Origin of the sequence: Lysinibacillus sp. KU-BSD001 (assembly GCF_042920265.1) — a bacterium.
Taxonomy (GTDB): Bacteria; Bacillota; Bacilli; order Bacillales_A; family Planococcaceae; genus Lysinibacillus_B.
Map to the genome: position 1 here is coordinate 1 of NZ_JBDQZI010000005.1, position 115,343 is coordinate 115,343.

Genomic DNA, 115,343 nt, shown 5'->3' on the forward strand with positions numbered 1-115,343 from the left:
AATTAGAATACTCGAAGAGTACTTTTACTTAAAATAAGACTATAAAATACCCCTAAAAATATTAAAAATACAAAAGGCCTTCAGAATGAGACCATTCTGAAGGCCTTTTGTCGACAATCTGAACTTCCCTGACACTAGCTGTCAGGGAAGTTTTATTATAATAGGCAATATTAATAGTGATGGGAGATTGATTAGATGAAGACAAAAAAAGCGTATCTTTATGTATTTGATACAATGTCAGACTGGGAATATGGATATTTAATTGCTGAGTTAAATTCAGGGAGATACTTCAAAGAAGGTATAGCTCCTTTAAAAGTCGTTACAGTAGGTGCTACGAAAGAAATGATTACCACAATGGGCGGGCTAAATATAAAACCCGATATTTCCCTTGATGAATGTACCCTTGAGCATAAAGATCTTATTATTTTACCTGGGGGAGATACTTGGAGAGAAGATATTCATCAGCCTATCTTGAAAAAAATTGTAGAAGCTTTAAAGCTTGGCACTATAGTTGCTGCCATTTGTGGGGCAACCGAAGGACTAGCGAATATAGGATGCTTGGATTCTAGAAAGCATACAAGCAATGATTTAGGGTATATGAAAATGGTTTGTCCTAATTATAAAGGAGAAAAATTTTATGATACGACACCTGCAGTATCTGATGGGAATTTAGTGACAGCATCAGGAATAGCTCCTCTAGAATTTACGAAAGAAGTGCTGAAAATCTTAGATGTATTTGCACCAGATACATTGTATTCATGGTACAAACTATATAAGACGCATAAAACTGAATACTTCTTCCAGTTAATGAATTCAATGAATAGATAGGTTTAAATCATTAGTGATAATAAGAGGGGGGGAAGGGGTATTAGAGATGGTGCATTTTATTATGGTTGAGAATGGATTTCTCTAATTTTTCATTTATCTAAGGGGTTCCTTTTTGCAAAATCAATACGAGTTATAGTGTTAAATAAAATAAAACGGAATTTATTTCTAGTGTTAATTTAGAATTGTTAAAAAACAGTAAATATAATATTTATTTGATATGTTTGTATCGTAATATCCGTTGTACAAATGATAGTTTTAGGACAACTGAAGTGTAAATAAGTTATTATTTTATTGGGACAACAATTACGATAATAGATCTTTCTATACTACAATGTAATGTGGCTTTACGATAAAGTAGGATTAAAAATGTGCTTTAATCCTGATTTAAAAGTAAATATAAAAACTCCATTTGAAAAAAGGTTGATAAAAATGGAGTTTTTTTTTAAAACTACTTATTAAATTTTTACAGGTGTGTTGACGCCCAAAATATCTCCTGTATATACACGTATTTTTTAGGCAAAACGTTATCAAAAAATGACTTGCCAGTGGATTAAGGCGGAATCGGTGAGTATAGGTGTTGATATTCACCTTTCGCTACAGGGTAAAGCTTCCTATGGGAATAGGGATAAAGGAACTAAGGCTAACACTGTTATGTCCCTGTGACCTAGCACCCCATTAGTTCTATAAAAATTAAAAAACTTTATTATTTTTTAGGGACTTTAAAGTTACTAAATACTTAAGAAATCAATAATCATTTTCTTTTCATGCTCTGGCATCATATGCATGTGCCCGCAGCCTTTTAACATATGCACCGTGTTATTTGGTATGATTTTTTTTGCTCTTGGTAATACTTTTTTCGCTGGAAATAAACAATCTTTTTCTCCTGCCATAATAAGTGTCGGTGCTTTACACTGTTGCATTAATTGTTCACTCACATTGGATGGCATCCCTATCTTTGTTTTTACATGATCAAAACTATCTTTCACCATATCCAAAGTATCTCTATCCAGAATGTCTTCTTTAATAGCCATAAATAAAGCTGTTTCTTTTATATATTTTTCTTTCTTTGTTAGTTTATATTTGAGTAGTGGTATCATCATTTTTACAGTAATAATTGGAAAGGCATTGTTAATACCTGATGGTACAATTAATACGGATTTTTTTACTTTTTCCGGTGCGGTACACATCAGTTTTGCTAGGACTCCGCCTCCAAATGAAGCCCCAAAACAAGCTATTTTATCGAATCCCAATGCTGTTATAACGTCACTTGCCCACTTTCCATAATCATAATTGCGAGGAGAGAGATTAACCTCATCACTTTTTCCAGGGTGACCAATAAGATCAACTGCATAGATATGAAAATCCTTAAGTAGGAATCTGTACATTAATAAATTGTAGGCAGTCGTACTATTCCCACCATGAAATACTAACAATGGTTCACCTAATAGATTGCCAGTTTCAATGATATGTGTTCTTCCAAAACGAGTATGAACGTAAACATCCTTACATGAATAATCCAATTTCTTTAATTGAGCATCATAAAGCTTTAGTGATATTTCTCTTCCAGATTGTGTTTTGTATATACTCATATAGCCCTCACTTATAAGTTATCTCATTTATTAATTTAATCAGGATATTATAAAAGCAAATAATACTATTTTACGAAAAATAAAAACGATGTCTCCTTCACTAAAAAATGGTGTTTTTCAAATAGTGGATTGGTTAAAATATACGATTTTACATTATCGATTCTATTATGACTATTTCTGTTTTATAGTCTTTTTTAGATACCTCATAAAATATCAAAACTTATTTCCCTTTTTAACTTGTTATTCGCTAATATATTAAAAAATCCTTCTTCCACTAACTTTCTTCGTTAGTGGAAGAAGAAAACTCAAACAATAACATTTTCGCTCAACTTTCTTCAAAACAGTAAGACTTTCTTTCAAACCAAAATAACATTGTAGCTTTGGAATAAAGTTTGATGATTTTCTACCTGTGCTGCTATGTAATTGCGTCCGTTTGCGGAATAGGAGTTTTCACCAATAGCTGTAATTTTCACTTTTCATAGAATTTGTTTGTAACCTTTACTATTTTAATACTTGATTTTATAATTTGATATAATGACCAGATACTAAAATAGATGTAAAAGTATAAAGGAGAAGAAATTATGTTCAATACTCAACAAATTAAAGAAATTATTCCACATCGGTATCCGTTTTTATTAGTTGATCGTATTTTTGAAGTAGAGGAAGGGAAACGCGCAGTCGGAATTAAAAATGTTACTGCTAATGAAGAGTTCTTTATTGGTCACTTTCCAGATTATCCAGTAATGCCAGGTGTTCTTATTGTAGAAGCGTTGGCACAAGTAAGTGCAGTTATTATGTTAATGAAAGATGAAAATCGAGGAAAGCTAGGATTGTTTGCTGGTATTGACCGTTGTCGGTTCAAGAAACAAGTTCACCCTGGTGATCAATTACGTTTAGAAGTAGAAATAACCAGAGTTCGTGGATCAATCGCAAAAGCAAAAGCTATTGCTACAGTAGAAGGAGAAGTCGCTTGTGAAGCAGAAGTTACATTTGCTCTTTACAACGATAAAAAAGCCTAAAAATTTATTATCTTCGTGATCCTCTTTTCTATAGAATTTACTCTTAGACAAAAAATCACCTCTTAGAAGAAGATATCTCACGAGGTGATTTTTATCAAACTTTTTTGAACTCTTTATACGGGCAATCTACAGTTACAGTATTCGACCAATTTCTAACCACTGAATAAGGAAATGGAGTTGACATATAAATCAACGTAGCTAGTCTGTCAATACCTTTTCACATGGCGTTTTTTCAATTTATCGATGACCCAACTCCTTCTTCAATGATCTGCTACTCGACACCATAAAAGAAGGGGGAAACGATCGTAATAACTGTTTACCAAGCTAGCGAAATATACTATACAAGTTCAAAGCATAAACACTGCCAAGAAATATATAGATGACTTAATTAGAACTTCTAATTCTATAGGTTTGTTGGATGTTGATAATGGTTATTTTCATACAGATTGGATAGGAGAAGCTGTTGTATGAAAATACTTTACATCATTTTCTTCAATGATATTTTTATCGCTAATAAGCTATTAACAGCCAAGAAGGTACTTGCTATAACTGTCAGTATTGCTAAATCAGGTGAAAACATTTGGATTGTATGCCATGGTGCCTGAACAAAATATATAAATAGTGGGGTAAGAAATATTGATAAAATTAAACCCAAAATTCCTATAAAAGTCCATAATTCTCTTTTGTATATTTTTTTAGACTTCAATCGTAATAATAAATAAATGAATAGCCCAAAGAGTAAACAAATAAATCCAAAAACAATGAATTGAATGCTAGGTGTATTTTCAGGGAGGTCAACAGGTTCGTCACCATTTAAAATATTGATAATACCCATTTTCAGGTAGTATAATCCTTCTTCCTCTAAGTGATTATTTTTATTTGTAAGAATTACTCCACCCCAGTCCGTTTTTGGCATATAAAACATCTCTGCGTGAGAATCTGGTGTTGAACCTGAGTGCCAAAACATTGTATTCGAAGAGTTTGGATGTGAAATTCGTATTCCTAAGCCGTAATATCGGTTTTCTCCTGTTTGAATATGTGGAGTTAAATAATGGTTGAAACTATCTTCACTTAAAAAGTTTTCGAAATCTTTCCTACTTAGAAGTTTAATGAATTGGACTATATCTTCTACGCTTGCGGTTATATACCCATAAGGGGCTCCTCCATTATCGTAAGTAACAGCGCTTTTCCGAGGTATACTAAACCATGACTGATAACCACTTAAATATCCTTTTTCATAAGCTGATTCATAATCTGCTGCTGCATTTTGCATTCTTAATGGAATAAATATATTTTGTTCCATATATTCTGCATATGTCTGATTCGTAACTTCTTCAATAAGTGCGCCAAGGATTAAAAAATTGGCATTACTATATTGATGTTTTTCTCCTGGTAGCGCGGTAAGGTTAACGTTTGATAAGCTTGTTACATTATTCTTTATTGCTTCAATATCTGTAGATTCTTTGTCTGAGATTGATAATCCTGTATATGTACTAAATCCACTCGATTGGGTAAGTAAATGTTTAATCGTTATTTGAGCTGCTTCTTCTGTATCTTTAATTGTAAACCAAGGCATGTGCTTTTGTACTGGATCGCCTAGTTTGATGATACCTTCATCCACTAATCGCATAATAGCTAAACCTGTGAATGATTTACTAATGGAGCCTATTGTAAAAGGCGTTTTTGTTGTTACTTGCTTCTCTAATTCACCCGTTACTCCCCATGATTTTGAATAAAAAACTTTATTATTTTGAATAATAGCAATTGATGCACCTGGAACTTGATATTCTTCTAAATACGATTCAATATAGGTGTCTAGTTCATTTTTAATGTCTTGATTTGCTGAGACTAATATAGTAGGAAGAAATATAGTGCAGCACAAAAGGGTTAAACTCATTTTTATTACTACTGTAGGGATTCTCATATGGCTCTAGCTCCTTAAATAATTATAGTTATTCGGAAAGCTTAACAATATCAAAAGACTACTGATTGTAATGCCAAAAGTATGTACTCTTACAATATACCTCTTTTAAAAAAGAAGAACAGGTACCTTAGCATGAACCACAGTCAGTCTAGAGACGTAGAATGCTAATACTAGAAAATGAATCCACTGCTCTCATTTTTATTGAATAGAATGGCGTGTGGGGATTTTTTTTATTAATAAAAAATTTAAGAAAAAAGCTATATGGCAAAGATAAATATATTGGCTATCAATGTTGTATTAATAGCTTTGTGGCGAAAAATAGTGGAGGTTCGTAAGTAATGTTCTTTTATATAAATGGAAAAAGGGTAAGGTGAAAAAATATTGATGCAGTGTTGGCACTTTTTATTAGGGTTAATCAAATATTAATAGATGATAATCGGGGCAATTGGCAAGTAAAGTTTACACTATATTCGATGCAAGGATGTAAGTAGATTTATAGTGAAAAAAAGAAAAATAAATTAGGTTATTATAGCTTTAGGAAATGGTCTCATTAAAAGCCCTGTATTTCACAAACTAAAAAGAATCCATTTTCAAATAGATTTGATCAAAATGGATTCTTAACTTATATACTATCTAATATCTTTAAAATAAGGTGGGACAATTTTAATTTTTTTATTCGCTTATCCATTTTTTTTAAAATGCCCTAGGAGTTCATTATTTAACTCCACCAAATACAGCTAACTCCAGCCACTTGAAATAACAGTCGGCATGATTAAATCCAATTTCTTTTAACCAATGGACTTGAATATCTACACGTTCTAGAATATTGTCTGCTTTATCTGGTCGGCTATAATATTCAGTAGCAATTTCTGCTCGTTGCCCGTTATTATATGCTGTTAGATGGTCAATAAATAGCTCATCATATAGTTTTTCCATCTCCTCTGTTACAGAAGCAGTATGCTCAATATTAATAAAAATGCCACCTGGCTTTAATAGATTATAAATATCAGTATATAATGCTTTCTTTTTTTCGTGTGGTAAATGATGAATTGCATAACCCGATACAATGCAATCAACACTGTTAGGTTCTACGAAATTTTGAATTGAGTTACTAAAATCTCCTACATAAAGTTCGCAACGATCAGTATATGCCTCCAGATGAATTTTTGCTTGCTCAATCATTGGCTGCGAATGGTCAATACAGATGGCTTTTGCGGTTGGATATGTACGAAGTAATATTTCTGCTAAAAAACCGTTGCCACAACCTAAATCCATAATAATGGCTGGTTTTTCTATAAAATGATTCACTACTTGGAGCATAATTTGTGCTTGCTCTGCCCCAAAAGGAATGCCTCCCCTTACTTGTTGTAAATAGTGTGTTGTTACGTCTTCTCTTTGCCATGTTGTTTTCATCATAATTCTCCCTCTCTAAATGTGGATATCAGTGGTTTTTCAAAATAAAAAACTCCGTCTCAAAAAGAGACGAAGTTTGATTCGCGGTACCACTCTAATTAGCTTTAAAAGCTCACTTAATAGGATTTAAATCCAAACTGTTAACGGATAGCTACCGTTTGTGTTTACTACCATTTCAACACAAATGCTCATGGACGAGTTGAGGATTATATTGACTGTTTTGCACCAACCAACAGCTCTCTATTCAATAAGGAATCCTTAATACTTCCAATCAACGCATCGACTATTGAATTTTGTTAGTAATTTTACATTAAAGGTTAATTATTGTAAATGATATTTTTTGCCTCTTATGTTAATAACAATTTGGCATTATACTATCGTCTTTTTAGGGGAGAAATTTCAATCTAAAGCAACTACCTAATATTGATGGGGAATCTTATAAGATAGAATTTTCTGACTCTATTTATTGACATGAGGTAGTGCCCTAATTATAGTAGTTATATATATGACTACTAATAGGAGGGTATTATGGAACATTTAATTGAGCAATTTGAAGAGATTGGCTATTCCAAAAATGAAGCTAAGGTTTATATAGCACTACTGAAAGAGCCTGCAATAAATGGTTATGAAATTAGTAAAAAAAGTGGTGTACCACGCTCAATGGTTTATGCAGTCATTGCAAAATTAGTAGCAAAAGAAGCCATTATAGAGCTTCGAACTGAACCACCTACATATACGCCAGTTCCAGTAAAAGAACTAGTTATGAATCGTAGAAGACAAACAGAGGACACACTTACTTCTTTAGAAAAAGAGTTGCAAGTGATTGAAAAGCCTGTAGAAGTGAATGTGATTAAGCATATTGAAGGGAGAAAAAAGATCATTAATGCTATGCAAAAATTAATGCTAGCAGCGAAGGAGGAAATATGGCTTTCTGCATGGGAAGAGGAACTAGATGAATTAAGGAATCCTGCCTTAGAACAAGGCGAAAAAGGAATTAAGTTATATTCAATGCTTTTTACTAATCAGGAGACTGACTCATTTGGCGAAACGTTTTACCATCGTCGAGATACTGCTGTCATTGAAGAAAGTAGAATGAGTAAAAGATTAACGATTGTTATACAGGATAATCAAGAAGTCCTGATTGCTGGCTTTGTTAAGGGACAAATTCCTCAAGCAATTCAAACAGCTGAACCAATGTTAATTCTATTGGCAAAAGAATATATTCGACACGATATGATGATGAAGGTTGTAAGTGACAAAGTAGGTGGCGACATGCTTAGCTCATTATGGCAAGGCGATGATTTATTAACTTATATTGTACGTAATGTGAAGAAATAAGGGGCTGTTTTTGTGTATATAGAAGTTTTTTTGGTAGGTATTTTAGCAGCTCTATCACCTGGGCCTGATTTTATAGTTGTCATGAAAAATAGTTTAGGAGCAGGAAGAAAATATGGTATAGCTACGGCTTTAGGTATTGCAAGTGCATTAATTGTTCATATAACTTATACCCTTTTAGGTTTTACCATTATATTGGAAAAAATACCGGTTGTTTTTAATGTTATTAAACTTACTGGTGCTACTTATTTACTTTGGTTAGGCTGGCAAGGAATCCGATCACAAGCTCGCTTAGAGAATTCAAATGGTAAGAGCATAGACCGTTTATTGAAACAATCTGTTATACGATGCTTTCGTGAAGGTTTTTTATGTAATGTATTGAATCCTAAATCAGCACTATTCTTCCTAAGTATTTTTTCACAATTTATTGGACCAAACACTTCAAAGTGGATGGGGTGGATATATGGTGGAGAAATCATTGTGGCAGTGGGGCTTTGGTTTATTTTATTAGCTATACTTATTTCAAATAGTTTTTTTAGAAAAGTCTATCAACAGTACATGCATTGGTTTGACCGTGTTCTAGGTATCATTTTAATTATTTTTGCGGTTACTATTTGGATAACGGTGTTTTAAAGTTCAAAGTGGATGTAAGAATTGACGATGAGATTATCTACGGAGAAATAGGTCCCTTGAAAAGAAGGATAAAAATTCAGCTTAATTAACTAAACATGTTTCAGAATTTAAGTTTGTGAATGTATACAATTTAAAGTAACCGAGTGTATTAATTGAATAAGCTAAAGAAAAAAGCCGCTTCCTTACCTTATAGGAATTATAACACCGTCCTAAAATAGAACGGTGTTATCTAACCTGGCTATATTTTTGCTTAACACTCACATTGTTCAGTAGGTAGATTTGGAGACGTTAAAAGTGTAGTCGGGAAATTCATAGTCTTCCATGCAGCTATACCACCACTCAACTCTTTCACTTTATATCCATTTTCTAAAAGAATAAGGGCAGCTTTTGCAGCTGTATTGCACCATACATCCCAGCAATATAAAACGATAATTTTTTCTTTTGGAATTTCTGAAAGGTGATTCTCTAACTCAACTTGGGGTATTTCTACAGCCCCGTTGATTTTTTCTTTTTTTAGATGAGGCGGACCATTCCGAACATCTAGCAATACATACTCATCTGGATTTTGTTTACTCGCTTGCATATAATCCATTGGGCTAAAAGTAGACTCGATACGATTTTTAAAAAATTCAATTTGATTCATTTATGATTCCTCCTGATTTTTAAAAATTTTTATTAAAAGATCTTTTAATAAACGGGCTTCTTGGTCACTTAAAGGGGAGAGTATTTTCTTTTCAGATTGCTCTAACGTACTCCAACAGTCTTCTAAAATCTGTTTTCCTTTATCTGTAATGGTTAAGCAATAGGATCTTCTATCTTGCGGGTTTTTAGTTCTCGTTAAATATTTCAGTGCTTCCAAATGGTCAATAAAACTAACCATTGTTGTTCGATCAATTTTTAGTTCGTCTGCGATTTCCTTCTGGGAGGAATTTGGTTTTTCATCGATTTTAATAAGAACACCATATTGTTTCACGTTAATATCATAAGGTGTTAACTTTTGAGAAAACTCCATTTCAAACAGTTGCTCCACTTTTCCCGTAATAAATCCATAAGATTTAAAAATTCTACTCAATTATAGTCACCTCTTCATTTAATCATTATTTATGATAATCAGTATAACTGATTAATTTTCGAAAGGCAAATCGAAGGTAGCTTCAATTCTATTAAGCTAGAATTACAACTAATATTCATATAAATGAAGAAAAGAATGACATTTTTAATATTGAAGAATAAGTTTAGCTAAAATTGAGTGTGCTTCAGCAGAAGGGCTTTAAGTAGAACTGAAGTATTGTATAACGATTTTAGTTGTGGACATTTATGTAAAAATTCACTTGCTTTATCTGGTGGTTATTTAAGATAAAAAAATACTATTTATATACACGTAATATTCAGAATTTATTAAAACTATTGTGAATTATGATAGATTCTGTTACTGTAAGAATTACAAAAAAATATCATATTATTGGTGCAAATACTATTTTGTTATTTGCTTAAAAGGGAAGTCGGTGCAAATCCGACGCTGTCCCGCAACTGTAAATCGGAGTAACTCACAAATGCCACTGGGAAACTGGGAAGGCTGTGAGGCGCGTTGATGATGAGCCAGGAGACCTGCCAATAAATAGTAGAGCATTTACATAGAACCACGAGGATGGTTGTAGTGAGTAGGGCAAATATACCCTTTATTTCGCTATGACAATCTCCTTGGATTCAAGGAGATTTTTTTATTTGTCTTTATAAGCTGCGGGAACAAAGAGAGAAATAAAACCTTTGAAAGGAGCTTAGTGTGCAGAAAAAAGGAAAGATTCATTTTGGTTTTCTTGTGGCAATTTTGCTCATTGTTTTGATGATTTCCACAACAATAGCCGTTATCATTGGTTCTGTTTCTATTACACCTGGGACCGTTTGGCGGGTTATTTTATCGCATGTGCCGTGGAATGTATTGGGGATTGAAGCGGACTGGAGCCGATCACAAGAAATTATTATTTGGCAAATTCGGACACCCCGCGTGCTATTAGCGATGGTCGTCGGGGCAGGACTTGCGATTTCAGGTGCAGCGATTCAAGCACTTGTGCGGAACTCGATAGCGGATCCGTATATTTTAGGGATTTCATCTGGTGCTTCTGTTGGTGCTACAGCGGTAATTTTACTTGGGGCCTTTTCCTTTTTAGGGATGTATGCGCTATCATTTGCGGCCTTTATCGGGGCAACGGTTGCGGTTGTCATTGTCTTTTTATTATCAAGAGTCGGGGGACGGGTGTCTGTCATTCGTTTGTTATTAGCCGGGATTGCCGTGTCACTTGTGCTATCTGCCATGACCAACTTTATGCTCCTCATGTCTAAGGAAGAGGGCGGGATCAAAGCGGTAATGCACTGGATGATGGGCAGTTTAGCAGGTGCGAAGTGGAGTAACTTAATGCTGCCGATTATTGTATTTGTCGTTGTGTATGTAGTATTACGCATTCATGCGCGTCATTTGAACTTACTATTACTTGGAGAAGAATCGGCACTCACGTTAGGTGTGAACCTAGAGAAGTTTCGTTTATTACTCATTTTATTGGTCTCACTTTTAACAGGGGTGCTTGTTGCTGTCAGTGGTGCCATCGGATTTATTGGCTTAATTATCCCGCATGTTGTCCGCATGCTCGTTGGTTCCAATTATAAATTTGTTTTACCCATTAGCGCTTTACTCGGCGCCATTTTCCTCGTTTGGGCAGATGCATTAGCACGGATTATTATTGCGCCTGAGGAAATGCCGATTGGGATTATTACGGCATTATGCGGTTGTCCATTTTTCATTTGGATGCTGCGCAAACAAACCTACTCATTTGGGGAGGGTGAATAAATGGTATATGTGGCACAAAATCTTTCTTATGCCATCGGACAAGCAACAATTCTCCAGAATGTGTCTGTCCATGTGAAAGAGCGTGAATTGGTAGGGTTGATCGGCCCTAATGGTAGTGGCAAATCGACATTATTAAAAAATATGTATCGGATGCTACAGCCAAATGAAGGGCAAGTTTTTCTTTTTGGCGAGGACATGCTAACGAAACCAGCAAAAGCTGTCGCGAAACAGTTAGCGGTCGTCGGACAAGAAACACCTGTATTGTTTGAATTTACGGTGAGAGATTTAGTCGCGATGGGGCGTACACCGCATAAACGATTGATTGAACGAGATACCGTAGAGGACCGACAAATTGTAGAGCAATCGATGGAGCAAACAGGGATCGCCCATCTGAGTGAGCGCCATTTCAGCTCATTGTCAGGTGGGGAAAAGAAGCGCGTCATTGTGGCAAGAGCATTGGCACAGCAAGCGCAAGTGATGGTGCTAGATGAGCCAACGAATCATTTAGATATTCAGCATCAGCTGCAATTAATGGATTTAATTCGGAGTTTACCTATTACGATTATGGTGGCACTCCATGATTTAAATATTGCCGCTACGTATTGCGACAAAATTTATGTGATGAAAAAAGGGGAAGTTGTTGCTTATGGTACGCCGTTAGAGGTGCTGACACCAGCGCTTTTACGCGATGTTTTTGGCGTACATGCGGAAATCGGTATTCACCCGATTACGAAGAAGCCGCAATTATTTTATATACCTGAATCCATGTTATAGATCGTGAGGAAGCATACACTTCTTTCTATATAAATTAAAAATAAAGGGAGATTGACATGAAAAAATTGAAGAACATGTGGCTTGTGTTTATCACGGTTATGGCACTGAGCGTTTTAGGTGCTTGTAGCAATGAAGAAGGCAAGCAAGAAAAAGTAGAACCTGCACAAGCGGAAGAAACTGCCGTAACAATTGAAAATAATGACACAACACAAGTGTATGAGGAAGCACCGACAAAAGCGATTTCCTTAAACCAACACGTGACAGAAATTATGCTAGCGTTAGGCTTAGAGGATTCGATGGTTGGTACGGCTTATTTAGATGATGAAATTTACGAACCACTGCAAGAGGCGTATGCGAAAGTGCCTGTATTAGCAGAGCAATATCCAACGAAAGAGCAAGTGATTGATGCAGAGGCAGATTTTTTATATGCAGGCTGGAAAAGTGGCTTTAGTGAAAAAGGCATTGGAACAGTAGAGGAACTAAAGGCGTTAGGCATTCACACGTATTTACATACATCTTCAAGTATAAATAATCCAACATTAGAGGACATTTTCACCGATATTCGTAATATCGCAAAAATCTTCCGTGTAGAAGATCGCGGGGAAGCATTAATTGAACAAATGGCAAGTGATGTAGAGGCAGTTCGTGCAAAATTGCCTGAGCAAGCGGAGCCATTACGTGTACTTGTGTATGATAGTGGAGAGCAAGACGTGTTTACAGCAGCTCAAAACTTTATGAATGAGCTAGTGACAATTGCAGGAGGACAAAATGTTTTTGGTGATGTCGAGTCTGGTTGGACAACGGTATCAAAGGAAGATGCTGTTGAACGTGACCCACAAGTAATTGTCGTCATTGATTATGGTTCTACAACAGCGGAAGAAAAAATAGCGTTTTTAAAAAATGACCCAGCATTAAAAGAAATGGATGCGGTGTTAAATGAACGCTTTGTCATTTTACCATTATCAGCTGCATCAGAAGGTGTACGTGCAGCCGAAGCGATTAAAATTTTAGCAGAAGGCTTCTACCCAGAAAGCTTTTAATAAGTAGAGATAAGCTAGCGTTTTGCTAGCTTATTTTCATCTAGAGGGGGACGTACTATGGGGCGCAATGCATTTACTAAAAATGTGCCAGAGCATACATTTGCGACATTAAATAAGGAAAGTTCATATACACGCTTAGCGATTAGTCCAGGGGTGATTAATAAACATTACACACCTGCACAATTGCAAAAAATAGCGGAAATCGTAGGAGAAGATGGAGCGATTAAATATTCTGCTTCGTATTATTTACTTATATCTGTCCCTACAGAAAAACGATTAGAAATCTGTCAGCAGCTAGAGGATGTAGGGTTATATATTGCGCAACAAGGCGCGGTTGTAGACATGAAGGCATGTGACTTTTGTGATGGTGAAAAAATGGAAGCCGCAGCGATAACAGAAGCCCTGTATAAAACATTCGTTGGGCAAGCTGTACGGAATCGACTTCGACTGAATGTAAATGGCTGCGCCTCTGCATGCTATAACGCAATGTACGATGATATTGGACTTGTGTACCAGCAGGATAGCTTTGACGTGTATGTTGGAGCGATTCCCATGGGCAGGCATGCACAAGCTGGGAAATTATTTGCGAAAAATGTATCGGTAGAAAATATTGAAGCCTTCCTACAAGAAATGCTTCACATATATAATGAATTTGCTCGGGAGAATGAGCCATTTCATCGTTTTTTTAAGCGTACAAAAGCAGAAGCTTTTTGGGCAAATCTACGTGTAAGCCACATGGATTAATTATGCGATCGTTTTCGCTATTGAAACTTTTAGTGATCTCATCCGTATAGGTAAATATTGCTTTTTGTATAATGGGCATGGAAAAAGAGAAGGGGAGAGCGAGCGTGGTTACCTGGATTATTCTTGCTGAAATTGCATTTTGGATTGCCATTATAGCAGGGCTTATAGCGCGGTACATACTAAAGAAAGAACGATTAAGTATTATCTTCTTTTTACTAACGCCTATCATTGATTTCGCTTTATTCATGTTAACAGCAATCGATTTAAAAAACGGGCAAGCTGCTACCGCTGTGCATGGCATTGCGGCCATTTATATCGGTGTTTCCGTTGCATATGGGAAAACATTCATTGATTGGGCAGATGAAAAGTTCCGCATTTGGATAGTAAAGCAGCCGAATACGAAAGAACGGCTCGTTGGTAGAGCAAAAGGCGTTCATGAGGTAAAGCTATGGATGCGGCACATTGTGGCATATGCCGTCGGAGGCGTGTTGTTATGGGCGATGATTCAGTATATCGGGCAAGCAGGCGATACGACAACATTACAGCAAATGCTGAAGGTTTGGGGACTCGTTGTGCTAATTGATGGCGCGATTAGTATTTCTTATGTTGTATTGCCGGAGAGGAAATAATAGTTTAGGTGGAAACCGTAAAAGCGCGTAAAACTATTGGAAACCCGCGTAAAATACATCGGAAACCACGTAAATATGATGTCAATTCCGCTATATCAATATAATGACGGAAGCAAAAAAAGGGTGCGACAAAAGTCAACACCCTTACACGTATTTATTCTTTTATACTTGCCCGGCTTCTTCTTCAACCGCAGCTTCTGCTACTGTTGGAGCCATCACTGTAGCGAGTGTATAACCATCTTCTGTCACAATATCAAAGCCAACCTGCTCTCGAATATCGACAACTGCTATGGAACTACCAATAGCTAGGTGAGAGATATCGATTTCAATCGATTCAGGAATTTCCGCAGGCTTTACCTTCACTCTGATGTTTAAGTTTGGTTGCATTAAAATGCCACCTTCTTTAACCCCAATGGATTCGCCTGTTAATACAATTGGTACGTCTACTTCCAATTCCTCTGACATATTAATCGCTTGGAAATCAACGTGGGTAATAGTATTCTTTAATGCGCAACGCTGTACTTCACTAATAACAGCATTAACACTTTGCTCATCTACTGCTAGCTTAAAAATATTATTTAAGCCATTTGCTACAATCATTTTCGAAACCTTCTTTGCATCGACAAAGATCGGTGTCGTATCTGTTTGGTAGCCGTAGACAACTGCGGGTACACCGCCATTTTCTCGAATCTCGCGTAAAATTGAACGAGATCCTGCCTCACGCTTTGTCGCTTGTAAAACAATACTCATACTTCCTCAATTCCTTCCAATGTTATTTTTCGGCTGATTGTGTTAGAACAATCAATCGATTCAAGAATGCAACTCATCGTTTACACACTAAACCCGTACCTCAAATAAAAAGAAAACAACGCCAGTGAAATCTTACTGGAAAAAGAAGTGATAGTTTTTATTTTCTGCAAGCATTAAAGACACTACATCTACCATTATAGTTAATTTTTAGTATAAAGCAAATTTAATGTAAACTTTCTGTAAATGGGGATATCCACGAGCGATGTTTTTTAAGCGTCTTTGTTTTGTTATGGAGGGGAATTTATAAGCTAACGGTATTATGTCTAGATCGCGGTGTAAGTTACCACATAGCGGGCTAAGATGCATTTTTTAGAAAAATTTGTATGCTATAATTTTTAGTATAAGGGGGGAACGGTGAATGCGGGTGGAGTTGAAAATTGATGCGAAGTGTGAAGAACCGTATGTAGAAATTCATACTGCCAAGTTAACACCGAATATTCAAGCAGCCATTTCGCTGTTGCAAAGTGAAAATGACACGTATATATTGACGGCCCAGCATGACAATAAAACGTATATGATGGACCCTGAAACGATTGTTGTTATTTGTACGGAAGGTAGGGAACTGGTGCTGTATGATGTAGCTAAAACACGGTACATCGTCAATAAACCTTTATATGAACTGGAAGCGCAATTAGGGAAAGATTTTATTCGCATTTCAAAATCAGCCATTATTAATATCCGAAAAATTAAACATATTGAAGCAGCGTTTAACGGCACAATGGAAGTGGAGCTGGTGATGGGGATAAAAGAAGTCATTACAAGAAATTACCGGAAGAAATTTAAAGAGCGATTGGGGGTTTAACGTCCATGCATATGATGAAATATTTATTGTTTGGTATTAGTTGGGGTTGTACAGCTTTCGTGTGTATGAATGTTATTGGCTATGTAATCGGAGGCGAGACCTTTTTACAAGTATTAGCTGAAAACTTTCTGGGCCATGTATTTGGTTCTATTCTGGTAGGTATTAGTTGTGCGACAACATCGATTGTTTACAGTATCGAACGTTTAACATTTTTACAACAAACTTTCATCCATTTTAGTGTAGGATTAAGTACGTTTTTTATCGTTGCCTTTTCTTTGAAGTGGATTCCAGTATCATCGATCCCTTCTCTAATAGGCATCATCATCGGTAATATTTTGATATTCACATTCTTTTGGTTTTTATTCTATTTATACAACCGACATGAAGTGCGAAAAATGAATAAAAAAATCAGTGCATTTTCAAGCAGTGAGGAATAGATTGAGTGAAATAAGCAGGGTGGGATTTGATGAAGTATACAATACATGTATTTATTTTGTGTTTACTGTTCTTTGTTATTCAATACTACGTCCTTGACCAACATATTGAGAATGCGGCGATGGGTAGTGGTGCATTTTTAATTATATTGATTATAACGAAGAAAATTAACGAAATCAGTGAGTCAAAAAATGATTGTAACGATTAATATTCAAAAAGCAATTTCACCATAAAGTATTTTGAAATGGGGGAGTACATTGAAAAAGAGATGGCTTGTTTTCATAGCACTAGTAGTGATTGTTTTATGTTTGTTTACGTCACCTACAATTGCATTACGAACGCATTTATTTTTACTTGGGCATCCGATTATAGCGTTTGAAACAGAGTTTAAAAAAATTGATAGCTGGAATGATATTGGTGATAATGCACAACTGTATGAGCTAACGATACCACCATTTGAAACAGGTACTCAATCACACTTAGAAACCTTTTTAGTTAAGCAGTATGGGATTTTTTACATCCCTAAATTTTATGTGGATGTTTAAGGATAAAATTAGAACCGTTTTTATTTATGTTGATTACACACGAAAGTTATGTATAATTATTTCAAACGGAGAATTAATATACAAATAGTGTTTGAAAGAAGTTATGACTTTTGGATGTGTATTTGAAGTTTGTTTTAGTTGGTTTATCGATTGCTTTACCCGTTGGAGCAATCACGGTTGAAATGACGAAACAAGGTTTAAAAAACGGATTTTTTCACGGCTGGGCTGTAGGTTTGGGCGGTATGACGATTGATGTGTTACTCATATTGGCGCTCTATTTTGGACTAGCAAAAATTTTATCCTTGCCTTATGTTCAGCTCCCATTGTGGATTATTGGAGCCGGTTTTTTATTTATGTTAGCCTATGACTCTATTAAAAATGCCGATCAAGATATTACATTAGCGGGTGAAAAGGTGAATAAATCACTTTCGAAAACGTATCGAAATGGTTTATTTGTAGCCGTATCGCCAGGGAATTTAGTGTTTTGGATATCCGTATTTGGTGCGGTGTTAGCAGATTCCTATGTGACGAATGAATCGGTCGGTTTTATCATTGCAGCGATAGGGATTTTAACGGGCATTTTGTTACATGATGTAGGGTTATTAATGATTGTTTCGATTACGAGGAAAGTCATGAATCGTCAAATGATTAAATGGACCTCAATTATAGGAGGAATGTTATTATTCGGATTTGGCTGCTACTTCCTGTATGAATTTTACTTAGCTATTCAAGCGTATATTTGATTTTGAAGCTAGAGGATTTTTTGTAATCCTTTAGCTTTTTTATTTTTGAAACATTTGGGTAATTTTTCCGTATAGTATAGAGAGTCTATGAATGATGCAGGAGGTAATCATGAGAAATACATATCATCAACCGATTGATCCGGAACAATTTGGTACACATTTCTATCAAGGTGATTATGAAATGATTTATGACCAAGCGATTACGCCGTTTCGAGAATTAGTATCACTTGAACAATTTGTAGAGCTGGCGGCTTCATTTAATCAAGGGGTAGCTAGTTATCAGTTAGCTTATCGTATATCTATAGAAAGCTTGATACATTACGTTTGGTTAGATGATCAAAAAGTAAAGGCAATAGATGTCTTCTTTGATGAACAGTGGATTATTCATAGTCTTTCTGTGAAGCCTTATGTCACGTATCCAAGCAGTGATAAGCTATACACGCAAAATAGCTATTGTATGCCAGTAAAAGGGGAGTGGTTTGTTGTTTGGGGTGGAACAAACGAATTTATCAACTATCACTATGCTTATGAGAACCAACGCTATGCGTATGATTTAGTCCAAGTTCAAAATGGTGTCTCTTATAAAGATACACCGTTGCGAAATGAAAATTTCTATGCTTTTAATCAGCCAATATTTGCTCCAGCAGATGGAAAAGTCGTGAAAGTTTTGGACGGCCTAAAAGACAATGTGCCAGGTGAAATGGATTCTAGTAATCCTGCGGGGAATTATGTCATCATTGAACATAAGCATCAAGAATATAGTTTGCTTGCCCATTTGAAACAATCCTCTATTGTAGTGAACGAGGGAGACATGGTGAAGGAAGGGCAATGTATAGGGAGATGTGGCAATTCAGGAAATTCATCAGAAACCCATTTGCATTTTCACATAATGGATTGTGCTGATTTCACAAAAGCAAAATCTATTCGTATACGTTTTAAAGATGGAAAAGAACCGATTCAAGGGGATGTCGTTTGAATACCAAGGTATTGATGATAAGTAATCTTTTTCTTCTTCCCCCTCGTATTATTGCGCAATTTTTTTAATAGAAGTCCTTAAAGTTTGTACAACGAGAAATAGCAGTTTCCAAGTATACGGAAACTGCTGTTTTTAGTTATAGAGGAAATGCATCATACTTCCTCTTGAAAATAAATTTTATAAAACTTTCGATTAGTCGCTTCGTCATAGCCGACTTCAATAAGTTCACTCACTTGCTCGATATTACGTACATTCACTTGAATTTCAATATTGGAATCGAGTTTAATTTTACGTTTGTACGTTTTTTCGACCTTTTCCAGTGCGCTTTCAGAAATGATTGTTTCATAGGGCTTGACCATATTGACGATAATATCTTTTTGTACGGAATCTGTCTGTTCGAAAACGGTATCGATATAGTCACTTACTTCGAATTCTTCCTCGTTTCTAAAATAATCGAGTGTTTTGTTTAAAAGACCGAGTTTCTCGGTATTTGAAAAGCTATCTTCTTTTAAAATATATTTTTTACACTCTGTTAAGGCTAAATTCGTTTTATAATAATGTTCGTCCGCTGCTCTAATTTTTAAAAAGCGCTCTTGCCAGTACACGACGTCTTCTTTCTTTTTCGTTTTAATAAAGACAGCAGGTGGCTCATCTGCCCCCATATCGACAATGATGGCGATATTATTGATTTTCTTCACGTTGATGCCATCAATGCCATTGACGGTCATTTTGTTTTGCTCGTTTTTCACATCAAGGAATATTTCTTTTTCATCCACTTTTACAATCGCTAGCACTTTTTTTACATCCGTATGCCAAAAACAATGTTCGAACAACCCTACAAACAATTCGCCGTCTTTAATATTTGGGTGTTGAGACGCACTATGCAAATGGGTAGCGATGTGTTGCGATTGTTCAAGGAAACTAGTCGGAGAATCGAATATCGATTTGACATACGTATACACTTCATTTAATCCAAGGTTTGTTTCATGAAAAAATTCGTATTGTTGCTCCCAATCCATTTTATTGAACGCTAGTTGTGTAAAGGCTGCTTCTAGCATGACCTCTGGTTGAGAAAATGCCTCTTCCCCCAAAACAAGCGCATCACTTACAAAATGTACACTATATTGTGTTAATTTACTTTCACTTACATCTAGCATAGTTTTCCCCTCATTATTAGTTTTATAGAGACTATACCATATCATACTTTACGCTATATTTTCATGTGTTTTATTAAGTGAACGAGAACAAGTGTGAGGAGATTTTGTAAATTTAGAAATAAATACAAATGGCATCAATCGTTTTAATTATTGATGCCACTCTAATAGATAAATTTGTTGCTCATCTTTTTTCAATAGTGCGATAAAATAGTCGTAACCATCATTTTTTTCTTTGTAGAAGTAGTAGTCGCCAATTTTCACTTCAATAGGGTGAGCTTTAAAAGCATTTTTTACTTCTTCACTCGTAGATACCATTGAAGTAGTGGTTGTTACGAAATGAGCAATTTTTTTACTCGCTTCTTCTACATTTTCCGCAGTAAGAGCTACCATACCTGTGTCTTCAACATTCAGTTTTGTTTCTTTGTATTGTAAAATGTAAAACCATTCACCATCTCCGTTAAAACTAGAAGGAGACGCGACAATTTCCTGCAACTCATCTGGCTGAGGGAGATGAATACCCCATTTTTCTTTATAAAAATAAACGATGTTGAATGGATTGTTTGTCGATGTTGTAAACCAAATATAAAATCCACTGGTCAAAACAATGCAGCCTATCATAATCAACCATTTTTTCATCTAATCACCCCTCTGATATAAGACGAGGTGATTGTTTTTATGTTCCTATTTAAGGAATAATATGTATGTTATTGTGTTGGAGGGTTTTATTTTTTATTAAAATATTGGGTGAGCTAGTTTCAGGGGCTCTCAGGCCTATAAGCGTTACTTTCATCAATAAGCATCTTATTTCATATCATCCTTAATTTTCAATAATGAACTAAAATAGTGGGAAAAGCATTTTTTATTTACTCGTTTTCGTCATTCGTTCGTCTTAAGGAGAAAGAGGCACATTAGGAAGCAATCCGAGTGTATCGGGTTGCTTTTTTCAGAAGTAACATAAACTGAAAATGATTAAATGAACATCCCCCAATCGTAGAGTTGCTCCTGCGAATAAGATATAAAGGAAGGAATTTCGGAGGAGAGGGGGAATAAGATGGATAGAAAATTTCGGATTAAAGGGATGCTAAAAGAACATTACAACATACATGCAAGGCATATTGAGCAGCTGCCGGGTGGCTGGTCTGCGTTAGCTTACTTAATTACAGACTATCGTCAAAAGTATTTCTTAAAGGTGTATGATAAAAGAAGAGCTGCAGCTAAGCTGTGGATTGATGCAATCGATCGGTATATACCGTTAGTCGATTGGCTGCAACATCATACCGTATTAAAGCATCATCTCGCACAGTCGCTACTTACAAAAACGAAGCAACATTACTGTGAAGATAGAGAGTATGTATATTTACTGTCAGAGTTTGTAGAAGGTTATACAATTGGTGGGAATGTGTTGAATTTATATCAAGTGAATGAGTTAGCAAAAATACTCGGAACGCTTCATAGTAGTACGGCTCATGTGCCACCTAATTTAATCCAGCCCCAAACACAAGAAAATTTTAATACGGATTTTTGTGACGCCTTCTCCTCGTTTATCAAACATGATTTGACGTCCATACATGATAATGTATTACGAGTAGTGAGACCTTTCAAGCAAGAGTTGATGAGTAGTATTAATAGAATGAAGTACTTATCTAATAAGCTAAAACAAAAGTCATTACCATTTGTCCTTTGTCACGCTGATCCACACAATTGGAATATTATCCAAGGAAGAAATTTGATGTTGATTGATTGGGAATGTGTGACGATTGCGCCAAAGGAACAAGATTTAATTTTGCATATTACACCACCTTATGCAAGGCAGTTCATTATGGAATATAAAAAATATATGCCTTATCAGTCGCTGGATTTAGATGCCTTTGAGTTTTATTTTCTGAAAAGAAGACTCGGCGATATTTGGGAATGGATAAAGGATTTACGATATCAACAAAATATTAAATCGGAAGATACAGTACTAAAATTTCTGAAATTAAACATAGTTGATTGTACAAAAAGAGCACGATTTAGAGCCTTTTTGCAGCCACTTATTTAATAAGCCGCCCAAAAGTGAGTGAATCGCTCACTTTTGAGACAGCCTTATCGGTAGGTTATTGTGCTTGCATAATGGACTCTGAAATAATGAGGCCGTGTCTATTTTCGAGTAGTGTCCAATCTGTCACCTGTTCCTTCGAGAGATAGAGAAATTTCAACTGTTTTAATGCGACAAGTGGTTGGATAGAAGTGACGTTTGTTTCTCGAATATCTAAGTTCATCAGTCGGGTTAAATGCGCTACAGGTGATAAATCGGATACATTTGTATGGGCAATCTGTAGTACTTCAAGATGCGGCAAGTTTTGTACAAAATCAATGGAATCAATTGGATTTCCACTTAAAGATAGATTCGTTAATTTGCCTAAATTTTCGAATGATGTTGTATGGATATTTTGGATCGAGTTGTTCGCTGCAATGAAAATGCTTAAATTTTCAAGGTGTTGGATAGGTTCAATCGAAGTAACGGCATTGTTTGTAAGGTCTAAATGTTTTAAGGAAGAAAGTTGTTGTAACGGTGTTAAGTCTTGCACGTCATTATCGATAATGGCAAGTGATTCTACATTTTTTAAAGCACTTAGATGGTTGATTTTTTCTAAATTATTATTGATTAATGTTAGTCCTTTTAAGTGTGTCAAGGATGAAAAATCCAAATGATACAGTGGGGTATCTGTAATCGTTAAGTGTTGCAGTGTCGTTAATGAATGAATGCTTGATAGACTTTTTATTGGGATAGAGATAACAAGGCTTTTTAAATTGGTCATTGCTTGTAAGGCGACATGTAATGTTGGATCATCCTCATGAATCGTAAATTCAGTCATTCGTTCGAAATCATCATCTGAAAGTTCTTCGATACGAAGTCCCATTTGTTCACAAATCGTTTGTTTTAATTTTTCAGAAATGTCCAGCGTTAGTGGAGTCGTTGTACTAACGGGAGCTGTTAAGTTAGGGGTGTCATTTACAGCTTGTTCTTCACAGCCAACTAGTGGTAATAAAGCGAGCACCAGAAATCCGAATTTTTTCATTGGCATTTCCCCCTTAATTTGTGACGAGTGATTTAAAAAAATAGTGGCCATATTGAGATTTATCTTCTACAAATTCAAAAACATAAGAAGCATTGTATACACCTAAAAAGACTAACACTGTATGTTCTTCCAATTGATGTCCTCGATATTCAACATGATCGTAGTCAAAAGTATGGCTAAAAGGATGTTCATATCCGTTTTCCCTGTAATCCTTAAAGAAAAAAGTGATTTTCTGCATCAATTTGAACAGGTGGGTCGCTAATGATGCGAAACGATAAGTTTAATGTTTCGCTTAAACGTTGTTGGACATCGTTGTCTAAGCTGTCAGGAGTAAATGTTTCTTGTATGGGACGAGGCTACGGTTCATTCGATGCACTAAAACGTCCAACAAATACACCAACAGCAAAACACAACAATAATATGCCCACAAAGCGACTGTTTTTTACCATCCAATAAATCCTCCGCTACGATACATTTTCCACTATACTATGAAGTATGAATGAATACATTTAGTAAACAACTGATGAAAGAAAGATTGTTTACTTATGGCATTTGGATGGGAGTGTACATATACTACTGCTTTACGCTAAAATGGAAGTATAGGTTAGATGGAGGCAGTGTATAAAGTGGAAGCAAAAAAGATCGAAATAGCATGTGAATCATGTGGGCATCAAGTTGAAATTGATTTTAATGAGGCGCAATTTTCATCGCAAATTGCCATCATCAACGGCAAAAAGAAGGAAAGCCGAACATTTTTTCAGCCGTGTCCACATTGCGGACAATTAAATACCGTTACAAGTGAAAATAAGGAAGAGTGGGGCAAGCGAAAAGGACCAAATGTGAAGGCGTTTATGTTTTCAGGGTTTTTATCGTGCTTTGGGATCATCGCGTTATCCATTCTTTTAGCATACTTTGCATTTAAAGGGCTAGGAATAGTTTTCGATTGGATTTTTTAAGAAAGGGGCCGTCTGAAAAGACATTTTGAGACGGAACCTTTCGACGAGGATGGTGGCATTTTGATGTGACCACTGCAGGAGCAATATTTCTTAATGGATAATTATTAAGAAGTAAAGGGGTGTCTGGAAATTTTTTACTTTCCGGATACCCCCTTTCATTTGCATACAAATGGAACTTACATGATTTGTAAAACGTTTATCGTATGAAAGGGGTGGTCATGCTGAAGCGTTTGTTTTTATTGTGGAGAATGATTTTTGCACTTTTACTCGGAGGTTTTATTTATTATGTGTTTTTTGATTGGAGTCGCTTTAAAGATGAACTTATTGAAACGTCCACGTCACCTAATGGGATATACACGGTAACTCTTTATCGCTCGAATGGCCATGCGACAACACCCATTATGCTACTAGGCGAATTACAATTCAACGATGCCATTAGACGCTCAAAGAAAATCTATTGGGCAAAAGGAGAATCGGTAAAAATCGAATGGTTAGAAGAGAATATTGTAAAAATTAACGGAACCGTTCTGAACGTACCGAAAGAACGCTATGATTTTCGCTCAGACTTATAAATAATGGCATTTCTACTTTAGAGAACATGCACGTATTTTACTGTGTGTTTGAAACTTTTGGTTCAGTTATACGTAATAGAAAAAAGAGTCGAAATCATAAGGAGACAAGCATGGAGACAAAAGAGCAATTAACAGTGCATTTACAAATGATTGAAGAATGGGAAAAAGATCAAAAAGGGCTATGGTTTTGGGAAAAGCTAGGTCGTCTACCGTTTAAAATTTTAGATAAGCTGACGCCTGCTTTTATTCAAGAAAAAATAGCCGTGTTAGTGTCGGAATTAGGTAGCTACATTCAAACAGGTGGACGTTATTTAATTAGTGAGGAAGCGGTGTTGAAGAGGATTCGGTCTGTTACATGGCAGCCCATTGAAACGATTCAAGATGTAGGGAATATACCGTTAGAGGAGATGATTACATTAAGTGAGGAGCTCCAAAAAAGTCGTGTGAAACTGGCTACTGTACAGGGCGCTTCCACAGGTTTTGGTGGTCTCTTTACGTTAGCGATTGATATTCCCGTTATTTTAGGCATGGCTTTAAAAACGCTACAGGAAATTGCGATGATTCATGGGTACGATCCAAATGACAAACAGGAACGTATTTTTATCGTCAAGTGTTTACAGTTTGCCTCTGCCGATATTGTCGGAAAAGAAGCCGTTTTAACAGAACTGGCTGCCATGCACGAAGACAAAAAGGCAACTGCCAGCATGATTTCACAATTGCAAGGATGGCAGGAAGTGTTTTTCACGTATCGTGATTCATTTGGCTGGAAAAAACTATTCCAAATGGTACCGATAGCTGGGATGATTTTTGGTGCCTATGCGAATAAAACGATGATTAATGATATAGCAGAAGCAGGTATTATGCTGTACCGAAAGAGAAGAATTTACGAAAAATTACATGATATTAATGAAAGACCTATATCCACAACAGAATAAATGATTGACGTAAATGAGCCAACCATGTTAGAGGTTGGCTCATTTTAATTGTTTTTTTGAAATAATAATATGGCGTGTTCACGAGGGGTTTTTTTACATATACAAGCTCCCATTTTAAGTAATGTACTCGTACATTGAAGTTACATAATTCCGGTATTATTGCCTAATTTCATATACTGCAATAAAAAAATATAAGCCGATATAGCATAGGTATCTCAGTTCCATTACCAAATACCCCATATACTATATTACACCCTTTATATAACTCGTTTATTGTGTCGTGGAATACAGTAAGATGCTTTCCGGAAGTAGTAATCAATTAGCTTTATATAAGTTGAATTTATGATGCACAGAAGCTAGAAACGTTTGTATTTATGCATGAAACGAGCTTGCTGTGGAGGCTCATATCGAATGTGCGGCTAGTGCAAATGCTTTTGTGCAAAATTAATGCACAGTTTAAGGTTCTTATATGCTATTAACATATGTTGTTGCCTTTCATATGAGTATATTCACATCATATGGAAGGGAGTTAGTCAAAAGGGCGTTTTGAAAAGATATATGCCCATTTAAATAAATATAGCGGAGAGGTTATAAAAATAGATAGTCAACAGTTTTTATGCTCATTTCGAAAGAAGGAGCCATTTCTATATAAACTTTCATACAAACAGAGTAATGTTCAAGAAATTAAGTGTAATTACCTCCTGAAAAGCATCCCTTTATTTTTATGATAAGTGGGTGGATAAGGCAAGACATGTTTATGAAATAGTAAGAATCGGTGTGTTTAATAATCTATAAATGTAAGAAAGGATGCACATAGTGTTTTAAAGTACTGTGAAGTAAGGGAGTGATGAAAATGTTTTTCGTGTTTATGAAAGATCAGGAAATAAAAATCCGTAATATGGGGCGTATGGATGCCTATTTTGTGACTGTACAAATGGGTGAAATACAATTTATGCTTCGAGAGTTAGGGTCCAAATATTCCGTCAGTTTTTCTGTTCCAGACGATGTGCAGCGGGCAGAGGTGCTAGCTGTTACGGAGAAAAACATGATTACTCAGGAGTTTGAGCGGGAGCTATCGGGGAAATTTACGGAACGTATTAAGCAGCTCATTCCGAAAGAAACGATTATACACATATTATTTCACGATTTCTATTCATTGGATGTACCGAAAGATCATCCGTTATTTTCTAAGCATGAGTTAATTGAACCGTTTGTTGAGTTAATGTTTCTGGAAAGTGAAACCGTGTATCAAGAAAAAAGTGAAGAAATGGGGGAGTATGGTAACTATTTATACGAATTGCACGGCATTGAACTGAAGAAATTAAAAGGGATGGATATTTTGCTCGCTAAATGTGTAACAGCGATGACCTACTTACATTTAACAAAGGAAGAAATGGCAAAGTATTTTTTAAAAATATTACGTATTTAATGAGTAACCGGTATGTGATGAACATATCGGTTTTTCGCGCTGAGAGTAACGTAAAAAACAGTAATCCTAGTTTAATGATGAAACCCTTCATACAGCTATCCGTATATATGATTAAGAGGTGTTCAAGATGATCTTTTTGCCAAAGTATGATCGTTCTTTTAAACATTTTATGATGACCGTAATTCTGTTTTGTGCGGCTTGTTTTTTCTTACCGTTTCTCATTTCGTCGTTTGATATTATGCTGTTATGGATAATGATTGGGCTATATATTGTTGTTGTCGGTGTCTTTTTATGGACGATGTTAACGATCCGCTATACGTTTCGCGCTACGTATTTACAGGTGACGGGTGGACCATTTCATATAAAAATTCCGTATAAGCAAATGACTCACATTACACGTACTGCCGATATGCGGTCAGGTTTGCATCTGATGACATCAAAGGATGGGCTGGCTATTTACTATCAATCCGCGAGACGGAGTGAGTTTAAAATTTCACCAGCTAAGCAACAGGCCTTTTTGGAAGAATTACTAAAACGCGCTCCGCAAATACAATTATATATCACTTAATTGATAGAGTTGATAATACATGCTATTATCAGCTCTATTTTTGGTTATTACATGTATTTGATACAATAATTGCGCTAACCAAAAATAAAAATATATTTTTTCTTTCAACTTTTTCTAGCCTCTTATCCGTCTAGTTTATGTATACAATGAAAAATGCTGAAAAAGGAGCCTTTAGGAGATGGAGCATCAACATGTTGAGCAAGTATTCGTGACATTTATCCGCGCAAACAAAGAACGATTTTATTTACTTGCTTATAGCTACACGAAAAACGAGCAAGATGCACTCGACATAGTGCAAGACAGTATTCAAAAAGCGTTACAATCGCTACATACTTTACAAAATGAACAACAACTCAAAAGTTGGTTTTATAAAATTGTCGTGAGAACCGCCATTGATTTTTTACGAAAAAACAAACGGATGCAAGTGATGGATGACGAGCAATTAGCCTTTTTTTCACCGCATCAAATGGACACCTATGAAAATACAGATTTAGATGATGCGCTCGATACATTACCACCTGCTTATCGTGAAGTCGTAATTTTACGCTATTTCGAAGATTTAAAAATCGAGGATGTGGCGCACATATTAGATACGAATGTCAATACGATTAAATCCAGAATCTACAAAGCATTAAAGTTACTTAAAATTCAATTAACGAAAGAGGAGATGTTCTGATGGACAAGTTAAAGAAATTAGAGGAAAAATATCGCAATATACCGATTCCGGAAAATTTAGATGCTGTTGTCGAAGCGAGCTTAAAAAAGGGGCGTAAAAAACGAGCGCCTAAATGGTTGTTAGGTGTAGCAGCCGCGGCCGCTTTATTTACAGCTAGTGTGAATATGAGTCCGACAATGGCGCGGGCATTAGTGGATGTTCCCGTGCTGGGTAGTGTTGTGGAAGTATTAACTTTTGTCCATTATGAGACGGAAGAGGACACATATTCAGCGAATATCGATGTGCCGAAAATTACTGGTAGCTCGGATGAGATTAATGCATTAAATCAAAAATACGCAGCAGAAGGCAAAGCGCTATACGAGCAGTTCCAACAAGATATGAAAGGCATGGAGCAAGCAAATGGGGGACACTTAGGTGTAGACAGCGGCTACGTTGTGGCAACTGATACCGAACAACTGTTATCGATCGGTCGTTATGTAGTCGAAACAGTCGGTTCTTCTTCAACAGTCATGCACTACGATACAATCGATAAACAAAAAGAAATCGTGCTGACATTACCAAGTTTATTTAAAGATGATCGATATGTCTCTGTCATCAGCGATTATGTTATAGGACAAATGCGTGAGGAGATGCTAGCATCGAATCAAGAAAAAGTGTACTGGATAAAAGGCGGAGGCATTCCTGACGAAGAAGTATTTTATGCCTTTACTACAATTAAACCCGATCAAAACTTCTATATTACAGCAGACAACAAGCTTGTCGTTGTGTTTGATAAATACGAAGTAGCACCTGGCTATATGGGAATTGTGGAATTCGAAATTCCGACAGAGCTACTAAAGGATATGCTCATGAGCGAAGAATATATTCAATAATCCACCAGCTACCAACCGATTTTGAATAGGAAGAGGAAATGTGTTCTGAAAGCGAGCACATTTCCTTTTTTTCATGATTATTTCCCACGTAAAAATACGGATGAAACGCATAAAATCATTCATGAAAGCGTATTTACATGTAATAGCTATTAGGAGGCACGATTTTTGTACATGTAGATGACAAAATAGTATCTTTCTGATAGTATTACGTTCTAATATCCAATAAATATCACTGTTTTTCGCCTAATCAGCAAGCAAGAGAGATGCAATAGCATTTCAGGAAAATAGAGAAAAAGGTTGATGGGAGATGAAGAGATGGTACAAATACAATTAGTAAATCATCATTTAAAATTTGCAGAAAGCATGTCTAACCTATCGTCCGATGAAAAGATTAAAGCGGCGCTAGGCTTAACAGATGAGCAATGCTCTTTAGAAGGAACAAAGTCATTTATTCAATTTATTGTTGTGCAGGAAAAAATCGGGAAGCAACTATCAAGGGTGATTTTAAACGAGGCGAAGGAATTAATTGGTGTCATTACGTTAAAATCGATTGATCTAGAGAAGAAAACTGCCCATATCGGCACGTGGATTGGCTCTGCCTATTGGGGAAAGGGGTATAACGAGTTAGCGAAAGAGGCTATTTTAAAAGAGGCCTTTTTACATTTGAATTTAGATTATGTGTTTGCTGGGGCAACGATTCATAATATACGCTCACAAAAGGCACAAGAAAAGCTGTCATATATGAAGCTGCATGTAGATGAGCAATTTCCTTTAGAGCTGCAAAAGATTGAACACGAGACACAGTGTAAATGTATACTGAATGTCATAGAGAAAGCTGATTTTCTTAGCTATTTAGAGAGTAAAAATGACATTTCAGATAAATGATATGGCTGAAATAGTGAAAGATGACATTGACCAATTCGGGGTGTTTTCTTTATAGAAAAGGGCATGAGCTTAAACTCATGTCTTATGTTTTTAAATTTAAAGTCGTTAAAAGAGGAAGAGGAAATTTTATTTTCAAAAAATGCGATTTTCTACTTTTCATTAGTAGCCTTTTATGTTAGTATTTATTTACAAATACTCTGGTCTTGTAGCTCAGCTGGGAGAGCACCACCTCGACAAGGTGGGGGTCGCAGGTTCGAACCCTGTCGGGACCATATCGCCGAAACCCTTTCGTATCAAGGGGTTTCGGCTTTTTTTATTTTCTTTAAAACATGGATTTTTAACCTTCGAGTGACGAACGAGTGACGAATTTAAAAAAACTCTTTTTTTGCCTCAAAACAATTTATTAAATGTATCTGTTGCAGCTGCATCATCTTCTTCGGCATCCTTACCACTGCATATCATCCACATGTTCAAAAAGAAATCGATAGGTTTGTAGGACTACATCCATAAAACTCAATTATTTAAAGCAGATTCAAAAAGGTTCTCGTTTTACCAAGACTATGCTTCGACATAATTACGGGGGAAGATGTATATATTATCGCTCTCGGTGAAAAGAAATTCAAAACACGCAGCTGGTAGACGAAGTATCGAGCCAGGGTTTGGTCCGACTTGTCATAAAAGCACTTGCAGGATGTAGCAAACGGTGAATTTGAGGAAGGAAACTATTGAAAGGGCCACTCGATGGAAAGTGACCCTAAACCAAAATTAGGTGAGGAATGACGATCATAGCTAGCAACAGATGCTTATGTTAATACATGAAAGTAGCTCCGACAATAATTAGAAGAATAAATAGGACAACGATTAAAACGAATGATGAACCATTACTTTTACCATAGTTACAGTTTCCATAGTTACCCATGAAAACACCTCCTTTTTATAGCCTATTATATGTGTAGTTGCAGAAAATAGAGGGGGTATTCATCCAATCAATAATTATTCTTAAAATTGATTTGCTAAATAATTAAGCAAAAGCAGATTCTTTCGCCAATCGTATTGATAGGGTTGGAAATGCTCTTCGAATCACCTACCTTAGTAGAATTGAGATGCTTCGTATTAGAAAAAAATGTTGAGGAAGGGAGCAATTTCAACCTGAATTATTCATAGCTCCTTAGAATTTAAAGGTTTAAAAAGGAAGATATCTCATTTCCCTATAGTGCAAAAGTAAAAACCTACATAGCTTAATTTTTGTAATAAGTTTAATCGCGCAACGCCACAATCTGCTCTGTCTTAAAGAAATACAAGTACATGGAGCAAAGCATGGGCGACGAGGGGAAATGTGAAATCAAGTACACATTTTGATGAAGAGTTAAAAATAAAAGCATTTTTTTTATGAATCCACAGATAATACGGTGTAAATAGATTATTTGGCGGGATGTGAAGTGGTGAGGAAATATTATGTTCTTGTATTATTAGCATTAGGCTTTTTTATAGCCTCAATATTTTGGGGAAATGAAAATTCGTATGCAGATAAAGGTAGAAAATATTATGAGGAAACCGGCAAAATAGTATGGGAAATAAAAACGAATGAAAAAGTAATTGCTTTAACTTTTGATGATGGACCGCATAAAAAATATACGCCAGAGATTTTAGACGTGTTAGCACAATATGATGCAAAAGCAACGTTTTTCATTGTAGGTAAATATGCAGAAAAAACCCCGAATCTTACTCTACGTGTACATGAGGAGGGGCATGAATTAGCTATTCACACGTATACCCATCCATTAAGAACGAACGTCTCGAATTTAATAAAGGAAATAAAAGAAACACATGCGACCATCTTTGGCATAAGTGGCTATGCACCAGTTTTATTCAGACCTGTAGAAGGACAATATACGGATGCAATGATAGAAGCCATTGCAAAAGAAGGATATAAAGTAGTGATGTGGTCATGGCATCTAGATACATTTGATTGGAAAAGACCTGGGAAGGAAAAAATTGTAGATACTGTATTGAAAGGTGCGAAGCCAGGCAGTGTTGTGTTATTACATGACGGCGGTGGAAACCGAGAGCAAACCGTTCAAGCATTAGAAGAAATTCTACCTGAACTTCAAAAGCAAGGCTATAAATTCGTCACGATTTCGGAATTACTAAAGATACAAAATGCAACTACTCGAAATAACAATAGCTCAACATATATCGAGCCATCTCAGAACTAAATAAACATTCATATGCACTATCATAGGTAAGGCATAATGAGGGAAAGTGAACAGATGCATTATTTTATGGTGGGGTATTACAATACAAATAATCTTGTTAATTAGAACAATCGGGGACACACAGTGTAGGGGCAATAGTGCTCTCAAGCTGTGTGTCCCTTTTATATGGAAATTCACAATATTTTGGTTCATCACCAAAAGTCGGGGTTGCCTTATATACATGGCACACTCCACTCCGAGCGGATGCTTTCCGCGGGCATGGCTTCAGTCTCCTCGTCGTTCGTCCCTCACTGCTCCTGTCGCTGCGCTTTCGTCGCAAATAAATTGCCTGCGGGGCCTTCAGCTCGGGGCAACATGATGTTGCTCACAAAGGCGTTGCCACAGGACGTGGCGACTTTAGCCTTTGTTCACTTCCCACCGCTGGAGTCACCGCTCTCCGTTCCGTGTGCTACCTACTTCTACGTAAATTGTTTGCTATAAAAATGATTTTGCTATAGGTGGAACACAGATTCTGATGAAGAAGTATTCATTTTTGCCATAGCGTACTATTTATTGTTATAGAAGCCAAGCTTTACTTCACAACGGAAACGTGCTGTGGTGAAGTATAAAGGTTACAATAATTTTTACTATTTTTGTATTTTTCGTTCATTACGAATTGATGAAATAAAGTGTTTGTTGATTGGAGTGGAAGCTGGGCGACTCCTGGGGGATTAGCGTCCTAGATGAGACCCTGGACTGAGCGTAGCGAGGGAAGCGGCTCATCGGACGCCCCCCGGAAAGCGCCCAGCTGCTCCTGCCGCTCCGCTTTCGTCGCAAATGAATTTGGAACGGAAATCAACCCCAAGTTACGGTGATGAGCCAATATTTTCCCTTTCCGATTTTCTTAACATAGCCTTATTATAGGGATAGGCAGTAAGTTATGAATAATTGGAGGTCCAAATTGAAAAAAGCAGTAAAGAGGAAACACACACGACGTGACATAATAAAAGACTTTGGTGTTGAAATAATCGAATCCATTGTGAGTGAAGTGATTGTAAGGATTGTATTATATATACCTAGAATGATTATTCGGTTATTTAAAAGTATATGGGAACATATAAGCTAGCTATTTAACGTTGGTCACTCCGGCGTTATTACACGAGGTGGCGTTCTTAGCTTGAGTTCATCTCTTAATTGGTGAGAGATGAGGAGCCCCTCCTTTTCATGAGTAGCATCTATATTAAATACCAATCTCTATTGATTTAATAATCTGATTATTGTTAATATTGAAGTATGGAACTGGAGGGGGGAACTAATATGGTATTAAAAGTAGGAGAAATCATTACGTTTGAACGAACTTTTACAGTAAGGGATGTTGAATTATTTACGGAAGTTTCTGCTGATGAAGGGATTCATCATGTAACCCCAGATGAACAGGGGAGGTTAGTCATTCAAGGATTGTTAACGGCAACGTTGCCGACAAAAGTAGGTGGAGATCATAATGTACTCGCACGTACGATGAATTTTGAGTTTTTAAGACCTGTGTTTACAGGGGATACAATCACTTGTGAAGTGAAAATTGAAAAATATGAAAGGCAAGAAAAGAATAGAATAGCGATACATACCTCTTTTTTATGTAAAAATCAGCATAGAAAAGAAGTGTTACAGGGGAATTTTTCAGGTGTAATTCTTTAAGTATTTCTATAAGCTTGACTGAGTGAACGCTCAGTCATTATTGCGTGTAAGGGGGATTCGTTTATGGAAAAGTCCAATATTATTTTCTTTGAAAGAAAATTTCCAAGTGCCAATATGGTCTTGATTCAAGATCAACGCCCGATTCTGATTGATCCTGGTTTTGGGAGCGATGCAAAAAAGACCGAGCAATTAATAAAAGATGCAGGTGTTTCACCCAAAGCATTACACCTAATTGTGAACACGCACTATCATAGTGACCATGTAGGTGGTAATTTTCATCTGCAACGAAATTACGGTGTACGAATTGCGGCACATAAATGGGACGCCCATTTAATTAATATGGGTGATGCGGAAGCGTGTAGTGCAGAATGGTTAGATCAGCCTGTCGAACCTTACCGAGTCGATACAAAGCTTGCACATAACGATGAGATTAATAGTGGGAATAGCACGTTGAAAGTGTTGCATACACCGGGGCATACGTTAGGTCATATTTCTTTATATGAGCCTGAACAAGAACTATTAATTTGCGGGGATCTCTTTCACAATAATGATATTGGCTGGTTAAATATGTTTAGAGAAGGTGTGAGTGCCATTCAACGCTCCATTGAAAGTTTAGATGATTTATCCACCCTTCGAATTCAGAAAGCTTATCCAGGGCATGGACCACAAATAGAAAATCCGTTAGTTGCCATTGATGCAGCAAGGAAGAGGCTAGAAAAGTGGAGCACTATGCCAGAAAAAATTGCATGGCATGCTTGCAAGCGGATTTTTGCCTTCACATTAATCATGAAAAATGGATTGGCAAGACAAGAAATCGACAGTTACTTACTCAAGTGTGGTTGGTTCCAAGATTTTGCACGTTCCGCTTTTCAAATGCAGCCGGAAGATTTTGTTCACATTCTACTCGATGAAATGGTTCGTTCTGGAGCAGCAAGCTGGCATAATGATCAATTAATGGCAACTGCGCCATACGATGCACCACAAAAGAGCTGGGCGGAGAAGAGCATAAAACCAAGAGACTGGAACACATATGAATTGCTCACATAATTCAACGTAGTTTTAGACATACGGGTGAAACTTGACAGCCTACTATCTATTTAAATGGAGGTAGGCTTTTTGTATTGAAACGCTAAAGATAGGAAGAAGGACAAAAAAACAATATGACACGCTGTACAGTACAGTACAGAAGAAAATAGTTTATCCAATTACTCAACATATTTTTCTATAGATAAATATGTAGAAATTAACAATATTCCTTTGTTAACTGCAATATTCTTGAAAAATATTATATTTATAAATTTTTCGTCTAACAATTATGTACAATATATAGTATATAATAATAAAATTTACAATTTACATATTTTTTAGCATGATGAGGAGTGCGGTATATAGCATATTGGTAGTGTCGCTTCGATTTTTCAAAGTAGTATACACATTGTTTTTCCGTTTGTATTAGAGCTGTTGGCGAAAGTCTTTACGTTACAAGCCACTAAAGAAATAAACTGTTGAGAGGGAGAAAGTAAATGTTAATTATAATTATGTTTTTGTTAGCAATTCTTATCTTTTCTGTCATTGCAGTGGAGAAATTATTAGGAGCAATAAAAAAACAAAATGAAGAAATGATCGAGCTGCTCAAAGAGATTCGAGACAAAGAGGGAACATTATGAGCATTTGCAAGATAACAGAACATTGAAAGTGGATATCATTCCGTTTATTAGTCACGACAGGATTCTATTGTATGATGAGCCATGCTTAAGGAAAGCTTTGTAACACTTAATTTAAACATTTTAAGAGGAGAGGGAAAAAGATGATGGACGTTCGCCAAGCAACTACTGAAGATGCAGGACAAATTGTAGAAGTAATGAAAAATGCTGAGGAGTCGGGCTTGATGCTGTTTAATCCGGGAGAAAGAAACGTAACAGCAACACAATTTGAAAAAGTAGTTGAAGCCATTAACAACAAAAATAATTCAGCCGTCTTTGTTGCTGTTGAACAAGACCGAATTTATGGCTACATCATTGTACAGGGGGATACGCCTAACCGCATTGCACATAGAGCTTATATTGTCATCGGAGTTCATAGTGAGAGCCGCGGAAAAGGTGTTGGGACGGCACTACTTTCACATGTGGAGGAATGGGCAAGAGAAGTTGGGCTACAGCGCCTAGAGCTCACGGTCATTACGTATAATGATGCTGCGTATCATTTGTATAAAAAGATGGGCTTCGAAATGGAAGGGGTGAAACGAAGCTCCCTTTGTATTGACGGAAGATATGTAGACGAGTACTATATGGCCAAGTTAATTTAAAATGATAGTGCCTAGTAAAGAGTTGATTCTATATTTCGTTAGATCAACTCTATTTTTGTACTAATATAAGAAATCTACGTACAAAACATAGGAGAGGTAGGACATGGTGAACATCAAAATTCTTCAGTGGGCTAGCAAAGTCAATCACCTTCATCCCTGCAGTCATCGGAACTACTAGCAGCCTATTTTTGTATATGATAATTTACTACACTATAAGCAGTAGAGATGATTCAACGTTTGAAGTTTTTAAATATCGTTAATGTACAGTTGAGCGGATTCTATGTATAAAAGCCGCTCTATTTTATTACTAAAAAGTACAAATTCAATTTAATTTTACCGAGGGGGGAAGGAGAGATGAGTAAACGATTTATGATTGTTTTAACGGTAACAATCATCGCAGCGATCATGAGTTCCATTATTTACGAACAAAAGCAATTGGCACGACCTGTTGTGCTACAAGTGGCAATAGAAGAAAGCGCCCAAAAAATCGAAATAACCTATGTAGTCAATTCGGATAGCGAGACTTATGTAGATGGAATTGAGTTTGGAGATAGTAATTTTTTCTCTGCTGATGCACCGATGTTCTACAATAATGCGCGTAAGGATAGTGTTCATTCTATCCGTCGTTATTATGAAGTACGTTCTGCTAGTGTCGGGCTGGACGAATGGCAATGGGACGGGCTACAAGAGAGTTTGCATTTAGGTGATGAGGCAGAAGTATATTTTGAGGGATATTCACCGATTGCAGTGAGCGATTCAATCGAATGGCATGGTACAGTAGTACAGCAAAGCCCCCGAAGTATCATAAAAACATTCGATGAGCGTGAATCAGTGAAAGGACGTACAACATTTAAAGTGACAGAAGACGTGACAATTGAAGAGGTAACCATTGAGCATAAAATGGCTCACACAACACTCCTGCACAATGAACAAGGCATTACGTTTCCACTGTCATTACAAGCAGAGGAAACATTTACAATCGATTTTGACCATCTTTATGCCTATGGAAATAGCAGCCCGATTCGCGTCACAATCAAGCTTGTGAATACACAGGGGGAGTCGCTTGTCATCTATGAACACATTGATAGCTATGTTTGGATGACCGATGAGCGATTAAAGGATTTCCTAGAGGAGGTGGGTGCATAATGGAGCGCTTATTTTCACATATGATTGTTGGGGGGATTTTAATCTTTGTCGATATTTGGGTAGGGTTTGATTTATTGCCAGACGCGTTTGGCTGGATGCTCATTGCGACTAGTTTTTCAGCAAAAGTCCAGCAGTTTAGCGGGGCAAAGCAGGCAAAAGTGTTGGCCACTGTATTAGCCATTGTCAATCTCCCTTTTACAATTCAAGATATAGCGCTGTATGTGGATACACATATGCCAACAATCATCGTTTACGTTGGTCATTTAGCGGTAGGCATTTTGATAGTGGTATTTTATTATTATTTCTTTTTAGTCGCGAAGCAAATTGCCGTACTGTATGGTCTAGAGGCCGTGAATGGGACAAAGTGGATGACTTATTTTTTAGTCGGTACACAATTCATACTCATTTGGATTCAAATCGTTTCACCACATATAGTACAGCATGGGCTAGAAATGGTTGGGACACTATTTTTAGTCATTATATTACTTGTGTATATCTCATTTGTTGGTTATTTAGTGAAAATGTATGAGCGCTGTAAAAAGCAACCTCCTGAGATGAACACATAAAATGAGCTGATTCTACACTATGTTAGAATCAGCTCATTTTTTTACTTGTCTCTATAGCTTCTTACTCTACAAAACGTAGCCCCGTTTTATAGATGACGGTTATACAGTTCAGGATCAATTTAGGAATGCGCTTCGGAAAATAAGATTTTACATAGCCCTTGAAATAGACTTTTTGTAAATCGTCCCACTGGCGATCTTTTTTCGTTTGGCGGAAACGTGCGACATCAATTAATTTCACTTCTTGCTTTGGGGTAATGATGATGTTTTTTAGATGGATGTCTGAAGGATTTAGTCCTACTTCTCTTGCCATTTCTAATGCTTCATTAATTGCATGTATTTTTTCTTCACATACATAAATGCCATTTTCTAAGCATTGAAATAACGTATGTCCTTCGAGGTAATCGATTACAATATAGTTCATTCCCACATCATATAAAGTAGGATAATAGTTGCCAGACGGAAGTTTTCGATAAATCGCAGCTTCTTCAGAGGCGATATGTGCTTTATGTGGGAAGAACACTTTTAAAGCCACTTGTTCATGTTGCACTTTGAACACATAGGCGCTTCTCCCGATGCCAATCAATTGTAGCTCTTCACTATAACTTTTTAATTTCGGTATTCTCCCTTTTTTTGACATTACTACACTAGCGGCTAATTTTTGATATTTCATGCAGAACACCTCATTTTAAACAAAAACCAATTTAAATAAATGCAGCGCTAGCCTCAATTTCTTTAAAATAGGTTTTTTCGTTTAGACAGTCGTTATTATTATAGCAAAATTTTTTTCTAATGCCTTTTATTTAGATTATAGAAGAATGGAAGAAATGGTCACTACATTACCTTTATTCTAAAATGAAATGGGATTTATTTGTCCGTGGTCTAATGAAGGACGGAGGATATTAAACCATTTTAAATTCAATTGTAGTCACATATTATTCTTTCATCAATTGAGATGGGAGAATAACATTTTTTATTTTAATCCAAATATACAACTTCGAATGAGTGAATTCTTAAACATATATTACTATTTCAGTGACTGCTGCTTTCTAGGGCTGTGTTGATTTGCCCATGGAAAGGGGGTAATATTTACCGTTTTTAAAATATCTTGTCCAGTTTAACCTAATTTTAATATTTGCCTTTTATAGTTTTGGTGGAGGTGAGTGAAGACTTTCATAATGCAAAAAAATTACTGGAAATGAAGCGTTTTTGTTTCATGTGTATGCAAGTTTAAGAAAAGCCAAAGTAGAATCGTCGGAATCAGAAAAAATAGGCGTCACTTAATTCCTACATAATTTTTATGTCAGCAACTTTTCTATGAAATGCAGTACCCTAGAAATGGAAATTCTCATGTGTGGGAATGAGAAGGTAGGGCGCTTACTTTCAGCTGATTTTTGAACGCAAACTCATCATTGTAGATATGACGTTGTTGCCACAATATCAGAATAAGGAAATAAACAATAAGGTTGATATGGGTGAGGTACACGTGAGCATGGAGTCGTTAGCAAGATAATTTAAGTGAGAGATATATGTTTAAAAATATATTTTCCCGGAAAATGGAGGTACTGACAATGGAAGCGTATCTTGGAGAGATTCGTTTGTTTGCGGGTGACTATGCACCGCAGGGGTGGGCATTTTGTAATGGTCAATTACTATCGATAGCGGAAAATGAATTATTATACGCTCTTATTGGTACGACGTATGGTGGAGATGGCCAAGCGACATTTGCGTTACCTGATTATCAAAGTAGAGTTGTGATGCATCAAGGTACAAATTCAGCAAATGGTATGACGTATGCAATGGGACAAAAAGGTGGTACAGAAACGGTTACGTTAACAACGGGGCAACTTCCAGCTCATACACATCAAGCCGTCGCTTATAACGCAGAAGGGGCAACAAATAGTCCGTTGAATAATGTTTGGGCAAAAAATATGCAGTATTCAGCTCAATCTTCAAATGGAACAATGAATCCAGCGATTGTGAGTAGTGTAGGAAATAATCAACCGCACGATAACATGATGCCCTATTTAACCATTAGTTATATTATCGCTGTTCAAGGTGAATTTCCACCAATGAATTAATAGGAGGTGTTCAAAAAATGGAGCCTATTTTAGGAGAAATTAGATTATTTAGTTTTGGATTTACCCCGAGCGGATGGGCAGTATGTAATGGTCAACTACTTATGATTAATCAAAATCAAGCGTTATTTTCAATACTAGGTACAACATATGGGGGAAATGGAGTGACTACCTTTGCATTACCTGATTTAAGAGGTCGCGTACCTGTTCATGTCGGGAATGGGATTAGACTTGGGCAAATGGGTGGAGAAGAGTCACATGTATTGACGGTCAATGAAATGCCTGCCCATACACATCACGTGATGGGGAGTTCCCAAAACGCCACATTAGCAGAAGCAGCGGAGAGCGTATGGGGAACAACTTCGGATCCAAAATTCTATACAGCAAATCAACCGAATATTCCGATGAGTATACAAGCTTTATCGCCGACTGGTAGCTCACAAGCACATGCTAATATGCAACCTTATAATGTAGCTAATTATTGTATTGCGATACAGGGGATGTACCCTTCAAGAAATTAGGATGAAAGGAGCGACAAATAAATGGATGCCTACACTGGAGAAATTAGAGTATTTACGGGGAATTTTGCACCACGAGGATGGGCTTTATGTAATGGTCAATTATTATCGATTGCACAAAATACAGCATTATATGCAATTTTAGGTACCAAGTATGGTGGAGATGGAAAAACGACCTTTGCACTACCAAATTTACAAGGGAAAACAGCTATGCATCAAGGAGCAGGGGGTGGTCTAACACCTCGAGTGATTGGTGAAAGCGGTGGTACATCTTCCGTCACACTAACGGTTAGTGAACTACCTAGCCATCGCCATATTCCGAATTGTAATAACACACCAGATACAATAGAACCACAAAATTCCATTTGGTCAGGGAAAAGTGGTAGAGGGAGTACCAATCTTTATTCAACAGAGATAAATAGTCCGATGAGTCCATTAGCTTTAGGCAGCACAGGAGGAAATCAGTCGCACAATAATATGCAACCGTACCTAGGCGTAAATTTCATTATTTATTTGAATGGCGAATTTCCACCTCGAAGTTGAATAGGCTTTGAATAAAATCAGGTAGAGGAAGGTGGGGAAATTTGTAATTTATGAATAAAAAAATAGTAAAACTCTGTCTATGTTTTATACTTGTGTTATTTTCTCCATTACAAGTAGTATCATTTATCACGCCAGTTGAAGTAAAAGCTGCTAGTTACCCCAATTTAACTCAAGATTTAACACAAGCTAACTGGTTATTAAATTCAAATAATGGGTTTGTCGTAACATCTAGTCCTAGTGCTCCGTTCGAATTTAATACTGACCCCCAGTTTATGCCAGGTCATTATTTAAATAATGCGGGAAAGGGACCACATTCCGTAACCATTTCAGCGGGTGAAGAATTTACGGGAGGAACATTTGACTTAACACAGCTAAAGTTAGATACATTTATCAATCCTAATTTATACACAATCAATATAAAAGGATATGATTTAAGTCATAAGCTAAAAGGGGAGCATACTGAAAATTCTATTAATGGCAAACGAGATTTTACGGTTAATGTAAATATAAAAGGTATTAATTATTTCGTCATTACTGTTACGACAGATGGTGGAGGCGTGTGGGATGTCACTTTCTTAGAATTTACAATCGCTAATCCTAATCTAGATGTAACGCCCCCAGTAGTGTCAGATGGAACCATTCACACGAACAATATCACTACTTCCGATGTAACGCTCAATTGGCAACAGGCAACAGATGATACGACAACAAATTTACAATATAAAGTGTATCAATCTAGCAGTAATAATATAGATACAGTAAGCAATATCGAGACAAACGGTACACTTTTAGGGACGGTTAGTGGTAATACCTATACGGTAACTGGACTTACGCCTAATACCCAAAACTATTTTAACATTATTGTGGAAGATGCTGCTGGACGTAAAAGTGCCTATACGATGCAGTCTGTTACAACACTTACGACGAATAAATTACCAACATCGAGCAATAAAACAATCACGATAAATGAAGGGGAAGTTTATACCTTTGCTACTTCTGACTTTGCTTTTAGTGATGAAGATAGTGAGGATACATTACATCACATACAGGTTGTAAATGTGGCTAGTCATGGCACATTATTTAATGATGTGAATAGTAATAATCAGGCGGATACAGGTGAAAGCATCACTACTGGAGGAATAGTGACGAAAGCAGTTTTAGATGCAAATAAGCTAAAGTATATAACGACAAATGGTACATCTTCATCCTTTACATTCAAAGTAAGTGATGGAAAAAATGATAGTTTGTCATCTTACACAATGAATATGACTGTCAATGCTCGACCTACTGTAACGATTACATCAAGTCCACCATTACTAACAAATGCAAGTGCGATGATATGGGCAATACAATTTAGTAAACCAGTTACTGGACTTACTACATCTAGTATACAAGTGTCAAATGGAATTGTTACAAGTGTGTCAGGTAGCGGAAGCAATTATACTGTCAACGTTTCCCCTAGTTCTGACGGGAGCGTAACCATGACGATCCCAGAAGGTGTAGCAACAGCTAGTGATGGTACAACAAATATGGCAAGTTTATCTTCTACCATCACATATGATAGCACTGCCCCAACAGGAACGATAGCCATTAATAACGGGGCTACCGGTACGAGCACACGAAATGTAACGTTATCGTTAACGGGAACAGATGCAAATGGACCAATTGAAATGCGCTTTTCTAATGACAATACGTCGTGGAGTGGATGGGAGGCATTTAGTTCAAGTAAAAGCTGGACATTATCAGCAGGTGAAGGGACGAAAACGGTTTATGTGCAGTTAAAGGATGCGGCAGGGAATACATCTCCTTTCTCTGATAGCATTATGCTAGACCAAACAGCCCCGACAGGAACGTTAGCCATCAATAATGGAGCTACCGATACAAACACAACAAATGTAGCGTTATCGTTAACAGGAACAGATGCAGATGAACGAATCGAAATGCGCTTTTCTAATGATAATAAGTCGTGGAGCGGATGGGAAGCATTTAGTTCAAGTAAAAGCTGGACATTATTAGCAGGTGATGGAACAAAAACAGTTTATATGCAGTTAAGGGATACGGCTGGTAATGTAGGGGTAACAACTTCAGCTTCAATTAACTTAGATACTACCCCACCTGTAGTGACAGGTGTAGCAAATGGCGGAGTGTATAATACTGACCTTACAATCTCTTTTAATGAAGGGACCGCAACATCGAATGGAACCACATTTACAAGTGGAGCTACAGTAAGTTCTGATGGAGATTACACATTAGTTGTAGCAGATACAGCGGGGAATACGACAACAGTGTCCTTTAAAATCGATAAAACACCGCCAACAGGAAGCCTTTCTATTAATAGCGGGGTTGCCGGCACAAACACAGAAAATGTAACGTTATCGCTAACGGGAACAGATGCAAATGGACCAATTGAAATGCGCTTTTCTAATGACAATACGTCGTGGAGTGGATGGGAGGCATTTAGTTCAAGTAAAAGCTGGACATTATCAGCAGGTGAAGGGACGAAAACGGTTTATGTGCAGTTAAAGGATGCGGCAGGGAATACATCTCCTTTCTCTGATAGCATTATGCTAGACCAAACAGCCCCGACAGGAACGCTTGCGATTAATAACGGAGCTAGCTTTACAAACACAGAAAATGTAACGTTATCGTTAACAGGAACAGATGCACACGGACCAACCGAAATGCGCTTTTCTAATGATAATGTAACATGGAATGCATGGGAGCCCTTTGCTTCGACTAAACCATATACATTGCCAGCTGGCGAGGGGACAAAAACAGTCTATATGCAGTTAAAGGATGCAGCTGGTAATAGTTCATCGGCTTATTCTGCTACGATTATATTAGATCAGACTCCTATTATCGTAACAGGTGTGGTGAATAATGAAATATACAATACAGATGTAACAATTACTTATAATAAGGGAACCGCTACACTGAATGGCAACCCATTTGCAAGTGGAGATGTAGTGAGCACTGACGGGGATTATACTTTAGCTGTAACAGATACAGCAGGGAGTACAGTAACTATCAAATTTACCATTGATAAAGTGCCACCAGTAGTGACAGGTGTGGAAAATAATAAAGTCTATGATAAGGGTGTAACAGTTACTTATAATGAAGGAACCGCTATGCTAAATGGTAATCCATTTACAAGTGGTACGACAATTACTAATAAAGGGAGCTATACATTAGTCGTAACGGACGGTGCAGGCAATAATGTAACAATATCATTTACAATTAAAAGTCCACTGCTAACAGTCATTTATGATGGAAATGGTGCAACAAGTGGACAAGTGCCAATGGATGCTAATCGTTATCAAATACAAGACATCGTAACGATTAAAGGTAATATAGGGCAGTTAACAAAGGTAGGTTATAATTTTTTAGGTTGGAATACGAAACAGGATGGCACAGGTACAACATATAGAGAAGGACAAACTATGCCAATAGGGACGACGGATTTGATGTTGTATGCGATATGGACATTAGATAATACATCCGGTGGCGGTTCTAATCCAAACCCGACACCAACACCAGAACCGGAAAAGCCAAACCCGACACCGACGCCAGAACTGGAACAGCCAAATCCGAAACCGACACCACCATCGGAAAAGCCAAACCCGACACCGACGCCAGAACCGGAACAGCCAAGCCCAACACCGACACCAAAGCCGGAAAAACCAGAAAAGCCGATAAACAATGTGACATTTTCGGATATAGCAGTAGATCATTGGGCAAGTAAAATGATTGCTGATTTTGCAAGACAAGGGTTTATAACAGGGTATCCGGACGGGCAGTTTAGACCAAATGAGTTCATTACACGTCAACATGTAGTGGTTATACTGACACGTGTACTACAATTAGAATCAAAAAGGGATCCTGTAGCCTTTAACGATGTTCCGACGAGTCATCCGTATTACGAATCGATTATGTTGGTACAGCAAGCAGGTCTTGTTGATGGAGTAAATGGTAATTTCAATCCCAATGTTCAAATGACACGTGCTCAAATGGCAAAATTGTTAGCGCTAGCACTAAAATTACCATTAACAGGCGCGGAAGGGTTTAACGATGTATCACCTACACACTGGGCATTTGAATATATTGCAGCGTTAAAAGCACATGGCATTGCGCTCGGTAGTAATGGTGATTTTAACCCAGAGGCTCAGTTAACACGTGCGCAGTTCGTAGCTTTCCTGCATAGAGCTCTTACATTAATCAATGATAATAAGGAAATTAACAACTAACGGTGCTCAGGAATTTTAAGTGTATGGTGAAACATAAAGTAGTTGTAATATAAAAAAACATTTATATGTACTTTATTCAATGTTATGTAGGTATAAGTTCGGTATAGTATCGGACTTATACCTTTTTTGATGTTTAATGAGTTAAAATGAGAAGAACAGTAATTACAGTGCGCTTTCACAAGTTAGTAGAGAAAGAAGAGGGAGGAATGGCATGGATATCCGATTATTAAAAAACGACGAACCATTACCGATGGATTTATTACTCCAAGCCAATCCGTCTGGGGAAATAATTAAAGAATATATACAAAGAGGGAAATGCTACATATTAGAAGAACATGATAACATAATCGGTGTTTTTGTGTTAATACCGACAAGGCCAGGAACGGTAGAATTAGTCAATGTGTCTGTAGCAGAAGAAAAGCAGGGAAGAGAGTTAGGGAAACGGCTTGTGGAAGAAGCCATAAAGATTGCTACGCTAGCTCGTTTTAAGAAAATCGAGGTAGGAACTGGGAATTCGAGTATTTCACAAATAGCACTTTATCAAAAGTTTGGCTTTCGTATGACACATATCGATAAAGATTTTTTCATCCACCATTATAAATCACCTATTTTTGAAAATGGTATTCAATGTGTAGATATGGTGCGGTTTTCGTTGGATTTAATATAAAAATATCATATTATCCGACTCTATTTGTTGTAAAAAATTTATAATAAGCCACTAAGAAAAAAGAAAAGGGGGCACAACTAATGAAATTTATCAAAGCTATGTACGTTGTGATGGGCTTAATGCTCTTCGTAAACTTGGTGAATGTAACGATTTTTCATAATAACTATGCAGGCATTTCGCTTTGGATTTGTTTAGTATTATTCATTTTAGGGACGGCATTTTTCATCAATGCGCGTCAACTTCATAACAAGTGAAACGAATAATATTTATAACTTCACGTCAATCAGCTCATACTACGAACGAACGAAAGGACGTGATGGCCATTCTAACTGAAAAACAGAAAACAAAATTACGACATATGTTAATCGAACGAAAAAATTCAGCAGAAGGGATTATTGAGAAGGATGACCTGCTAGACAAAGGCAGCCTACGTGATTCAGTGGATGAATTATCGACGATCGACAATCATCCGGCTGATTTAGCAACGGAATTGTACGAGCGCGAAAAAGACATGGCGCTAAAAGCACATAATAATGATGAATTAGCGAAAGTAAATGCAGCGCTGCAGGCGATGGAAGATGGTACGTATGGAGTGTGTGCAAAATGTCAAAAAGATATTCCGTATGACCGTTTAAGTGCAGTTCCGTATACGTTGTTTTGTATAGAACATGCAGAGGCAAGAAGTGTCCCAACGGATCGTCCAGTAGAAGAACAAGTGATACTCCCCCCTGTTGATAATTCCTTTGCTGGTCGAGATGATAAAGACGATATCCATGATTACGAAGACTCATTCCAAGAAGTTGCTCATTATGGGACTTCTGAGACACCGTCCGATTTCGAAGGGGATTTTGATGATTATAATGACTTGTATGATGACCCTGAGGAAATTGGGATGGATGAAGAAATTGAATCTTTACCGATTTCCGAAATTGATGAATTAACAGGGCAAGTCTCCAGAATGGAAATCGAACGAGCCCGACAATTTGATTATTTAGATGAGTAATAATCCTCCTGTATAAAAAATCATAAGCCGTTACTCAAATAGAGTAGCGGCTTATTTATATAGGTCAGTATATTGGGGTATTGGATTCATTTTCGGTGAAAAAGTAGAGTGGTTCATAAGACATACTTTTATTTAGACTGTCGTTAATAACTGCTCGGATGCTGATTTTTTTCGTAAGTTCATTATGAGGAGAAAAATCAGGAAAACCGTGCTTGTTAGTGTGATTATGAATAATGTTTTCCCGCCAGTTGTCGTTGCATCCGTTAATGTAATACTAAAACTTCCTAAAAATAAGCTAATGATTATTGTGATAATAGTTGCCCACTTATGACGATTAAATTTCACTACAATTAAAATAACTATAGCTGCTATATAAATAATACTTAGCAATATCAATATTGGGAATACAGGTTGAAACTTCGCAGCGTAAATAAAATAATCTAAAGGAACAATCTCTTTTCCAGTAATAATTTCAATGTTTAACCTATTTGTGAAGGGCGTTGAATAGTGCCATTCGAGTGAGTTTTCGATTATACTACTTCCTTCATACCAAGAAACGAACACCGAAACCCAAAATATAAAATTACCTATAAGAATTTGAACAACATATTTAAACAATAGCGTTCCTCCTATGTAAATCTCCCTCTATCTTCAGACGGATAATGGGATAATATAGTTCCTTTATTTGATAAAAATGGATGGTATATGATTGATCCCGTAAAATAGGACTAATTTTTTGAAACAAATTACTTTCAATAGGCGAAAAGCGTCCTACCATAAAATACGGTGATACACATAAGCTTTTGCAGGCAAACATACCGTGTGTAATAAAGCGAAAGGTGAGGAGGACAAGCATTGGGATTGAGCGCTATATTGATAAGTATATCTTGTTGTATATAGGGATTTTGGGAGTGATTAGCTGTGTCTTTATTTACTCTAGTACAGAGGTTTTTGCCCAATATTCAGGCTCATTTGTGACAAAGCAAATGATTTTTTATTTCATCGGCTTTACCTTCATGATGGGAATTGCCTTTTTAAAAATGGAACATTTAAAGAAAATAGATTGGTATTTTTATGCTTTAATTGTTCTATTGTTAGTCGGACTAATTTTTGCGCCGGAAAGTATCGCGAAACCTGTCAATGAGGCGAAGGCATGGTATCAAATTAAATGGCTTGGCTCTTTTCAGCCTTCTGAATTTTTAAAGGTTGCGTTTGTATTAGTCGTAGCAAAGCTCATAGAGAGCCATCATGAAAAAATAGACAATCAAACATTTCTGTCAGATTGTTTGTTGTTAGGAAAAATTGCTGCTGTAACGATTCCACCTATATTGCTCGTCTATCAACAGCCCGATACGGGGATGATTATGCTTTATGCAGCATTATTAATACCAATGCTTTATTTTTCAGCAATTAGCAAAAAAATATTAATTTCATTTGCGTTAATACCTGTAACACTCCTCATTGCAATTATCATTGCGTATTTTCAATTTCCTCATTTTTATTCAGAGCAACTAGTAGGGCAGTTGTCACCACACCAAATTTCTAGAATAAATGGCTGGCTGCATCCGTTTGAACATGAGGACTCGGCTTATCAAACAAGACAAGGGATATTAGCGATTGGATCTGGTGAAGTAACAGGGAAAGGGGTTTTAGGAAATAATGTGTATGTGCCAGAGAAGCATACAGATTTTATATTCGCTACGGTTGCAGAGGAGTTAGGGTTTATTGGTGGAGCGCTCGTCATTTTATTGTACTTTCTATTAATCTACCGTTTTCTGTTGACCATCGTCAGGGCGAATTCGACATTTGCCTATGCCGCGGGCGCTGGCATCATTGGATTGTTCGCATTTCAAATCTGTCAAAATATTGGCATGACAATGGGGCTGTTACCAGTGACAGGTGTGACATTACCGTTTTTAAGTTACGGCGGGAGCTCACTATTATCCAATTTCATGCTGATCGGCATAATGCTTGCTTTTATTAAAATAGAGTATGAAGAGGTCAGTAGTTCATAAACTAAAAGAACGTATATGACAACTTTAGAATATACGTTCTTCTTGTAGTATCTATACTATTCGTTACTTTCTGCAATCAACTTGAAGTGAGTTAACACGGATAACCCTAGTTCATATTCGTCTATTTCCATGTATTTTCGCTGAAACTCTAAATCGTCTAACATCAAATCGGCTAATTTTGTATAGCTAAAGTCAGGTAATTTAAATATATCTACATAATTTGAATCGCCAGGGGAGTACACTTTCCAATGCCCATTATGATCTTTATATGCATTTGCCTTTATATCTTGCACTGCGAGCATTATAAATAAATGCATCTTTTCTCGTAAAGAAAGCGAATGCACATAGTCATGCAATTCTTTCGGTGCATCTTCTGGTAATAGTCCACTTCGAATGGCTGTTTCTTCGTCGACCATTGCATTTGCTTCCTCTATGGTTAGTTTGCTGTTCTGTAAGTCGTCAAATGTAGAAATGGTCGAATGCGCGTATTCATCTATTTGTTTTAACGTATTCGCTATTTTTTGCCTAGCTTGATAACCTATCAAATCTCCATATTGTAAAGCCTTAGCCGCTCTTGCTTGAAGCTCTTCAATCCAATCTCGTTTACCGTTTGCATTTGCAACAGTTTCATACATACTAAAGTCGGCTGACACGGGGGTAGGTGCGTGTTGTTTCATGTAATTTGTTGCTCTTTCATAATCAAATGTTAAAATAGTCACTTCTTTCCCTGTCATTTCATCTGCTTCATATAAAGCATGGGCAATATCGACGATTTCCTCGAATGTGGCATTTCTTACATTGTATTGTGTTGAAAGCTTTTTATAAACCTCATTTGAAGCCTGTTCATTTTCCTTTGTAAGTATTTGTGTATTCATTAATACTTCTTCAAAATGAATACTTTTATTCGTTGTGGTTGAATACACAGTAGTAGAAGTATTTTGGGAAGCATTGACTTTCATGTGATCATCCTCCATTAAAGTATATATAGTGTTTATCGGTTTATATGTATTTTTTTTACAGTTTAATAATGGCCAAAAAACTAGCCATACTCATATGTAGGGCTAGCTTATTGTATATTAATAAATATTTTCTGCCTGGATATAAGGTAGAACTTCTTGTGATACAAGCTCTTCACTCATGTGTACCCATTTGCTTTTATCGATAATTGGGGCATCTTTATCGATAGGTGATTGGAACTGACTAAAACCCGTTGTATCCATTAATGAGCTACCATCATAATCTAGCCCCACATGGACAACGTGTTTAATAACATACGGCTCTTGGAAGCGAATCACGGTATTATAGCCATCTAGTTCTCCTTCAGTCACTTCAAACGGCATCCGTAAATAAATCGTTTCTCCTTCTTCTTGGTTACAGTGCAAAGTCGTATCGAAACTCCCTTTATCATAATCCCAGTTCCCGCCGATGGAGAAACCGTGTTTTTCAATACGTTCACGTAGTTGCCCGAAATGTGCGTATTTTCCAATGATGTCAGATTGAACTCTTAGCATATGATTGCCTCCTAAAGTTGTTTATACGGAAAGTTTATCCTAATAGAAGACAATACATACTATTTTGAAGGTGAAATATAGCACGATTAGTTGAAAGTTGATTGAACGTAAAAAGCGCTGTCCGAAAAGTGTTACTTTTACGGACAGTGCTTCGTTCCTATGTTAAATATCCGCTGCAGGCGGTGCTTCTGCGGTGCTAGAAATAAAATTTCCACCATCCTCGGCGCAAAGGGAGTGTCCCAGAATACCTTCTCGGACACTCCCTTTGTTTTTAATGTCCACTATTACCTTCAGTAAATTGTTTTTTGATTTCATTCGGTACAGGGATGCTTTTTCGTTCGATTAAATCCATAATTGTAAAAATAAATGTTGCTTCGTTTGTTATATCACCGTGTTCATTATAGATTGCCTGTTTCAGTGTAAAGCTTTTATTGCCTAATTTAGTAGGAATCGTACGGATTGTGATCGTTTCATCTAACCGTACTTCTTTTAAGTAAGACATATCGAACTTTAACACGACAATGCCTTTTTGCTGTGCAACTAGTTCTTCCAAGGAAAGCCATACTTGTTCAAACCATTTAAACCGAGCATCCTCTAAGTATTTTAAATAGTTCATGTAATTCATGTGACCTAATTCGTCTATATCTTGTTCTTGAATGATATAGGTTGCTTCTAATATCATCATTTCCACCTCCATATTGTGAATATATGAAATAGACTGATGGTGATAGAATACAAAAATTGAAATTCGTTCAGGAATCATCTTGCTATTCTAAGTGCCTTACTTCCTATTTATGGATTAATTTGAAACATTTTTATTATCTATTCGTACAAGTAGTATAGCCTTTTAAGGAGGAGATGGTTTGTGAAAAAAATAGTGCTTGGCTTTGTAGCTTGTATTGTAGTAGCTACGCTGTATATGTTTCTAAACAAATGGCATTATCCAGCACTTCCGATAAATGACATTACAGCGAAAGAGGTATTGCAAAAAATTGATGCATCCGATGAAAAAATGGTACAGCTCGCAACAGAAGGAGACATCATTTGGTATATAACAAAGCTTGATGACAATCGTATGTTGGGTGTGAATGAAAACATTCAACAGATGCTTCATTTATACGGCTGGGCATTTAAGCAACAGGAAGGTAGCGGGTTATTTTTTGAAAAAGACGATGAACGGTTAATTGTCACGACTAAAATGTGGACCGAAAGATATGCACTTGTAAAGGTTCCAGCGCATTATAGAGAATAAAGGGCTGATTTAGTAAGGGGAGAATCTTATGAAAATTACAGCAATCTTAGAAAATACAAAACATCATCAACAATTCATAGCGAAGCATGGCTTATCTTTGTATATTGAGACGAAGCAGGCAAATATTATTTGTGATTTAGGACCAGATGACTCGTATTTAAAAAATGCACAACTGTTAAATATCGATTTACATCAAGCTGATGCAGTAGTGATTTCACATGGGCATTCGGATCATATTGGAGGATTAAATTATTTAAATAAAGTAAATCAACATGCCCCCATTTACTTATCACCACATGCACTAGACCCTCATTGGTTAAAGCTTGGGCCGTACTATCACCAAGTAGGCGCAACTCCTGCAGTGAATCATGCTTACAGCCATCGGATGAAATTTGTGAATGCAGATATGGAAATAGCAGAAGGCGTTCATATTATGCATTTACAGCCGACAGATGCGTATACGAAAAACCTGTATAAGGGGGAAGAGAAAGCGTTAGACGACTTTAATCATGAAATCATGTTAGTGATAGAAAGTGAAAAAGGATTAGTGCTATTTAGCGGATGTAGTCATCACGGGATTGTACACATGACTAAAACAGTATTGAATAAGTTTCCGAATAAGCAGATCGCCGCCATCATTGGTGGATTTCATTTAATAGGACTTCCAATTATTAATACATTAGGAAAAACAAAAGAAGAAATCATTGCAATGGGGCATACGTTAAATGAGCTACCGATTACTCGGATTTACTCGTGCCATTGTACAGGTCCAAAAGGTTACACCATTTTACAAACGATTTTAAAAGAAAAATTAGATTGTTTACTGACAGGAAAAACAATAGAGATTGCAGAATAAGGTGTACTTTTTATAAATGTTGATAGGGAGTTACTTAATGGGGGAGGTGAGTAGATGGAAAATATATATGGTTCGGCTATATGGGTCGATATTTTACCGCGTGTATTCATAATTTTATGTTTTTATTGCACACTCATGTTCTTTCGACATTTGAAAGATGGGGATGAGCGGCTCATTAAACAATCTACACTTGCAGCAGTGTTTTGCCTAGCAGTCGCATTACTTATACCCGTTATGTATCATTTTTACCTATATACTCAGATGATGCAGTAACGAATACACTTGAGGATCACTTATTTGTAAGAGCGAAAATCCACAGGTTAGTTTTAGTGAAGGGGACTGTTATATAGATGACGATGATTATGCAATTAAAGAATGTACATAAGCAATATAAAGATAAAAAAGTGTTAGAAAATATTTCGTTATCCATCTTTCAAGGTGAAATTGTAGCACTTGTTGGAAAGAACGGTTCCGGGAAAAGTACGTTATTAAAAATCATTGGCGGTTTAGCAAGGGCGGACCGAGGTGAGCTAAAGCAGTGCATACAGCCGTTAAAAATAGGTTATGTCCCAGAAGTCACGCCTGTAGATGTACGCTTTACGCCTGAAGAGTATCTGCTTCACATGGGGACGATTAGAGGCATGAATCAGCAGCAACTGCGAAATCGAATAGATGTGCTAATCCACGCATTTCATTTACAAAATGATGTTAAAACAAGAATGAGTCACTTCTCCAAGGGGATGAAGCAAAAAACAATGATTATGCAGGCGATGCTAGAAGAAACCGACCTTCTAATATTAGACGAGCCACTTTCTGGACTTGATCCGACAGCCCAAGCAGATTTAGAGCAGCTTCTGTTAACTTTGAAAGAAAGAGGATTAAGTATTATCTTGACTTGCCATGAGACGAAATTACTTGAAAATGCAGTAGATAGAGTGCTATTCATTAAAGATTGCCAACTAGTTGAAACAAATGTGGCATACGAAGCAACCGAGCAAATGAATCAATTGATTTTTGAAATTTCCATACAACAATCATGTAAAGAATTACTTCCCTTTATAGAAATTACGAAACAAAGCAGTTTGAACGCGAAGGTGAATAGAATAGAGGCAATGTTAAAAGAGGAGAACACCGATAAAGTAATACGGGCGCTTATTTTAAAAGAAGCATCGATCAAGCAGCTGCTCCCTATAAATACAAAGAAAGAGTCGTTCTACCAAAACTTTTAGAGGTAAGGAGGTGAAATGCCAATGAAAGGATTACTAAGCTATCAATTTAGTAGTTACATAAGATCCCATAAATACATTCCCCCATTATCCATTTTTATTATATGGTTAATCGTGAATTATACTTATATACCGAATCCGATATTAGATAGTTACTCGTTTACTTCTCTTTTGCTCTTTTTTATGATGGGGTGGTTTACAGTCACCGTATTTCATGTGGAGGAAAGGGGACAAAAGCAAATCACGTTATTGCATGCTCGAAGCTTAGGGAAATATTATTTGGCACTTTTTATAATTGCTACGTGTATTGGTTTTTGTTTAAGTGTAGTGGCGGTAGCTTATCCGATTGTTTTTGGCTTATTTGGGGTGGAAGCTCGTCCAGTACATATAATGATGGGATTGTTAGCACATTTTAGTCTCTCATTTTTAGCTGTTACATTGTCTGCCCTTTTCACGAGAGAAATCGTTAAAAGTAGTATCAATACGTGGTGGGGTGTGCTGAGTATACTAATTTTGTCTTTAGTAATGGCGACATTGAAGAATACAGCACTCTTACAAAAAGGGTTTATCTGGTTTATACCGCCTGTTCATCTTCCGTTAGAAATGATGACTGCAGGCGATGATATTCAATCTATACCTAGCTTATTTTATTGGCAATTTGGTTGGATTTTCATTTATGGAAGTTTATTTATAGGGGTTTTTCTATTCATTATCCAGCGTAAGCGCACCTTTTAGTAAATTTGGATATTTTATCATCATTTAAACATAAGATCTGAGGTGAATTTAACTTATTCGTTACTCAATTCAGTTTTAATCACTTGTCCATTTTGATAGTGGTATATTTCATTTGTATCGATTCTTTCAACATACCATTCATCATATCCAGAAAAAATGGTTGGTTTTACGATCGTCAATTGCTCTATATCTATATTTCTTTCTTCCTTATGGATAAAAGCGATGACTTCACTTAAAATAAGTTGTTCTTTTTCATTCACTTTTTTACTATAAACAACTGTAGCACCTATAGCGATTGGTAAAATAATTATACAACTCACAATAATCAGTATCATTCTACTCACGCTTCAACACCTCCCTTTCTTTAATACGAAATTTATTGTTAATAGTTCCTAACATGAGGTGATTACGACAATAAATAAAGGCAAGGGGAAGTGCACACCCCCTTGCCTTTAATATCGAGATAATTAAACGAAACTACTGAATACCCCAACAAAAATAATCGCAATTATAGCAAATATGATTGTTAAGAAAATAATTAGTAAAATCGTAGGGACGATTATTGTGACAATGGCACGCATAATTGAGAATTGATGCGCTTCTGCAATCGCTCCTACAGAAATGACGATACCCCAAATCATTGTAACAATCGTAATGATAGACATTATGATAGCAAAGGCATCGGTTACATATGGAAAGAAGAAGCTTTCAGGAGAGACAAACATCCATAGTATATACAATGGACCCGTAATAATTGTTGGGATATAAGATAGGGAAGAAGCTTTAAACACATCCCAAAAAGCACCTGTCCCCTTGAGTAGTTTCCCCATTAAATAAATAACACCCGCATAAATAAACATAATCACAATGCCAAGTAGTGGAGCTAAAAAGATACTGATTAAAAAGATCCATACATATGAAAAGTCAGGGTATACCTCGGAGTCTTGAAAGACTGAAAACCCAGTAGCGATAAACCCTACTAAGCCAAGCACGATAGCAAACCAAACTGGTTTATGATCAATGACATAACGAGCGGTTTGTTTAGGATGTAACCATACGGAAATAAAAGGATTCAAACGAAGCACCTCCAAAGTTGTAATCCATATTAGTATACTAAAAATAACAGAATTTGTCAGTATCAACTTCTTTTAGCTTGTGTTCAAACACCTGCTAAAAGAAGTTAACCCTCCGACGGATGTCATGGATTTGGAATGGAGTTCTTTGTGCAAGCACAAAGCCGAACCCAGACGCAATTACGCCAAGGCGTAATTGATTGTGACATTCATTTAATGAATAAAAACACTGTTTCTCATTATATGTTAGATTGTTTACGATGTACATATTGTTCGTAGTTTGTTGCGGCTTTTAATGCTTTTTCCTCGGTAGGAATGCGAACGGATAGCATAATGCCGTTTAAAATAGTAAAGCAAATCGCGGTAACATACGCCTCGAACATGAACGGTAGAAGCGCAATTTCAAGAGAAACGACTAAATAATTAGGGTGTCTCATATAGACATAAGGTCCTTTTGCCACGACATTAGCGCCAGGTAAAATCATGATTCGCGTATTCCAAAATTCTCCTAAAGAAGTTAAACACCAAACACGTAACGCTTGTGTACAGAGAAAAAGTACAAGTAGCCACCCAAAAATAGGAGAGGGTGTTAAGTCAAAGTATAAAACCTCTACTAGTAAACTAACAAAAAAGCTCACGTGTAATAAAATCATAAATGGATAGTGGGAGGCCCCTGCTTCATAAGCGCCTTTTGCCAGCATGCGCTTTTCATTGCGTTTTGCAATGACTAGCTCCAATAATCGTTGCATAATGACAATGGAGAATAGGACAAAAAAGATCACTTTACTCCCTCCATTCCAATAATACGGCTTCCCCACTAAAGCCAGGACCAAGTGCTACTAATAACCCGTACGTATTGGATGTATGTTTTTTTAGTAAATATTGCTCTAACACATAAAGGACGGTCGGGGAGGACATATTGCCGTGCTGTTTTAAAATATTGCGAGAGATAGCGGTATGGTGCTCAGTGAGTTGTAGTGCATCCTCATAAGCTTGTAATACTTTTTTTCCACCAGGGTGAGCGACAAATTGCTCTATTTGTTCTGGTCTAAGTCCGTGTTCCTCCAAAAACTCATGAATGAATGGACCAAGCCATGTAGAAATAATAGAAGGAATACTTTTAGAAAAGATCACGTAAAAGCCGCTGTTTTTTACATTCCACCCCATCACATCTTCAGATTGAGGCATCCATTTGGAAGCTGACCCAAGAATATGCGGCATGCGTCTATTTTGCGGGAGCGCTACGTCATCACCACAAACAAGTGCACAGGCAGCACCATCTGCAAATAGTGCTGTGCCGATGAGGTTATTTTTAGAGTAATCGTTTTTCTGGAATGTGAGGCTACATAGCTCGATACAGACGACGAGCACCTTTGCTGTCGGATGGGCCTTGCAGTAGTCATAAGCGCGGCTAATGCCAGCAGCGCCTCCTGCACAGCCAAGCCCCCAAATCGGTATCCGTACGACCCGATCAGAAAAGGGTAGGATATTCATGACACGAGCATCGATACTAGGTGTAGAGATGCCTGTACTACTCACAAAAATAAGAGCATCGATATCTTCAGTCGAGATCGGTTGATCGAGGAAAGCACTATTCGCTACACATCGCTCGATGACCTCTACACTATAGTTGACAGCTAAATCAATATAAAGACGATTGCGTTCTTCAAATGAATGTTCATGACGATACCATTCAGCAGGTACACATAAATTGCGTGTGTCTATTTCAGCATTATCAAATACTGGTAGTAAACGTTCGAGTTTAGGAATCTTATCCTGGAATAGTTCTTTCGTTAATTCCTCAATGTTCGATTGTTGCAATGTATAAGGTGGTGTATATGTACTAACCGAAGCAATTTTAGGCATAAGCACATCTCCTTCTTAAATAAGTGTTCTTTTCAATGTATTGAAGGAGAGGGAGAAATATACAAATAAGTTGTGTAGAAGCTTTTCTTAAGTAAAATAAGCTATCTCACGATTACGTTTGATAGCTCATTTGAAAGACTAATTTAAGTAACGACCTTGCTTAGGGATAGCGAGTTGGTCAAAGTTTGTAGCGAGTCGTGTTAAGCTTTGTGCCAGTTCTTCGCCAGACATGGGGATGCCGTGACCTGTAATGGCAACAGCAGGTTTAAGTGCCTCTAGTTTTTTTACTGATTCCCACGCTTTGTCCCAGTCTGTTGTCAAATATTTTGGCGGACCACTCAACTCTTTTTCCTGCATGAGAACTCGATAAAGGGATTCCTGTTTGACCGTTACAAATGCATCACCAACAATTAACGACTGATCCGATTCTCTAAAGAACGACACATGTCCTGGAGAATGTCCTGGTGTATGGAGCCATTTCCAATCTTTTAGGTTCGGAACAGAGCCGTCTTCTGGCAAAGGTTGCACATAGTTACCGAGTGAGATTGCATCATTGGGGAATATCGGAGACATCCTAGCAACAAGTCCACCACCTACAGTAGGATCTGGATTAGCATAATTCATCTGTCCTGTTAAGTATGGAATTTCATTTTTATGTGCATAGACGGGTACATTCCAATGATTGATTAATTCAATAATAGCGCCGATATGGTCAAAATGTCCATGCGTTAAGAGAATAGCATCAGGTTTAGTGTTTGGACCAAATCGATTCTCCGCTTCTTGAATAATGGCATTAGCCGATTTTGGCATGCCTGCGTCTATCAATGTCCAACCAGTATTTTTAGAAGGGTCGCCGATGAAGCAAATATTTACAACCTGAATGGTATAACAATAAATATCAGGAACGACAACTTGTCCTACCATACTTAATATGGATGTCATAGGGATAAACTTATAATCTTCACCATAATTCATGTGCTCATTCATCTAAAAACCTCCATTTTTACGATATGAAATAGTGTGCCAATAACTAATCTTGTCATACACAGAAAAATCATTGTGGATAGTGCGTTATTTTAGTAGGTCATTGGTCAAAATAAACATGTATATGAAATATGGAGGGAAATAACATGAAGGCAGTAACTTATCAAGGTATGAAAGATGTACAAGTAAAAGAAGTGCCAGACGCTAAATTACAAAAGCACGATGATATACTTGTTCGCATAACGACTACGGCTATTTGTGGCTCAGATTTACCATCGTATGCCACTAACACAGGCAAGTGAGGCATACCGAATGTTTCATGATCATGAAGAGGAAAGTATTAAATTTGTACTAAAACCATGAAAGATTGGTAATAATGTAAATAAATCCGAACAAAAGTAGCTTGTTGATGAGTACGTCACAAGCTATTTTTTATTTTTGGGAAGGTCTCTCAGACATTAAACAGTTCACTTAAGGGAGGGAGTGTTGTCAATAATTTAAATGCCTGAGAGTGATGTGATGCTTTAATGAAAAGAGAGCGTCATTCATTTTACCAAAGGAATGCTGATGCTAAGACAATACCCGTAACGGTGCCGAGTGCAACACCATAAACAAATGCTCTACCACGGCCGTAGTAAGGACCCCAGAAGCCGAAGCCAAATCCACCAAAGCCGCTATCGGGTTGAATCCAAACCATTCTTCGATTTACACGCGTAATCGTACCAACATGAACTTGCCCTTGATTGTCTGTAATGCGTACTCTTTTTCCTTGGTATTTACAGCATAAATCGTACATATTAGATTGCCCCATTTTCTAACCTCCTTTTCCTATAGCTATCTTCTAATATATGTAATGGGAATTAATAGACACGTGCTATTCGTCCAGCACATATAATAAGGAAAAAAGGGTGAGAAAATGCCGGTTATTCCTACACAGAAGTTACTATATAAAATCAGTGAATCGTGTAAGCAACAACCTAAAAATCAACTAGCTGAAGTCCAGCGTAAAATAATTGTTACCCCCCTCTTAAAGCTATTCCCGCAAGTACCACAAGAAGCGCTCTACTACGAGCTGTTAAATAGTGGTCTATTTAAACCGCACGAATGGATGGCTTTAGATGATACAGTAAAGCAGCTAGAAGAAAGAGATGTGTGGGGCATTGTAAAAAAAGAATATAGAAGGTTAAAGCCTCTTTGGGATGGGCCAAAGGTAAGGATTTATATATATCCATTAACAAACAATAGACCAATATTCGAGGGTATGACAGCCAATAAAAACGGTGTTGCTTTTAATAAAGCCTTATTTTTATTTGTTACAACAGATTTAGCTGAAGCCGAATTGACCACTTTATTTGTCCATGAGTACCACCATAGTTGCCGATTGTTTTATTTAAACAAAACGCCGCAAGAAATGTTGCTAAAGGACTCCGTCGTGCTAGAGGGGATGGCAGAATGGGCAGTAGAAGAGTTATACGGTGAAAAATCGTTATCTCCATGGGCAAAGCGCTATTCCTATGAAGAAGCTCTAATGATTTGGAAACAATCATTTGTACCAGCATTAAATGTCAAAGGAGTAGGGAATCATCACGCCTACTTATATGGTGATCGAAAGAAACAACTACCCAAATGGATTGGCTACTGTATTGGCTACCACATCGTACAATCGTATTTGAAAAATAAAGGCCCAGTAGAGCAATCCACTTTATGCAAAATACCTACTGATGATCTATTAGCAGGTTCTGATTTTTCTACTGATTAAGCGAGAATAGGAGAGTCTAGTATCAGTTTTGTACGATCATTTTATGTAGTTATAGGAAAAAACGGAATTATAAAGTTATTAATCAAAAGGAGAGGAAAGCATGGAGGTCGCAATAGTAGTCCTTCAATTGCTGCTTGTAATCGTTTTTAGTATGACCAGTATTAGAAAAATAGCAGGCATAGAGATGGATCAAAGAGCGTTGTCAAAACATGAGCACCGCATTGCAGTAGGTTTTATGGAAATGGTTGCAGTGATTTGTTTACTACTAGGGTTTTATTATGAAACACTGGTGATGTACGGCGCACTCATGTTAGTAGTGCTTGCGATTGGCCGTATAAGGACACATTTACGTGTGACACAGACATTTAGAGAACAACTACCTACTATTTTTGGGGGCGTTTTCGCTTTAATTTTATTATTCCTAGTTGTCTCGTAATAAACTTATATCTTAGTGAAAAGAGCCTTCCTTTTAGCTAATTGGCTATAAGGGAGGATTTTTTAATAAGTAAGGTGATAGACAAAGGAACCTTTTCCTAATTTTACAAGTCCTATAAGCAAAAATAAGGAGAGAATGATAGTGAATATGTCAGAAATTATAGTGATATTGCTCATATATAGTGGGTTGTTTATCTATTTTTTAATCTCATTTGATGTGAAGAATAAAAAGAAATCGCGTTTATTTCCCGCGAAATCTTTTTTAGCACTTGGGTTGTATATGCTGATGGTAAGTACAATTTGGGGCATGTATAAAGCAGAAGAATGGCAAATGAATGAACATAGTGGTTACCCACCCATATATTTAATGAATGAGGCGTTACTTTTAATTGTGGGTGTAAGTATTTATAGTATCCTTCTGTTTGTCATCATGACAGTATTTAGAATGAAAAAACGTAAAGGATGAGAGGTCTAAATCGTTCATTTTTCAAAGTGAAATTTCAGTTTGTACGTTTTATGTATTTCAACAGGCAAGTATGTAGACAGTGGATTGTTCACATAAAAACAAGAAGCATATTCGATTCAATATCAAATACGCCTCTTCATTGGGTGAAAAACAATAATGAAATAGAACATTTCGTACGTGTTTTAAAGCATTTTAAGTAGTGCATCTTTTCCAATCATCCCCGGATAAATGCCGATTGCTTCTGCTTCAATCGTAACGGACTCAAGTGGAGCCTCTAATAATTCCTCGATTGTTTTTACACCGACAGCACGACCTGCAAGGATTTTCCGATCTGCTAAGCGGCTATTTAAAAGCCCTACATCTAAAGCGCCACACATAATATAACCGTTATCATTTGAAACGGTTAGCAACGTTGTTTTTGGTAAACGGACTGTAACAGCCATAAACGGTTGCCCTTGAATTTCGAGATGTTCAATCGAAACCACTGTCATCATTCCTTTCGCTCTATACATATGGCAAAAGGCCAAAAGATGTTCATTGTTAGCGAACCGTCTTATTCCAAAAGTTTTATTGTACATTAGGCAGCAGCTAATAAGCGTAAGCCTTCTTTTTTTGACGTTTTGCGCTACATTGTAGTCTCAATTACATTATTAGGTCCGTTCTGATAAATTATAAAGTTATTCAAAAGATAATCAAATTGAGATTTTATACCATAATTTGTTATCATATATACTAAAATAAAAAAATTTCATATTCACCAGGGAATAGTTTGTTTAAATTTATAAAAAATGGCTCATCACCGTAACTTGGGGTTGATTTCCGTTCCAAATTCATTTGCGACGAAAGCGTAGCGTCAGGAGCAGCTGGGCGCTTTTCGGGGGGCGTCCGATGAGCCGCTTCCCTCGCTCCGCTCAGTCCAGTGTCTCATCTAGGACGCTAATCCCCCAGGAAAATAATCTGTTCCGCAGTGAAGGGAACAGATTATTTCTGCATCGAAAGGCGTAGCCGTCAGATGCACTCGCCCAACCTCCACTCCAATCAACAAACACTTTATTTCATTAATAATTAATTTATGTAGAAGTAGGTAGCACACGGAACGGAGAGCGGTGACTCCAGCGGGGGAAGTGAGCAAAGGCTAAAGTCGCCACGTCCTGTTGCAACGCCTTTGTGAGCAACATCATGTTGCCCCGAGCTGAAGGCCCCGCAGGAAATTTATTTGCGCCTAAGCGTGCGTGACAGGAGCAGTGAGGGACGATAAAAGAGCGAAGGCTAAAACCGTCACGTCCTGTGCCAACACCTTCGTGACCAACATCGTGTTGGCCCGAGGAGACTGAAGCCATGCCCGCGGAAAGCATCCGCTCGGAGTGTAGTGTGCCATGTATAGGCAACCCCCGCTTTTGGTGATGAACCTAAAAAATAGGAGGAAAAAGATGAATTGCTATACTTATCAATCTCCCTATGTAAAAAGTGCAACTGTCCAATTGGAAATTTTTGATGCAAGCAACGGAAAAATCGGTACTATTCAAAGACATTATAAAACTATTTTTCATAGTTTGTTTGACATGTTTTGTGGTCGACATAGTTTATTAGTTAGTTTTAAAGCTTTTGATGCTAGGGATATACAAGTAATAAAAACTTATAAAAAAAATTATTGGATTGCTAAGCCAGATTATTATATTGAATTTTTAGAGGGAGAGTTAAAAGGGAGCATGTTTCACGCTTGTCAAAAAAACTTTGATGTACTTAATGCAGAATTTAAAATAATCAGCAGCAATATTGAAATACATACAAAAAAGTCCATAATGGACGGGGTTAAATTTTATGAAAATGGATATGAGATAGGAAGATGGCATAGTGTAATAAAAGAGAAATTTAAAACTTATATAGAAGTAGAGGAAATAGCATCTATACAAGATCCTTTATTTTACGCCGTTTTAGGACAAATGCTTATTTTGTTGGTGACTAATTTTCTAATGCTAGAAAATAAAACACAGCCCGTTATGATGAACTCGTAATAGAAAATCAAAAGAGAGATACTTGTTATAATAGGAAATTTAATTCCCTTATCAAATAACGAAATTTTCGAAATATTTCCCCGGAAATGAACGATTTCATTTTCAATATGTAAAAAGTCGGGAATATTCGACGTTGCATAAAGCGAACGTATTTTTAAATAAGTAACTATATTTGTTAGTATGATAGGAAGCTACAGTTTACAGCCCCATGCCTACGGGAAGAGAGTAGTACTTATTATTTTCCTACGTATAGAAATAATCAGTTCATCAGTAGGTGTGAAATAAAGTCTTTTTATGAGCTAACACGTATGAAAATTAGTATATAAAACCGAATAACTAGTGAATTGGCTGTATGCCATATTTTGTACGGTAAAAAGTATGTTAAACTTTCAATGGTGTTGATTAACGAATGAAGCTGCGACTGATTTTGTGCAGCAGGACAAATTACATTATGTAAGTAACGGCTAGCATAAATATAATTCAATACATAGTAAAACAACTTTTTAATACAAAATGAATAATCAACAGTTACGTTTAAATTCAGTATAAAAAAAGGAATAGGTAGGGCTAATATGAATCAAAAGGTACTAATTGTAGAAGATGATCGGCTATTCGCTACGATACTGAAAGATGCGGTGGAACAAGCTGGTTATGAAGTGACAGTAGCGTATTCAGCAGAAGAAGCGATTGAAAAATTTAAAGCAAATTATCCATGTATGATTTTATTAGATTTAATATTACCGGGTATGAGCGGAGAAGCGTTTTGTCAGTGGGTGCGTGAGCAAAATACGCAAGATGTTTCGATTATTATGATTAGCAGCAAGTTGCTCGTAGAAGATAAAATCAATGGCTTGAAAATAGGGGCGGATGCGTATTTAACAAAACCAATTGATATTAATGAATTGCTTGCTCATATGGAAGCGGTCATTCGACGGACGGGGCTTTTTTGTCAAAAACTAATTCGGGATGGATTGTGTATTAAACCGAGAAAAGGGGAAGTGCTTTTATACGGGAAACCAGTCAAATTAACAAAGCATGAATTTTTATTGCTCTATTACTTTATGGACCATCCGAATGTCATATTGTCTCGTGAGGATTTAGTAAGGCATTTATATCCAAACATTGAGCGGGAAATTTTAGATCGAACAATCGATGCCCATATCAAAAAATTACGAGAAAAGATAGAAGAAGATCGGCATAACCCGAAGCGAATTGTGACTGTGCGGGGCCTGGGCTATAAATTTGTTACGCCTTTGTAACGTCATATAGCTATAGAATTAAGTATAAGAAAAGAGCTAACACATAAAAATTTGTGTTAGCTCAAGGTGATTATTGGAAATCAGCTAGTACTTCATTCCAATTAATTGTCCCGTTTTGTACCTGTTCGCGGCGTTCTTTCGTCATAATATCGGAAGGTTTACCACCATTTGGCCAGTCTTTGTCATGATTTTTCCATTCAGGACGGTCTTGTGATAAAATATACGCAGCTAAATCGGATGCTTCTTGATCTGTTAATGTCATTTCTTGACCAACAGGCATGTATGCTTGAATATAGCCAGCCATTTTTGACACGCGCGCCATACCTGCGCCGTCGTTAAAGGAGTTTTCTCCCCATAATGCTGGACCCGTGTTTGCACCTGTACCAGAACCATCAACGGCGTGGCAGGCAATACAGGATTTTGCAGTAAATAATTTTTCGCCATTAGCTACATCAGGAATAGGGACAGCTTTCATATCTGCTGATTTTGCCCATGGGCGTTCTTCGCCAATTGTTACGCCCTCAGAAATATACTTGAAGTATGCGACCATTGCTTCCAGCTCATCGCTATTGGCTTCGAATTTTGTACCATTCATACTACGAACCATACACCCGTTAATACGCTCTTCAATTGTTACGATATCTCCTGAACGCGCGATATATTTTGGATAGTCTGCCATGACACCGACAAGAGAAGCATTTGAATCTCTTAAACCAGCACCAGCGTGACAGCTTGTACAAGAAAGTTGATTGCCGACGTTCTCCTCTGCATAGACATGCGTTTCATTCACTAAATTGTAGCCATACATAATGTCTTCTTTCATTTTGCTATCAGGTACGTTTTCCATACTAATTTGGGGGAATACCTGACTATTAGCTGAAGCAACTTGAGGAGGGATTGTTGTTTCCGTTTTCACCTGTGTTGTGTTTTCAAGCGTCGGCTCAGTAACACTGATTACACTTTTGTTAATGCTAATACCAATTAAGATAGCGATACAAATACCTATAATAGAAGAAATGAATGCTAGTGGTTTCATAATTTTCCCACTCCTTTCTTTAGCTATATCTTAATATAATAATTTAGTGTTTAGTTTGATTGCGCAACGATTACACAATATAGTCATATCTAAAGTGTAAGTATATGAATATATTAGAAAAGTATTAAAATTTTCATCATACATTCATATTCATTTAATATAATTAAATGTACTTGTTGTTTTTTTACAAAGATTCTATATATTCAATTCAATTTTGTCGATATAATAGTTAAATTTATATTTATAGCTCAGTGTATACTGCGGAAAGTTACGGTTAATTCAACATATAGAAACTATCGATATGCATGTTAGTCACCGTTTCCTTGTATATTGTCCTCATAATTCCATCCTGTCCGTTTCTTTATAATGAACACTCTAGAACCCCCGAATTTATATGCAGAATGGAATTGGATTTTAACTCTTATACAAGTTCATTCACCTACTTTAATGAAGAAGTGTATTTATATCATTAGTTAGATATCTTTACAGAAGGTATTGAAGAGTAATACTATTGTACTAATGTTTGTATTATGATAGTTTTATTAAATACTAGAAATGCCTAACTAACATGTATAATATTATCCGACACTATTTTTTAAGATAAAAATACATAAACCATCATCAAGAACAATAGTTTTATTTCTATTTTATGCTTGAATAATACGTACCAGTAAGTAGGTAATGCATTAAGGTATACAAGGTTAAATACATATTTCGGTTAATAGTTGGTATTTCCAATGTAAAAAACAGAATAAGTTGAACTTAACGTTGAACTACTCCCACTCACTCATTGGGCTAAACATTCCTCACTCCTTGAAGTGGGCGTCTTCTGTCGGGTAACGATAAAGAAATAATGTGAAAATCATCACATTGTATGGCAATTTATCTACATAAATCATCTTAAAATTTTCGACATTGAACGGTCAAAAAGCTAGGGTATCCGAGTAAAAAGTCCTTGCATCCGATCAAAATCATCCAGCATGAGCAAAATCCTACCGTGAACCGTTAAAAAACATTTATTTTTAGCTGAAATACAAGCAAATGAGACGATAAGCTTGCAACCTGGAGGCGGATTTTTAAAGTTAATCGTGATGCTGGAACATTAAAATGCACATATCTACATGAAAGCAAAGTGATAGTAGCAAAGCCTTTGTGATTAACAATTGTGTTGAACTGAGGAAGCTTGTCGGTTTGCTCACACATAGGGATCAGTCTATGCCCTTATACATAAATTTTACTAAAGTTCATCCATGGATTTTGGTAAAGAGCGATAAATACATTGATAGAAGGAGAGATGGATAATGAAGTTTTTTAAATTTGACATGGATTTAGGTATGCACGTAACACACTTTGATTCAAATTTTTTTATCACCCCATTTGCGCAACTTGAAGCAGAAGCGAAAATATCATTATTTACATTAAGAGAAAACGGCGTTATTGGTTTTCATAAAGCAGTAGTTCCACAGTTGTTAGTCGTTTTAGCCGGTGAAGGATATGTCCGCAATGATATAGATGAATTTGTACAACTGTCTAAAGGAGAAGCGGTTTTATGGGAAGCAGGAGAATGGCATGAAACAAAATCTGATAATGGGTTAATAGCACTTGTAATTGAAAGTATATATTTAAACAACAATCAAATTCTTTTAGAAACAAAGTATGGACTTCAGCATTAAAATACGTAAAAAACTCACCTACAAACTTGTTGACGCAATTAGATACAAGTAACGTTGTGGTGGGTTTTTATTTGTTATTATGAATAGTTTACTATGATTCAATGTCCATACATATTAAAAACTTTTTATAGTGCCTCGATTTGTTTTTATAATAGTTGGTGCTAAGATGGCTGCTTTATGAGGGAAAATCCACTTTCCCTTATAGAGGACAGCTATGTTAATAGAATAATTAATACATAACCTTGACATTAGAGTTCACTCCAATGATAGTCTGAACTTAGGGGGAGTCTATATGTATATAAAACAATTTGCTTTAAAGTACGATTTATCACATGATACGATTCGATTTTATGAAAAAGAAGGTTTATTACACCCGCAGCGATTAGAAAATGGCTATCGATTTTATGGTGCACAATGCGAAAAAACAATCAAATTTATTTTAGTATTAAAGCAACTAGGATTTTCACTCCAAGAAATTCGATCATTACTGGCTCTAGATAAGCAGCCGTTAAGTGAGGCGTGTAATAATTCTACCGTGTCATTATTTGAAAGTAAGATTACTTTTATTGAAAAGCAAATTGAATTTTACACCGTGGCGTTACAAGTATTAAAAATGGCCGCAAATGTTATAGGAAAAGGTAAGTACGAAGCGAATAAAAATCAAATAGAAGAAACTGTAGAGGAAATGTACAAAAAACTAATAGAGCGAATGGATTAAATTCTATTTGTAAAATAGCATGAAGTCCGAATGTTTAATAAAGTTCGTGATTTAGATGGGGGATTAAATAAATGATAGTAAACTTACTGCTACGTTTTCTTCTAGAGATAGCTACTTTAGCTATTATTGGCTATTGGGGTTTACAACAGGGAAATAGTTATTTAACAAAAATCTTATTTTGTACAGGACTCCTGGTTGTCACCATCAGTATTTGGGCTACATTTGGTGCGCCTAAAGCTTCTTTAGCCCTTGAGGGGATAAGTCTACTAACGTTGGAGTTGGTCATATTTGGAATAGCAGCTGTTATATTATGGACCACATTAAAACCAGCAATGGCTGTTGTGTTTGTGATAGCCGTTAGTATAAATCGTGTTTTAATATACTTTTTTAATTCGTTTTACTGAACGGTCATTGTTGTAATAAGTAAAGCAAAAAGCAGCTAATTCCCATAGATGAATTAGCTGCTTTTAATTAGGGGGATATACATGTAGCGTTGCCTTTTCACGTTAGTACTAATCATGTTGATTATTAGGAATACTTGGTATGCTTACCATCCTCTAGAGTACTAATAGGAACTTACATACTAATTAAACGTCCACTGTGAAAAGGAAAAACTTTCAAAAGAAAGGGGGGATAAAAATGTGGGGAATTAGTACAAACATTTTGAAAGCTGGGATTTATCTGTTTGGTAGTGTTATTTTCCTACTCTGTATAGACTGGTTACCGCAAATGGCTTCCACTTCAGCGAACATATATCCTGAGTATGCTCATTTAAAGTATCCTGTGTTACTTGGTATGTATGTAACGACCATTCCATTTTACTTTGCGCTTTATCAAGCATTAGCATTTATAAAAACGATAGAAACTAAAAAAGCAGCTGTGACAGTAAAATCATTAAGTATCATAAAAGCTTGTGCAATTACCATCATTATTTTGTATAGTATCGGTTTTGCTTTTTTGACAAGTCAACATGCAATGCATCCTGGAATTGCGTTGTTAGGTTTATTAATTATGCTAATAACTTTTGCCGTTGCGCGAATTTCAGCTATGCTTCAAAAGCAGTATTCTATTTAGGGTAGCTTTTAATATGTGAATTTAGCTGTGTTGATTATACAAATGCTAGTAGATCATAAGGGTGCTTTTTAGTGAAATGATTAATAAAAAGGCGCTTGCTCGTTGATTGGAGCGGAGGCGACTCGACTCCTGCAGGAAAAGCACGAGCTGAAAATCCATTTCTTTCGGCATGAGCCGAAAGAAATTAGTTGAAGCCGTGCCTGCGGAAAGCGAGTCAGCCGTAGCGGAAATCAACGTATTCCAATGTTCCCTTTAACAATAATAGGTAAATCAACAAGTGTGATGTGAATTTATTGTATTTTTTGTTAATCCCTTAGAACTTCTTCAAATAGCATCTGCGTATGTTTTATGTCAAACAGGAAAAACTATCGATGCTACCGTGAATAAAAGTGAACTATTCAAAGGAGGCGGAGAAGATGAAAAAACGACTGACAACATATATTGCAGCGGGAGCATTAGCAGTGGGCATTACGGGGAGTGCAGTGACGCCGATCATACAGGCAAACGATTATTTCGTGCATGGTCACGAAATGCACAAGCTTGATGCAGAAACGAGAGAAAAAGTTGATGACATCCTAATCAACTTAAAAAAGGAGTTAGTGACGCTTGGTGTAACATTCCCAGATTCTGAGGAAATGCACGATAAGTTTGAGGCGTTAGATGAAAAAACAAAGGCAAAAATAAAAGAAATTAAACAACAAATGAAAGATGGTCAATTAACAAAAGAGCAAGCCGCTGAAAAATGCAAAGAATTAGGCGTGGAATTGCCAAACCATCAAGATAAAATGTTTGAAGAATTGGATGCGGCGAAACGGAAACAAGCAGAGGCGCTTGTTGCAGAGGCAACAACTGAATTACAAAAACTCGGTGTGAAATTCCACTTTAGCATGCTGATTCATGCAGATGATTAAAGTAAATCGAAAAGCTCCCCTAGTATCAAAAGCTAGCGGAGCTTATTTTGGTCCAGATGCGCCTTTCTAATCATTCACTTCATCCAATAAATTTGTAATGGTGCTATTATTTTCACTATAAAACTTTTCACCTACATAATTATCAACAATCGTTTCTTCTAGTGTAATGCTAGAATGATTTACAGCTTGCACGTTGAATTGAAATTTGTCGTTGCGAATAATGCAGTTTGAAGCATGGAGAGTCGACTTATTTTGTACATAAATATCTGATTCTTCGCCTTCTGTTATTTGTGCCGATTTCAGTTCTACATTAGATTCTAGGTCAATCCAGATTTGCGGGAAAGCATGTTTTGAGATAAAGGTGTCTTGTATAAATGCCTCGCTATTATTTTCAACGATAAGACCATTTCGTTCGCCCTCTAGTAATTCTGTATCTTTCATAATAAGGGAGCTATCATTTAAGACAATTTGTGGCATAGCATGTTTTAAAATCTGACAATTGAGAATGAGCAAGGAAGAATCACGATAGGCTTTTAATCCATTTGTCTTCCCACCAGAAATGATACAATTATCGAATTTTGCCTTCGTTTGATCGCTAATTTCTACTTGAACGCCGTCACCATCATAAATTTTACAGTCGATGACGGTCAGTTGAGATTGATCCAGTACGTATAAGCCTTTACCATCATATAATTCACTTTGATGTAGTTGAATGTTCACTTCACTTTTTCCAGCAATATGGGGCATTTCATTGCCATAAAAGCAACTGTTTTCGATAGTGACAGTAGCTTTGGTAACAGCTAAAATCCCGTTTCCTTCGTTGTCTGTAATTTCGCAACCAATGACCAGTAATTCACCATCTATTACGGTAATGGCCGTGTTTTCGTGATGCTTTAACGTGCTTTCCACAATGGTACAATTGCCTTGCTTTTCGATTAAAATGCCCACTTGTTTCCCTTCCTTGAAGGTACAATTTTTTAATGACGTAATCGATTGTTCTGTGACAAATAACTGAGACAAGACGTGTGCGGAAAAGGTTGTATCGTTAAAATTTGCAATGGATTTCTCGCGGACTTGAACACCGACGCCGTCACAGCTATATAACTGTGAACTAGTAATATTTAATCTAGATTCTAAAGTCGTTTGGATATTTGCTATACGATGATTAGCGATCGTACAATGTTCGATTTCTGCTGTTGCATATTCGCGCAGCATAATACCAGATTCGTTCCCATGTTTGACTGTACTGTTGGATAGAGAGAGATTGCTTTCTTGCATCCAAATTTGTGGAAGCTTGTGATGCTGGATAGTCGTGCTACTTAGCTCGACATTTGCATGTTTAGAAGCGTAAATCCCGTTTCCTTCTCCGTGTTCGATTATACTAGTAGTATCAATCCAAGTAGAGTTCTCTTGAACGATCATTTGGGTACCGCTATGATGGTGAATATAATTGTTATGACTATGAACGGTTGCATCCTTCTTTAGCCAAATACCGTGTGTAGCTTGTGTAAGTTCACAGTTGTCAATCGATAAATGAGAAGATTCAAGTAATATTTGTGACTTTCCATTACTTTCAAGCAGACAATTTTTAATCGTTGCGGAGCTTTCATTAAAAATTGCAATCCCCACATCTGTCGCATTCATCAATATACAGTCTTCTAGTTCCGCTTTCCCTTTATTTAACGAGAGAATGGCACTTGTTTTTTTTCCTTGGAAATGACAGTCTTTAAAAACCGCTTTTCCTTCAACATATATTTGAGCGGTCGGAATAAACGTAATTTGCTCAAATGTCACCGTTACATTTTTCGGAATAATGAGTAATCCTTCGATAATCGTCTCTTCGCCATTTCTTCCTACAACGGACACTGTTTTTTCAAACTGAATCGACTCTTTATATAAGCCAGATGCTAATTGAATCTCGTCATCTAACTTTGCTTTCGCTAATGCGCGTTCAATAGTTCTAATGGCAGAAAAAATTGAGGTCGACACTTTAATGATTGCCATAAAAACCCTCCTAACTAATAATCACAGTGACATTACATAATAAAAAATAGTTACAAGATACAGTTATATAAAAACGTGCTGATTGATTATGCATATTTAAAGTAAGATGAATTCATTACTTGCAACGCCGCATGCGCCATTCTGAGGCAGTTTATGCGGCTAGGGTAAATATTATTTTGAAAGTTTAATGCAATGAATTTAGATCTCAAAGTCTTAAGGTGTGTTAGCAAAATTTATTGATTACAAACGATTATCGACAGAACAATGTTTAAAAAATTACCAAAAGTGAAAGATGATAATAAGAAATAATGGACGCCGATGATATTCTCAAAAAATAAAACATAAAATTAGGTTAGAAGAAGGGAGAGCGAAATGTGTCCTATATGAAGTTGCAGCAAATACAACAGTGTTTAAATCGTAAGTTTTATGACCGTGAGGCTGAAATTGAGGCGCTGATGACAGCTCTTCTGTCACGCCAACATATTGTGTTCATCGGTCCAGCTGGTACAGGAAAAAGCGCTTTATCTTCCATGCTTGGTAAAATAGTAGAAGGTAGCCGATACTTTCAACATTTATTAACACCTTTTAGTACACCAGAAGAGTTATTTGGTGTGTTATCACTAAAAGATTTAGAGCAAGGCATTTATAAGCGCAATATAGAAGGAATGCTCCCAGAAGCTCACTTTGCGTTTATAGATGAAATCTTTAAAGCAAACTCTGCTATATTAAACTCTTTGTTAACGCTTATAAATGAACGTATTTATTATAATAACGGCGTGCCCGTTACTTCACCGCTTATGACGTTAGTTGGTTCTTCTAATGAATATATTGAAGAAGAGGAAGGGTTAGAAGCATTATTTGACCGATTTTTACTTCGGTATGAGGTAGAGTATATTCGAGAGGAAGATTCATTTATTTCAATGCTAAAAGATGAACGAGAAATGACTATGCCGACATTAACATTAGAGGAGCTCACTTTTCATCAGAGTCGTGTGAAGTCGGTGTTCATTTCGGATGCCATTTACCAAACTCTTGCTAAAGTACGTAGTAAACTACGAGATGAGGGCATTCGCCCATCTGACCGCCGTTTCAAACAGTCGCTATCCTTGTTGCAAGCGAAAGCGTATTTAGAAGGCCGTTTTGAAGTGACACGTACGGATATAACATTACTGAAACATACATTATGGGAAACGATTGATCAAAAGGGAAAAACAGAAGAAATTTTGCACGATATTTGCCATGACACAGTAGAGGCATTTATTGAACGAATTGTACCAGAGTTTGAGGACGTTATTGTCAATGCGCGAAATGCTATGATTCGTCGAACACCTAATTCACACACAACAGTAAGTGAATTATTGATACAAGGGAAATCGCTATTTTTAGAAGTGCAAGCGATGCATCGACAAGCGCCTAATCGGGAAGAGCTCATTCAGTTAAAACAGGATATGCACAAACGATTATTACAAATCACGACGGATGTGATTGGTTTTTAATTTTTCATAAATTTAAGGCGGCTAGTGTAGGCGCCTTTTTGTGTAGGTGAAAGCATGAAATATGTATATAGTCAAACGGTTTTATCTCCTTCTGAGCGGCAATTTGAACGGTTTAATGAACTAATGGGATTAGCCAAAATGCTGCAAGAGACTTGTGAGGAAGGTGAAAAAATATATGCTGGCTTTACTCATCTCCTCGGGGATATTTGGTATGCTTTTTATACATGTGAGTCGCAGTTGCAGTCTAATATGCAAAAACATCTTCCTATTCAGTACGATGTAGTCGAGCACCTCATGCAGACAGAGGAATTTATAAAATGGCAACAGTTAACAGTAGCGGATGATTTATTAGCGGTATTAACGACAGTATCGGTAGGAGAGCAGCTAAAAACATGGTTCAAAGATAATCGGGCAGTACGTGATGCACAATGGAAGCGAGAACGTGCTGAGCGAATGGAGCAGCGTGTACATGACCGAATAAAAGAGCTTCAAGTATTGCAAGGGGATTCGAGTGCCTCCGTGCAAGAAAAAAGGCGCATCCAGCTACAAATAGAATGGAATGAAAAACAGTTAGTGGCTTCACAACAAGAAAAGCAACAAGCATTAAAAGAATTGCAAAATACGATGCAGGACTTATCGAAGGGGCAGTTGAGTTTAATGCTTGCTCATTCGCAAAAAGAAGTAAGGGAAACTAAGCAAACAGTGGCAGAAATAGGCGCTCTATGTGGCAAAAAGTTAAACACGGTGCCAATAACGGAGCAGTTCCAACTAGCAGAGGAAATTAGGCAACAGGATGTGTTACAAAAAATTGCAGAATTAGTAGGACGCTTTAAACGTATTGCTAAGAAAAAACAAAAAATCAAACATAAAATGACGATGGAGCGTCAAAACATTACGTTAGGTCAAGAAGTAGGAAGGCTTTTGCCAATGGAGCTAGCACATTTTATTATGCCTCATGCAAAGCTTGACTTTTTACGCCGCTATGCAGAACAACAGACGCTTGTCTTTGATACACAAGGAAAAGAGCGTAAAGGACGCGGACCGATTATTATTTGCATCGATGAAAGCAGCTCCATGACATCGATCAAAGCAGAGAGTAAAGCTTTTTGTTTAGCACTATTAGCAATCGCACGGAAGCAAAAGCGTGATTTAGCCATCGTACCATTCGCTAGTGATGTCGGGGAAATGATGGTGTTTCCAAAAGGACGATCAACTGTGGATGAGGTGTTAGCATTTAATCGTCGTTTTTTAGGAGGCGGTACAAATTATGAGAAGCCTTTACGTGCGTCGCTCGATATTTTAACAACGAGTGAATTTAATCATGCGGATATTTTATTTGTAACAGATGGATCCAGCTTTTTACCAAGCCGTTTTTTAGAGGAATTTAATGTAATCAAGCAAAAGCGTAAGTTTGAATGTATAGCTGTTATACTAACGAATTTAATCAATACGGTAGATGTGGAGCTTGTGAAACGCTTTTCCGATAAAGTCATTGAAGTGAATACATTACTAGATGCAGAAGAAGCATTTTCAATCGGCGGATAGTTCCTCCTAGTCAAATCGGTTGTTGTCTCTTAAAATGACAATAATGATTTGATGAGGAGGAATATTTTTGAGAGAAACATTACAAATGGTGCTTGCCCAATCTTTAGAGGAGCGTCAAGCATACATAAACGAGCACCCAACCGTATTACAAGACATGTTAGCGCATATTGGTGACCCGAATGGTGAGCTTCGGGATCAGTTAAATTATCGTTTATTTATGGAACTATTATCCGCTAATCAAATTCCACATGCACAATTGGAACACATTGCAGTAACGTTAGTGCAGGAAGCGGGATTGTTGTACGGTTTAGACGAAGTCAATACAGACGCTGTGTATACCCGTTCATTTGCAGCACTTTGGTTAACAGCGATTTTACATGCGGATCGCCAACTACGCATTTTACCTAGCGACACAATTCAAGCGATTACGATGAGCGCGGTAAAGCTATTCCAAAGAGAGCGTGATTTACGTAGCTTTGTCAGTGAGACACATGGCTGGGCACACAGTGTAGCGCATGTGAGCGATTTAGCTGTTGCACTCATTCAACATCCTGATTTTAGCATGCATAACGCCCCGCAATTGTTACAAGGGATTAAGGCGGCGTTTTGGAAAGGGTATGTATTTACCGATGATGAGGAAGAACGTTTTACAAAAATAGTAGAAGCCATCATAGCAAAAGGATTTGAAGAGGATGTTTTAGTGGAATGGGTGGAACAAGTATTTGACAGATTAGAAATGAGTGCGTATGAGCGCGGCTATACACAGGAGTGGTTTAAAGCACGAACGAATATTTTGCATTTTATGAAGAATCTTTATTTCACACTGAAGTTTTCAAATCGCTACGATAAATTACGCGGGGTGATATCGATCTTTATCCAACGTTGGATGAAACTTTCTTAAATGAAAGCGAAGTCATTGTATATTTTATGGTCTTTATGAGCAATTTAAAAAAGTGTTTGTTGTCAACAGGTCTTAGTAGTACGAAACAAAAATCAAACGATAAGAAATCGGATTTTCGAAAAAGAAAATTTTACTATGCCAAATCTGCTCGTTATTGTAGAGAAATGTCGTATTTGTGCTAGGTCATAAATTAAACTTATTGCAAAAGATAATATTAATGTAATTTACTTATGTTAAAAAATGAGATATGATAGTTTTTGGAGAAAAGAAGCTTACATAACAGCCTTTTCAATTATGAAAAAATAGGGGGATTTACAAATGGCACAAGAGAATTTACACAATAGCCGTGCATCTTTCGAAGTTAACGGTAAACAGTACAACTACTACCGTTTAGCTGCAATCGAAGAAGCTGGTATTGCAAACGTATCACGCCTTCCTTACTCAATCAAAGTATTATTAGAATCAGTTTTACGTCAATATGATGCATATGTAATCAAAGAAGAGCACGTAAACGAATTAGCAAAATGGGGCGCTGGCGCAGACGCAGAAGCTGAAGTACCATTCAAACCATCTCGCGTAGTTTTACAAGACTTCACTGGTGTACCAGTAGTAGTAGACTTAGCTTCTTTACGTTCAGCAATGAAAGAAATGGGTGGCGATCCAGCGAAAATCAACCCAGCAATCCCTGTTGACCTTGTAATTGACCACTCTGTACAAGTTGACAAATACGGTAACGCATCTGCATTACAAGCGAACATGGACCTTGAGTTCGAGCGCAACGCTGAGCGTTATAACTTCTTAAAATGGGCACAAACTGCTTATGATAACTTCCGCGCTGTACCACCAGCAACTGGTATCGTACACCAAGTTAACTTAGAGTACTTAGCTCCAATCGTACACGTAAAAGAAACTGCTGACGGCACTTTCGAAGCATTCCCAGATTCAGTAGTAGGTACTGACTCACATACAACAATGATCAATGGTATCGGCGTTCTTGGATGGGGTGTAGGTGGTATCGAGGCTGAAGCAGGTATGCTTGGTCAACCATCTTACTTCCCAATTCCAGAAGTAATCGGTGTGAAATTAGTAGGCGAGCTTCCAAACGGAACAACAGCTACTGACTTAGCACTTAAAGTAACACAAGTATTACGTCAACGCGGCGTAGTAGGTAAATTCGTTGAGTTCTTTGGTCCTGGTGTATCTAAATTACCACTTGCTGACCGTGCAACAATCTCAAACATGGCGCCTGAATACGGTGCAACATGTGGTTTCTTCGCAATCGACGAAGAGTCATTAAACTATATGCGTTTAACTGGTCGTGACGAAGAGCACATCGCAGTAGTAGAAGCTTACTTAAAAGCGAACGATATGTGGTTCAACCCAAGCCTTGAGCCAGTTTACACAGATGTAATTGAATTAAACCTTGCTGACATCGAAGCGAACCTTTCTGGTCCAAAACGTCCACAAGACTTAATTCCATTATCACAAATGAAAGAAACTTACCGCAATGCAGTAGTTGCACCACAAGGTACACAAGGTTTCGGTTTAACTGAAGAAGAGTTTACTAAAACGTCAACTGCTGAATTCGCTGAAGGTGCAGTAGAAATTCCAGCTGGTGCTGTAGCAATCGCTGCGATTACTTCTTGTACAAACACTTCTAACCCATACGTTCTTTTAGCGGCTGGTTTAGTAGCGAAAAAAGCGGTAGAAAAAGGTATTAAACCTGCTAAGTGGGTAAAAACATCTTTAGCACCAGGTTCTAAAGTAGTAACTGGTTACTTAGAAGCTTCTGGCTTACAAAAGTACTTCGACGAAATCGGCTTCAACACAGTTGGTTACGGATGTACAACATGTATCGGTAACTCAGGTCCATTATTACCTGAAATCGAAGATGCAATTAAACGTAATGACTTATTCGTAACTTCAGTACTTTCTGGTAACCGTAACTTCGAAGGTCGTGTACACCCATTAGTAAAAGCTAACTTCTTAGCATCACCACCACTAGTTGTAGCTTACGCTTTAGCTGGTACTGTAGATATCGATCTACAAAAAGATTCTTTAGGTAAAGACAAAGATGGTAACGATGTATTCTTCGCTGACATCTGGCCTTCAACTGAAGAAGTAAACGAAGTATTAAACCAAGTAGTTACTCGTGAATTATTCCAAAAAGAATATGAAACAGTATTCACTGCTAACGAAAAATGGAATGCTATCGAGACTTCAACTGAATCTCTATACACATTCGATGACAAATCAACTTATATCCAAAACCCACCATTCTTCACTGGTCTTTCTAAAGAGCCAGGTGCGATCCAAACTTTAGAAGGATTACGTGTAATGGCTAAGTTCGGTGACTCAATCACGACTGACCACATTTCTCCAGCTGGTTCAATCGGTAAAGATACACCAGCAGGTAAATATTTAATCGAAAACGGCGTAGCAATCCGTGACTTCAACTCTTACGGTTCTCGTCGTGGTAACCACGAAGTAATGATGCGTGGTACATTCGCGAACATCCGTATCCGTAACCAAGTTGCACCAGGTACAGAAGGTGGTTTCACTACTTACTGGCCAACTGGTGAAGTTGAGTACATTTACGATGCATGTATGAAGTACCAAGAACAAGGTACTGGCTTAGTAGTATTAGCTGGTAACGACTACGGTATGGGTTCATCTCGTGACTGGGCTGCTAAAGGTACATTCTTACTAGGTGTTAAAACTGTAATCGCACAATCTTATGAGCGTATCCACCGTTCTAACTTAGTAATGATGGGTGTATTACCATTACAATTCATGGCTGGCGAATCAGCTGATACTTTAGGATTAAAAGGTGACGAAACAATCGCTGTTAACTTAACTGACGATGTGAAACCACGTGATATCCTAACTGTTACTGCAACTTCTCCAGAAGGTAAAGTAACGGAGTTCAAAGCATTAGCTCGTTTCGACTCAGAAGTAGAAGTAGACTACTACCGTCACGGTGGTATCTTACAAATGGTATTACGTAACAAAGCTCAAGAAGCTTAATTTACACATACCAAAAGAAGGCAAGGTCCAATAAAGGACTTTGCCTTCTTTTTATTTGCTATTTTTGTGCGTCTAACATCATCCTAGTAGTAACTAGATAGAACGATTCCGCATTGGTTGTGTTCCAAATTTACTAGCTGCTAATGCACTAGTATTATTAATTTTCCAATCTGCATCATATTACTTGCTATAGCTGCAAAATAATCAAATGTAAGATAAAAAGGCGCTTGCTCGTTGATTGGAGCGGAGGCGACTCGACTCCTGCAAGAAGTGAGTCAGCTGTAGCGGAAATCAACGTATTGCAATGTTCCCTTTAACAATAAGAAGTAAATCAACACGTGTGACACAACGTATAAGTTTTGGAAAGAAAATATACCCATTAATAATTTATTAACAAACTACACACTATCTTAAACATAGTAATCAGAAAATTAACGAAGGTAAATATAGATAATATTTGTAAACTTTTGTACAATTAGGTGGTAGTTACTAAGTAGATGGAGGTCTGACAATGGATAAACGCAAATTATTTGCTACAGTAGGTGCAGTAACAGCTAGTTTAGTAGCGGTTTCAGGTGTATCTGCTGCAGGATTTACAGATGTAGATGCGAAAAACTCACACTATGAGAACATTTTAACATTACATGAAGCAGGTGTTATTAACGGTTATGCAGATGGTACATTTAAACCTAGCAAGCCTGTAACACGCGGTCAAGCTGCGAAAATGTTAGTTAATGCATTTGGCTTAACAAAAGGGCCAGGAACAGCATCATTTACAGATGTGCCAGCATCCAACGAATATGCTGAAGCAATTGAAATTTTAGCGAGCTATGGTTTCATTAAAGGATATGCTGACGGCTCATTTAAACCAGCAGAAGAAATTACACGCGGTCAATTTGCTAAAATGGTCACAAGTATTTTTGAAATTACAGGTAAAGGTGCTAATCCATTTACGGATGTCGCATCTTCTAGCGAGTACTATGAGGCAATTATAGCGCTATATGAAAATGGTTTAACAACTGGTACTACTGCAAAAACGTATAGCCCGGATGCGAATGTCACACGTGGACAATTAGCTTCCTTTATTGTACGAGGTTTAGCATGGCTAGAAGCAGCTGTTGAAGAACCAGAAGAGCCAACTGAACAACCCGAGCAACCGACAGAAGAAAACACATTTGATTTATCCATTCTACATGTGAATGATACACATGCAAATGTAGCCAAATTTCCGAAGCTTGTAACAGCTGTAAAAGAGTATCGTGCACAAAACGAAGATGCACTATTATTACATGCTGGTGATGTACTTAGCGGTACGTTATATTTCAATGAATTCCACGGTAAAGCAGACTTAGCGTTAATGAAATTAATGAATTTTGACGCGATGACACTTGGAAACCATGAATTTGACTTAGGAGGCTCCGAAGAAGGTCATCAAGCATTAGTAGATTTCATTAAAGGTGCGAATTTCCCAGTATTAAGTGCAAATGCAGATTTTACAAAAGATGCGAAGTTTGCTGATATTGCCAACTATGAACATACGGCTGACTATGTCGATGGGCACCTTTACAAAGGGATTATTAAAGAAGTAAACGGTGAAAAAGTCGGGATCTTTGGTTTAACAACAGAACATACAGAAGATACTTCGTCTCCTGGTAATGTAGATTTAACAAATTACCTGGAAGCAGCTGAAGAAGCAGTAGCAGCGTTTGAAGCGCAAGGTGTGAATAAAATTATCGCTTTAACACATATCGGTTATGATGATAACCCGTTAGTAGATAATGATATTGAGCTTGCGAAAAATGTAGAAGGTATCGATGTAATCGTTGGTGGTCACACACATACACAATTAGACGAGCCGATCATCGTTGATACAAATACAGTTGGCGTAGCGAAAGATGCAACATTAATTGTACAAGCGTACCAATATGCTGACTACCTAGGTACATTAGATGTAACATTTAATGAAGAAGGTGTTGTGACAGAATACGCGGGTGAATTAATCAAACTTGCGGATGTAGTAGAAGATGAAGAAGCATTAAAAATATTAGCGCCATTCAAAGAGCAAGTGGATAAAGTAGCAACTAATGAAATTGGTGTAACATTAAAAGCAGAACTAACAAATCCACGCCAGTCTTCTGAAAGTGATACGCCAGGTGAATCCGTACGTGCAAACGAAACGATTCTTGGGAACTTAATTACAGATGGTATGCGTGCCAAAGCACAAAAATTCACAGATAAAAAAGTCGTAATGGCTCTTCAAAACGGTGGCGGTATTCGTGCAGCGATCCCGGCAGGTAATGTAACAGTTGGTCAAGTAATTACAGTACTGCCATTTGGTAATACGTTAGCATTAATGGATACTACAGGTGCTGAGCTACAAGCGGCGTTTGAAGTGTCGGTTCAACAGTTACCGAAAGAGAACGGTGGATTCCTGCACGTATCAGGCGCGCGTGTAACATACGATTCCTCTAAACCAACAGGTGAACGAGTTGTATCTATTGAATTATTAAATGCAGATGGTACGTATACTGCCATTGAAGCAGATAAAACGTATACAGTTGCAACAAATGCGTTTACGGCTAAAGGTGGAGACGGTTTTGATATGTTTGCGAAAGCATACGCTGAAGGCCGTGTGACAGATTTAGGTTTATCAGATTGGGAAAATTTCGCGGAACATTTAAAAGGTTTAAAGACCATTCCAACTGAAATCGAAGGTCGCATTATTGACAAAGTAGCAAAATAAGGTTGAAATCCATTTCGAGAAATTCTCTCGAAATGGATTTTTTAAGGCGATTAGTATGTAGATAGTTTATAGAAGAAAACTCTGTTCATGCGTATATTAGATAAGGTGTTATTAGCGCAAAGACTTTTGTAAAAATGTATATAGTTAACTATGAATCAATGTTATATTTCTAGTATAAATCTTTTGTTTTAATAATACATAATGTAAAATAAGGGAAAATAAATGAAAGGGGTTTATAAGATGGCGAGGTATGTACTACTAGCAAAACTCCATAGTGGTCCTCATTTCTTATTTCGGTTTGATCGACAGGAAATACTAGAATGTTTATATCAATTTCCAACGACCAAAGGACTGGAAGCATTAGCAGAATGGCCACTAGAGACACATAAAGAAATGAGCTTCTTCTTAGAAATGCTTATAAAAAATGTAAAGTACTATCATTTAAAAGATTTAAAGACGTCGAAAAAGGAATTTGTGCATTTCGATTCTATAATATAAGAAGTTCAAAGGCATTTATACCTTTGAACTTCTTTGATTTATATAGTAGAATGAGAATTTATTGCGATATACTATTTAAGTAAATGCCCTTTTCAAATCCACCTTTTTTCTTCTTTTTTTCAAGACGAATGGCTTCAAAATCTTCGGGTGAGACATCATGTAGTTTAATAGCTGCATAGATTAATTCTACCATATCAACTAATTCTTCAATGGCTTCATCTTTCGATTGGGCTGCATGATACTCATCTAACTCTTCATACATTTTTTTCGTAATTTCATGCTGGTGTTCGAGAGGGGAAAGTAATTTTAATGAGTAGCTTCCACCATCCTTTGTTACGAGTGAAGGTACTTTATCGCGAACTAATTTATTGAATGCAACCATCGTATAGCCTCCTTTATATATGAAAAAAGACGCCTGAAAGACGTCTTTTTAAATTAATAAAATAAGTTTCTTGTTAGATTATGACCATTCTACGTGGGCAATCATCCCAAGCTCGTCATCAATATCAAGGTGAATACGAGCTGCCATCGAATCTTGATGAAGTTGTTCGTCAATATAAAGACGAATGGCTGTAATGAAATGGGCTTGTTTATACTCGTCCATTACACCGTTATAATATGCTTCTGCACTATATCCGACTTCGTCATCATAGCAAAGCTCTACTTCAATGTGTTCAGGTTGTGTTTGCTTAAATTTTGCATGGAAAAAGCAAACGGCATTGATTAAATCTTGTTCCTGTAAAACTAGCTTTTCCATTGTGTTGCCTCTTGTTCTTTCTCTTTTTTACGTGTAATCATTCGAACGATTTTTACTACTAAGAAGACAATTAATACAATCGCACCTACATTAATTAGGAAGCCAAGGATCGAACCAAGTACGCCTAAATTACTGAATAGACTACCGAATAGTAAACCGGCTAAACCACCGATGAATAAACCTTTCATTAAGCCACCAGCAGAGAAGCCACCTTTTTTCGCTGTTGTGTCTGTTGTATTGTTTTTGTTCGTTGTGTTGTTGTTATTTGTAACCGTACCGTTGTTATTTGTGTTTGTATCATTGTCTTTGTTTTGCATGTTTGACGTGTTATTGTTTGAGTTGAAGCCCTTTTTCCCTGATTTGTAGGACTTTGCTTCGACTTGATGATCATCAAACATAGGGAATACTGTGCCGACACTTGAGAAGACAAGTGCAAAGGCTAAAAATACTGCTGTTAACTTCTTCATGTTGTTCCTCCAATAAATAAATTTTCACTTTTTAAGTATAGCAAATTTTGACTTAAAGTCTAAGAAAGATGCTTACTATATGTACGAATGGGCTTAAAAAAAGTTTCATATTTATTTTTCATATCGAATAAAACAAGATGAAAAATACTTGTGTATTTTTATGCTAAACGTTAGAATAAATATTAAATTTAGTGGGAATTCAGAAATCACATTAGTATGTGATTTTTTTAGTTCCGATGTAGGAGGATAATCTATGAGTAAAATTCGGATTGGTATTGTTGGGTATGGAAATTTAGGGCGCGGTGTTGAAGCGGCGATTTCACAAAACCCTGATATGGAATTGGTAGCGGTATTTACACGTCGTGATCCATCGACAGTACAAATCGGTGCTGAAGGTGTAGGCGTTTATTTAGTAGACGAAGCACAAAACTTCAAAGACAAAATTGATGTTATGATTCTTTGTGGTGGTTCTGCAACAGATTTGCCAGAACAAGTGCCTCACTTTGCACAATGGTTTAACACAATCGATTCATTTGATACACATGCAAAAATCCCAGAATTTTTTGAGGTAGCGGATCAAGTAGCAACTGAAAACGGGACAGTATCGATTATTTCAGTAGGTTGGGACCCAGGTTTATTTTCATTAAATCGTTTACTAGGTGAGACAGTTCTTCCGGTAGGGAATACATATACATTCTGGGGTGACGGCTTAAGCCAAGGCCATTCGGATGCAGTTCGTCGCATTGAAGGCGTTAAAAACGGGGTACAATATACACTGCCAATTCGTGAGGCGGTAGACCGTGTACGTGCGGGTGAAAACCCAGAGTTATCAACGCGTGAAAAGCATGCGCGTGAATGTTGGGTAGTATTAGAGGAAGGTGCAGATGCAGCGGCCATTGAAAAAGAAATTAAAGAAATGCCGAACTATTTTGCAGACTACGACACAACAGTGAACTTTACTTCAGAAGAAGAGTTAAAAGCGAATCATTCAGGCATGCCACATGGTGGATTCGTCATTCGCTCTGGTGAATCAGGCGTGGGCGATAAGCAAATTCTTGAATTTTCACTGAAGCTAGAGTCTAACCCAATGTTTACATCAAGTGTCCTTGTTGCGTATGCACGTGCAGCACATAAGTTATCACAAGCAGGCGACCGTGGTGCCAAAACAGTATTCGATATTCCATTCGGTTTACTATCACCAAAATCACCAGCAGACTTACGTAAAGAGTTACTATAATGGTCAAGGCAAAATCGTATGATGCGGTTTTGCCTTTCCTTTTATGGAGAAAATCTATTTACTGTCCAGATCTAACGTAAGCTTGCCTTTTCAAAATATTGAAAATATGATACGCTCTACACGATAAACTTCAGATTTTCGGTGGAAATGACGAGGAAGAAAGGGTGGTCATTTCACATGACAGCAAAAATTCAATATAACGGAATGCTTTTATTAGCCTCCTATGTCCAGCGCCTTTTCGTAGCAGAACAAGTAAAGGGCCGATTAGAGGAAGAAAGTACACAACTAGCAACGGTAAAAGATTATTTTGATTCAATCAATGCTATTATGCCTATGTTTACACAGACAAAAGTATTAACAGTGACACAAGGTGAAAAATTACGTGCGATAGTAAGTGGTGTAAAAGATATGATGCAGCATTATTTTGAGTCATTAAACACATCGTATGAGTACAAACTACGCATTGTAACATCCTCCTTATTTGCGGAGAAATTAATGGTTTCAGGCATTCTGAACTTAGGTAAAATCTTTAATGAAGATGTCGGAACTGACATGAAAAAACGTGAGCAGTTTTATGAAGAACGGGCAACGATGATGAATAAATTAGTAGCCGCACATGCAGCGGGCAATGCACCTACTGAACAAGTCGTAGCCGTTATCAATAATTGGTTTGAAGGTATCATGAAACAACAAGATCATATTTTGAAAGATATGGAGAAAATTGCACCGATGATTGGCATCGCAGAAAAGGAGTAAGAGAAAATGAGTACATCAACAGCTTTAAAAAAGGATCAGCAATTACAAAACCGTGCACGCATTTTAGTAAAATGTCCTGACAAACCAGGCATTGTCTCACTATTATCGTCATTTTTACATACGCATAATGCAAATATTATTGAATCAAATCAATATTCAAGTGATCCAGAAAACGGTACATTCTTTATCCGTATCGAGTATCACTGTGAAAATTTAGTAGGTAAGCGTGATGCGATGGAACAAGAGTTTGCACAACTAGCAAAAACGCATAATATGACGTATAGCTTCCATTATAAGGCGATTCGTGAACGTGCAGCGATTTACGTATCCAAAGAGACACACTGTTTAATGGAGCTTTTATGGGAGTGGCAAAACGGAGATTTAGATATGGATATCGCCGTGGTCATTAGTAACTCAGATGTTGCCCGTCCAATGGTAGAGGCACTTGGTATTCCATACTACTACATTCCAGCAAACAAAGATATTCGTGAGCAAGTAGAGGCACAGCAAATTCGTTTAATGGAAGAGTTTAAAGTGGATCTTCTAATTTTAGCGCGTTATATGCAAATTTTAACGCCAAACTTTGTGGCGCATTTTGAAAGCCGCATCATTAATATTCATCATTCATTTTTACCGGCATTTATCGGAGCAAATCCATATGCACGAGCGTTCGATCGTGGTGTGAAACTGATCGGTGCAACAAGCCACTACGTTACAAATGACCTTGATGAAGGACCGATTATTGAGCAGGATGTAGAACGTGTCGATCATCGTGATGATGTAGCAACATTAAAGAAAATCGGGCAAAAAATTGAACGTCGCGTTCTCGTAAAAGCGGTAAAATGGCATTTAGAAAACCGCATCATTGTAGAAGGTAATAAAACAATTGTATTCCAATAATATGACAGCACTCTAACGGATTGTTAGAGTGTTTTTTATTATATAATAGTTAAAATTTGGTATAATTGAGAGCGTATATAGCTGAAAGAGGCTTTAGTCATGTCAATAGTCTTCATTTTTATGCTTGTAATAGGCATACTTATTGGCTGGCTCATATCATATTTGTATAGAGATAGAGAAAAAGTAGATAAGGGCTTTACATTGATGTATGTAAAATTATCTTATCGTAGAAAAATGATTCGTATATTGTGGATGTTTCCTGTAGTCGTTTTTTTACTAATTATTATTTTTAAATATGGTGAATTTGATACAACCATGAATATACTTGTAGCGATGTTATTAACAATACTACTGATTATTCAAACCGTATATAACTATTATCAGTGGAAGAAACCATGAATTTATTAGGTAAAGGCAACACCGAGACGATAGCGGGTTGCCTTTTACATTCGCTATTTTTCTTGACTACTGTAACTTAAAGTTCAGAAAAAACATCTTCTTACTATTTCTAAATAACAATTTCATCATTTTACCCAATTGAAATAAATGTCATGTTAATAATAATGCCAATTACAATACCGATAATGACCGCAAATAGTCCTAATACGATTTCGTATGGCTTTAATAACATACATTCCCTCCCTTCATGTTCAATGGAATGAATAAAAATCATTATTAACTTAGAATGAGCAAATCCTGAAACATATATTAACATTGTATTAACCGTTGATTTCCGCTGCTGCACTCGCTTTCCACGGGCGAGATCAAGCCTCCTCGTCGTTCATCCTTCGCTGCTCCTGTCGCTACGCTTTCGTCGCAAATAAATTTCCTGCGGGGTCTTGGGGCCAACATGATGTTGGTCACGAAGGCGTTGTCACACGATGTGACGGTTTTAGCCTTCGTTCCTTTATCGCTTTTCCCGTAGGAAGCTTTGCACCTGCCGCTCCGCTTTCGGTGCAGAAAAACATTGCTCTGTAGCGAAAGGCGCATGCTGTCAGCTACACTCTCGTGCCTCCGCTACAAGCAACTAGTGTTCAGTACAATAATCAGTTGTTAAAAATAAAGAGAGATTCTCATCCATTGCGGTAGAGGCTGGGCAATTATACTTGCAATGAGAAAAGAAATGATTTCTTTTAGATAATAGAAATATTTTGCTAGCATATCGAGAAGCATTGACTTTTGCCGTAGCGCGCCATAGCCACAGGAGCCGAAACAGGAGATCCAAACAGGCCGCGCCTGTTTTAGCTCCTGTGTAGGCTGTGGCAAAGCGCGGAGGCTATAATACAAACCTTTCGCTATTTAAATGGTATTTTTAGTATGAATTTCAGCTTATTACGACTACTAATTTAAAAAGCAATTGGATTTGAATAGTATGACGTGGTCGATTTAGATGCAGTATACGTACAATACTATACAAATAGCACAATTTACCGAAAGAGATTTTTTAATAGATTTATACATATAAAGCGTACTCATTTGCATATAGTAAATAGTATGTGTAGATTTCGTTGTCCATCATTTCGTGCGCTAAAGGCCCCATCACTAATTTTTTACTAGTAGCCTAAGTAAATAGAATTACTATTCTATCAAAATTTTAAAATTTTAGAATTTTTAGTTTACTAATTTAAGTAAATTTGTATATAATGAACTTGAATTTACTTAAAGGAGGTATTTTATGCAAAAAACAGAAAAAACAATACATGAAATATTGTCGAACTTACAAGATGGCGCTCGGATTTTAGTGGGTGGATTTGGTCTATGCGGCATTCCAGAGGTAGCAATCGAGGCCATTCGTCAAAAAGGCGTGAAAGAGCTAACCGTTGTGAGTAATAACTGTGGTGTAGATGATTGGGGACTAGGCTTACTGTTAGCGAACAATCAAATTAAAAAAATGATTTCTTCGTATGTAGGCGAAAATAAAATTTTTGAGCAGCAGTTTTTAAGCGGTCAGCTTGAGGTGGAGTTAACGCCACAAGGGACATTAGCAGAACGCATTCGAGCAGGTGGGGCGGGTATTCCGGCCTTTTATACAGCTACAGGTGTTGGTACACCCGTGGCGGAAGGGAAGCCTGTAAAAGTATTTGACGGGAAAGAATATATCGAAGAGCGCGGCATTGTAGGGGACTTTGCATTTGTAAAAGCATGGAAGGCAGATAAATTAGGCAATCTTGTGTATCGAAAAACAGCGCGTAACTTCAATCCGATTATCGCAACAGCGGGTAAAATTACTGTGGCAGAAGTAGAGGAAATTGTTGAAGTTGGCGAACTAGATCCAGATGAGATTCATACACCAGCTGTCTATGTGCAACATGTTATTTTAGGGGAATCGTATGAAAAGAGAATTGAAAAGCGCACAACAAGAGCAGAGGAGGTAGTAGGATGACATCTGTGAAAGAGCGTATTGTCAAACGAGCGGTACAAGAAATTCAAAATGGGATGAATGTCAATCTGGGCATTGGTATTCCGACACTTGTAGCAAACGAAATCCCGAGTCATTACCAAGTGTTACTACAATCAGAAAATGGTTTATTAGGCATTGGTCCATATCCACTAGAAAGTGACGTAGACCCAGATTTAATTAATGCAGGCAAAGAGACCGTGACGGCCGTAGCAGGGGCATCGTTTTTTGATAGTGCCGATAGCTTTGCGATGATTCGTGGTGGACATATTGATGTAGCGATTTTAGGTGGGATGGAAGTATCGGAACAAGGCGATTTAGCCAATTGGATGATCCCAGGGAAAATGGTGAAAGGTATGGGCGGTGCAATGGACCTTGTGCAAGGAGCCAAGCGTGTCATTGTTATTATGGAGCATGTATCGAAATACGGTGAATCTAAAATTAAAAAGACGTGCACATTGCCATTAACAGGACAAAAGGTCGTTCATCGATTAATTACAGAATTAGCTGTTTTTGATTTTACAGAGCAAGGAATGGTATTAATTGAAACGGCTCCTAATGTAACAGTCGAGGAGATTCGAGAAAAAACAGAAGCTGATTTTACTGTATCTGAAAATCTAAAAAATTACGCATAAAACAGAGAAAAAAAGAAAATTCGAGTGAATGTCGTATTTTTTTAGTGGACTCTACCATTTTCAGGTGATATAGTGTAAATAAACTCGGAATGACAAAAAATAGAATAATAGTGTTATTTCGATAGAAAAATAGATGCGAAGAATAAGGAGTGGTTTATAGGAGGAGTAAAATCGATGGCTAGACAATCAGTTAAACAGCGCATTATCGAAACAGCACTAGACCTTTTTCAAGAAAAAGGCTATCACGGCGTTTCGGTAGATGAAATTGTTGAAATAGCAGGTACATCAAAAGGTGGATTTTATCATAATTTCAAAGCAAAAGATGCGTTGCTCTATGAAATACACGATGTCTTTATTTCATACGTTTTAAAAGAAACAAAAGTAGCGTACGAACAATATGAAACACCGATTGATAAAGTGTGTGCGATGCTGTATGCCTTTACAAATGTGTTCGATTTATATAAGCGACATATTACCGTTTTCTACGATGAAAGTGCGTATTTACCAGCTCATTATAAAACAGTCATTAAAGAAAAGAGAACAGAATACCGTAAGCTAATCGAGCGAGTGATTGAAGATGGGAAAGCAAGTGGGCATTTTAGGAAAAGTACTTCAACGACCATTACAACGATGGCAATCATTGGATTAGTGAACTGGACATACAAGTGGTATTGGCAAAATGGGCATTTAACAATGGAGCAAATTACACTGTATTTTAATGATATTATTTTACGAGGCATCGTGACAGAAAAAGGATATGAGGAAGCATTGGCAAAAAAACATTTATTAGAATAAAACGGAAGCAACCAGCATATAACATACTGGTTTTTTAAATCAATAATACAAACCGACTAGTCGGTACAGACTGAATAGTCGGAAAATCGAAAGGGGAATATTCTATGAATTTTGAATTAACGAAAGAACAACAAATGATTCGTGATATGGTTCACGAGTTTGCACAGGCAGAAATTGCACCACATGCACGAGAGCTAGATGAAAAACATGAATTCCGTAAAGAAAGCTTCGATAAAATGGCAGAGCTAGGCTTATTCGGTATTCCATTTCCAGAAGAGTATGGTGGATCAGGCGGCGATACGATTTCATATGCACTAGCAGTTGAAGAAATTGGTCGTGCTTGTGGCGGTACAGGGTTATCTTATGCAGCGGCCGTTAGTTTAGGTGCAACACCGTTTTATAACTTCGGAACAGAGGAGCAAAAACAACAATACTTAGTTCCGATGGCGCAAGGGAAAACATTAGGTTCATTCGGTTTAACTGAGCCAAATGCGGGATCAGATGCAGGCGGTACACGTACGAAAGCTCATTTAGATGGCGATGAATGGGTAATCAATGGTGAAAAATGTTGGATTACCAATGCTAGTTATGCACATCAAATCATTGTAACAGCAGTTACAGGACAGGATGAGCGTGGTAAAAACATTATCACAGCAATTATTGTGCCGACGGATACACCAGGGGTAACAATTCGTTCGGATTATCAAAAAATGGGTGTTCGTGCATCGAATACATGTGAAATTGTATTAGAAAATGTACGTGTTCCAAAGGAAAATGTTTTAGGTGACGAGAAAAAAGGCTTTGGTCAATTTTTAAATACGTTAGATGGTGGACGTATTTCGATTGCTGCACTATCAGTAGGAATTGCACAATCGGCATACGATAAGGCACTACAATATTCGAAAGAGCGTGTACAATTTGGCAAATCGATTTCCAAGCTACAGGCGATTCAATTTAAACTAGCAGATATGGCAATGGAAATTGAATTAGCACGTAATATGGTACACAAAGCGGCATGGTTAAAGGATCATGGCAAGCCGTTCAAAAAAGAGGGCGCATTCGCAAAATTATTTGCCTCTGAAATGGGCTTCCGCACATGTAATCAGGCGATCCAAATTCATGGTGGCTACGGCTATATGGCGGAGTATGATGTAGAGCGTCATTTACGTGATATTAAATTAATGGAAATCGGGGAAGGTACATCCGAAATTCAACGTGTTGTCATTTCACGTGCTATAGGTTGCTAAGTTTATTTGGAACTTTGACAAATGAATAATAGGAGGAAAGCGTATGGCAGAACTGGTTTATCAAACGATTGGTGAGCTACTGGAAGAAAAGGCTGTAAAGTATCCGGAACGTGAGGCATTAGTGTATGCAGATCGTGATGTACGAATGACGTACAAACAGTTTAATGAACATGCAGATAAAGTAGCAAAAGCATTGATGGCGATTGGACTTGAAAAAGAGCAACATTTTTCTGTGTGGACAACGAATGTACCTGAATGGCCTGGCCTACAATTTGGCTCTGGTAAAATGGGGGCACCACTTGTTACAGTCAATACGAATTATCGTGCAAGCGAACTAGAATATTTATTAAAGCAATCCGATTCACGGGCGATGATTTTAATCGATCAATACCGAGACCATTCGTTTATTGACACGATGTATGAATTATGTCCTGAACTAAAGGAATGTGAGCCTGGAAATTTAAAAAGTGCTCGCCTACCGCTTTTGAAAACCGTAGTTGTGATTAGTGATAAAAAATATCCGGGCACTTATAGTTATGAGGAGTTTTTAGCTACTAGTGTCAACATTTCTGATGAACAACTTGCAGAACGCAAACAATCCTTAACATATGATGATGTCATCAATATTCAATATACATCCGGTACGACGGGTTTCCCAAAAGGTGTCATGCTTCGACATTCTAATCTCATTAATAATGCTATTAATATTGCAGAATGTATGAAGCTAACGCATGAGGACCGGTTATGTATTCCGGTACCGTTTTTCCATTGCTTCGGCTGTGTCATTGGTACGCTAACAATCGTATCAGTAGGTGGGACGATGGTGCCTGTTCAAGAATTCCACCCAGAAGTAGTGCTGCGAACAGTGGAAAAAGAAAAATGTACAGCACTTCACGGTGTACCAACAATGTTTATTTCTGAATTGAATTTACCGAATATTAAGGAATTTGATTTATCAACATTGCGTACAGGTGTTATGGCAGGCTCTAACTGTCCAATTGAAGTGATGAAAGATGTCATCAACGTAATGGGCATGAAAGACATTACAATTTGCTACGGTCAAACAGAGTCATCGCCAGTCATTACACAAACACGTCCGGAAGATTCTTTAGCAATGAAGACGGAAACAGTTGGTCGTCCGCATCCAAATGTCGAAATTATTATTGCTGAACCAGGTACAAATAAAGAGTTACCACGGGGGGAGCAAGGCGAAATTTGTACGCGCGGTTATGTTGTGATGAAAGGGTATTATAATAACCCAGGTGCAACAGCTGATGCGATTGATGAAGACAATTGGCTACACACAGGTGACCTTGGCACGATGGATGAAAACGGCTTTGTTCGTGTAACAGGTCGGTTAAAAGATATGATTATCCGCGGTGGGGAAAATATTTATCCACGTGAAATTGAGGAATTCTTATATAAACACCCGAAAATACTTGATGTCCAAGTAGCGGGTGTACCTGATGAAAAATATGGTGAAGAAGCCGCGGCTTGGATCATTTTGAAGGAAGGACAGACGGCAACGGAAGAAGAAATACGCGAATTTTGTACAGGAAAAATTTCTCGTCATAAAATCCCGCGCTATATTTACTTCGTCAATAGTTATCCGATGACCGCTTCAGGAAAGATTCAAAAGTTCAAACTACGTGAGCAATTTCAAGGGTTTTCGAAAGCATTACAGTAGGGGAGGTTTCGCTATGTTTAAAAAAGTATTAATTGCGAATCGTGGTGAAATTGCACGACGCATTATTCGCACATGTAAAAAGCTAGGGATTGAAACAGTTGCGGTCTATTCAGAGGCAGATGCAGAGAGCCTTCATGTAAAGGAAGCGACAGAAAGTTATTGTATCGGGAAACCACCCGTTTTGCATAGTTATTTAAATATCGAAGCGATTCTTAATGTAGCGAAACAATCAGGTGCTGAAGCGATTCATCCTGGTTATGGATTACTTTCAGAGAATGCTAGTTTTGCGAAAAGAGTGGAGGAAGCAGGCTTAACATTTATTGGTCCAACATCAGAAGTGATTCAAGCGATGGGCAGTAAGTTAGAAGCACGTAAAACGATGGAGGAAGCAGGTGTACCGATTGTACAAGGTGTGAATGAGCCGATTGCTGATACAGATGAGGCAGCTAAAATTGCTAGTGATATCGGTTATCCAGTGATGTTAAAAGCATCAGCTGGTGGTGGCGGAATTGGGATGCAGCTTGTCAACAATGAAGAAGAATTACGAAAAGCATTTGAAGGCAATCAAAAACGTGCACAAAGCTTCTTCGGAGATGGCACAATGTTTATCGAAAAATTCATTGCAGAGCCACATCATGTGGAAGTGCAAGTGCTAGCAGATACACATGGCAACGTCGTTCCTGTATTTGAGCGAGAGTGCTCGATTCAACGCCGCAATCAAAAGGTAGTGGAAGAGGCACCATCTCCATTCATTTCAGAAGAGACACGCCAAAAAATGTTGGATGCAGCAGTAGATGCAGCGAAGCATATTGGCTATACAAATGCGGGTACGATTGAATTTTTAGTAGACCGCGATCAAAACTTCTACTTTTTAGAAATGAACACACGTCTGCAAGTAGAACATCCGGTGACAGAAGAAATTACAGGGATTGATTTAGTGGAGCAACAATTAAAAGTAGCAAATGGTGAGGTACTGTCGTTTACAAGAGAAAATATTGTGAAAAAAGGGCATGCCATTGAAGTGCGTATTTATGCCGAGAATCCGGTATCGTTCTTCCCATCACCAGGGGCAATTAAACATCTCCAATTACCTGAAGGAGAAGGAATTCGACATGAAGTAGCGGTCGAAACAGGCAGTAATGTAACGCCATTTTATGATCCGATGATTGGGAAATTAATTGTATTTGCGCCTACACGTGAGGAAGCATGTAGCAAGTTAGCGGAGGCGCTACGAAACTATGTAGTAGAAGGGATCGAAACGAATATCCCAATGCTACTAGAAACGGTTACGCACCCACAGTTTTTAACAGGGATTACAACAACAAAGTTTGTAGAGGAATATTATTTACCAAAAGCAACGGCAGTAGGTAAATAAGTCGAGAAGGGGCGCGAAAGATTGAACTTTGGCGAGAACACATCGAAAACGTGCCTCTTCTCTACATTCTATTTTAAGCGGAGGGATAGTATATGACAATAGTAAAAGCAAGTATGGCAGGAACAGTGTGGAAAGTTTTAGTGCAAGAGGGCGAAGAAGTAGCAGCTGGTCAAGATGTAGTCATTTTAGAATCGATGAAAATGGAGATCCCAATTGCTGCAGAAGAAGCAGGTACGGTCAAACGTATCATCGCTGCAGAAGGTGACTTCATTAACGTGGATGACGATTTAGTAGAAATCGAATAAGGGAGTGTGACCAATGCAACTACCAAAGCGAGTGCAAATAAAAGAAGTAGGTCCACGCGATGGATTGCAAAATGAAAAAGTCTTTATCGAAACCGCACATAAAGTTGCATTAATTGACCGCTTAAGTGAAACGGGGCTCGATTACATCGAAGTAACGAGCTTCGTGCATCCTAAATGGATTCCACAACTCGCGGACGCTGTAGACGTGTTAAAAGCGATTAAACGTCAAAAGGATATTAGGTACGCCGCGCTTGTGCCGAATGCAAAAGGACTAGAGCGAGCATTAGCAGCAGAGATAGACGAAGTAAGTGTCTTCATGTCTGCTAGTGAAGGACATAATCAATCAAATATTAATAAATCCATAGATGAAACATTTCCTGTACTAAAGGAAGTGGTGGACGGGGCATTAGCCGCTGGTAAAACAGTGCGCGGTTATATTTCTACAGTCATTGCATGTCCGTATGATGGTTATACAAAACCAGCGCAAGTTGTGCGGGTAGCGGAGAAGCTGTTTGACATGGGCATTACGGAAATTTCACTAGGCGATACGATTGGTGTTGGGGTACCGACGCAGGTGGATGCACTGCTGAGTGAAATGTTGCGTCATTTTAAGGCGGAACAGCTCGCGATGCATTTCCATGATACACGTGGTACAGCACTCGCGAATGTCGTGACAAGCTTAACACATGGCATTACGAAATTTGATAGTGCGATTGGTGGGCTTGGTGGTTGTCCGTATGCACAAGGGGCTTCCGGTAACGTTGCTACAGAAGATTTGTTGTATTTGTTACATGAGATGGGCATTGAAACAGGTGTAGAACTAGAGCGCGTACAGCAAACCGCCTTATATATAGAAGGAATTCTAGGGAAAAAGCTATCGTCCAAGCAAGTAGCAATTGCACGAGGGGAGGAAGAGTCATGCCAGATTTCGTAGGGGTAGAAGTACAAGACGGCATTGCGATTTTAACGCTAACAAGAGCAGAAGCCGCGAACGCATTATCTATTCAAATGCTACATGAAATAAATGATGCATTAGAAACGATTCAATATGATCGTTCCATCCGCGTCGTGATTGTGACAGGAGATGGGGAGAAAGCATTTTGTGCAGGGGCAGATTTAAAGGAACGAAAAGGAATGAGCGAGGAAGAAGTGCGCAAAACGGTCGCTTTAATCGGCAAAACGGTTAGTCATTTCGAACATCTTGCTCAACCAGTTATCGCAGCGATTAATGGGGTTGCATTTGGTGGGGGCTTAGAGCTGGCACTTGCTTGTGATATTCGGATGGCAAGCGATACGGCAAAGCTAGGTTTAACAGAAGCTGCGCTTGGGATTATCCCTGGTGCTGGTGGTACACAGAGACTTCCTCGTTTAATTGGGGTTGGTAAAGCGAAGGAACTGATTTATACAGCACGTCGCCTCTCAGCAAATGACGCATTGGCATATGGCATTGTTGAGCATGTTGTAGCGCCGCAAGAGCTGTTAACTAAAGCAAAAGCACTAGCTACTGAAATGGCAAAAAACGCACCACTTTCTTTAGTTCAAGCAAAGACAGCCATTCATCATGGCATGCAAACCGATATTGCAACAGGCTTACAAATCGAATCATTAGCGTATAACCGTTTACTATATACGGAAGATCGACTTGAAGGGTTAAAAGCTTTTCAAGAAAAACGTTCACCAATCTATAGCGGCAAATAAAAGGGGGATGGGAGAAATGACAAATATTTCAGTTGAAAACAAGCATCAAGAATATAAAGAGGTTATTTCAAAAGGCGGACATGAAAAATACCACGCTAAAAATACAGAGCAAGGAAAATTATTCGTTCGTGATCGACTTGCGCTATTATTCGATGAAGGTTTACAAGTAGAAGATGGAGCGTTTGCCAATATACTTGCAGGCGACTTACCTGCAGATGGTGTTGTAACAGGTATCGGGAAAATTCATGGTAGAACTGTATGTGTAATGGCAAATGATTCAACGATTAAAGCTGGATCATGGGGCGCAAGAACAGTTGAAAAAATCATCCGTATTCAAGAAACGGCTGAAAAACTGGGCGTTCCTTTACTGTATTTAGTAGATTCTGCAGGTGCTCGTATAACAGATCAAATTGAAATGTTCCCAGGCCGTCGCGGGGCAGGGCGTATTTTCTACAATCAAGTCAAATTGTCTGGTCGCATCCCGCAAATTTGTTTATTGTTCGGACCATCTGCAGCAGGTGGCGCGTACATTCCAGCATTTTGTGATGTTGTCGTGATGGTAGAGGGCAATGCATCGATGTACTTAGGTTCACCACGTATGGCAGAAATGGTTATTGGTGAAAAAGTAGACCTCGAAACGATGGGCGGTGCAAAAATGCATTGTTCTACTTCCGGTTGTGGTGACGTACTAGCAAAAACGGAAGAAGAAGCCATTGCCTATGCACGTCAGTACATTAGTTACTTCCCAGATAACTTTAAAAACAAGCCAAAAGTGGAAGCGCCAAAATTGCCGGCTACTTTTGAAAAATCAATTGATGACATTATTCCAAAAAACCAAAATGCACCGTTCAATATGCATGATTTAATCAATCGCATTATCGATGAAGGGTCGTTTTGTGAAGTGAAAAAATTATTTGCTGCTGAAATCATTACTGGTTTGGCGCGCATTAACGGACAATCAGTAGGGATTATCGCCAACCAGCCACGCGTCAAAGGTGGCGTATTATTCCATGATTCAGCCGATAAAGCAGCCAAATTCATTAGTCTATGTGATGCATTCCATATCCCGTTAATTTTCTTAGCGGATGTACCAGGATTTATGATTGGGACACAAGTGGAGAAGCTTGGTATTATTCGTCACGGCGCGAAAATGATTTTCGCCATGAGTGAAGCAACCGTGCCGAAAATTACGGTAATTGTTCGTAAAGCATACGGAGCTGGCTTATATGCGATGGCTGGCCCAGCATTTGAGCCAGATGTATGTATTGCTTTAACAGGTGCACAAATTGCGGTAATGGGACCAGAAGCAGCAGTAAATGCGGTGTATGCGAACAAAATTGCGGCATTACCGAAAGAGGAGCAAGCCGCATTTATTGAAGAGCGCCGTAACGAGTACCGCGAGGAAATCGATGTGTACCGTTTAGCGTCAGAGTTAATTATCGACGACGTCATCGAGCCAAATGAGCTACGTGCTACATTAGAAAATCGTTTAGATGCATACAAATCAAAAGAGCTAACATTCACACAACGTAAACACGGTGTTAGCCCAGTATAACACGAAGCAATCCCTCGCGAATAAGCGGGGGATTTTCATTTAAATAAAACATTTTATCGATTGTTAAACGATGTAATGTTAAAACGATTAAAGAGTATCTAAACGCGCATGATTACCTTATACCTAAGACGCGGAGAAGAAGTTGTATGATGCATACGGGTGCAATTTTCTGTAAAAAACATGTTGTTAAATAACTAATTAGGAGCATGAATGAGCAATAAGGTGTAAAACAAAAAACCGACAAAAAAGATTGCCGGTTGGGGATGCTAAGTAACTTATTTATTACCGTTTTCGTAACTGTTATTTGCAAATCGACCAGAAGCTTGTTGTTTTTTCGCTTCAGCTTGTTGGATTTGTTGTTTCACTTGGTTAACGTCAGTCTCAGTTCCGAATTCCACGTTCATTGCGCTACTATAATTTGCATTCGAACCAGAAGCTTGTTGTTTTTTTGCTTCAGCCTGTTGAATCTGTTGTTTAACTTGGTTAACATCAGTTTCAGTTCCGAATTCCATGTTCATTGCGCTGCTATAGTTTGCATTTGAACCAGAAGCTTGTTGTTTTTTTGCTTCAGCTTGTTGGATTTGTTGTTTCACTTGGTTAACGTCAGTTTCAGTTCCGAATTCCATGTTCATTGCGCTACTATAATTTGCATTTGAACCAGAAGCTTGTTGTTTTTTCGCTTCAGCTTGTTGGATTTGTTGTTTAACTTGGTTAACATCAGTTTCAGTTCCGAATTCCATGTTCATGTTTTGATTAAAATTTTGGTTGTTATTGTTTGTCATGGATTTCACCTCCCGAAATTAGTCTGTACAAAGAGTGTTTTATCATACGTTTGAAAAAATTAACATTTTTCAGGAGAATTTACATGTAATGGCGGTGGAATTAACCAACCTTTACTTTTATTAAGGCGTAACAGTTTGGCACCAAGCTGTGCTTTACTTGTATGAAATTGACCGTACATGAGCGCGATGTCTTCTCTAGTAGACATGCCCATTGCTTGACTGCATGCGACTAAACCAGCAGCCATGTCTGCTGTTAGTGCAGCACTAATTTCAAGGTCGTTAAATTTCGCACCTGGAGGGATATCTTCAAGTTTTGCTACAGGACGTTCAGGTGGTGCTGGTGGTAATCCAACACCATTCGTTTTTAAGATGTTTTCTAACATTTTTACTTCGTCTCTTGACACTTGGATGATATCTTCAATCATTTTTCGTAAATCTTCATCGCCAGTATGATTATAAAATGTTTGGTATCCAGCGATTAGGCCATAGTTTGCTGCGAGATTTGTCCATACACCAAACACTTCGCCGTAATGTAATGGTTCGTCTTTCGGATTTCCACTAAGTATGCCCATATTTACACTTCCTTCTTTCATTTTCGTTATTTCAAACAAGGATAGTATGGTTGGAAGTTGAAAAAAAATTCATCAATAATTTATTGTTACTAAACAATACATCAAAAATAATCCGTAATCATCAAAATAAAAAAGTTTATACACATAGAACTCTATAGTGCAATTGTATATTTTCCTTGTGCTATTGCTGATTTTCTTAAGTAGTATCACACCGATACGCTCAAAAACAGTATATATCTACTTGTTTTTCAATAAATTGAACAAAATTAGTTAACGTAAATAGTAGGATTTAATGGTAAAATAAGTATAAAAAACTATAGTGATAAACTAAGGGGATAGAATAATGGACATATTAAAAACATCATCAAAATCTAATCCAAGCTCTGTAGCAGGTGCAATTGTGGCAGCACTAAAAGAACACAATAAAATTGAAATTCATGCAGTTGGTGCGGGTGCATTGAATCAAGCAGTAAAAGCTATTGCCATTGCACGAGGTTTCATTGCACCGATGGGGGATGATCTAATCTGTTCACCTGCATTTGCAGATATTACGATTGCAGGTGAAGATCGGACAGCTATAAAATTAATGGTCGAAAAACGTAAATAATTTGTATGTCACGAAATAGTAAAACCGCCAGTTAAACGGAGCTTGGCGGTTTTTCGGCATAAAAGGAGCTTAAATCGAAAGGGGGTGTCCAGAAAGTTTTTACTTTCTGGACACCCCTTTACTTCTTAATAATTATCCATTAAGAAATATTGCTCCTGCGGTGGTCACATCAAAATGCCACCATCCTCGTCGCAAAAGTGCCGTCTCAAAATGTCTTTTCAGACGGCCCCTTTGGCATAAATATTTTGTATTTGTTTTTCCTAAAATAACGTGCCTGTGCATTTTGCCTAATAATTAGTAATACTGGAACTAGCCAAAAAGCGCAAACCTTACTGTATCAATATTAATAAAACACTTTATCGATATTGTACTTTGCTCTTAACGAATTAATAGCGTAAGTTTCGTAAATTTCGCGTTCCATTGGATCTTCAATTTCGTATACTTCAATTTTGTGAATTTCATCACGGTATTTTTTCATTGGTGATACGTTATCTTCAAAGTGCTTTTTAATGCGTTGACGGATTTTACGTGCTTTGCCGACAAATAGTAATTCATTTTCTTGATTGTAGAAAAAGAAAATGCCGCCTTTGTCACGTGTAATCTTATGGAAATCGATGAAGCCGAAATACGGTGTAATTTCCACATCACCAGGCTTCAGTACTTGTTCACGTTGGCGGATAACAAGATCCGGTTTTGGTAGTTCAATTTTAATCAAAATCGTCACGTCCTTATAAATAGTAAAAGTAAATTATAACATATAAATACTATAATGCCTAATTTCATTAAAATAATGAATGGAAAAATAAATAAATTAACTGATGCGCTAAACGCAAATTATCCGACACTATAATTTTGATTTTAAATAAATTCCTCGCACAAAACAACAAATAACCACAACTTCTCACGTCAAGTAAATAAGAAATTTTTCTCTCCATGTAAATTAGGGGATATTTTACATATAAAATTGACCATTTATTCGTCTAAATTCTTCTTAAAAGAATCGATACTCTAATCAAATAAAGATAGGATCCGCAAAATGCGCATTTACAACACTAAGAAATATACACGATTTTATGCATACTAAAAGGTAAGCCATAATCGTGTATATATTGATGTATTAAATGTTTACGCTTCCTGTATAAAAAGCTGTATAGATATAGTTCATAGCAAAATCCACAAACGCTTTAAGTTTTCAAAACATTCGTGGCTTTTTGGTGTATGTTCAAACTTTGATTTGGGAACGTTATCAGGTTTATTTATGTATACATTATAAATTCTTGTTGCAATAATGCCCTCGGTTAGTTGAAGTAGCATACCTCATAACCTCAGCTTTATTGTCTATTCAATAAAATAACCTCAGATTTGCCGTTCCATTCAAGTACAGCTTCTAATTTAGTATCTTTATCTATTCTTTCATTACAACTTTCACTGTTAATTGGAGGACCTGTACATTCACTATTACCTGAATTAATATTTTTATTTGGATGATTAAATTTTACTTCCTTACTTGATATTTCAAACCAGTGACTTTTTAAATTATATCCAAACGTACTAGGTGGAGATTCTTCGCCAATATATTCAAAGGAAATGTCTGCCCACGCTGAACTTTCACTCATTTCAGTTTTGTATTTTGCAACCCAATTACTACTTTGTCCATAAAAGTTATATTCTTCTTTTTCTTGTGAACAGGCACTTAGGGTTAACAATACAAAAATAGATATAACACTTAAAATCATATTTAAGTTCATTGTTACGCCTCCTAAATAATATATAATATACTTATATTACCATTTCGGAGGGGTTTTATATATTTGATAATACAAAAGTTACTAAAGCGGGTTTTGGTAACTAAAATGTTTAATCTTGTAGGTCTGCATTTTGCTGACGAGCGAGTCTTCTTATATTTTATTATTGAGTCAATCACCATTAATAACATTATAAATATGCAGAAGGATGCGGCGTTAAATATTTGGTCAGTGAAACGCTTTGAATAGGGAAATATACGATATCATTAACATAACAAGCATCGAATCTTATATATAATCAATAGGTGCTGCCTTGAAAGTCTTAGGCAGCACCATTTTCATCATATTAGTGGAAAAATTTCTCTACGCGCTGAATGACCTCATCAGCAGAAAGACCACTCGCTTCGATGACAGGACCTGAAGTGATGGTCTCACTAATTCCCATAACGTTTGTATCTTGTCCTGTTACTACGCAGCAATCCACTTTTTTTGCGTCTTCTTCGTTACGAAGCTGAATTACTTCATAACCTTTTGCTTTTAAAGCATCTTCAACGTTTGTTAATGATTGTTCAACACCAATTATTTTAGACATGATTGTTCCACCTCCTATTTGTAATGTGTCATATCACAATGCTAATTATGCACTTCATTCATTTTTTGTTTTAAAGTTGATTACGCAACTAATGGAGGTATAAGTTTATGATAAAACAGGAACAGATTTTTAATATCGCAGCATTTCCTTTATTTTTCGTGTGAAGTCTGGCGTAGAAAGTGGTTTGCTGAAATAGTATCCTTGAATGTAGTCGCATGCTAGCTCTTTTAAATAAGTAAGTTCCGTTTCTCGTTCTACTCCCTCTGCGACAACTTGTAAATTTAATGCATGACCAAGCGATAAAATCGAAGAGACCATTGTTTTTCCTGCCTCATTTTTAAGTTGTCGTATAAAGGAGCGGTCTACCTTTAATGTATTGATTGGTAATGTTCGTAAATAGCTTAAGCAGGAAAAGCCTGTACCAAAATCATCAATAGCAATGGAAATGCCCATATCACGAATCGTCGTTAGCTTCGTCAACAACGTCTCATTTAAGTTCATCATCGTCATTTCGGTAATCTCAATTTCAAGCAGTTGAGGATCAATATTGATCTCCTTTAAGATGCTCGATAATGTGGCTAAGAAATTAGGTGTAGCTAAGAAGCGAGGGGAGATATTGACTGCCACCTTTAGTTGTATGCCAAATGTCTTATGCCAAGCGTTCACTTGAGCTATTGCGCGGCGCAGTACAAACTCATCAATTTTCTCGATTAAACCATGCTCTTCTGCAAACGGTATGAAATCAACAGGTGAAACAAAGCCTAGCTCCGCATCCTGCCAAAGAATTAAAGCTTCCATACTATCAAATGTATTTTTGTGGACATTAAATTTTGGCTGATAATACAGCTCAAATGCCTCATTTTTTATCGCATGTCGAATTTTTGTTTCAAAAAATAAAGAATGATCAACCGTGTCCTCTAATTCTTTATCATACCGTTTAAATTGATTACCCTTTGCATTTTTTGCCTCTAGCATGGCTTTATTTGCTTGTTTTAATAACGTATGAATCGAATCGATTGGTCCAGTATGTTGCACAATGCCGATGCTCGCAGTTGCATAAAATTCGTAATCATTGAATATAAAACTGTCTTCAAATAACGAAAGAAGCTGCTCGGCAATCGTTTGCCAATTATCCACTTGTTTAGTGATATAAATAAATTCATCATTATGTAATCGGTAAAAATACGGTGAAGAAGTATCCACCGTTTGTAGCCGTTTTGCGACTTCGATTAAAAATTGATCCCCAATCGCATACCCTAAGCTATCGTTAATACTTTTAAAGCGATTAATATTGAATAAAAATAGCGTAAAGTCACGGGAGCTAAGTGAATTCACATCCTCCAGTAATTTTTTTCGATTGGCAAGTGCCGTTAAGTCATCATGATAAAGACGATGGGTCATCTGATCGATTTGTTTTTGTGCAGTAATATCTGTTCGAATGGCAATGTATTGATAAGGGTGTCCTTGTGCATTGATAAATGGCACAATGGTTGTTTTCACCCAATAGTATGAACCGTCTTTTGCTTTGTTGCAAATTTCACCATGCCACGTGTTGCCACCGTAAATCGTCTCCCACATTTCTTTGAAAAAGGATGCGGGATGATAACCAGAATTAATGATTCGATGATTTTGCCCTATAAGCTCCTCTTTTGTATATTTTGATATTTGGCAAAAATAATCGTTTACATATTGAATAACACCTCGATGATCTGTAATAGCCACAATAGCCGATTCATCTAAAGCCGTTTGAATATCGTGTAGCTGCTGCGTCGTTAGATGAAAATGCTTTAAAGAATTAGGATGTAAAATAGTCATCACCTTCAATTTCCAATAATATAGAGCTTTATTATCATATTAATCTCATTGAAAATGATTATCAATTAAAAATGCATTTTTAAGGGAATTTAGCAGATTCTAGAGTACAAAAGCAGATTGAAGAACCATTTGCATAGTTAAGCAATGTATGCTGAACCTAATCCAAGAGCTGTTTCTGGAAGGCTAGTCCTCTAGCAACTATATTTTTTCAGTTAGCTTCCTGTACCTAAAGTTATCATTCGCCAGTTAAATACGTTATGATAAGAGTATTAGTTATTTTTCAAAGGAGATAGATTTATGAAGAAATGGTCTTTTTTACTAGCAGCAACTTTACTACTCGGAGCTTGTAATAATGATGAAGTAAAACAACAGGAGACAGATGACCAAGTACATGAACAGCATGATCATGTAACAGGAGATATACAAGAGGAAACGAAGAGTGCAGACATTTTACCTTCATTTTTAGATGAACAAACGGATTTAATGCGTGCAACTTATCAAATCGCAGGCCAAGCGCCAGATATTTTACAATGGATGCCATGCTATTGTGGATGCGGGGAATCGGCTGGTCATAAAAGTAACTTAAATTGTTTCGTGCAAGAAATTAAAGAAGACGGTTCGGTTGTTTGGGATGACCATGGTACACGTTGTAATGTATGTGTTGAGATTGCATTAAGCTCAGCAAAGATGCATCAAGAAGGAAAGTCATTAAAGGAAATCCGTCAAGCGATTGACGAACATTACAAAGAAGGCTACGCAACGCCGACGCCAACAGAAATGCCAGCATAATGAGTTAACTCCATGCATCATTGAATAAACACCTAGAAATGTACATAAATACTTATATGCTTCTTAGAGTATTAATAGAAAGAATAAGTAAAGGTGTTGATGTGATGACTTCAAATCAAAAGATGATTTTATTCATTTTAATGATCGGTAACTTTTTGGCGATTATTAGTACTTCCAGTATTAATATTGTGTTGTCTTCGTTTATGACGATTTTCGGTAGTGAGTTACAAACGGTTCAATGGGTGGCAAGTATTTTTTTACTCGCTAACGGTTTAATTGCACCGATTACAGGCTGGCTAGGGGACCGTTATACATTTGCAAAGATTTTTGTCGGAGGCATTATCGTTTTCGCGATTTCTTCCTTACTATGTAGTGTGGCATGGTCTATTGAATCACTCATATTCTTCCGTTTCTTGCAAGGGTTAGCGGCAGGAGTTATTGTACCAGCGAGTATGACACTCATTTATTTATTGATTGAACGGGAAAAGCAACCGTTCGCTTTAAGTCTCTGGACATTAGGCGCGATGTTTGGTCCTGCGATTGGTCCAACATTGGCAGGCTTTTTAGTCGGTTCGCTATCCTGGCATTGGCTATTTTTAATCAATATCCCGTTTTGTGTAGCGGTCGTCATTCTTTCAAAATATTATTTAAAAGCAAATGAAGAATCCTCGTTATTAGCGCGTTTTGATACGAAAGGTTTTTTACTCATCGTTTTTGGCACGGTAGGGATTGTATATTCCCTCAATATCGTTGAAACACAGCTCGTATTAGGCATCTCACTATTCTTAGTTGGCTGTGCACTCATTATGTTTTATGTGTTCGATAGCTTTAAAAAGCAAAATCCAATTTTAAAGCTTTCTGTGTTTAAAATCCCGTCTTATACATACGGGTTACTTATTTCTTTTTTCTTGTTATTTAATTTGTATGCAGCTACCTTATTTATGCCAATTTATTTACAAGATATAAGAGGGATTTCCGTGTTGGAAACAGGGCTCATCCTCATGCCAGCTGCCATCTGTATGGGCATTATTAATTTATTTGCAGGCAACCATTATTCGCATCAGCGAATGCTTGTGTTAGGAATTGTTGGGGTGACGGGGACAGTCATTGGTTCGTTTTTATTAGGGCAAATTGATTTAAATACATCTATTGTATTTATAATGGTAGCGTTAACGTTACGGAATATGGGGATTGCGGTGACGTTTACGGTAGTAAGTGCTGCGGGGATGAGTCAAGTCCCGAAAGAATTAAGCGGTCACGGATCTGCTGTGTTAAACTGGCTCCGTCAAACATTTAGTGCGGTGGCTTTAACCGTCATTTCTATTGTTATTAGTGCCATTACGTTATTGATGGAAGGGCAAGGCATTCCGTATAGAGAAGCATTTACACAAAATGTATCAACTATTTTAATCGTAGGCGGGCTAGTGACACTGCTTGTTATCCCGCTGCTGTGGGTATGCTCTCGCAATTTATTGCAGATGGCTTATGGTGCTTCAACGGTGGATTAAATCGAAATGCTTATTATTTAAAATGGTTTTATTCAAGAATATGACTAATTATAAACAAATCCCCCTAAAATTCAGTGATTTAGGGGGATTTGCTTGTTATAAAGTTTGAATATGCCATGTGTAAAGTGAATCACTCAATAATCCCCATCTTGATTCGTTATGGAAGTACGATGGTGATTATTTTCGTAATATGTGATGCATTCCTCAATAAATTGAATGATTTCTTTTTTTACGGGATATAGTTGCATCGTAGCAGATCGCTCTTCATCTTTTCGAATTTGCCAAAATGCATCAACGAGTGCTTGATTAGCTCCGAATGTTTCCTCAGATAATAGTAAAATATCTTCAGCAATCAGCTGACCGTGACGTGAATACGGCATTTGCTCCTCTTCTATACATAGCTCTATTCGTTTAATGATATTTATCCACTTTGTAATGTTTCCTTGAGAATCCTCCATTTTCGGTAAACTCTTTACTAGCTGAACTTGCTCCTCTTCACTAAATAGCTGATTCAATAACAGTTGTTTTTGTTCTAGTTTTTGTTGTTTGTTTTTAGTAAGTAGAGGTAACAATTGCATCCAGTGCAATTTCCCTTCAATCTTTAAGACGTTAGTGTTTGAGTATGAAGAAGTGATTGTTCAAGCGCTTTTCTGTCTGTTTCTAGCTGCATTTTATGTACGGTTAGTACTTTTTCAATGGAGAGATCATTAATAATTTGTTCAATATCCTTGAGAGGCATAGATGTTTCTGTTAATAATGAAATCTTTTGTAATAATAACAAATCATTTTCTGAATAAAACCTTTTCCCATTTTCATCTTTTAATGTTGGTACGACTAAGTTAATTTGATCGTAATAGCGTAACGTTCTTACCGACATATTCAACCTTTTAGCAACCTCACCTGTCGTAAAATAATCCATATTTTCCTCCTTGAAAAAAGTGGTTGAAGGTTACGTAACGTCACCATATATGATGAAGATAGCATAGAAATGATGGAGGAGGAAGAACAAAAATGAATAATCAAAATAAATGGTCTCAAAAAGAATGGAGCTGGAGAGAAGGGGGAATATTGCTGTTCATTGTATTAGTGATTATTCCCATTTTTGTAGAAGGATACTTGCAGAGACTGATAGAACAGCTATTGCAAAACAGTTTATATGGAGGCACTCTTATAGGCGCTATTATGGCTATTGTGTTTGTTCTATGCACTTATTTTATCGCATTAAAGCCGTATAAACTTCGTTGGGCATCAATAGGGCTACGTGGATTTCCTTTATCGTATTGGAAATGGATCATTTTATGGTTAATGGTTCTTATAGTTTTAAGTATAGGTATTCTTTTGCTGATGGACTTACTGCAAATCAGTTGGGAAAATAATAAGACAGAAGCACTTAAAACAGATGTAAATGGCACAACGATCCTTATAGGATTTATATCAGCAGCCATTATTTCGCCAATCTATGAAGAGATATTTTATCGTGGATTTTTATATAAGTGGTTGCGTATAAAATATGGCGTAGCGATAAGTTTGTTGGTAAGCTCCTTTATCTTTATGATCGTGCATATTCCTACTTATAATACATTGCCTATTACTTTTCTTTCAGGGCTGATTTTTGCCTGTACATATGAAAAAACTAGTTCAATTATTCCAGCCATTATGATCCATGCAGCTTTTAACGGAATTGCTATTCTCATGACATTGATTTCTTAAAAATACAATTTGAGTCGTGCATATTTTCTATCTATATGTCCAATAGATTTCGATCATTTCAAAAAAGGTAGAGGTTATTTCCTCTGCTTTTATTATTTGGTGTAAGGTGTAAAAGTTAATGAAGTATCTTAGCTGTGACATGTTATACATATTAAATCAACGAATGAAATTTTTTTGCAACGAATTCTAATTTTTATCGTCTATAGCGTGAAAATGAGGTGATGTGATGCGAGAGGAACTGTTACATGAGGTGATGGATTTGCATACGGAGCACCTGCTGCGGCTTGCGTATTTTTATGTACAAAGCTGGGATGTAGCAGAAGATATTGTACAGGAAAGCTTCATTGCGCTTTATGAAAAAGCAGAACAATATAAGGGAGAGGCTTCTCTCAAAAATTATTTGAGGAAAATTGTAATTAATCGTTGTCACGACTATTTACGTAAGAAAAAAAGATGGCAGCTTTTTCTCCCTTTTAAAAATGCAAAAAGTGCCGAGCAGGAAGTGGTCCTTTCAAATGAAAAAACAACATTGCTACAGGCGGTAATGAAACTAAATGAAAAATACCGAGAAACGATTGTTTTGTATTATTTTGAGGAGCTTTCAACTGTCCAAATTGCACAATTACTTGTACTGAATGAAAGTACGGTGAGGTCCCGTTTAAAACGAGCAAGAGATGAGCTGAGAGGATATTTAGATGACTCACAATGGGAGGTGCTTTTACATGAATCACTTTAAGAAACGATTAGAAGAGCAAACACCGATTTCATCAGCTCAAAAGCAACGTGTAAAAAGAAGCGTATTAAGTCAAAAAGAAAAGAAGCGAAATATCGGATTACTACCGATAGTAGCGTCCTTTATGTTTGTTTTTGTTGTTATAATAGGAAGCTTTATGTTGCTGAACACAAATTCTTCACAAATTGAAACAGGTACAGCGCCTCCTATCGAATTTACAACCATTTACGATGTGATGGTGGGGGATGGAGAATCCGTGTCGACAGCAGACATGCATCAATGGAATAGCGATCTTTACTATTATAATGACCGTCAGCACATATTTCAGAAGCGTCATTTTAATGTATATACTACACCAGTGACGGACAGTGATCTTCTAGAAGTAGGTGATTTAGTAGCGGGGCTTGATGAAGAGCAAAAAATCCCGATGATTGGAAATATTATCGCCACACCGAATGACCAAGTAAAAATAGAAAATGGCAAATTATATATAAATGACAAACTGTTCGAGCAATATTATTTTGCGGGGATGAATAGGAACGTTTTTGAAGAGAAGGGCGGGCAGCTACTTGAAGTGAAGCTAACAGAACAGCTGGAAGTAGATACATTTGATTATGTCATTGCTTCTTACGATTGGATAAATGCCCCTGTTTTAATGGCAAAAGTGGCAAATGAGGTTTATAAAGTTGAACATGTACAACGTTCTTCAACAGATGAACAAGAGCAAGTGGCAAGCTATTTAGAAACGGGAGATGAACAATATTTAATCGGTGTGTCACCGGAAATGATTTTAAAAACGTATTTATTTACAGATAGTGACGATGAAAATACAGTTCCTGTAGTGAAAGCGTTAGCCTTAAAAGAATTTAGTATTGTATGGCCATATGATTTGGCCTATCATGAGGAGAAATTTGAGGAAATGCTTCAACATGTTCCTGCATCTATTTACCAAGGTACAGCAAGCATGCATATTAAAGGTTGGGATATTCCGTTTGTTACTGTAGAATTTCAAAAAATCAATGATGTTTGGAAAATTTCTAAGATTGAGTAGTGTATCAATAGAATAAGACTGTAAACAAACTAAAACTTTTAGAGTTGTCTACGTTAACTTTCGAATTAATTAAAGTAAGGAAATTAATCTTTGACTTAGCATTCACATAAATAATATAATAAAATTATACAAAAAAAGGAAGGAGGGGTATTGTGATTTGGTCATTTTTAATCCATGATATACCTATATTTCTGAATACAATGGAATATTTTTGGTTATTAGCTTCTTTGGTATTAACGGTATTATGTGTTAGCTTACATATATATTTGGCTAATACAATTACAATCCAGGAAGTTAAAGAAGAAGCGTTTGAAATTGATTATGAAATCACTAATACTTGGACTCCACCTATGCTAACGTGGTTTGTACTGTGTATTAGAACATCCGAAGACAATGATGAAGAAAGCGTATCTCCTAGTTTGATTTAAATTTAAAAACTAGGAGGAATAGCATTGTTGTCATTTTTAACGCAACCAATAATTTATTTAATTCATTTTTTACATTCATTTACGGATAGTTATGCAATAAGTGTCATCTTAATCACAATTGCAGTTAGATTAATTCTTATACCATTATTCATTCAATCGGCAAAACATCAAAAAAACTCTAAAGAATTAATGACTTCAATTAAGCCTAAATTAGATGAGCTTACTGTCAAACTTCGGAATAGTAGTAATGAATCTGAAAAGTTAGTGTATCAAAAGGAAATTCAAGAGTTAACATCAGATTCAATGAAAAGTTTTTTATTAGGTTGTTTACCAATACTCATTCAATTGCCTATTTTATTTTCACTGATTTATGCAATTACAATAGATGTAGCAATTGCAAGTGAAAATTTCCTTTGGATGAATTTAGGGACAATGGATATTGGCATTTCAATTATTGCTTGTTTCATTTATTTAATTCAAAGCTTTATTTCATTAGATAAAAATCAACCGACAAATGTGAAAATAATGGTATTCATTAATCCAATTATGATGCTCATTTTTAGTCTGTTAAATCCATCGATATTACCGATTTATTGGACAGTGAGTGCTTTATTATTAATAGCACAACAATTATTAATTAAAAAAATATATAAATAGAATAACAAGCCCCTCTTACGGAAAATGTAAGAGGGGTTTGTTAGTTTGAATAACCCTGTTCTAAATTTAGGGCGAGGTTAAAAAATATAGTTATTTAATTTTTGATGTATGATACTTCACTACCCTCAAAAATATAACAATAAAGTCGTTTAAAAATCTAACTCTTATTAAACTCTTGCGCCAGATTGTGGAGAATGGAGTTTACTACTATTTATGATACGGTTCTGCGTAAAGTATTTAATTGAGAGATTTTGCATATAGTTTTACAGCTGATAGCTATACACCTCTTTTATTTCCCCACACAAGTGCATGCAGCTGCGGTAGTACTTTAACATTTTTTAATTCTTCATCCATCATCACTTGATCGATTAGCGTTTGATACTTCTTTAATAAATGGCTGATCAACTGTGCATTGTCCATCGAAGTAATGTCATCATTTCCGACTTGAAGGTAAAAAGGAATGGTCGGATATCGAAGGTGAACTTGTTTAGCATAAGCATAATCCTCTTGATTAAATACAACGATTTTGAGAGATATATGCTGATGGCTGTTTTTATCTCTAAGCTTTTCCAAAATATCAGAGAGCATAGAAAAATCTGTCGTCATCCCAGAACTAGGGGGCTTTGGTGAAATCGTTAGTTCATCGATATCATACAGCCAATCTTGCCATTTGCTTCCCTGTGTTTCAACACCAATCTCTATGTTATTTTCTTTTAAAATTGCAACAAGCGCATCCAAATTACGAAGAAGTGCCGGATTTCCTCCCGAGATCGTGACGAATGAAAAACCGTTACCCCCAAGTCGTTTCAACTCAGACCAAATCTCTTCTGCTGTCATTTGAACGATCAGATGCTTGCCACTACCATCCCACGTAAATGATGAGTCGCACCAAGAACAAGAATAATCACAGCCGGCAGTGCGTACAAACATTGTCTTCTGACCTACTACCATTCCTTCACCTTGAATCGTGGGACCAAAAATCTCTATAACGGGTACTTTACTCAACTTCCATCCACTCTCTTCTGGCTTCAGCATAGCTTGTAGGGGTTTCATACAACCTGATAAATTCCACGCGTGCCCCATTATATAGTTGTTCATCAAGCAAGGCTTCATTAAACTTTTCGTAAATCCAAACAACGATATTCTCTGCCGTCGTATTCATCGGCGGAAGAGTTTCATTTAAATAACGATGATCCAAATAAATTTCTATTTTTTGTTTCCATATTTCCTTTATGTCACCAAAATCAAGCATAATCCCTCGTTCATCCGTATAACCACTCAATCCGAAGACAACACGATACGTATGACCATGTAAATTTTTACATTTCCCCTCGTAGTTATGTAAATGATGAGCAGCATCAAAGGTAAACTCTTTGCTTACGAGAACACGTTTTGAATGATAGTTTAATTGACTTCTTTGAATATCTTCATCTATTTTTTGTAGCTTCTCAATAATTCTAAAATTATACATGCTTTAAAACTCCCTCTCAGAACAAATGAGTGATATTGTCCTGACCTCCATTAAATACTATTATTGCTTTTTCCTGCTTCAACTTCAAAAACTCCTTTATAACGAAAAAACAGCATCCCAAGAAAAAATGCTATTTTTCTCCTTAGTGTACGAAATAATTAGGATTTACATATAGACTACCGACTGTTTCCATCAGGCCCATAACCCAAACTAGATTTTTAATTCTGCTTCAACTTTGCAGCCAGATATAAAAAAACCTCCCTTGTAAAATGTTCCCTACACTTTTCAAGAGAGGCGCTACCAATTATTCTATTAAAACGTATGAATAAAACATAAAAAGCCACGTCCTATATGGACATGGCAGATTGTCATGTTTCCATAGTTTTTTATAGAGGGTATTAGCTATGAACCTCTCCCGTTCTATTCCGGGCATTCTTTAATAACAATATAATATATGGAGTAGTAGAAAATTTCAAATATAATTTTATTTTTATAGCGTTCGAATAATACTTCTCTGAAATATAAGCAGCATTACTTGCTTTAGTTTTTTCATCTAATCATTCCATCAATTGCTGGATAAGGTGTTTTGTCAATAGAATTTTTAAAATTCTTGCTACTAACATCTTTGAAATATTATTCGGCTTTACAGAACATAATCACTGTATAGCTGAACCCATTTCAAGAATTTAACCGCACTTACTTATGGTGCGGTTCTCTGTAATGTATCTAAGCGAGGTTTTATCCTAATAGCTATACTTCGCTAAGTGGTAACTTCTCAATTTTTTCATTATTATTTTTCACCAACATCATTCTTAGGCAGATGCAAAATTTTGGATCAACAAAAGTGTAACTATCTCCTTTAGGAGTTTTCTTTATAGGGGGGATCACTATTTGCTATTTCAGATAACATTTGACCTATATTCATTGTAGCTTGAGTGGTAGAAGGAAATTCTATTCTAACTATTTCTTCTATATCAGAGTATTTAAATTTCTCCTTCTCTACTTTTCCCAATGCATATAATACTTGATTCTTTCTTTGAACAGTTGTTTCCCTTGAATTCATCAATATTTCTATATTTGAATAGTTAGAAGTTAATGATTGATTTATCCAATCAATTTTAGCCGACTTTAATAATTCATTGCTAATTTGCCAATCATTATCTTCTAAGGCATATGCAATTTTCAAACAATATTCATGTAGTCTTTGAGGAATGCCTAAAGTAGACCAATAAACATCATTATTAAGTGTCCTCAAGGAATCATCATCCATTTCGATTTTTAATTTATCTATAAATCCTTTTTTAACAAAATTTTCAACTTGTTCTTTACTTAATTTTGAGACCTCAGGAATTTCTTCAAGCCTATTACTGATTGAAGATGCATTTTCTACTTTTGAGAAATATTCTTTAATACCACTAGGAACGCCTACTATTAAAAATTTCACATTGTATTTAGCATAGATTTCATCATCTAGTAAGAGTATTAAATTTCCTAGTTCTTTCATTATTCCTTCATCTTTGAAAATAGCTTCTAGATTTTCAAAAACTATAAGAGCCTGATTTCTTTTTGCCCTTTTCCTAACATACTCTAAACATTGCAAAAAGGGTTCTTTTTCATTAAATATATATTTATCCGAATGATCTATTTGTCCTTTCGCTACAGCTGCATTTACTTCTGCCATTTTTTTCTCGGTGTACTCTACTTTTTTCACTTCGTCTATTTGATTTAGATACCATTTAAACGTTTCCGAAATACTTCGATTTGAACTTGCGTTTGGAAGATTAATTGTTATATATTAACAATTCATTTCTTTTAATACGTTTTTATACAACCAAGATTTACCTGAACCACTATCACCATGAACAATGATATGGTACGTACCATCTATAGCCCTTTTTAATTTTTTCTCTAATTGTGGCCTAGAAATATACATATCCTCATTAACTAATGGAGCTTTTGGAGTAAAAACTTCATTTGGCTTTACTCTAATACTTTTTTAAAAAAACACTAAATACTCACTCCTCTTATCATCTTAGTACTATTTTGTATTTTTATAGTACACTTATCAAAGATAGAATCGCTGTAAGCGTTAACCATAGACTGACCTCACCTAGATACGGCAGAATTAAATATAATTTCCACTATTTTATAATTATAACTGATTTATGACTAGCTTTAAATGACTATGTTTGAGTATTAAAAAGGATTGAACTACATTTTCTGTAGTTCAATCCAAAAACCGCATTTACTTATGATAAGGTTCTCCATTATTAATGATAAACGCTATCCTCAACAATCTGGCCAGATTGTTGAATAGAATAATTATCATTTTTTAACAACGTTATTATAAATTAAACAATTTTTTTGTTGTTTAACATCTGGTATGAGACAGCCTGATATAAGAATTGAGTTGTCTTATTAGGAAGTATAGGTACCTGCCACTTTATTTATAGATGTATTCATTTTTTACATTGCAAATACGAAATAGCAAGCTTAGTACGGCTTGTGACTTGAAACTTACGATATAAGTTTTGAAGATGTTTTTTTACCGTATTTTCACTGACGAATAATTGTTTTGCAATATCGATATTTTTATAGCCCCTACAAATATACGCTAAAATTTCTTCCTCTCGGTCGGTAACATGAATTGTACTTTTAGGCTTAGTATATTGGTGTAGCAAATACTGATTTTCAATCGTATGTTTTAAATAGAGTAATGTCAACATGTCCTTTTGATTAAAACGTGGCTCGTGATTTTTTCTGAGTAGGCCAATTGCTGCGACGGATTCCTGATCCTTTTTTATATACATGACCATTTCGTCGTCATAGGCATTTGCCTTTAG

The 115,343-nt window shown here is 36.9% G+C and carries 122 protein-coding genes, 1 tRNA gene, 1 pseudogene, 2 riboswitches and 1 other annotated feature (1 of these 127 running past the window's edge); of the genes and pseudogenes, 85 read left to right on the plus strand and 39 right to left on the minus strand.

The features are described from left to right. Positions 1-195 precede the first annotated feature (195 nt). Positions 196-828: a type 1 glutamine amidotransferase family protein gene (locus AAGS61_RS09030; protein WP_391370384.1), complete on the plus strand. Its 633-nt coding sequence runs from the start codon at positions 196-198 to the stop codon at positions 826-828. Positions 829-1,556: 728 nt separating this feature from the next. Here the strand turns inward: AAGS61_RS09030 and AAGS61_RS09035 are convergent. Next, positions 1,557-2,417 carry an alpha/beta fold hydrolase gene (locus AAGS61_RS09035; RefSeq protein ID WP_391370387.1) on the minus strand — a complete coding sequence of 287 codons (861 nt, stop codon included), beginning with the start codon at positions 2,415-2,417 and terminating at the stop codon, positions 1,557-1,559. A 581-nt stretch (positions 2,418-2,998) separates the two neighbouring features. On the opposite strand from AAGS61_RS09035, the gene fabZ reads away from it, so the two are divergent. After that, positions 2,999-3,436 (plus strand): 3-hydroxyacyl-ACP dehydratase FabZ, encoded by a 438-nt coding sequence (gene fabZ, locus AAGS61_RS09040; RefSeq protein ID WP_391370390.1) that lies wholly within the window; start codon positions 2,999-3,001, stop codon positions 3,434-3,436. A 478-nt stretch (positions 3,437-3,914) separates the two neighbouring features. On the opposite strand, the gene AAGS61_RS09045 is transcribed toward fabZ, so the two are convergent. Both AAGS61_RS09045 and AAGS61_RS09050 read right to left on the minus strand, forming a co-directional pair. Further along, complete coding sequence (locus AAGS61_RS09045) at positions 3,915-5,360, minus strand: serine hydrolase domain-containing protein (RefSeq protein WP_391370393.1); 1,446 nt, start codon at positions 5,358-5,360, stop codon at positions 3,915-3,917. A 714-nt stretch (positions 5,361-6,074) separates the two neighbouring features. Next, complete coding sequence (locus tag AAGS61_RS09050) at positions 6,075-6,776, minus strand: class I SAM-dependent methyltransferase (RefSeq protein ID WP_391370396.1); 702 nt, start codon at positions 6,774-6,776, stop codon at positions 6,075-6,077. 59 nt (positions 6,777-6,835) lie between these two features. After that, positions 6,836-7,057, minus strand: a binding site (T-box leader). A gap of 244 nt (positions 7,058-7,301) precedes the next feature. Here AAGS61_RS09050 and AAGS61_RS09055 point away from each other — a divergent pair. Together AAGS61_RS09055 and AAGS61_RS09060 are read left to right on the plus strand one after the other, a co-directional pair. Further along, a complete protein-coding gene (locus AAGS61_RS09055) occupies positions 7,302-8,111 on the plus strand; it encodes a TrmB family transcriptional regulator (RefSeq protein WP_391370399.1) in 810 nt (269 codons plus the stop codon). Positions 8,112-8,123: 12 nt separating this feature from the next. Further along, entirely contained in the window at positions 8,124-8,741 is a 618-nt protein-coding gene (locus AAGS61_RS09060) for a LysE family translocator (RefSeq protein WP_391370401.1), read from the plus strand. Positions 8,742-8,991: 250 nt separating this feature from the next. Here the strand turns inward: AAGS61_RS09060 and AAGS61_RS09065 are convergent, their stop codons facing one another. Further along, positions 8,992-9,384 (minus strand): rhodanese-like domain-containing protein, encoded by a 393-nt coding sequence (locus AAGS61_RS09065; RefSeq protein ID WP_391370404.1) that lies wholly within the window; start codon positions 9,382-9,384, stop codon positions 8,992-8,994. Further along, on the minus strand, positions 9,385-9,813 hold the full coding sequence (locus AAGS61_RS09070) for a MarR family winged helix-turn-helix transcriptional regulator (RefSeq protein ID WP_391370406.1): 429 nt from the start codon (positions 9,811-9,813) through the stop codon (positions 9,385-9,387). Between the two features lie 374 nt (positions 9,814-10,187). Next, positions 10,188-10,371, plus strand: a riboswitch (cobalamin riboswitch). 213 nt (positions 10,372-10,584) lie between these two features. Here AAGS61_RS09070 and AAGS61_RS09075 point away from each other — a divergent pair. The 5 genes from AAGS61_RS09075 to AAGS61_RS09095 all read left to right on the plus strand — a co-directional run bounded on the left by AAGS61_RS09075 (position 10,585) and on the right by AAGS61_RS09095 (position 14,770). After that, a complete protein-coding gene (locus AAGS61_RS09075; protein WP_391371145.1) occupies positions 10,585-11,583 on the plus strand; it encodes a FecCD family ABC transporter permease in 999 nt (332 codons plus the stop codon). Further along, positions 11,584-12,357, plus strand: a complete 774-nt coding sequence (locus tag AAGS61_RS09080; protein WP_391370409.1) for an ABC transporter ATP-binding protein — start codon at positions 11,584-11,586, stop codon at positions 12,355-12,357. 56 nt (positions 12,358-12,413) lie between these two features. Next, positions 12,414-13,397, plus strand: coding sequence for an ABC transporter substrate-binding protein (locus AAGS61_RS09085; protein WP_391370412.1), 984 nt, complete (start codon positions 12,414-12,416; stop codon positions 13,395-13,397). A 57-nt stretch (positions 13,398-13,454) separates the two neighbouring features. After that, positions 13,455-14,141 (plus strand): precorrin-3B methylase, encoded by a 687-nt coding sequence (locus AAGS61_RS09090; RefSeq protein WP_391370415.1) that lies wholly within the window; start codon positions 13,455-13,457, stop codon positions 14,139-14,141. Positions 14,142-14,245: 104 nt separating this feature from the next. Then, a complete protein-coding gene (locus AAGS61_RS09095) occupies positions 14,246-14,770 on the plus strand; it encodes a hypothetical protein (RefSeq protein WP_391370417.1) in 525 nt (174 codons plus the stop codon). Positions 14,771-14,932: 162 nt separating this feature from the next. Here AAGS61_RS09095 and AAGS61_RS09100 read toward each other — a convergent pair whose 3' ends face one another. Further along, entirely contained in the window at positions 14,933-15,520 is a 588-nt protein-coding gene (locus AAGS61_RS09100; protein WP_391370420.1) for a 50S ribosomal protein L25/general stress protein Ctc, read from the minus strand. A gap of 418 nt (positions 15,521-15,938) precedes the next feature. Between AAGS61_RS09100 and AAGS61_RS09105 the strand changes: the two genes are divergently transcribed. The 6 genes from AAGS61_RS09105 (at position 15,939) to AAGS61_RS09130 (ending at position 19,081) form a co-directional block, all read left to right on the plus strand. After that, positions 15,939-16,382 (plus strand): LytTR family DNA-binding domain-containing protein, encoded by a 444-nt coding sequence (locus tag AAGS61_RS09105; protein ID WP_391370423.1) that lies wholly within the window; start codon positions 15,939-15,941, stop codon positions 16,380-16,382. Positions 16,383-16,387: 5 nt separating this feature from the next. Next, positions 16,388-16,819 carry a DUF3021 domain-containing protein gene (locus tag AAGS61_RS09110; RefSeq protein ID WP_391370426.1) on the plus strand — a complete coding sequence of 144 codons (432 nt, stop codon included), beginning with the start codon at positions 16,388-16,390 and terminating at the stop codon, positions 16,817-16,819. A 29-nt stretch (positions 16,820-16,848) separates the two neighbouring features. Continuing rightward, positions 16,849-17,025: a hypothetical protein gene (locus AAGS61_RS09115; RefSeq protein WP_391370429.1), complete on the plus strand. Its 177-nt coding sequence runs from the start codon at positions 16,849-16,851 to the stop codon at positions 17,023-17,025. A gap of 49 nt (positions 17,026-17,074) precedes the next feature. Further along, on the plus strand, positions 17,075-17,362 hold the full coding sequence (locus tag AAGS61_RS09120) for a hypothetical protein (RefSeq protein ID WP_391370432.1): 288 nt from the start codon (positions 17,075-17,077) through the stop codon (positions 17,360-17,362). 110 nt (positions 17,363-17,472) lie between these two features. After that, positions 17,473-18,105, plus strand: a complete 633-nt coding sequence (locus tag AAGS61_RS09125) for a LysE family transporter (protein ID WP_391370435.1) — start codon at positions 17,473-17,475, stop codon at positions 18,103-18,105. Between the two features lie 109 nt (positions 18,106-18,214). After that, a complete protein-coding gene (locus tag AAGS61_RS09130; protein WP_391370437.1) occupies positions 18,215-19,081 on the plus strand; it encodes a M23 family metallopeptidase in 867 nt (288 codons plus the stop codon). A 152-nt stretch (positions 19,082-19,233) separates the two neighbouring features. On the opposite strand, the gene AAGS61_RS09135 is transcribed toward AAGS61_RS09130, so the two are convergent. Continuing rightward, positions 19,234-20,238: a hypothetical protein gene (locus AAGS61_RS09135; protein ID WP_391370439.1), complete on the minus strand. Its 1,005-nt coding sequence runs from the start codon at positions 20,236-20,238 to the stop codon at positions 19,234-19,236. Between the two features lie 147 nt (positions 20,239-20,385). Beyond that, the gene (locus tag AAGS61_RS09140; RefSeq protein ID WP_391370442.1) at positions 20,386-20,874 is read right to left on the minus strand and encodes a hypothetical protein; all 489 of its coding nucleotides are present in this window, start codon (positions 20,872-20,874) and stop codon (positions 20,386-20,388) included. Between the two features lie 415 nt (positions 20,875-21,289). Here AAGS61_RS09140 and AAGS61_RS09145 point away from each other — a divergent pair, with 415 nt between their 5' ends. Further along, positions 21,290-22,279 carry an aminoglycoside phosphotransferase family protein gene (locus tag AAGS61_RS09145; protein WP_391370445.1) on the plus strand — a complete coding sequence of 330 codons (990 nt, stop codon included), beginning with the start codon at positions 21,290-21,292 and terminating at the stop codon, positions 22,277-22,279. Between the two features lie 55 nt (positions 22,280-22,334). On the opposite strand, the gene AAGS61_RS09150 is transcribed toward AAGS61_RS09145, so the two are convergent. Further along, on the minus strand, positions 22,335-23,300 hold the full coding sequence (locus AAGS61_RS09150; protein WP_391370448.1) for a leucine-rich repeat domain-containing protein: 966 nt from the start codon (positions 23,298-23,300) through the stop codon (positions 22,335-22,337). 261 nt (positions 23,301-23,561) lie between these two features. Between AAGS61_RS09150 and AAGS61_RS09155 the strand changes: the two genes are divergently transcribed. The 10 genes from AAGS61_RS09155 (at position 23,562) to AAGS61_RS09200 (ending at position 30,465) form a co-directional block, all read left to right on the plus strand. Further along, the gene (locus AAGS61_RS09155) at positions 23,562-23,756 is read left to right on the plus strand and encodes a hypothetical protein (protein WP_391370449.1); all 195 of its coding nucleotides are present in this window, start codon (positions 23,562-23,564) and stop codon (positions 23,754-23,756) included. Between the two features lie 170 nt (positions 23,757-23,926). Continuing rightward, positions 23,927-24,256, plus strand: a complete 330-nt coding sequence (locus AAGS61_RS09160) for a redox protein (RefSeq protein WP_391370453.1) — start codon at positions 23,927-23,929, stop codon at positions 24,254-24,256. Positions 24,257-24,474: 218 nt separating this feature from the next. Then, positions 24,475-24,828 (plus strand): DUF5412 family protein, encoded by a 354-nt coding sequence (locus tag AAGS61_RS09165; RefSeq protein WP_391370456.1) that lies wholly within the window; start codon positions 24,475-24,477, stop codon positions 24,826-24,828. A 110-nt stretch (positions 24,829-24,938) separates the two neighbouring features. Next, a complete protein-coding gene (locus AAGS61_RS09170; protein ID WP_391370458.1) occupies positions 24,939-25,763 on the plus strand; it encodes an EcsC family protein in 825 nt (274 codons plus the stop codon). A gap of 853 nt (positions 25,764-26,616) precedes the next feature. Beyond that, a complete protein-coding gene (locus AAGS61_RS09175; RefSeq protein ID WP_391370461.1) occupies positions 26,617-27,192 on the plus strand; it encodes a hypothetical protein in 576 nt (191 codons plus the stop codon). Positions 27,193-27,319: 127 nt separating this feature from the next. Further along, positions 27,320-27,760 (plus strand): PH domain-containing protein, encoded by a 441-nt coding sequence (locus AAGS61_RS09180; protein ID WP_391370464.1) that lies wholly within the window; start codon positions 27,320-27,322, stop codon positions 27,758-27,760. Between the two features lie 178 nt (positions 27,761-27,938). Beyond that, entirely contained in the window at positions 27,939-28,436 is a 498-nt protein-coding gene (locus AAGS61_RS09185; protein WP_391370466.1) for an RNA polymerase sigma factor, read from the plus strand. Then, positions 28,436-29,308, plus strand: coding sequence for an RsiV family protein (locus AAGS61_RS09190; protein ID WP_391370469.1), 873 nt, complete (start codon positions 28,436-28,438; stop codon positions 29,306-29,308). Before AAGS61_RS09185 ends, AAGS61_RS09190 begins: the two co-directional genes overlap by 1 nt. A 315-nt stretch (positions 29,309-29,623) precedes the next feature. Then, positions 29,624-30,193, plus strand: coding sequence for a GNAT family N-acetyltransferase (locus tag AAGS61_RS09195; RefSeq protein WP_391370472.1), 570 nt, complete (start codon positions 29,624-29,626; stop codon positions 30,191-30,193). A 199-nt stretch (positions 30,194-30,392) separates the two neighbouring features. Then, positions 30,393-30,465 (plus strand) — tRNA-Val (locus AAGS61_RS09200). Positions 30,466-31,001: 536 nt separating this feature from the next. Here the strand turns inward: AAGS61_RS09200 and AAGS61_RS09205 are convergent. After that, positions 31,002-31,112, minus strand: coding sequence for a YjcZ family sporulation protein (locus AAGS61_RS09205; protein ID WP_391370475.1), 111 nt, complete (start codon positions 31,110-31,112; stop codon positions 31,002-31,004). Positions 31,113-31,635: 523 nt separating this feature from the next. Here AAGS61_RS09205 and AAGS61_RS09210 point away from each other — a divergent pair. The 7 genes from AAGS61_RS09210 (at position 31,636) to AAGS61_RS09240 (ending at position 38,100) form a co-directional block, all read left to right on the plus strand. Continuing rightward, positions 31,636-32,409 carry a polysaccharide deacetylase family protein gene (locus AAGS61_RS09210; protein ID WP_391370478.1) on the plus strand — a complete coding sequence of 258 codons (774 nt, stop codon included), beginning with the start codon at positions 31,636-31,638 and terminating at the stop codon, positions 32,407-32,409. Positions 32,410-33,705: 1,296 nt separating this feature from the next. Then, complete coding sequence (locus AAGS61_RS09215; protein WP_391370481.1) at positions 33,706-34,083, plus strand: hotdog domain-containing protein; 378 nt, start codon at positions 33,706-33,708, stop codon at positions 34,081-34,083. A 63-nt stretch (positions 34,084-34,146) separates the two neighbouring features. Beyond that, on the plus strand, positions 34,147-35,130 hold the full coding sequence (locus tag AAGS61_RS09220) for an MBL fold metallo-hydrolase (RefSeq protein WP_391370484.1): 984 nt from the start codon (positions 34,147-34,149) through the stop codon (positions 35,128-35,130). Between the two features lie 476 nt (positions 35,131-35,606). Beyond that, on the plus strand, positions 35,607-35,750 hold the full coding sequence (locus tag AAGS61_RS09225; RefSeq protein WP_391370487.1) for a hypothetical protein: 144 nt from the start codon (positions 35,607-35,609) through the stop codon (positions 35,748-35,750). A gap of 140 nt (positions 35,751-35,890) precedes the next feature. Next, a complete protein-coding gene (locus AAGS61_RS09230; RefSeq protein WP_391370490.1) occupies positions 35,891-36,388 on the plus strand; it encodes a GNAT family N-acetyltransferase in 498 nt (165 codons plus the stop codon). A gap of 354 nt (positions 36,389-36,742) precedes the next feature. Next, the gene (locus AAGS61_RS09235; protein ID WP_391370493.1) at positions 36,743-37,534 is read left to right on the plus strand and encodes a hypothetical protein; all 792 of its coding nucleotides are present in this window, start codon (positions 36,743-36,745) and stop codon (positions 37,532-37,534) included. Then, positions 37,534-38,100, plus strand: coding sequence for a hypothetical protein (locus AAGS61_RS09240; RefSeq protein ID WP_391370496.1), 567 nt, complete (start codon positions 37,534-37,536; stop codon positions 38,098-38,100). Before AAGS61_RS09235 ends, AAGS61_RS09240 begins: the two co-directional genes overlap by 1 nt. Positions 38,101-38,161: 61 nt before the next feature. Here AAGS61_RS09240 and AAGS61_RS09245 read toward each other — a convergent pair whose 3' ends face one another. After that, on the minus strand, positions 38,162-38,770 hold the full coding sequence (locus tag AAGS61_RS09245) for a protein kinase family protein (protein WP_391370499.1): 609 nt from the start codon (positions 38,768-38,770) through the stop codon (positions 38,162-38,164). 898 nt (positions 38,771-39,668) lie between these two features. Here AAGS61_RS09245 and AAGS61_RS09250 point away from each other — a divergent pair. The 7 genes from AAGS61_RS09250 (at position 39,669) to AAGS61_RS09280 (ending at position 47,150) form a co-directional block, all read left to right on the plus strand. After that, positions 39,669-40,178 (plus strand): phage tail protein, encoded by a 510-nt coding sequence (locus tag AAGS61_RS09250; protein ID WP_391370501.1) that lies wholly within the window; start codon positions 39,669-39,671, stop codon positions 40,176-40,178. A gap of 17 nt (positions 40,179-40,195) precedes the next feature. Continuing rightward, positions 40,196-40,696, plus strand: coding sequence for a phage tail protein (locus AAGS61_RS09255; RefSeq protein ID WP_391370504.1), 501 nt, complete (start codon positions 40,196-40,198; stop codon positions 40,694-40,696). A gap of 21 nt (positions 40,697-40,717) precedes the next feature. Next, positions 40,718-41,236 carry a phage tail protein gene (locus tag AAGS61_RS09260; RefSeq protein ID WP_391370507.1) on the plus strand — a complete coding sequence of 173 codons (519 nt, stop codon included), beginning with the start codon at positions 40,718-40,720 and terminating at the stop codon, positions 41,234-41,236. 50 nt (positions 41,237-41,286) lie between these two features. Continuing rightward, on the plus strand, positions 41,287-45,480 hold the full coding sequence (locus AAGS61_RS09265) for an S-layer homology domain-containing protein (protein ID WP_391370510.1): 4,194 nt from the start codon (positions 41,287-41,289) through the stop codon (positions 45,478-45,480). A gap of 211 nt (positions 45,481-45,691) precedes the next feature. Beyond that, a complete protein-coding gene (locus AAGS61_RS09270; RefSeq protein WP_391370513.1) occupies positions 45,692-46,147 on the plus strand; it encodes a GNAT family N-acetyltransferase in 456 nt (151 codons plus the stop codon). A gap of 80 nt (positions 46,148-46,227) precedes the next feature. Continuing rightward, complete coding sequence (locus AAGS61_RS09275; protein WP_391370516.1) at positions 46,228-46,401, plus strand: hypothetical protein; 174 nt, start codon at positions 46,228-46,230, stop codon at positions 46,399-46,401. Between the two features lie 62 nt (positions 46,402-46,463). Next, positions 46,464-47,150 carry a TraR/DksA C4-type zinc finger protein gene (locus tag AAGS61_RS09280; protein WP_391370519.1) on the plus strand — a complete coding sequence of 229 codons (687 nt, stop codon included), beginning with the start codon at positions 46,464-46,466 and terminating at the stop codon, positions 47,148-47,150. A gap of 132 nt (positions 47,151-47,282) precedes the next feature. Here the strand turns inward: AAGS61_RS09280 and AAGS61_RS09285 are convergent, their stop codons facing one another. After that, on the minus strand, positions 47,283-47,768 hold the full coding sequence (locus AAGS61_RS09285) for a DUF4306 domain-containing protein (protein WP_391370522.1): 486 nt from the start codon (positions 47,766-47,768) through the stop codon (positions 47,283-47,285). Positions 47,769-47,989: 221 nt separating this feature from the next. On the opposite strand from AAGS61_RS09285, the gene AAGS61_RS09290 reads away from it, so the two are divergent. After that, complete coding sequence (locus tag AAGS61_RS09290) at positions 47,990-49,165, plus strand: FtsW/RodA/SpoVE family cell cycle protein (RefSeq protein WP_391370525.1); 1,176 nt, start codon at positions 47,990-47,992, stop codon at positions 49,163-49,165. A 56-nt stretch (positions 49,166-49,221) separates the two neighbouring features. Here the strand turns inward: AAGS61_RS09290 and AAGS61_RS09295 are convergent, their stop codons facing one another. The 3 genes from AAGS61_RS09295 to AAGS61_RS09305 all read right to left on the minus strand — a co-directional run bounded on the left by AAGS61_RS09295 (position 49,222) and on the right by AAGS61_RS09305 (position 51,361). After that, positions 49,222-50,124 carry a hypothetical protein gene (locus tag AAGS61_RS09295; RefSeq protein WP_391370527.1) on the minus strand — a complete coding sequence of 301 codons (903 nt, stop codon included), beginning with the start codon at positions 50,122-50,124 and terminating at the stop codon, positions 49,222-49,224. 117 nt (positions 50,125-50,241) lie between these two features. Next, positions 50,242-50,676 carry a YugN family protein gene (locus AAGS61_RS09300; RefSeq protein ID WP_391370530.1) on the minus strand — a complete coding sequence of 145 codons (435 nt, stop codon included), beginning with the start codon at positions 50,674-50,676 and terminating at the stop codon, positions 50,242-50,244. 271 nt (positions 50,677-50,947) lie between these two features. After that, on the minus strand, positions 50,948-51,361 hold the full coding sequence (locus AAGS61_RS09305) for an acyl-CoA thioesterase (protein ID WP_391370532.1): 414 nt from the start codon (positions 51,359-51,361) through the stop codon (positions 50,948-50,950). A gap of 180 nt (positions 51,362-51,541) precedes the next feature. On the opposite strand from AAGS61_RS09305, the gene AAGS61_RS09310 reads away from it, so the two are divergent. The 5 genes from AAGS61_RS09310 to AAGS61_RS09330 all read left to right on the plus strand — a co-directional run bounded on the left by AAGS61_RS09310 (position 51,542) and on the right by AAGS61_RS09330 (position 54,745). Continuing rightward, positions 51,542-51,928, plus strand: a complete 387-nt coding sequence (locus AAGS61_RS09310) for a hypothetical protein (protein ID WP_391370535.1) — start codon at positions 51,542-51,544, stop codon at positions 51,926-51,928. 28 nt (positions 51,929-51,956) lie between these two features. Further along, positions 51,957-52,784: an MBL fold metallo-hydrolase gene (locus AAGS61_RS09315; protein WP_391370538.1), complete on the plus strand. Its 828-nt coding sequence runs from the start codon at positions 51,957-51,959 to the stop codon at positions 52,782-52,784. Positions 52,785-52,838: 54 nt separating this feature from the next. Continuing rightward, positions 52,839-53,057, plus strand: coding sequence for a hypothetical protein (locus AAGS61_RS09320; RefSeq protein WP_391370540.1), 219 nt, complete (start codon positions 52,839-52,841; stop codon positions 53,055-53,057). A 77-nt stretch (positions 53,058-53,134) separates the two neighbouring features. Further along, entirely contained in the window at positions 53,135-54,013 is an 879-nt protein-coding gene (locus AAGS61_RS09325; protein ID WP_391370543.1) for an ABC transporter ATP-binding protein, read from the plus strand. Positions 54,014-54,034: 21 nt separating this feature from the next. After that, on the plus strand, positions 54,035-54,745 hold the full coding sequence (locus AAGS61_RS09330) for an ABC transporter permease (RefSeq protein ID WP_391370546.1): 711 nt from the start codon (positions 54,035-54,037) through the stop codon (positions 54,743-54,745). Positions 54,746-54,798: 53 nt separating this feature from the next. Here the strand turns inward: AAGS61_RS09330 and AAGS61_RS09335 are convergent, their stop codons facing one another. The 5 genes from AAGS61_RS09335 to AAGS61_RS09355 form a co-directional block, all read right to left on the minus strand. After that, positions 54,799-55,089: a hypothetical protein gene (locus AAGS61_RS09335; protein WP_391370549.1), complete on the minus strand. Its 291-nt coding sequence runs from the start codon at positions 55,087-55,089 to the stop codon at positions 54,799-54,801. Between the two features lie 123 nt (positions 55,090-55,212). After that, complete coding sequence (locus tag AAGS61_RS09340; RefSeq protein WP_391370552.1) at positions 55,213-55,821, minus strand: Yip1 family protein; 609 nt, start codon at positions 55,819-55,821, stop codon at positions 55,213-55,215. Between the two features lie 236 nt (positions 55,822-56,057). After that, entirely contained in the window at positions 56,058-56,600 is a 543-nt protein-coding gene (locus AAGS61_RS09345; RefSeq protein WP_391370555.1) for an isoprenylcysteine carboxyl methyltransferase family protein, read from the minus strand. Between the two features lies 1 nt (position 56,601). Beyond that, positions 56,602-57,684: a type III polyketide synthase gene (locus AAGS61_RS09350; RefSeq protein WP_391370557.1), complete on the minus strand. Its 1,083-nt coding sequence runs from the start codon at positions 57,682-57,684 to the stop codon at positions 56,602-56,604. 138 nt (positions 57,685-57,822) lie between these two features. Then, positions 57,823-58,671 (minus strand): MBL fold metallo-hydrolase, encoded by an 849-nt coding sequence (locus AAGS61_RS09355; protein WP_391370560.1) that lies wholly within the window; start codon positions 58,669-58,671, stop codon positions 57,823-57,825. Between the two features lie 143 nt (positions 58,672-58,814). On the opposite strand from AAGS61_RS09355, the pseudogene AAGS61_RS09360 reads away from it, so the two are divergent. After that, positions 58,815-58,949, plus strand: a pseudogene (locus AAGS61_RS09360) (glutathione-dependent formaldehyde dehydrogenase); the annotation flags it as partial. Between the two features lie 269 nt (positions 58,950-59,218). Here AAGS61_RS09360 and AAGS61_RS09365 read toward each other — a convergent pair. Further along, positions 59,219-59,479, minus strand: coding sequence for a hypothetical protein (locus AAGS61_RS09365; protein WP_391370563.1), 261 nt, complete (start codon positions 59,477-59,479; stop codon positions 59,219-59,221). Between the two features lie 105 nt (positions 59,480-59,584). Here AAGS61_RS09365 and AAGS61_RS09370 point away from each other — a divergent pair, with 105 nt between their 5' ends. The 3 genes from AAGS61_RS09370 (at position 59,585) to AAGS61_RS09380 (ending at position 61,328) form a co-directional block, all read left to right on the plus strand. After that, positions 59,585-60,427: a DUF2268 domain-containing protein gene (locus AAGS61_RS09370; RefSeq protein ID WP_391370566.1), complete on the plus strand. Its 843-nt coding sequence runs from the start codon at positions 59,585-59,587 to the stop codon at positions 60,425-60,427. 100 nt (positions 60,428-60,527) lie between these two features. Beyond that, the gene (locus AAGS61_RS09375) at positions 60,528-60,863 is read left to right on the plus strand and encodes a DoxX family protein (RefSeq protein WP_391370568.1); all 336 of its coding nucleotides are present in this window, start codon (positions 60,528-60,530) and stop codon (positions 60,861-60,863) included. 141 nt (positions 60,864-61,004) lie between these two features. After that, the gene (locus AAGS61_RS09380; RefSeq protein WP_391370571.1) at positions 61,005-61,328 is read left to right on the plus strand and encodes a peptide ABC transporter permease; all 324 of its coding nucleotides are present in this window, start codon (positions 61,005-61,007) and stop codon (positions 61,326-61,328) included. Between the two features lie 182 nt (positions 61,329-61,510). Here the strand turns inward: AAGS61_RS09380 and AAGS61_RS09385 are convergent, their stop codons facing one another. Continuing rightward, positions 61,511-61,822, minus strand: a complete 312-nt coding sequence (locus AAGS61_RS09385) for a YunC family protein (protein ID WP_391370574.1) — start codon at positions 61,820-61,822, stop codon at positions 61,511-61,513. 936 nt (positions 61,823-62,758) lie between these two features. On the opposite strand from AAGS61_RS09385, the gene AAGS61_RS09390 reads away from it, so the two are divergent. Continuing rightward, entirely contained in the window at positions 62,759-63,343 is a 585-nt protein-coding gene (locus AAGS61_RS09390; protein ID WP_391370577.1) for a tubby C-terminal domain-like protein, read from the plus strand. 572 nt (positions 63,344-63,915) lie between these two features. Further along, positions 63,916-64,602 (plus strand): response regulator transcription factor, encoded by a 687-nt coding sequence (locus tag AAGS61_RS09395; RefSeq protein ID WP_391370580.1) that lies wholly within the window; start codon positions 63,916-63,918, stop codon positions 64,600-64,602. 70 nt (positions 64,603-64,672) lie between these two features. Here AAGS61_RS09395 and AAGS61_RS09400 read toward each other — a convergent pair whose 3' ends face one another. Next, a complete protein-coding gene (locus tag AAGS61_RS09400; protein WP_391370583.1) occupies positions 64,673-65,638 on the minus strand; it encodes a c-type cytochrome in 966 nt (321 codons plus the stop codon). A 1,301-nt stretch (positions 65,639-66,939) separates the two neighbouring features. On the opposite strand from AAGS61_RS09400, the gene AAGS61_RS09405 reads away from it, so the two are divergent. The 5 genes from AAGS61_RS09405 to AAGS61_RS09425 all read left to right on the plus strand — a co-directional run bounded on the left by AAGS61_RS09405 (position 66,940) and on the right by AAGS61_RS09425 (position 70,014). Further along, complete coding sequence (locus AAGS61_RS09405) at positions 66,940-67,311, plus strand: cupin domain-containing protein (RefSeq protein ID WP_391370586.1); 372 nt, start codon at positions 66,940-66,942, stop codon at positions 67,309-67,311. Between the two features lie 292 nt (positions 67,312-67,603). Next, positions 67,604-68,029 carry a MerR family transcriptional regulator gene (locus AAGS61_RS09410; protein WP_391370589.1) on the plus strand — a complete coding sequence of 142 codons (426 nt, stop codon included), beginning with the start codon at positions 67,604-67,606 and terminating at the stop codon, positions 68,027-68,029. A gap of 71 nt (positions 68,030-68,100) precedes the next feature. Continuing rightward, positions 68,101-68,433 carry a YrdB family protein gene (locus AAGS61_RS09415; RefSeq protein ID WP_391370592.1) on the plus strand — a complete coding sequence of 111 codons (333 nt, stop codon included), beginning with the start codon at positions 68,101-68,103 and terminating at the stop codon, positions 68,431-68,433. A 235-nt stretch (positions 68,434-68,668) separates the two neighbouring features. Beyond that, positions 68,669-69,103: a DUF2975 domain-containing protein gene (locus AAGS61_RS09420; protein WP_391370594.1), complete on the plus strand. Its 435-nt coding sequence runs from the start codon at positions 68,669-68,671 to the stop codon at positions 69,101-69,103. A 416-nt stretch (positions 69,104-69,519) separates the two neighbouring features. Further along, positions 69,520-70,014, plus strand: coding sequence for a hypothetical protein (locus tag AAGS61_RS09425; RefSeq protein WP_391370597.1), 495 nt, complete (start codon positions 69,520-69,522; stop codon positions 70,012-70,014). A gap of 66 nt (positions 70,015-70,080) precedes the next feature. On the opposite strand, the gene AAGS61_RS09430 is transcribed toward AAGS61_RS09425, so the two are convergent. Beyond that, complete coding sequence (locus AAGS61_RS09430; protein WP_391370599.1) at positions 70,081-72,018, minus strand: right-handed parallel beta-helix repeat-containing protein; 1,938 nt, start codon at positions 72,016-72,018, stop codon at positions 70,081-70,083. A 383-nt stretch (positions 72,019-72,401) separates the two neighbouring features. On the opposite strand from AAGS61_RS09430, the gene AAGS61_RS09435 reads away from it, so the two are divergent. From AAGS61_RS09435 to AAGS61_RS09460, 6 genes are all read left to right on the plus strand, one after another. Then, complete coding sequence (locus AAGS61_RS09435) at positions 72,402-73,514, plus strand: AAA family ATPase (RefSeq protein WP_391371148.1); 1,113 nt, start codon at positions 72,402-72,404, stop codon at positions 73,512-73,514. 54 nt (positions 73,515-73,568) lie between these two features. After that, positions 73,569-75,059 (plus strand): vWA domain-containing protein, encoded by a 1,491-nt coding sequence (locus AAGS61_RS09440; protein WP_391370602.1) that lies wholly within the window; start codon positions 73,569-73,571, stop codon positions 75,057-75,059. Positions 75,060-75,126: 67 nt separating this feature from the next. Beyond that, the gene (locus AAGS61_RS09445) at positions 75,127-75,960 is read left to right on the plus strand and encodes a DUF2785 domain-containing protein (RefSeq protein WP_391370604.1); all 834 of its coding nucleotides are present in this window, start codon (positions 75,127-75,129) and stop codon (positions 75,958-75,960) included. Positions 75,961-76,278: 318 nt separating this feature from the next. Next, positions 76,279-78,987, plus strand: coding sequence for an aconitate hydratase AcnA (gene acnA / locus AAGS61_RS09450; RefSeq protein WP_391370607.1), 2,709 nt, complete (start codon positions 76,279-76,281; stop codon positions 78,985-78,987). A gap of 511 nt (positions 78,988-79,498) precedes the next feature. Next, complete coding sequence (locus tag AAGS61_RS09455; protein WP_391370610.1) at positions 79,499-81,730, plus strand: S-layer homology domain-containing protein; 2,232 nt, start codon at positions 79,499-79,501, stop codon at positions 81,728-81,730. Between the two features lie 240 nt (positions 81,731-81,970). Then, positions 81,971-82,228: a hypothetical protein gene (locus AAGS61_RS09460; protein WP_391370613.1), complete on the plus strand. Its 258-nt coding sequence runs from the start codon at positions 81,971-81,973 to the stop codon at positions 82,226-82,228. A 58-nt stretch (positions 82,229-82,286) separates the two neighbouring features. Here AAGS61_RS09460 and AAGS61_RS09465 read toward each other — a convergent pair whose 3' ends face one another. From AAGS61_RS09465 to AAGS61_RS09475, 3 genes are all read right to left on the minus strand, one after another. Beyond that, positions 82,287-82,610: a nucleoside triphosphate pyrophosphohydrolase gene (locus tag AAGS61_RS09465; RefSeq protein ID WP_391370616.1), complete on the minus strand. Its 324-nt coding sequence runs from the start codon at positions 82,608-82,610 to the stop codon at positions 82,287-82,289. A 78-nt stretch (positions 82,611-82,688) separates the two neighbouring features. Then, positions 82,689-82,985, minus strand: a complete 297-nt coding sequence (locus tag AAGS61_RS09470; RefSeq protein WP_391370618.1) for a DUF2653 family protein — start codon at positions 82,983-82,985, stop codon at positions 82,689-82,691. Further along, complete coding sequence (locus AAGS61_RS09475; RefSeq protein WP_391370621.1) at positions 82,973-83,452, minus strand: hypothetical protein; 480 nt, start codon at positions 83,450-83,452, stop codon at positions 82,973-82,975. Before AAGS61_RS09475 ends, AAGS61_RS09470 begins: the two co-directional genes overlap by 13 nt. A 253-nt stretch (positions 83,453-83,705) precedes the next feature. Between AAGS61_RS09475 and AAGS61_RS09480 the strand changes: the two genes are divergently transcribed. The 14 genes from AAGS61_RS09480 to AAGS61_RS09545 all read left to right on the plus strand — a co-directional run bounded on the left by AAGS61_RS09480 (position 83,706) and on the right by AAGS61_RS09545 (position 98,040). Continuing rightward, positions 83,706-84,689, plus strand: coding sequence for a diaminopimelate dehydrogenase (locus AAGS61_RS09480; RefSeq protein WP_391370624.1), 984 nt, complete (start codon positions 83,706-83,708; stop codon positions 84,687-84,689). 177 nt (positions 84,690-84,866) lie between these two features. Further along, positions 84,867-85,445, plus strand: a complete 579-nt coding sequence (locus tag AAGS61_RS09485; RefSeq protein ID WP_391370626.1) for a hypothetical protein — start codon at positions 84,867-84,869, stop codon at positions 85,443-85,445. A 6-nt stretch (positions 85,446-85,451) separates the two neighbouring features. After that, on the plus strand, positions 85,452-86,345 hold the full coding sequence (purU, locus tag AAGS61_RS09490; RefSeq protein ID WP_391370629.1) for a formyltetrahydrofolate deformylase: 894 nt from the start codon (positions 85,452-85,454) through the stop codon (positions 86,343-86,345). A gap of 99 nt (positions 86,346-86,444) precedes the next feature. Beyond that, positions 86,445-86,744, plus strand: coding sequence for a hypothetical protein (locus AAGS61_RS09495; RefSeq protein WP_391370632.1), 300 nt, complete (start codon positions 86,445-86,447; stop codon positions 86,742-86,744). 1,276 nt (positions 86,745-88,020) lie between these two features. Continuing rightward, on the plus strand, positions 88,021-88,728 hold the full coding sequence (locus AAGS61_RS09500) for a CoA transferase subunit A (protein ID WP_391370635.1): 708 nt from the start codon (positions 88,021-88,023) through the stop codon (positions 88,726-88,728). Then, positions 88,725-89,378, plus strand: a complete 654-nt coding sequence (locus AAGS61_RS09505) for a CoA transferase subunit B (protein WP_391370637.1) — start codon at positions 88,725-88,727, stop codon at positions 89,376-89,378. The genes AAGS61_RS09500 and AAGS61_RS09505 overlap by 4 nt, the downstream gene beginning before the upstream one ends. Before the next feature lie 174 nt (positions 89,379-89,552). Beyond that, positions 89,553-90,173 carry a TetR/AcrR family transcriptional regulator gene (locus AAGS61_RS09510; protein WP_391370639.1) on the plus strand — a complete coding sequence of 207 codons (621 nt, stop codon included), beginning with the start codon at positions 89,553-89,555 and terminating at the stop codon, positions 90,171-90,173. 104 nt (positions 90,174-90,277) lie between these two features. Then, complete coding sequence (locus AAGS61_RS09515; RefSeq protein ID WP_391370643.1) at positions 90,278-91,420, plus strand: acyl-CoA dehydrogenase family protein; 1,143 nt, start codon at positions 90,278-90,280, stop codon at positions 91,418-91,420. A gap of 43 nt (positions 91,421-91,463) precedes the next feature. Beyond that, on the plus strand, positions 91,464-93,107 hold the full coding sequence (locus AAGS61_RS09520) for an AMP-binding protein (RefSeq protein WP_391370646.1): 1,644 nt from the start codon (positions 91,464-91,466) through the stop codon (positions 93,105-93,107). 13 nt (positions 93,108-93,120) lie between these two features. After that, positions 93,121-94,482, plus strand: a complete 1,362-nt coding sequence (locus tag AAGS61_RS09525) for an acetyl-CoA carboxylase biotin carboxylase subunit (protein WP_391370649.1) — start codon at positions 93,121-93,123, stop codon at positions 94,480-94,482. A 92-nt stretch (positions 94,483-94,574) separates the two neighbouring features. After that, entirely contained in the window at positions 94,575-94,787 is a 213-nt protein-coding gene (locus tag AAGS61_RS09530) for an acetyl-CoA carboxylase biotin carboxyl carrier protein subunit (RefSeq protein ID WP_391370651.1), read from the plus strand. Positions 94,788-94,800: 13 nt separating this feature from the next. Next, a complete protein-coding gene (locus AAGS61_RS09535; RefSeq protein WP_391370654.1) occupies positions 94,801-95,721 on the plus strand; it encodes a hydroxymethylglutaryl-CoA lyase in 921 nt (306 codons plus the stop codon). Next, a complete protein-coding gene (locus AAGS61_RS09540; protein ID WP_391370657.1) occupies positions 95,706-96,485 on the plus strand; it encodes an enoyl-CoA hydratase in 780 nt (259 codons plus the stop codon). The genes AAGS61_RS09535 and AAGS61_RS09540 overlap by 16 nt, the downstream gene beginning before the upstream one ends. Positions 96,486-96,501: 16 nt before the next feature. Beyond that, the gene (locus tag AAGS61_RS09545; RefSeq protein ID WP_391370659.1) at positions 96,502-98,040 is read left to right on the plus strand and encodes an acyl-CoA carboxylase subunit beta; all 1,539 of its coding nucleotides are present in this window, start codon (positions 96,502-96,504) and stop codon (positions 98,038-98,040) included. Positions 98,041-98,315: 275 nt separating this feature from the next. Here the strand turns inward: AAGS61_RS09545 and AAGS61_RS09550 are convergent, their stop codons facing one another. Together AAGS61_RS09550 and AAGS61_RS09555 are read right to left on the minus strand one after the other, a co-directional pair. Beyond that, complete coding sequence (locus AAGS61_RS09550) at positions 98,316-98,822, minus strand: gamma-type small acid-soluble spore protein (RefSeq protein ID WP_391370661.1); 507 nt, start codon at positions 98,820-98,822, stop codon at positions 98,316-98,318. Between the two features lie 59 nt (positions 98,823-98,881). Then, on the minus strand, positions 98,882-99,394 hold the full coding sequence (locus AAGS61_RS09555; RefSeq protein ID WP_391370664.1) for a DUF3231 family protein: 513 nt from the start codon (positions 99,392-99,394) through the stop codon (positions 98,882-98,884). Positions 99,395-99,737: 343 nt separating this feature from the next. Between AAGS61_RS09555 and AAGS61_RS09560 the strand changes: the two genes are divergently transcribed. Next, positions 99,738-100,001 carry a stage V sporulation protein S gene (locus AAGS61_RS09560; protein WP_391370667.1) on the plus strand — a complete coding sequence of 88 codons (264 nt, stop codon included), beginning with the start codon at positions 99,738-99,740 and terminating at the stop codon, positions 99,999-100,001. A 343-nt stretch (positions 100,002-100,344) separates the two neighbouring features. Here the strand turns inward: AAGS61_RS09560 and AAGS61_RS09565 are convergent, their stop codons facing one another. The 4 genes from AAGS61_RS09565 to AAGS61_RS09580 form a co-directional block, all read right to left on the minus strand. Beyond that, positions 100,345-100,716, minus strand: coding sequence for a nucleotide excision repair endonuclease (locus AAGS61_RS09565; protein ID WP_391370670.1), 372 nt, complete (start codon positions 100,714-100,716; stop codon positions 100,345-100,347). A gap of 616 nt (positions 100,717-101,332) precedes the next feature. Further along, complete coding sequence (locus AAGS61_RS09570; protein ID WP_391370673.1) at positions 101,333-101,749, minus strand: hypothetical protein; 417 nt, start codon at positions 101,747-101,749, stop codon at positions 101,333-101,335. A gap of 343 nt (positions 101,750-102,092) precedes the next feature. Next, entirely contained in the window at positions 102,093-102,338 is a 246-nt protein-coding gene (locus AAGS61_RS09575; protein WP_391370675.1) for a YkuS family protein, read from the minus strand. A gap of 129 nt (positions 102,339-102,467) precedes the next feature. Then, positions 102,468-104,153 (minus strand): putative bifunctional diguanylate cyclase/phosphodiesterase, encoded by a 1,686-nt coding sequence (locus tag AAGS61_RS09580; protein ID WP_391370678.1) that lies wholly within the window; start codon positions 104,151-104,153, stop codon positions 102,468-102,470. 297 nt (positions 104,154-104,450) lie between these two features. Between AAGS61_RS09580 and AAGS61_RS09585 the strand changes: the two genes are divergently transcribed. Beyond that, positions 104,451-104,942 carry a PCYCGC motif-containing (lipo)protein gene (locus tag AAGS61_RS09585; protein WP_391370681.1) on the plus strand — a complete coding sequence of 164 codons (492 nt, stop codon included), beginning with the start codon at positions 104,451-104,453 and terminating at the stop codon, positions 104,940-104,942. 104 nt (positions 104,943-105,046) lie between these two features. Next, a complete protein-coding gene (locus tag AAGS61_RS09590; protein ID WP_391370684.1) occupies positions 105,047-106,450 on the plus strand; it encodes a DHA2 family efflux MFS transporter permease subunit in 1,404 nt (467 codons plus the stop codon). Between the two features lie 134 nt (positions 106,451-106,584). Here the strand turns inward: AAGS61_RS09590 and AAGS61_RS09595 are convergent, their stop codons facing one another. Both AAGS61_RS09595 and AAGS61_RS09600 read right to left on the minus strand, forming a co-directional pair. Continuing rightward, positions 106,585-107,028 carry a hypothetical protein gene (locus tag AAGS61_RS09595; protein WP_391370686.1) on the minus strand — a complete coding sequence of 148 codons (444 nt, stop codon included), beginning with the start codon at positions 107,026-107,028 and terminating at the stop codon, positions 106,585-106,587. Positions 107,029-107,051: 23 nt separating this feature from the next. Continuing rightward, positions 107,052-107,369 (minus strand): MerR family transcriptional regulator, encoded by a 318-nt coding sequence (locus AAGS61_RS09600; protein ID WP_391370689.1) that lies wholly within the window; start codon positions 107,367-107,369, stop codon positions 107,052-107,054. Positions 107,370-107,461: 92 nt separating this feature from the next. On the opposite strand from AAGS61_RS09600, the gene AAGS61_RS09605 reads away from it, so the two are divergent. The 5 genes from AAGS61_RS09605 to yidC all read left to right on the plus strand — a co-directional run bounded on the left by AAGS61_RS09605 (position 107,462) and on the right by yidC (position 111,029). Then, entirely contained in the window at positions 107,462-108,160 is a 699-nt protein-coding gene (locus tag AAGS61_RS09605) for a CPBP family intramembrane glutamic endopeptidase (RefSeq protein WP_391370692.1), read from the plus strand. A 226-nt stretch (positions 108,161-108,386) separates the two neighbouring features. After that, positions 108,387-108,896: an RNA polymerase sigma factor gene (locus AAGS61_RS09610; protein WP_391370695.1), complete on the plus strand. Its 510-nt coding sequence runs from the start codon at positions 108,387-108,389 to the stop codon at positions 108,894-108,896. Then, complete coding sequence (locus tag AAGS61_RS09615; RefSeq protein WP_391370698.1) at positions 108,883-109,944, plus strand: S26 family signal peptidase; 1,062 nt, start codon at positions 108,883-108,885, stop codon at positions 109,942-109,944. Before AAGS61_RS09610 ends, AAGS61_RS09615 begins: the two co-directional genes overlap by 14 nt. Positions 109,945-110,096: 152 nt before the next feature. After that, the gene (locus AAGS61_RS09620; protein WP_391370701.1) at positions 110,097-110,372 is read left to right on the plus strand and encodes a hypothetical protein; all 276 of its coding nucleotides are present in this window, start codon (positions 110,097-110,099) and stop codon (positions 110,370-110,372) included. A 27-nt stretch (positions 110,373-110,399) separates the two neighbouring features. Further along, positions 110,400-111,029, plus strand: a complete 630-nt coding sequence (gene yidC / locus AAGS61_RS09625; RefSeq protein ID WP_391370703.1) for a membrane protein insertase YidC — start codon at positions 110,400-110,402, stop codon at positions 111,027-111,029. 276 nt (positions 111,030-111,305) lie between these two features. Here the strand turns inward: yidC and queE are convergent, their stop codons facing one another. The 4 genes from queE to AAGS61_RS09645 form a co-directional block, all read right to left on the minus strand. Continuing rightward, positions 111,306-112,034, minus strand: a complete 729-nt coding sequence (gene queE / locus AAGS61_RS09630) for a 7-carboxy-7-deazaguanine synthase QueE (RefSeq protein ID WP_391370706.1) — start codon at positions 112,032-112,034, stop codon at positions 111,306-111,308. After that, the gene (gene queD, locus AAGS61_RS09635; protein ID WP_391370709.1) at positions 112,027-112,500 is read right to left on the minus strand and encodes a 6-carboxytetrahydropterin synthase QueD; all 474 of its coding nucleotides are present in this window, start codon (positions 112,498-112,500) and stop codon (positions 112,027-112,029) included. Before queD ends, queE begins: the two co-directional genes overlap by 8 nt. Before the next feature lie 372 nt (positions 112,501-112,872). Next, a riboswitch (PreQ1 riboswitch) is annotated at positions 112,873-112,919 on the minus strand. Positions 112,920-113,359: 440 nt separating this feature from the next. Then, entirely contained in the window at positions 113,360-114,181 is an 822-nt protein-coding gene (locus AAGS61_RS09640; protein ID WP_391370712.1) for a hypothetical protein, read from the minus strand. A gap of 778 nt (positions 114,182-114,959) precedes the next feature. Beyond that, positions 114,960-115,343: the 3' portion of a response regulator transcription factor gene (locus AAGS61_RS09645; RefSeq protein WP_391370715.1), read on the minus strand. Its footprint extends 345 nt past the window's final position; only the last 384 of its 729 coding nucleotides appear in the window; its start codon lies beyond the right edge, outside the window — the gene reads right to left on this strand; the stop codon is at positions 114,960-114,962.

Bases quoted from the DNA above. Each gene is read 5' to 3' on its own strand.
- AAGS61_RS09030 (WP_391370384.1), top strand. From the start codon at position 196: ATGAAGACAAAAAAAGCGTATCTTTATGTATTTGATACAATGTCAGAC.
- AAGS61_RS09035 (WP_391370387.1), bottom strand. From the start codon at position 2,417: ATGAGTATATACAAAACACAATCTGGAAGAGAAATATCACTAAAGCTT.
- fabZ (WP_391370390.1), top strand. From the start codon at position 2,999: ATGTTCAATACTCAACAAATTAAAGAAATTATTCCACATCGGTATCCG.
- AAGS61_RS09045 (WP_391370393.1), bottom strand. From the start codon at position 5,360: ATGAGAATCCCTACAGTAGTAATAAAAATGAGTTTAACCCTTTTGTGC.
- AAGS61_RS09050 (WP_391370396.1), bottom strand. From the start codon at position 6,776: ATGATGAAAACAACATGGCAAAGAGAAGACGTAACAACACACTATTTA.
- AAGS61_RS09055 (WP_391370399.1), top strand. From the start codon at position 7,302: ATGGAACATTTAATTGAGCAATTTGAAGAGATTGGCTATTCCAAAAAT.
- AAGS61_RS09065 (WP_391370404.1), bottom strand. From the start codon at position 9,384: ATGAATCAAATTGAATTTTTTAAAAATCGTATCGAGTCTACTTTTAGC.
- AAGS61_RS09075 (WP_391371145.1), top strand. From the start codon at position 10,585: ATGATTTCCACAACAATAGCCGTTATCATTGGTTCTGTTTCTATTACA.
- AAGS61_RS09080 (WP_391370409.1), top strand. From the start codon at position 11,584: ATGGTATATGTGGCACAAAATCTTTCTTATGCCATCGGACAAGCAACA.
- AAGS61_RS09085 (WP_391370412.1), top strand. From the start codon at position 12,414: ATGAAAAAATTGAAGAACATGTGGCTTGTGTTTATCACGGTTATGGCA.
- AAGS61_RS09090 (WP_391370415.1), top strand. From the start codon at position 13,455: ATGGGGCGCAATGCATTTACTAAAAATGTGCCAGAGCATACATTTGCG.
- AAGS61_RS09100 (WP_391370420.1), bottom strand. From the start codon at position 15,520: ATGAGTATTGTTTTACAAGCGACAAAGCGTGAGGCAGGATCTCGTTCA.
- AAGS61_RS09105 (WP_391370423.1), top strand. From the start codon at position 15,939: ATGCGGGTGGAGTTGAAAATTGATGCGAAGTGTGAAGAACCGTATGTA.
- AAGS61_RS09110 (WP_391370426.1), top strand. From the start codon at position 16,388: ATGCATATGATGAAATATTTATTGTTTGGTATTAGTTGGGGTTGTACA.
- AAGS61_RS09115 (WP_391370429.1), top strand. From the start codon at position 16,849: ATGAAGTATACAATACATGTATTTATTTTGTGTTTACTGTTCTTTGTT.
- AAGS61_RS09130 (WP_391370437.1), top strand. From the start codon at position 18,215: ATGAGAAATACATATCATCAACCGATTGATCCGGAACAATTTGGTACA.
- AAGS61_RS09135 (WP_391370439.1), bottom strand. From the start codon at position 20,238: ATGCTAGATGTAAGTGAAAGTAAATTAACACAATATAGTGTACATTTT.
- AAGS61_RS09140 (WP_391370442.1), bottom strand. From the start codon at position 20,874: ATGAAAAAATGGTTGATTATGATAGGCTGCATTGTTTTGACCAGTGGA.
- AAGS61_RS09145 (WP_391370445.1), top strand. From the start codon at position 21,290: ATGGATAGAAAATTTCGGATTAAAGGGATGCTAAAAGAACATTACAAC.
- AAGS61_RS09150 (WP_391370448.1), bottom strand. From the start codon at position 23,300: ATGAAAAAATTCGGATTTCTGGTGCTCGCTTTATTACCACTAGTTGGC.
- AAGS61_RS09155 (WP_391370449.1), top strand. From the start codon at position 23,562: ATGATGCGAAACGATAAGTTTAATGTTTCGCTTAAACGTTGTTGGACA.
- AAGS61_RS09165 (WP_391370456.1), top strand. From the start codon at position 24,475: ATGCTGAAGCGTTTGTTTTTATTGTGGAGAATGATTTTTGCACTTTTA.
- AAGS61_RS09170 (WP_391370458.1), top strand. From the start codon at position 24,939: ATGGAGACAAAAGAGCAATTAACAGTGCATTTACAAATGATTGAAGAA.
- AAGS61_RS09175 (WP_391370461.1), top strand. From the start codon at position 26,617: ATGTTTTTCGTGTTTATGAAAGATCAGGAAATAAAAATCCGTAATATG.
- AAGS61_RS09180 (WP_391370464.1), top strand. From the start codon at position 27,320: ATGATCTTTTTGCCAAAGTATGATCGTTCTTTTAAACATTTTATGATG.
- AAGS61_RS09185 (WP_391370466.1), top strand. From the start codon at position 27,939: ATGGAGCATCAACATGTTGAGCAAGTATTCGTGACATTTATCCGCGCA.
- AAGS61_RS09190 (WP_391370469.1), top strand. From the start codon at position 28,436: ATGGACAAGTTAAAGAAATTAGAGGAAAAATATCGCAATATACCGATT.
- AAGS61_RS09195 (WP_391370472.1), top strand. From the start codon at position 29,624: ATGGTACAAATACAATTAGTAAATCATCATTTAAAATTTGCAGAAAGC.
- AAGS61_RS09205 (WP_391370475.1), bottom strand. From the start codon at position 31,112: ATGGGTAACTATGGAAACTGTAACTATGGTAAAAGTAATGGTTCATCA.
- AAGS61_RS09215 (WP_391370481.1), top strand. From the start codon at position 33,706: ATGGTATTAAAAGTAGGAGAAATCATTACGTTTGAACGAACTTTTACA.
- AAGS61_RS09220 (WP_391370484.1), top strand. From the start codon at position 34,147: ATGGAAAAGTCCAATATTATTTTCTTTGAAAGAAAATTTCCAAGTGCC.
- AAGS61_RS09225 (WP_391370487.1), top strand. From the start codon at position 35,607: ATGTTAATTATAATTATGTTTTTGTTAGCAATTCTTATCTTTTCTGTC.
- AAGS61_RS09230 (WP_391370490.1), top strand. From the start codon at position 35,891: ATGATGGACGTTCGCCAAGCAACTACTGAAGATGCAGGACAAATTGTA.
- AAGS61_RS09235 (WP_391370493.1), top strand. From the start codon at position 36,743: ATGAGTAAACGATTTATGATTGTTTTAACGGTAACAATCATCGCAGCG.
- AAGS61_RS09240 (WP_391370496.1), top strand. From the start codon at position 37,534: ATGGAGCGCTTATTTTCACATATGATTGTTGGGGGGATTTTAATCTTT.
- AAGS61_RS09245 (WP_391370499.1), bottom strand. From the start codon at position 38,770: ATGAAATATCAAAAATTAGCCGCTAGTGTAGTAATGTCAAAAAAAGGG.
- AAGS61_RS09250 (WP_391370501.1), top strand. From the start codon at position 39,669: ATGGAAGCGTATCTTGGAGAGATTCGTTTGTTTGCGGGTGACTATGCA.
- AAGS61_RS09255 (WP_391370504.1), top strand. From the start codon at position 40,196: ATGGAGCCTATTTTAGGAGAAATTAGATTATTTAGTTTTGGATTTACC.
- AAGS61_RS09260 (WP_391370507.1), top strand. From the start codon at position 40,718: ATGGATGCCTACACTGGAGAAATTAGAGTATTTACGGGGAATTTTGCA.
- AAGS61_RS09265 (WP_391370510.1), top strand. From the start codon at position 41,287: ATGAATAAAAAAATAGTAAAACTCTGTCTATGTTTTATACTTGTGTTA.
- AAGS61_RS09270 (WP_391370513.1), top strand. From the start codon at position 45,692: ATGGATATCCGATTATTAAAAAACGACGAACCATTACCGATGGATTTA.
- AAGS61_RS09275 (WP_391370516.1), top strand. From the start codon at position 46,228: ATGAAATTTATCAAAGCTATGTACGTTGTGATGGGCTTAATGCTCTTC.
- AAGS61_RS09280 (WP_391370519.1), top strand. From the start codon at position 46,464: ATGGCCATTCTAACTGAAAAACAGAAAACAAAATTACGACATATGTTA.
- AAGS61_RS09295 (WP_391370527.1), bottom strand. From the start codon at position 50,124: ATGAAAGTCAATGCTTCCCAAAATACTTCTACTACTGTGTATTCAACC.
- AAGS61_RS09300 (WP_391370530.1), bottom strand. From the start codon at position 50,676: ATGCTAAGAGTTCAATCTGACATCATTGGAAAATACGCACATTTCGGG.
- AAGS61_RS09305 (WP_391370532.1), bottom strand. From the start codon at position 51,361: ATGATGATATTAGAAGCAACCTATATCATTCAAGAACAAGATATAGAC.
- AAGS61_RS09315 (WP_391370538.1), top strand. From the start codon at position 51,957: ATGAAAATTACAGCAATCTTAGAAAATACAAAACATCATCAACAATTC.
- AAGS61_RS09320 (WP_391370540.1), top strand. From the start codon at position 52,839: ATGGAAAATATATATGGTTCGGCTATATGGGTCGATATTTTACCGCGT.
- AAGS61_RS09325 (WP_391370543.1), top strand. From the start codon at position 53,135: ATGACGATGATTATGCAATTAAAGAATGTACATAAGCAATATAAAGAT.
- AAGS61_RS09330 (WP_391370546.1), top strand. From the start codon at position 54,035: ATGAAAGGATTACTAAGCTATCAATTTAGTAGTTACATAAGATCCCAT.
- AAGS61_RS09350 (WP_391370557.1), bottom strand. From the start codon at position 57,684: ATGCCTAAAATTGCTTCGGTTAGTACATATACACCACCTTATACATTG.
- AAGS61_RS09355 (WP_391370560.1), bottom strand. From the start codon at position 58,671: ATGAATGAGCACATGAATTATGGTGAAGATTATAAGTTTATCCCTATG.
- AAGS61_RS09365 (WP_391370563.1), bottom strand. From the start codon at position 59,479: ATGGGGCAATCTAATATGTACGATTTATGCTGTAAATACCAAGGAAAA.
- AAGS61_RS09370 (WP_391370566.1), top strand. From the start codon at position 59,585: ATGCCGGTTATTCCTACACAGAAGTTACTATATAAAATCAGTGAATCG.
- AAGS61_RS09375 (WP_391370568.1), top strand. From the start codon at position 60,528: ATGGAGGTCGCAATAGTAGTCCTTCAATTGCTGCTTGTAATCGTTTTT.
- AAGS61_RS09385 (WP_391370574.1), bottom strand. From the start codon at position 61,822: ATGATGACAGTGGTTTCGATTGAACATCTCGAAATTCAAGGGCAACCG.
- AAGS61_RS09390 (WP_391370577.1), top strand. From the start codon at position 62,759: ATGAATTGCTATACTTATCAATCTCCCTATGTAAAAAGTGCAACTGTC.
- AAGS61_RS09395 (WP_391370580.1), top strand. From the start codon at position 63,916: ATGAATCAAAAGGTACTAATTGTAGAAGATGATCGGCTATTCGCTACG.
- AAGS61_RS09400 (WP_391370583.1), bottom strand. From the start codon at position 65,638: ATGAAACCACTAGCATTCATTTCTTCTATTATAGGTATTTGTATCGCT.
- AAGS61_RS09405 (WP_391370586.1), top strand. From the start codon at position 66,940: ATGAAGTTTTTTAAATTTGACATGGATTTAGGTATGCACGTAACACAC.
- AAGS61_RS09410 (WP_391370589.1), top strand. From the start codon at position 67,604: ATGTATATAAAACAATTTGCTTTAAAGTACGATTTATCACATGATACG.
- AAGS61_RS09415 (WP_391370592.1), top strand. From the start codon at position 68,101: ATGATAGTAAACTTACTGCTACGTTTTCTTCTAGAGATAGCTACTTTA.
- AAGS61_RS09420 (WP_391370594.1), top strand. From the start codon at position 68,669: ATGTGGGGAATTAGTACAAACATTTTGAAAGCTGGGATTTATCTGTTT.
- AAGS61_RS09425 (WP_391370597.1), top strand. From the start codon at position 69,520: ATGAAAAAACGACTGACAACATATATTGCAGCGGGAGCATTAGCAGTG.
- AAGS61_RS09430 (WP_391370599.1), bottom strand. From the start codon at position 72,018: ATGGCAATCATTAAAGTGTCGACCTCAATTTTTTCTGCCATTAGAACT.
- AAGS61_RS09435 (WP_391371148.1), top strand. From the start codon at position 72,402: ATGAAGTTGCAGCAAATACAACAGTGTTTAAATCGTAAGTTTTATGAC.
- AAGS61_RS09440 (WP_391370602.1), top strand. From the start codon at position 73,569: ATGAAATATGTATATAGTCAAACGGTTTTATCTCCTTCTGAGCGGCAA.
- acnA (WP_391370607.1), top strand. From the start codon at position 76,279: ATGGCACAAGAGAATTTACACAATAGCCGTGCATCTTTCGAAGTTAAC.
- AAGS61_RS09455 (WP_391370610.1), top strand. From the start codon at position 79,499: ATGGATAAACGCAAATTATTTGCTACAGTAGGTGCAGTAACAGCTAGT.
- AAGS61_RS09460 (WP_391370613.1), top strand. From the start codon at position 81,971: ATGGCGAGGTATGTACTACTAGCAAAACTCCATAGTGGTCCTCATTTC.
- AAGS61_RS09465 (WP_391370616.1), bottom strand. From the start codon at position 82,610: ATGGTTGCATTCAATAAATTAGTTCGCGATAAAGTACCTTCACTCGTA.
- AAGS61_RS09470 (WP_391370618.1), bottom strand. From the start codon at position 82,985: ATGGAAAAGCTAGTTTTACAGGAACAAGATTTAATCAATGCCGTTTGC.
- AAGS61_RS09475 (WP_391370621.1), bottom strand. From the start codon at position 83,452: ATGAAGAAGTTAACAGCAGTATTTTTAGCCTTTGCACTTGTCTTCTCA.
- AAGS61_RS09480 (WP_391370624.1), top strand. From the start codon at position 83,706: ATGAGTAAAATTCGGATTGGTATTGTTGGGTATGGAAATTTAGGGCGC.
- AAGS61_RS09485 (WP_391370626.1), top strand. From the start codon at position 84,867: ATGACAGCAAAAATTCAATATAACGGAATGCTTTTATTAGCCTCCTAT.
- purU (WP_391370629.1), top strand. From the start codon at position 85,452: ATGAGTACATCAACAGCTTTAAAAAAGGATCAGCAATTACAAAACCGT.
- AAGS61_RS09495 (WP_391370632.1), top strand. From the start codon at position 86,445: ATGTCAATAGTCTTCATTTTTATGCTTGTAATAGGCATACTTATTGGC.
- AAGS61_RS09500 (WP_391370635.1), top strand. From the start codon at position 88,021: ATGCAAAAAACAGAAAAAACAATACATGAAATATTGTCGAACTTACAA.
- AAGS61_RS09505 (WP_391370637.1), top strand. From the start codon at position 88,725: ATGACATCTGTGAAAGAGCGTATTGTCAAACGAGCGGTACAAGAAATT.
- AAGS61_RS09510 (WP_391370639.1), top strand. From the start codon at position 89,553: ATGGCTAGACAATCAGTTAAACAGCGCATTATCGAAACAGCACTAGAC.
- AAGS61_RS09515 (WP_391370643.1), top strand. From the start codon at position 90,278: ATGAATTTTGAATTAACGAAAGAACAACAAATGATTCGTGATATGGTT.
- AAGS61_RS09520 (WP_391370646.1), top strand. From the start codon at position 91,464: ATGGCAGAACTGGTTTATCAAACGATTGGTGAGCTACTGGAAGAAAAG.
- AAGS61_RS09525 (WP_391370649.1), top strand. From the start codon at position 93,121: ATGTTTAAAAAAGTATTAATTGCGAATCGTGGTGAAATTGCACGACGC.
- AAGS61_RS09530 (WP_391370651.1), top strand. From the start codon at position 94,575: ATGACAATAGTAAAAGCAAGTATGGCAGGAACAGTGTGGAAAGTTTTA.
- AAGS61_RS09535 (WP_391370654.1), top strand. From the start codon at position 94,801: ATGCAACTACCAAAGCGAGTGCAAATAAAAGAAGTAGGTCCACGCGAT.
- AAGS61_RS09540 (WP_391370657.1), top strand. From the start codon at position 95,706: ATGCCAGATTTCGTAGGGGTAGAAGTACAAGACGGCATTGCGATTTTA.
- AAGS61_RS09545 (WP_391370659.1), top strand. From the start codon at position 96,502: ATGACAAATATTTCAGTTGAAAACAAGCATCAAGAATATAAAGAGGTT.
- AAGS61_RS09550 (WP_391370661.1), bottom strand. From the start codon at position 98,822: ATGACAAACAATAACAACCAAAATTTTAATCAAAACATGAACATGGAA.
- AAGS61_RS09555 (WP_391370664.1), bottom strand. From the start codon at position 99,394: ATGGGCATACTTAGTGGAAATCCGAAAGACGAACCATTACATTACGGC.
- AAGS61_RS09560 (WP_391370667.1), top strand. From the start codon at position 99,738: ATGGACATATTAAAAACATCATCAAAATCTAATCCAAGCTCTGTAGCA.
- AAGS61_RS09570 (WP_391370673.1), bottom strand. From the start codon at position 101,749: ATGAACTTAAATATGATTTTAAGTGTTATATCTATTTTTGTATTGTTA.
- AAGS61_RS09575 (WP_391370675.1), bottom strand. From the start codon at position 102,338: ATGTCTAAAATAATTGGTGTTGAACAATCATTAACAAACGTTGAAGAT.
- AAGS61_RS09580 (WP_391370678.1), bottom strand. From the start codon at position 104,153: ATGACTATTTTACATCCTAATTCTTTAAAGCATTTTCATCTAACGACG.
- AAGS61_RS09585 (WP_391370681.1), top strand. From the start codon at position 104,451: ATGAAGAAATGGTCTTTTTTACTAGCAGCAACTTTACTACTCGGAGCT.
- AAGS61_RS09590 (WP_391370684.1), top strand. From the start codon at position 105,047: ATGACTTCAAATCAAAAGATGATTTTATTCATTTTAATGATCGGTAAC.
- AAGS61_RS09595 (WP_391370686.1), bottom strand. From the start codon at position 107,028: ATGCAATTGTTACCTCTACTTACTAAAAACAAACAACAAAAACTAGAA.
- AAGS61_RS09600 (WP_391370689.1), bottom strand. From the start codon at position 107,369: ATGGATTATTTTACGACAGGTGAGGTTGCTAAAAGGTTGAATATGTCG.
- AAGS61_RS09605 (WP_391370692.1), top strand. From the start codon at position 107,462: ATGAATAATCAAAATAAATGGTCTCAAAAAGAATGGAGCTGGAGAGAA.
- AAGS61_RS09610 (WP_391370695.1), top strand. From the start codon at position 108,387: ATGCGAGAGGAACTGTTACATGAGGTGATGGATTTGCATACGGAGCAC.
- AAGS61_RS09615 (WP_391370698.1), top strand. From the start codon at position 108,883: ATGAATCACTTTAAGAAACGATTAGAAGAGCAAACACCGATTTCATCA.
- queD (WP_391370709.1), bottom strand. From the start codon at position 112,500: ATGTATAATTTTAGAATTATTGAGAAGCTACAAAAAATAGATGAAGAT.
- AAGS61_RS09640 (WP_391370712.1), bottom strand. From the start codon at position 114,181: ATGGCAGAAGTAAATGCAGCTGTAGCGAAAGGACAAATAGATCATTCG.